The 110,206-nt window shown below is 70.6% G+C and carries 101 protein-coding genes, 1 other RNA gene, 1 pseudogene and 1 riboswitch (2 of these 104 only partly in view); of the genes and pseudogenes, 39 read left to right on the top strand and 64 right to left on the bottom strand.

Annotated features, from left to right (window positions below; all coding sequences use genetic code 11):
• Positions 1-707, top strand: partial view of a succinyl-diaminopimelate desuccinylase gene (gene dapE / locus AC1RN5_RS18740; protein ID WP_493042805.1) — the 3' portion only. Its footprint begins 439 nt before the window's first position; 707 of the gene's 1,146 nt are visible here — the last part of the coding sequence; the start codon falls outside the window, past its left edge; the stop codon is at positions 705-707.
• Between the two features lie 126 nt (positions 708-833).
• Here the strand turns inward: dapE and truA are convergent, their stop codons facing one another.
• Positions 834-1,571, bottom strand: coding sequence for a tRNA pseudouridine(38-40) synthase TruA (gene truA, locus AC1RN5_RS18735; protein WP_493042804.1), 738 nt, complete (start codon positions 1,569-1,571; stop codon positions 834-836).
• A complete protein-coding gene (gene fmt, locus AC1RN5_RS18730) occupies positions 1,571-2,497 on the bottom strand; it encodes a methionyl-tRNA formyltransferase (protein WP_493042802.1) in 927 nt (308 codons plus the stop codon). Before fmt ends, truA begins: the two co-directional genes overlap by 1 nt.
• Positions 2,498-2,583: 86 nt before the next feature.
• On the opposite strand from fmt, the gene AC1RN5_RS18725 reads away from it, so the two are divergent.
• The gene (locus AC1RN5_RS18725) at positions 2,584-2,919 is read left to right on the top strand and encodes a hypothetical protein (protein WP_493042800.1); all 336 of its coding nucleotides are present in this window, start codon (positions 2,584-2,586) and stop codon (positions 2,917-2,919) included.
• 38 nt (positions 2,920-2,957) lie between these two features.
• Here the strand turns inward: AC1RN5_RS18725 and AC1RN5_RS18720 are convergent, their stop codons facing one another.
• The 4 genes from AC1RN5_RS18720 to mtnN all read right to left on the bottom strand — a co-directional run bounded on the left by AC1RN5_RS18720 (position 2,958) and on the right by mtnN (position 6,667).
• The gene (locus AC1RN5_RS18720; protein WP_493042798.1) at positions 2,958-3,839 is read right to left on the bottom strand and encodes a hypothetical protein; all 882 of its coding nucleotides are present in this window, start codon (positions 3,837-3,839) and stop codon (positions 2,958-2,960) included.
• A gap of 302 nt (positions 3,840-4,141) precedes the next feature.
• Positions 4,142-4,651, bottom strand: a complete 510-nt coding sequence (gene def, locus AC1RN5_RS18715; protein WP_493042797.1) for a peptide deformylase — start codon at positions 4,649-4,651, stop codon at positions 4,142-4,144.
• Between the two features lie 15 nt (positions 4,652-4,666).
• Positions 4,667-5,923, bottom strand: coding sequence for a DNA recombination protein RmuC (locus AC1RN5_RS18710; protein ID WP_493042795.1), 1,257 nt, complete (start codon positions 5,921-5,923; stop codon positions 4,667-4,669).
• A 9-nt stretch (positions 5,924-5,932) separates the two neighbouring features.
• On the bottom strand, positions 5,933-6,667 hold the full coding sequence (gene mtnN / locus AC1RN5_RS18705; RefSeq protein ID WP_493042793.1) for a 5'-methylthioadenosine/S-adenosylhomocysteine nucleosidase: 735 nt from the start codon (positions 6,665-6,667) through the stop codon (positions 5,933-5,935).
• Positions 6,668-6,724: 57 nt separating this feature from the next.
• Between mtnN and AC1RN5_RS18700 the strand changes: the two genes are divergently transcribed.
• Positions 6,725-7,243, top strand: a complete 519-nt coding sequence (locus tag AC1RN5_RS18700; protein WP_493042790.1) for a GNAT family N-acetyltransferase — start codon at positions 6,725-6,727, stop codon at positions 7,241-7,243.
• Here the strand turns inward: AC1RN5_RS18700 and recR are convergent.
• The gene (gene recR / locus AC1RN5_RS18695; protein ID WP_493042788.1) at positions 7,240-7,842 is read right to left on the bottom strand and encodes a recombination mediator RecR; all 603 of its coding nucleotides are present in this window, start codon (positions 7,840-7,842) and stop codon (positions 7,240-7,242) included. The genes AC1RN5_RS18700 and recR overlap by 4 nt on opposite strands.
• A gap of 77 nt (positions 7,843-7,919) precedes the next feature.
• Here recR and AC1RN5_RS18690 point away from each other — a divergent pair, with 77 nt between their 5' ends.
• Complete coding sequence (locus AC1RN5_RS18690; protein ID WP_493042787.1) at positions 7,920-8,438, top strand: GNAT family N-acetyltransferase; 519 nt, start codon at positions 7,920-7,922, stop codon at positions 8,436-8,438.
• Here AC1RN5_RS18690 and AC1RN5_RS18685 read toward each other — a convergent pair.
• The 3 genes from AC1RN5_RS18685 to ffs all read right to left on the bottom strand — a co-directional run bounded on the left by AC1RN5_RS18685 (position 8,435) and on the right by ffs (position 10,723).
• Positions 8,435-8,761: a YbaB/EbfC family nucleoid-associated protein gene (locus AC1RN5_RS18685; RefSeq protein ID WP_304701198.1), complete on the bottom strand. Its 327-nt coding sequence runs from the start codon at positions 8,759-8,761 to the stop codon at positions 8,435-8,437. The two genes, AC1RN5_RS18690 and AC1RN5_RS18685, sit on opposite strands and share 4 nt — an antisense overlap.
• Before the next feature lie 27 nt (positions 8,762-8,788).
• Complete coding sequence (locus AC1RN5_RS18680; RefSeq protein WP_493042785.1) at positions 8,789-10,585, bottom strand: DNA polymerase III subunit gamma/tau; 1,797 nt, start codon at positions 10,583-10,585, stop codon at positions 8,789-8,791.
• Between the two features lie 39 nt (positions 10,586-10,624).
• Positions 10,625-10,723: signal recognition particle sRNA small type (gene ffs / locus AC1RN5_RS18675), an RNA gene on the bottom strand.
• 60 nt (positions 10,724-10,783) lie between these two features.
• Here ffs and nudC point away from each other — a divergent pair.
• Positions 10,784-11,707, top strand: a complete 924-nt coding sequence (gene nudC, locus AC1RN5_RS18670; RefSeq protein ID WP_493042783.1) for an NAD(+) diphosphatase — start codon at positions 10,784-10,786, stop codon at positions 11,705-11,707.
• 64 nt (positions 11,708-11,771) lie between these two features.
• A complete protein-coding gene (locus AC1RN5_RS18665; protein ID WP_493042781.1) occupies positions 11,772-12,395 on the top strand; it encodes a glutathione S-transferase family protein in 624 nt (207 codons plus the stop codon).
• A 148-nt stretch (positions 12,396-12,543) separates the two neighbouring features.
• On the opposite strand, the gene AC1RN5_RS18660 is transcribed toward AC1RN5_RS18665, so the two are convergent.
• The 3 genes from AC1RN5_RS18660 to AC1RN5_RS18650 are packed head-to-tail and all read right to left on the bottom strand — an operon-like array spanning position 12,544 to position 14,437.
• The gene (locus AC1RN5_RS18660) at positions 12,544-12,849 is read right to left on the bottom strand and encodes a hypothetical protein (protein WP_421934159.1); all 306 of its coding nucleotides are present in this window, start codon (positions 12,847-12,849) and stop codon (positions 12,544-12,546) included.
• Positions 12,849-13,694 (bottom strand): prephenate dehydratase, encoded by an 846-nt coding sequence (locus AC1RN5_RS18655; RefSeq protein ID WP_493042779.1) that lies wholly within the window; start codon positions 13,692-13,694, stop codon positions 12,849-12,851. The genes AC1RN5_RS18660 and AC1RN5_RS18655 overlap by 1 nt, the downstream gene beginning before the upstream one ends.
• Positions 13,691-14,437 carry a 3-deoxy-manno-octulosonate cytidylyltransferase gene (locus AC1RN5_RS18650; protein ID WP_493042777.1) on the bottom strand — a complete coding sequence of 249 codons (747 nt, stop codon included), beginning with the start codon at positions 14,435-14,437 and terminating at the stop codon, positions 13,691-13,693. Before AC1RN5_RS18650 ends, AC1RN5_RS18655 begins: the two co-directional genes overlap by 4 nt.
• Before the next feature lie 136 nt (positions 14,438-14,573).
• Between AC1RN5_RS18650 and AC1RN5_RS18645 the strand changes: the two genes are divergently transcribed.
• Positions 14,574-15,281: a c-type cytochrome gene (locus tag AC1RN5_RS18645; protein WP_493042776.1), complete on the top strand. Its 708-nt coding sequence runs from the start codon at positions 14,574-14,576 to the stop codon at positions 15,279-15,281.
• Positions 15,282-15,482: 201 nt separating this feature from the next.
• Here AC1RN5_RS18645 and AC1RN5_RS18640 read toward each other — a convergent pair whose 3' ends face one another.
• Together AC1RN5_RS18640 and AC1RN5_RS18635 are read right to left on the bottom strand one after the other, a co-directional pair.
• Positions 15,483-16,322, bottom strand: a complete 840-nt coding sequence (locus AC1RN5_RS18640; RefSeq protein WP_493042774.1) for a C40 family peptidase — start codon at positions 16,320-16,322, stop codon at positions 15,483-15,485.
• Positions 16,319-17,704 carry a leucyl aminopeptidase family protein gene (locus AC1RN5_RS18635; protein WP_493042771.1) on the bottom strand — a complete coding sequence of 462 codons (1,386 nt, stop codon included), beginning with the start codon at positions 17,702-17,704 and terminating at the stop codon, positions 16,319-16,321. Before AC1RN5_RS18635 ends, AC1RN5_RS18640 begins: the two co-directional genes overlap by 4 nt.
• A gap of 101 nt (positions 17,705-17,805) precedes the next feature.
• On the opposite strand from AC1RN5_RS18635, the gene AC1RN5_RS18630 reads away from it, so the two are divergent.
• Positions 17,806-18,618 (top strand): tetratricopeptide repeat protein, encoded by an 813-nt coding sequence (locus AC1RN5_RS18630; protein ID WP_493042769.1) that lies wholly within the window; start codon positions 17,806-17,808, stop codon positions 18,616-18,618.
• Between the two features lie 3 nt (positions 18,619-18,621).
• Here the strand turns inward: AC1RN5_RS18630 and AC1RN5_RS18625 are convergent, their stop codons facing one another.
• The 11 genes from AC1RN5_RS18625 to AC1RN5_RS18575 all read right to left on the bottom strand — a co-directional run bounded on the left by AC1RN5_RS18625 (position 18,622) and on the right by AC1RN5_RS18575 (position 29,754).
• Positions 18,622-19,728 (bottom strand): acyltransferase family protein, encoded by a 1,107-nt coding sequence (locus AC1RN5_RS18625; RefSeq protein ID WP_493042768.1) that lies wholly within the window; start codon positions 19,726-19,728, stop codon positions 18,622-18,624.
• A 50-nt stretch (positions 19,729-19,778) separates the two neighbouring features.
• The gene (locus AC1RN5_RS18620; protein ID WP_493042766.1) at positions 19,779-20,522 is read right to left on the bottom strand and encodes a lysophospholipid acyltransferase family protein; all 744 of its coding nucleotides are present in this window, start codon (positions 20,520-20,522) and stop codon (positions 19,779-19,781) included.
• 127 nt (positions 20,523-20,649) lie between these two features.
• Complete coding sequence (locus tag AC1RN5_RS18615) at positions 20,650-21,633, bottom strand: type II secretion system F family protein (RefSeq protein ID WP_493042764.1); 984 nt, start codon at positions 21,631-21,633, stop codon at positions 20,650-20,652.
• A 5-nt stretch (positions 21,634-21,638) separates the two neighbouring features.
• Positions 21,639-22,631, bottom strand: a complete 993-nt coding sequence (locus tag AC1RN5_RS18610; protein ID WP_493042762.1) for a type II secretion system F family protein — start codon at positions 22,629-22,631, stop codon at positions 21,639-21,641.
• A gap of 2 nt (positions 22,632-22,633) precedes the next feature.
• On the bottom strand, positions 22,634-24,175 hold the full coding sequence (locus tag AC1RN5_RS18605) for a TadA family conjugal transfer-associated ATPase (protein ID WP_493042760.1): 1,542 nt from the start codon (positions 24,173-24,175) through the stop codon (positions 22,634-22,636).
• Positions 24,176-25,639 carry a CpaE/TadZ family protein gene (locus AC1RN5_RS18600; protein WP_493042758.1) on the bottom strand — a complete coding sequence of 488 codons (1,464 nt, stop codon included), beginning with the start codon at positions 25,637-25,639 and terminating at the stop codon, positions 24,176-24,178.
• A 16-nt stretch (positions 25,640-25,655) separates the two neighbouring features.
• The gene (locus tag AC1RN5_RS18595; RefSeq protein ID WP_493042756.1) at positions 25,656-26,339 is read right to left on the bottom strand and encodes a CpaD family pilus assembly protein; all 684 of its coding nucleotides are present in this window, start codon (positions 26,337-26,339) and stop codon (positions 25,656-25,658) included.
• A 2-nt stretch (positions 26,340-26,341) separates the two neighbouring features.
• Positions 26,342-27,931, bottom strand: a complete 1,590-nt coding sequence (locus AC1RN5_RS18590; protein WP_493042755.1) for a type II and III secretion system protein family protein — start codon at positions 27,929-27,931, stop codon at positions 26,342-26,344.
• Positions 27,928-28,788: a Flp pilus assembly protein CpaB gene (gene cpaB, locus AC1RN5_RS18585; RefSeq protein ID WP_421934144.1), complete on the bottom strand. Its 861-nt coding sequence runs from the start codon at positions 28,786-28,788 to the stop codon at positions 27,928-27,930. Before cpaB ends, AC1RN5_RS18590 begins: the two co-directional genes overlap by 4 nt.
• Before the next feature lie 148 nt (positions 28,789-28,936).
• On the bottom strand, positions 28,937-29,458 hold the full coding sequence (locus AC1RN5_RS18580; protein WP_421934143.1) for an A24 family peptidase: 522 nt from the start codon (positions 29,456-29,458) through the stop codon (positions 28,937-28,939).
• A gap of 128 nt (positions 29,459-29,586) precedes the next feature.
• Positions 29,587-29,754, bottom strand: a complete 168-nt coding sequence (locus tag AC1RN5_RS18575) for a Flp family type IVb pilin (protein WP_293495417.1) — start codon at positions 29,752-29,754, stop codon at positions 29,587-29,589.
• A gap of 305 nt (positions 29,755-30,059) precedes the next feature.
• On the opposite strand from AC1RN5_RS18575, the gene AC1RN5_RS18570 reads away from it, so the two are divergent.
• The 3 genes from AC1RN5_RS18570 to AC1RN5_RS18560 are packed head-to-tail and all read left to right on the top strand — an operon-like array spanning position 30,060 to position 31,723.
• A complete protein-coding gene (locus AC1RN5_RS18570) occupies positions 30,060-30,563 on the top strand; it encodes a pilus assembly protein N-terminal domain-containing protein (RefSeq protein ID WP_493042749.1) in 504 nt (167 codons plus the stop codon).
• 57 nt (positions 30,564-30,620) lie between these two features.
• Positions 30,621-31,211: a TadE/TadG family type IV pilus assembly protein gene (locus AC1RN5_RS18565; RefSeq protein ID WP_493042747.1), complete on the top strand. Its 591-nt coding sequence runs from the start codon at positions 30,621-30,623 to the stop codon at positions 31,209-31,211.
• Complete coding sequence (locus AC1RN5_RS18560; RefSeq protein ID WP_493042746.1) at positions 31,202-31,723, top strand: TadE/TadG family type IV pilus assembly protein; 522 nt, start codon at positions 31,202-31,204, stop codon at positions 31,721-31,723. Before AC1RN5_RS18565 ends, AC1RN5_RS18560 begins: the two co-directional genes overlap by 10 nt.
• On the opposite strand, the gene AC1RN5_RS18555 is transcribed toward AC1RN5_RS18560, so the two are convergent.
• The 3 genes from AC1RN5_RS18555 to AC1RN5_RS18545 form a co-directional block, all read right to left on the bottom strand.
• A complete protein-coding gene (locus AC1RN5_RS18555) occupies positions 31,720-32,472 on the bottom strand; it encodes an aminotransferase class IV (RefSeq protein WP_493042745.1) in 753 nt (250 codons plus the stop codon). The genes AC1RN5_RS18560 and AC1RN5_RS18555 overlap by 4 nt on opposite strands.
• Positions 32,469-33,809 carry an anthranilate synthase component I family protein gene (locus tag AC1RN5_RS18550; RefSeq protein WP_493042743.1) on the bottom strand — a complete coding sequence of 447 codons (1,341 nt, stop codon included), beginning with the start codon at positions 33,807-33,809 and terminating at the stop codon, positions 32,469-32,471. The genes AC1RN5_RS18555 and AC1RN5_RS18550 overlap by 4 nt, the downstream gene beginning before the upstream one ends.
• A 221-nt stretch (positions 33,810-34,030) precedes the next feature.
• Complete coding sequence (locus AC1RN5_RS18545; RefSeq protein WP_493042741.1) at positions 34,031-35,464, bottom strand: MFS transporter; 1,434 nt, start codon at positions 35,462-35,464, stop codon at positions 34,031-34,033.
• A gap of 325 nt (positions 35,465-35,789) precedes the next feature.
• Between AC1RN5_RS18545 and AC1RN5_RS18540 the strand changes: the two genes are divergently transcribed.
• Entirely contained in the window at positions 35,790-36,428 is a 639-nt protein-coding gene (locus AC1RN5_RS18540; RefSeq protein ID WP_493042740.1) for a hypothetical protein, read from the top strand.
• 92 nt (positions 36,429-36,520) lie between these two features.
• Here the strand turns inward: AC1RN5_RS18540 and AC1RN5_RS18535 are convergent, their stop codons facing one another.
• Positions 36,521-38,737, bottom strand: a complete 2,217-nt coding sequence (locus AC1RN5_RS18535; protein ID WP_493042739.1) for an autotransporter family protein — start codon at positions 38,735-38,737, stop codon at positions 36,521-36,523.
• Between the two features lie 254 nt (positions 38,738-38,991).
• Between AC1RN5_RS18535 and AC1RN5_RS18530 the strand changes: the two genes are divergently transcribed.
• Positions 38,992-39,423, top strand: a complete 432-nt coding sequence (locus AC1RN5_RS18530; protein ID WP_493042737.1) for an endonuclease domain-containing protein — start codon at positions 38,992-38,994, stop codon at positions 39,421-39,423.
• 23 nt (positions 39,424-39,446) lie between these two features.
• Here the strand turns inward: AC1RN5_RS18530 and AC1RN5_RS18525 are convergent, their stop codons facing one another.
• Positions 39,447-40,616 (bottom strand): pyridoxal-phosphate-dependent aminotransferase family protein, encoded by a 1,170-nt coding sequence (locus AC1RN5_RS18525; RefSeq protein ID WP_493042735.1) that lies wholly within the window; start codon positions 40,614-40,616, stop codon positions 39,447-39,449.
• A 295-nt stretch (positions 40,617-40,911) separates the two neighbouring features.
• Positions 40,912-41,688: a tyrosine-protein phosphatase gene (locus tag AC1RN5_RS18520; RefSeq protein WP_493042733.1), complete on the bottom strand. Its 777-nt coding sequence runs from the start codon at positions 41,686-41,688 to the stop codon at positions 40,912-40,914.
• Positions 41,689-41,797: 109 nt separating this feature from the next.
• Between AC1RN5_RS18520 and AC1RN5_RS18515 the strand changes: the two genes are divergently transcribed.
• On the top strand, positions 41,798-42,022 hold the full coding sequence (locus AC1RN5_RS18515) for a hypothetical protein (protein ID WP_493042731.1): 225 nt from the start codon (positions 41,798-41,800) through the stop codon (positions 42,020-42,022).
• On the opposite strand, the gene AC1RN5_RS18510 is transcribed toward AC1RN5_RS18515, so the two are convergent.
• Both AC1RN5_RS18510 and AC1RN5_RS18505 read right to left on the bottom strand, forming a co-directional pair.
• Positions 42,019-42,192, bottom strand: a complete 174-nt coding sequence (locus AC1RN5_RS18510) for an oxidoreductase-like domain-containing protein (protein WP_493042730.1) — start codon at positions 42,190-42,192, stop codon at positions 42,019-42,021. The genes AC1RN5_RS18515 and AC1RN5_RS18510 overlap by 4 nt on opposite strands.
• 118 nt (positions 42,193-42,310) lie before the next feature.
• On the bottom strand, positions 42,311-43,765 hold the full coding sequence (locus AC1RN5_RS18505) for an AMP nucleosidase (RefSeq protein WP_493042728.1): 1,455 nt from the start codon (positions 43,763-43,765) through the stop codon (positions 42,311-42,313).
• Between the two features lie 114 nt (positions 43,766-43,879).
• Between AC1RN5_RS18505 and AC1RN5_RS18500 the strand changes: the two genes are divergently transcribed.
• The 3 genes from AC1RN5_RS18500 (at position 43,880) to htpX (ending at position 47,711) form a co-directional block, all read left to right on the top strand.
• The gene (locus AC1RN5_RS18500) at positions 43,880-45,127 is read left to right on the top strand and encodes a dicarboxylate/amino acid:cation symporter (protein ID WP_493042727.1); all 1,248 of its coding nucleotides are present in this window, start codon (positions 43,880-43,882) and stop codon (positions 45,125-45,127) included.
• Positions 45,128-45,199: 72 nt separating this feature from the next.
• On the top strand, positions 45,200-46,714 hold the full coding sequence (locus tag AC1RN5_RS18495) for a putative bifunctional diguanylate cyclase/phosphodiesterase (protein WP_493042725.1): 1,515 nt from the start codon (positions 45,200-45,202) through the stop codon (positions 46,712-46,714).
• Between the two features lie 61 nt (positions 46,715-46,775).
• Complete coding sequence (gene htpX, locus AC1RN5_RS18490) at positions 46,776-47,711, top strand: zinc metalloprotease HtpX (RefSeq protein ID WP_493042723.1); 936 nt, start codon at positions 46,776-46,778, stop codon at positions 47,709-47,711.
• Here the strand turns inward: htpX and AC1RN5_RS18485 are convergent.
• Positions 47,708-47,947, bottom strand: coding sequence for a DUF2188 domain-containing protein (locus AC1RN5_RS18485; RefSeq protein WP_493042721.1), 240 nt, complete (start codon positions 47,945-47,947; stop codon positions 47,708-47,710). The two genes, htpX and AC1RN5_RS18485, sit on opposite strands and share 4 nt — an antisense overlap.
• A 79-nt stretch (positions 47,948-48,026) precedes the next feature.
• Between AC1RN5_RS18485 and AC1RN5_RS18480 the strand changes: the two genes are divergently transcribed.
• The gene (locus tag AC1RN5_RS18480) at positions 48,027-48,635 is read left to right on the top strand and encodes a class I SAM-dependent methyltransferase (protein WP_493042720.1); all 609 of its coding nucleotides are present in this window, start codon (positions 48,027-48,029) and stop codon (positions 48,633-48,635) included.
• Between the two features lie 3 nt (positions 48,636-48,638).
• Here AC1RN5_RS18480 and AC1RN5_RS18475 read toward each other — a convergent pair whose 3' ends face one another.
• Complete coding sequence (locus tag AC1RN5_RS18475) at positions 48,639-49,679, bottom strand: ribonucleotide-diphosphate reductase subunit beta (RefSeq protein ID WP_493042717.1); 1,041 nt, start codon at positions 49,677-49,679, stop codon at positions 48,639-48,641.
• A 135-nt stretch (positions 49,680-49,814) separates the two neighbouring features.
• On the opposite strand from AC1RN5_RS18475, the gene AC1RN5_RS18470 reads away from it, so the two are divergent.
• Positions 49,815-50,474, top strand: a complete 660-nt coding sequence (locus tag AC1RN5_RS18470; protein WP_493042715.1) for a glutathione S-transferase family protein — start codon at positions 49,815-49,817, stop codon at positions 50,472-50,474.
• Between the two features lie 2 nt (positions 50,475-50,476).
• Here the strand turns inward: AC1RN5_RS18470 and AC1RN5_RS18465 are convergent, their stop codons facing one another.
• The 3 genes from AC1RN5_RS18465 to AC1RN5_RS18455 all read right to left on the bottom strand — a co-directional run bounded on the left by AC1RN5_RS18465 (position 50,477) and on the right by AC1RN5_RS18455 (position 54,362).
• Complete coding sequence (locus AC1RN5_RS18465; protein ID WP_493042713.1) at positions 50,477-51,325, bottom strand: lipid A-modifier LpxR family protein; 849 nt, start codon at positions 51,323-51,325, stop codon at positions 50,477-50,479.
• A 137-nt stretch (positions 51,326-51,462) separates the two neighbouring features.
• A complete protein-coding gene (locus AC1RN5_RS18460) occupies positions 51,463-52,422 on the bottom strand; it encodes a lipid A-modifier LpxR family protein (RefSeq protein ID WP_493042711.1) in 960 nt (319 codons plus the stop codon).
• Between the two features lie 74 nt (positions 52,423-52,496).
• Complete coding sequence (locus AC1RN5_RS18455) at positions 52,497-54,362, bottom strand: ribonucleoside-diphosphate reductase subunit alpha (protein WP_493042709.1); 1,866 nt, start codon at positions 54,360-54,362, stop codon at positions 52,497-52,499.
• 309 nt (positions 54,363-54,671) lie between these two features.
• Positions 54,672-54,855, top strand: a riboswitch (yybP-ykoY riboswitch).
• A gap of 17 nt (positions 54,856-54,872) precedes the next feature.
• On the opposite strand from AC1RN5_RS18455, the gene AC1RN5_RS18450 reads away from it, so the two are divergent.
• Positions 54,873-55,436 carry a TMEM165/GDT1 family protein gene (locus AC1RN5_RS18450; RefSeq protein WP_493042707.1) on the top strand — a complete coding sequence of 188 codons (564 nt, stop codon included), beginning with the start codon at positions 54,873-54,875 and terminating at the stop codon, positions 55,434-55,436.
• Here the strand turns inward: AC1RN5_RS18450 and AC1RN5_RS18445 are convergent.
• The 4 genes from AC1RN5_RS18445 to AC1RN5_RS18430 all read right to left on the bottom strand — a co-directional run bounded on the left by AC1RN5_RS18445 (position 55,433) and on the right by AC1RN5_RS18430 (position 64,118).
• A complete protein-coding gene (locus tag AC1RN5_RS18445; RefSeq protein ID WP_493042705.1) occupies positions 55,433-57,217 on the bottom strand; it encodes an SLC13 family permease in 1,785 nt (594 codons plus the stop codon). The two genes, AC1RN5_RS18450 and AC1RN5_RS18445, sit on opposite strands and share 4 nt — an antisense overlap.
• A 40-nt stretch (positions 57,218-57,257) precedes the next feature.
• Positions 57,258-60,347 carry a bifunctional proline dehydrogenase/L-glutamate gamma-semialdehyde dehydrogenase PutA gene (gene putA, locus AC1RN5_RS18440; RefSeq protein WP_493042704.1) on the bottom strand — a complete coding sequence of 1,030 codons (3,090 nt, stop codon included), beginning with the start codon at positions 60,345-60,347 and terminating at the stop codon, positions 57,258-57,260.
• Positions 60,348-60,537: 190 nt separating this feature from the next.
• The gene (locus AC1RN5_RS18435; RefSeq protein ID WP_493042702.1) at positions 60,538-61,722 is read right to left on the bottom strand and encodes an OmpA family protein; all 1,185 of its coding nucleotides are present in this window, start codon (positions 61,720-61,722) and stop codon (positions 60,538-60,540) included.
• A 608-nt stretch (positions 61,723-62,330) separates the two neighbouring features.
• Positions 62,331-64,118, bottom strand: a complete 1,788-nt coding sequence (locus tag AC1RN5_RS18430; RefSeq protein ID WP_493042701.1) for a cation:proton antiporter domain-containing protein — start codon at positions 64,116-64,118, stop codon at positions 62,331-62,333.
• An 89-nt stretch (positions 64,119-64,207) separates the two neighbouring features.
• Between AC1RN5_RS18430 and AC1RN5_RS18425 the strand changes: the two genes are divergently transcribed.
• The 6 genes from AC1RN5_RS18425 to AC1RN5_RS18400 all read left to right on the top strand — a co-directional run bounded on the left by AC1RN5_RS18425 (position 64,208) and on the right by AC1RN5_RS18400 (position 71,542).
• The gene (locus AC1RN5_RS18425) at positions 64,208-64,597 is read left to right on the top strand and encodes a DUF2946 family protein (protein ID WP_493042699.1); all 390 of its coding nucleotides are present in this window, start codon (positions 64,208-64,210) and stop codon (positions 64,595-64,597) included.
• Positions 64,598-64,663: 66 nt separating this feature from the next.
• Positions 64,664-66,730: a TonB-dependent receptor family protein gene (locus AC1RN5_RS18420; RefSeq protein ID WP_493042697.1), complete on the top strand. Its 2,067-nt coding sequence runs from the start codon at positions 64,664-64,666 to the stop codon at positions 66,728-66,730.
• Entirely contained in the window at positions 66,718-67,194 is a 477-nt protein-coding gene (locus AC1RN5_RS18415) for a YcnI family copper-binding membrane protein (protein ID WP_493042695.1), read from the top strand. Before AC1RN5_RS18420 ends, AC1RN5_RS18415 begins: the two co-directional genes overlap by 13 nt.
• A 19-nt stretch (positions 67,195-67,213) precedes the next feature.
• Entirely contained in the window at positions 67,214-67,702 is a 489-nt protein-coding gene (locus AC1RN5_RS18410; RefSeq protein ID WP_493042693.1) for a copper chaperone PCu(A)C, read from the top strand.
• 79 nt (positions 67,703-67,781) lie between these two features.
• The gene (locus tag AC1RN5_RS18405) at positions 67,782-69,413 is read left to right on the top strand and encodes an AMP-binding protein (RefSeq protein WP_493042691.1); all 1,632 of its coding nucleotides are present in this window, start codon (positions 67,782-67,784) and stop codon (positions 69,411-69,413) included.
• An 83-nt stretch (positions 69,414-69,496) separates the two neighbouring features.
• Complete coding sequence (locus AC1RN5_RS18400) at positions 69,497-71,542, top strand: M13 family metallopeptidase (protein ID WP_493042690.1); 2,046 nt, start codon at positions 69,497-69,499, stop codon at positions 71,540-71,542.
• 326 nt (positions 71,543-71,868) lie between these two features.
• Here AC1RN5_RS18400 and hisG read toward each other — a convergent pair whose 3' ends face one another.
• Genes hisG through hisS form a run of 3 tightly spaced genes read right to left on the bottom strand, consistent with a single transcriptional unit; the run spans position 71,869 to position 75,421 of the window.
• Entirely contained in the window at positions 71,869-72,819 is a 951-nt protein-coding gene (gene hisG / locus AC1RN5_RS18395) for an ATP phosphoribosyltransferase (RefSeq protein WP_493042689.1), read from the bottom strand.
• Positions 72,816-73,952, bottom strand: coding sequence for an ATP phosphoribosyltransferase regulatory subunit (locus AC1RN5_RS18390; RefSeq protein WP_493042687.1), 1,137 nt, complete (start codon positions 73,950-73,952; stop codon positions 72,816-72,818). The genes hisG and AC1RN5_RS18390 overlap by 4 nt, the downstream gene beginning before the upstream one ends.
• A complete protein-coding gene (gene hisS, locus AC1RN5_RS18385; RefSeq protein ID WP_493042686.1) occupies positions 73,949-75,421 on the bottom strand; it encodes a histidine--tRNA ligase in 1,473 nt (490 codons plus the stop codon). The genes AC1RN5_RS18390 and hisS overlap by 4 nt, the downstream gene beginning before the upstream one ends.
• Positions 75,422-75,793: 372 nt before the next feature.
• Here hisS and AC1RN5_RS18380 point away from each other — a divergent pair, with 372 nt between their 5' ends.
• Positions 75,794-76,552 carry a siderophore-interacting protein gene (locus AC1RN5_RS18380; protein WP_493042683.1) on the top strand — a complete coding sequence of 253 codons (759 nt, stop codon included), beginning with the start codon at positions 75,794-75,796 and terminating at the stop codon, positions 76,550-76,552.
• 6 nt (positions 76,553-76,558) lie between these two features.
• On the opposite strand, the gene AC1RN5_RS18375 is transcribed toward AC1RN5_RS18380, so the two are convergent.
• Both AC1RN5_RS18375 and pgi read right to left on the bottom strand, forming a co-directional pair.
• Complete coding sequence (locus tag AC1RN5_RS18375) at positions 76,559-77,428, bottom strand: SDR family NAD(P)-dependent oxidoreductase (RefSeq protein ID WP_493042681.1); 870 nt, start codon at positions 77,426-77,428, stop codon at positions 76,559-76,561.
• Positions 77,429-77,446: 18 nt separating this feature from the next.
• Complete coding sequence (gene pgi / locus AC1RN5_RS18370; RefSeq protein WP_493042679.1) at positions 77,447-79,060, bottom strand: glucose-6-phosphate isomerase; 1,614 nt, start codon at positions 79,058-79,060, stop codon at positions 77,447-77,449.
• A gap of 99 nt (positions 79,061-79,159) precedes the next feature.
• On the opposite strand from pgi, the gene AC1RN5_RS18365 reads away from it, so the two are divergent.
• Entirely contained in the window at positions 79,160-79,600 is a 441-nt protein-coding gene (locus AC1RN5_RS18365; RefSeq protein ID WP_493042678.1) for a hypothetical protein, read from the top strand.
• Here AC1RN5_RS18365 and AC1RN5_RS18360 read toward each other — a convergent pair.
• Positions 79,597-81,732, bottom strand: a complete 2,136-nt coding sequence (locus tag AC1RN5_RS18360) for a protein-disulfide reductase DsbD family protein (protein WP_493042675.1) — start codon at positions 81,730-81,732, stop codon at positions 79,597-79,599. The two genes, AC1RN5_RS18365 and AC1RN5_RS18360, sit on opposite strands and share 4 nt — an antisense overlap.
• Positions 81,733-81,872: 140 nt before the next feature.
• Here AC1RN5_RS18360 and AC1RN5_RS18355 point away from each other — a divergent pair, with 140 nt between their 5' ends.
• Positions 81,873-82,265 (top strand): acyl dehydratase, encoded by a 393-nt coding sequence (locus tag AC1RN5_RS18355; RefSeq protein WP_421934098.1) that lies wholly within the window; start codon positions 81,873-81,875, stop codon positions 82,263-82,265.
• 124 nt (positions 82,266-82,389) lie between these two features.
• On the opposite strand, the gene AC1RN5_RS18350 is transcribed toward AC1RN5_RS18355, so the two are convergent.
• Positions 82,390-83,190: a SapC family protein gene (locus tag AC1RN5_RS18350; RefSeq protein WP_493042672.1), complete on the bottom strand. Its 801-nt coding sequence runs from the start codon at positions 83,188-83,190 to the stop codon at positions 82,390-82,392.
• A gap of 195 nt (positions 83,191-83,385) precedes the next feature.
• On the opposite strand from AC1RN5_RS18350, the gene AC1RN5_RS18345 reads away from it, so the two are divergent.
• Entirely contained in the window at positions 83,386-84,270 is an 885-nt protein-coding gene (locus tag AC1RN5_RS18345; RefSeq protein ID WP_493042670.1) for a MaoC/PaaZ C-terminal domain-containing protein, read from the top strand.
• A 52-nt stretch (positions 84,271-84,322) separates the two neighbouring features.
• On the top strand, positions 84,323-85,117 hold the full coding sequence (locus AC1RN5_RS18340; RefSeq protein ID WP_493042668.1) for an acid phosphatase: 795 nt from the start codon (positions 84,323-84,325) through the stop codon (positions 85,115-85,117).
• Positions 85,118-85,235: 118 nt separating this feature from the next.
• Here AC1RN5_RS18340 and aguB read toward each other — a convergent pair whose 3' ends face one another.
• The 5 genes from aguB to AC1RN5_RS18315 all read right to left on the bottom strand — a co-directional run bounded on the left by aguB (position 85,236) and on the right by AC1RN5_RS18315 (position 92,347).
• Positions 85,236-86,114, bottom strand: a complete 879-nt coding sequence (aguB, locus tag AC1RN5_RS18335) for an N-carbamoylputrescine amidase (RefSeq protein ID WP_493042666.1) — start codon at positions 86,112-86,114, stop codon at positions 85,236-85,238.
• Positions 86,114-87,124: an agmatine deiminase family protein gene (locus AC1RN5_RS18330; RefSeq protein WP_493042664.1), complete on the bottom strand. Its 1,011-nt coding sequence runs from the start codon at positions 87,122-87,124 to the stop codon at positions 86,114-86,116. Before AC1RN5_RS18330 ends, aguB begins: the two co-directional genes overlap by 1 nt.
• A gap of 331 nt (positions 87,125-87,455) precedes the next feature.
• On the bottom strand, positions 87,456-87,929 hold the full coding sequence (locus AC1RN5_RS18325) for a nuclear transport factor 2 family protein (RefSeq protein ID WP_493042662.1): 474 nt from the start codon (positions 87,927-87,929) through the stop codon (positions 87,456-87,458).
• A gap of 65 nt (positions 87,930-87,994) precedes the next feature.
• The gene (locus AC1RN5_RS18320) at positions 87,995-88,807 is read right to left on the bottom strand and encodes a helix-turn-helix domain-containing protein (RefSeq protein WP_493042661.1); all 813 of its coding nucleotides are present in this window, start codon (positions 88,805-88,807) and stop codon (positions 87,995-87,997) included.
• Between the two features lie 162 nt (positions 88,808-88,969).
• Positions 88,970-92,347, bottom strand: coding sequence for a TonB-dependent receptor (locus AC1RN5_RS18315; RefSeq protein ID WP_493042659.1), 3,378 nt, complete (start codon positions 92,345-92,347; stop codon positions 88,970-88,972).
• 238 nt (positions 92,348-92,585) lie between these two features.
• On the opposite strand from AC1RN5_RS18315, the gene AC1RN5_RS18310 reads away from it, so the two are divergent.
• Positions 92,586-94,133, top strand: coding sequence for an ArnT family glycosyltransferase (locus AC1RN5_RS18310; RefSeq protein ID WP_493042658.1), 1,548 nt, complete (start codon positions 92,586-92,588; stop codon positions 94,131-94,133).
• A gap of 3 nt (positions 94,134-94,136) precedes the next feature.
• Here the strand turns inward: AC1RN5_RS18310 and msrA are convergent, their stop codons facing one another.
• From msrA to AC1RN5_RS18295, 3 genes are read right to left on the bottom strand one after another with little or no spacing between them, the layout of a single operon-like run.
• Complete coding sequence (gene msrA / locus AC1RN5_RS18305) at positions 94,137-94,715, bottom strand: peptide-methionine (S)-S-oxide reductase MsrA (RefSeq protein ID WP_493042656.1); 579 nt, start codon at positions 94,713-94,715, stop codon at positions 94,137-94,139.
• Positions 94,716-94,768: 53 nt separating this feature from the next.
• Complete coding sequence (locus AC1RN5_RS18300) at positions 94,769-95,416, bottom strand: 3-oxoacid CoA-transferase subunit B (RefSeq protein ID WP_493042654.1); 648 nt, start codon at positions 95,414-95,416, stop codon at positions 94,769-94,771.
• On the bottom strand, positions 95,416-96,150 hold the full coding sequence (locus AC1RN5_RS18295) for a CoA transferase subunit A (protein ID WP_493042653.1): 735 nt from the start codon (positions 96,148-96,150) through the stop codon (positions 95,416-95,418). Before AC1RN5_RS18295 ends, AC1RN5_RS18300 begins: the two co-directional genes overlap by 1 nt.
• Positions 96,151-96,270: 120 nt before the next feature.
• On the opposite strand from AC1RN5_RS18295, the gene AC1RN5_RS18290 reads away from it, so the two are divergent.
• From AC1RN5_RS18290 to AC1RN5_RS18280, 3 genes are all read left to right on the top strand, one after another.
• Positions 96,271-98,160 (top strand): monovalent cation:proton antiporter-2 (CPA2) family protein, encoded by a 1,890-nt coding sequence (locus AC1RN5_RS18290; protein ID WP_493042651.1) that lies wholly within the window; start codon positions 96,271-96,273, stop codon positions 98,158-98,160.
• Positions 98,161-98,170: 10 nt separating this feature from the next.
• On the top strand, positions 98,171-99,106 hold the full coding sequence (locus tag AC1RN5_RS18285; RefSeq protein ID WP_493042650.1) for an isopenicillin N synthase family dioxygenase: 936 nt from the start codon (positions 98,171-98,173) through the stop codon (positions 99,104-99,106).
• Positions 99,107-99,346: 240 nt separating this feature from the next.
• Positions 99,347-101,836, top strand: coding sequence for an ATP-binding protein (locus tag AC1RN5_RS18280; RefSeq protein WP_493042648.1), 2,490 nt, complete (start codon positions 99,347-99,349; stop codon positions 101,834-101,836).
• An 11-nt stretch (positions 101,837-101,847) separates the two neighbouring features.
• Here the strand turns inward: AC1RN5_RS18280 and AC1RN5_RS18275 are convergent, their stop codons facing one another.
• Entirely contained in the window at positions 101,848-102,621 is a 774-nt protein-coding gene (locus AC1RN5_RS18275; RefSeq protein ID WP_493042645.1) for a MerR family transcriptional regulator, read from the bottom strand.
• 120 nt (positions 102,622-102,741) lie between these two features.
• Between AC1RN5_RS18275 and AC1RN5_RS18270 the strand changes: the two genes are divergently transcribed.
• Positions 102,742-103,137, top strand: coding sequence for a VOC family protein (locus tag AC1RN5_RS18270; protein ID WP_493042643.1), 396 nt, complete (start codon positions 102,742-102,744; stop codon positions 103,135-103,137).
• Positions 103,138-103,147: 10 nt separating this feature from the next.
• Here AC1RN5_RS18270 and AC1RN5_RS18265 read toward each other — a convergent pair whose 3' ends face one another.
• The 4 genes from AC1RN5_RS18265 to rsmD form a co-directional block, all read right to left on the bottom strand.
• Positions 103,148-104,749, bottom strand: coding sequence for an ATP-binding protein (locus tag AC1RN5_RS18265; protein WP_493042641.1), 1,602 nt, complete (start codon positions 104,747-104,749; stop codon positions 103,148-103,150).
• A gap of 182 nt (positions 104,750-104,931) precedes the next feature.
• Positions 104,932-105,516, bottom strand: a complete 585-nt coding sequence (locus AC1RN5_RS18260) for a GDYXXLXY domain-containing protein (protein ID WP_493042640.1) — start codon at positions 105,514-105,516, stop codon at positions 104,932-104,934.
• Positions 105,513-106,577 (bottom strand): DUF2157 domain-containing protein, encoded by a 1,065-nt coding sequence (locus AC1RN5_RS18255; protein WP_493042638.1) that lies wholly within the window; start codon positions 106,575-106,577, stop codon positions 105,513-105,515. Before AC1RN5_RS18255 ends, AC1RN5_RS18260 begins: the two co-directional genes overlap by 4 nt.
• A 76-nt stretch (positions 106,578-106,653) precedes the next feature.
• Entirely contained in the window at positions 106,654-107,238 is a 585-nt protein-coding gene (gene rsmD, locus AC1RN5_RS18250) for a 16S rRNA (guanine(966)-N(2))-methyltransferase RsmD (RefSeq protein ID WP_493042636.1), read from the bottom strand.
• A 67-nt stretch (positions 107,239-107,305) separates the two neighbouring features.
• On the opposite strand from rsmD, the gene AC1RN5_RS18245 reads away from it, so the two are divergent.
• On the top strand, positions 107,306-108,100 hold the full coding sequence (locus AC1RN5_RS18245) for an enoyl-CoA hydratase/isomerase family protein (protein ID WP_493042635.1): 795 nt from the start codon (positions 107,306-107,308) through the stop codon (positions 108,098-108,100).
• Between the two features lie 760 nt (positions 108,101-108,860).
• On the opposite strand, the pseudogene AC1RN5_RS18240 reads toward AC1RN5_RS18245, so the two are convergent.
• A pseudogene (locus AC1RN5_RS18240) lies at positions 108,861-109,463 on the bottom strand (pseudouridine synthase); the annotation flags it as partial.
• A gap of 81 nt (positions 109,464-109,544) precedes the next feature.
• Here AC1RN5_RS18240 and tadA point away from each other — a divergent pair.
• Both tadA and AC1RN5_RS18230 read left to right on the top strand, forming a co-directional pair.
• Positions 109,545-109,997 (top strand): tRNA adenosine(34) deaminase TadA, encoded by a 453-nt coding sequence (gene tadA / locus AC1RN5_RS18235; protein ID WP_493042632.1) that lies wholly within the window; start codon positions 109,545-109,547, stop codon positions 109,995-109,997.
• Positions 109,994-110,206, top strand: partial view of a DUF6265 family protein gene (locus AC1RN5_RS18230; protein WP_493042631.1) — the 5' portion only. Its footprint extends 213 nt past the window's final position; 213 of the gene's 426 nt are visible here — the first part of the coding sequence; it begins with the start codon at positions 109,994-109,996; its stop codon lies off the right edge, out of view. The genes tadA and AC1RN5_RS18230 overlap by 4 nt, the downstream gene beginning before the upstream one ends.

The following is a 110,206-nucleotide window of genomic DNA, read 5'->3' as shown; positions in this document are numbered from 1 at the left end:
TCAGGGCGCAGGGCGAGATCATCGACCACTGCGTGGTGGGCGAGCCCACCAGCGCCGAGACCTTCGGGGACATGATCAAGATCGGCCGCCGCGGCTCGATCAATGTCGACATCGTGGTGGAGGGCGTCCAGGGCCACGTGGCCTATCCGCACCGCGCCGCCAACCCCATTCCCGTCCTCATCGCCCTGCTGAACCGCCTGACGGAGCACGAGCTGGACACCGGTTTCCTGGGCTTCCAGCCGTCGAACCTGGAGGTCACCACGGTGGATGTCGGCAACGCCGCCACCAATGTGATCCCGGCGGTGGCGAGGGGCCGCCTCAACATCCGCTTCAACCCCAACCACACCGGCCAGGCCCTGGCCGACTGGATCGAGGGCGAGGCCCGCGAGGCCCTGGCCGGCTTCCAGGGCAATATCGTGGTGACGCCCTCCATCAGCGGCGAGGCCTTCCTCACCGAGCCCGGCCCCTTCACCGACGTGGTGGCCGCCGCCGTGGCCGACATCACCGGCAAGGGCCCGGAACTCTCCACCACCGGCGGCACCTCGGACGCCCGCTTCATCCGCGCCCTGTGCCCGGTCGTGGAACTGGGCCTGGTGGGCAAGACCATGCACTCGGTGGACGAGCGCGCGCCGGTCGCCGAGATCCGCCAGCTGCAGGCGGTCTATGAACGCCTGATCGCCCGCTACTTCGAGGCCTTCAAGGGCTAGTTTCCGCCCTCCCCTTCATGGGGAGCGGCAGGCCACGATAGCGGCCGGCGTGGGGGCGTGTGGCCCGCATTCCCCACCCGTCCGGCGTTCGGCCGTCCACCCTCCCCATGAAGGGGAGGGAGAAGCTCAGTACCGCACCGACACCAGATACAGCCCGTCGGCTGGCGCCACCGGCCCGCAGGCCGTGCGGTCCTTCGCCTCCAGGGCGGCCTTCACGTCGGCCGCCGTCCAGCGGCCGATCCCCACCTCGGCCAGCGTCCCGGTCATGGAGCGGACCTGGCGGTGCAGGAAGGAGCGGGAGGCGAACTCCAGCACCACCTCGGCGCCCTCCCGACGGACCGTGGCCAGGTCCATGGTCTTCATCGGCGACTTGGCCTGGCAGGCCAGGTCCCGGAAGGTGGTGAAGTCGTGATGGCCCACCAGGATCTGGGCGGCCTCATGCATGGCCTGGGCGTCCAGGGGCTTCTTGACGTGCCAGACCCGGCCCCGGTCGAGGGCCGGCGGGCTTTCGCGGTTGAGGATGCGGTAGAGATAGCGCCGCTCGACGGCCGAGAACCGCGCGTGCCAGTCGCCCACCGCAATCTCGCAGTCCAGCACCGAGATCGGCTCGGGCATGAGATGGGCGTTGATGGCGTTGCGCACGGTCGCCGCCGGCCAGGCCTTCTCCAGGTCGATATGGATCACCTGTCCCAGGGCGTGGACGCCGGTGTCGGTGCGGCCGGCGGCGTTGACCCGCGCGTCCTCGCCGCAGAAGGCCTGGGCGGCCCGCTCGATCGCGCCCTGCACCGTCGGCAGGCTGGCCTGGGCCTGGAAGCCCTTATAGGGCCGGCCGTCATATTCGATGGTCATCCGGTAGCGCGGCATCAGAGGGCGCTCGTTCCCGCCGCCACCGGGAAGCCCCGCAGGAAGACCTCGGCGTCCTGGGGCCCCTTGCCCTCCCGCTGCACCCGCAGCAGGCGCACCGCCCCTTCGCCGCAGGCCACCAGCAGCCGGTCGTCCAGCACCTGGCCGGGCGGCCCCTCGCCGTCCTCCACCTGGGACAGCAGGGCCTTCACCCGCACCGGCCCCTTGTCGGTGGCCAGTTCGAACCAGGCGCCCGGGAAGGGCGACAGGCCGCGGATCTTGCGATCGATCTCGGCGGCGGGCTTGGTCCAGCGCAGCCGGGCCTCCTTGGGCCGGATCTTCTTGGCGTAGGTCAGGCCCTCTTCGGCCTGCGGCGTCGCCACGGCCGTCCCCGCCTCGACCGCCGCCAGGGTGCGCGTCAGCAGGTCGGCGCCCACCGCCGCCAGCCGGTCGTGCAGGGTCCCGGCGGTCTCCAGGGCGTCGATGCGCACGGTCTCGGAGGCCAGGACCGGGCCTTCGTCCAGGCCCTCGGTCATCTGCATGACCTCCACCCCCGTGACCTTGTCGCCGGCCATGATCGCCCGCTGGATGGGGGCCGCGCCGCGCCAGCGGGGCAGCAGGGAGGCGTGCAGGTTGAAGGCGCCCAGCCGCGGCGCCTCCAGCACCTCGCGGGGCAGGATCTGGCCAAAGGCCACCACCACCGCGGCGTCCAGCTTCAGGTCGGCGAAGGCGGCGATCTCGGCGGGATCGCGCATGGACACGGGCGTCCGCACCGGGATGCCGTGCTCAAGGGCGTAGGCGTGGGCCGGCGAGGGCTTCAGGTCCTGGCCGCGCCCGCGCGGGGCCGGCGGCTGGGAGTAGACCGCCGCGATCTCGTGGCCGGCCTCCACCAGGGCCGCCAGACAGGCGACGGCGAAGTCGGGGGTTCCAAGGAAGGCCAGGCGCATGGCGGGGGTTTAGCGGCGCGCGGGGCGATAGGGAACCGGCCTCAAGCGTGACCGTTACCCGCACGCCTCATTCGGAGAAAAGTTCCATGCGCCACGCCATCGTTATCTCGCTCGCCGTCGCGGGCCTCGCGCTCACCGCCTGCTCCAAGTCCGAACAGGCCCAGACCGGCGAGCACGCCAAGGCCGCCGCCGCCAAGATCGGCGAGGCCACCAAGGAGGTCGCCACCAGTCCGGAGATGAAGGACCTGGGCGCCGACGTGAAGGAAGGCGCGGTCGAGGCCGGCGCCGTGGCCAAGGACGCGCTCACCACCGCCGGCGCGGAACTCAAGGCCGGGGCGGCCAAGGCCGGCGACAAGGCTCAGGACGCCGCCGCCACCGCCGACGCCAAGATCGACAAGGCCGCCGCCGACGCCAAGAAATAGGGGCCCGGGCGTGGCGGGCCGTCCGCCACGCGCCCGGCCTAGCCGGCCAGCCGGTCGGGCCGCCGCTCGGCCACCGTCTCGGCGGCCAGGATCAGGCCCAGATAGGTGATCCCGTAGAAGATCCGCACGGTCCGCCCCAGGGCCGGGGTCAGCACCCAGGTCCCGTCGGCGCCGCCCTTGGTCATCCAGCCGGCGGCCTCGATGTCCCGCAGGACGCTCAGGACATGGCTGCGCGACACCTCGTAGCGCCGGGCCAGGGCGGCCACCGAGACCTCCACCTCCCCCTGCGGCGGATAGGCGCCCCCACGGTCGGCGCGCGTCATCAGGTCAAACAGGATCAGCAGCCCGGCCGAGCGGATGGAGAGCGCGTTGAAGGGGGCGATGTCCGAGTTGGGGGCGGCGGCGGCCTGCATCGACTGCTCGCCCATCACCGCCATGAAGGCGCCGAAGGTCGCCGGGTCGTCGAGATCGTCCAGCAGGGTCTGGACGCCGGGCTCCAGCCCCGCCACCGCTTCCAGTTCGATCCGCAGCCGATCCCGGAACGCCATGGCCATGGCCGCGGTGGGCTTGTAGGGCCGCGGCAGTCCGTTGGGCGCCTCGCCCCGGGTCACGTAGCCGATGAGCTGCAGCCTGAGCAGGACGGCGGTGGCGGTGCCGGCGCTGAGGATGCCGCTCTTGCCCGACAGCTCCCGCAGGCGGCGGTGGGTCAGCCCCCCGCTGGCGTCCAGGTAGAGCGCCACCACCCCCAGGAGGAAGCGGCTGACGTCCTTGACGTTGCGGTGCAGGGTCGGGGCGGCCTCGTAATAGTCCACGGCGCCGCGCACGGAGCGGCGCATGGCCTCCTCCAGCTCGGGCCGGGCCAGCATCGCCCCCAGGGCGTCGTACGGGAAGCTGCGGCCTTGGAACTCGTCGTCGGTCATGATCGCCGCAGGGTGCTCACTCAGAATGGGTAACGCGGCGGGCGCCGTACCAGAAAACGCCATCCCCCCGTGTTAGGCTCCCTGCTATCGGGATGCGAGGCCCGGTGCGCTTACCGGTCCGCGTTGGCGACCGACGAATCCGCGGCCCTGAAAAGGATATTCGGGATTGTCGGGACCGGGCCCCGGGGGGGGTCTGGTCGGGGCGACAGGTTCACGTCCAGAACCTGATCGTCCCCTCCCGCGCGGGCGGGCCTCTCACGACGCTTTCGGCTTCGGATCAATTCATCCGAATTGGGCAGGCTCTAGGCGGCCCGGACCTGTTTCTTCACCTTGGCCACCGCCCGGTCGCGCTTCAGGCGCGAGAGGTAGTCGATGAACAGCACGCCCTTCAGGTGGTCCATCTCGTGCTGGATGCAGACGGCGTAGAGGCCCTCGGCGTCCTCCACCACTTCCTGGCCCTGGTAGTTGAGGTACTTCAGCTTCACCCGGGCCGGCCGCTCCACCTCGTCATAGATGTCGGGCACCGACAGGCAGCCCTCCTCGTAGGGAGCGGTGTCCTCGGAGGCCCACAGGATCTCCGGGTTCACGAAATACTGCGGCTGCGGCGGCTCCTCGGGGCGCGCCAGGTCCATGACGATCACCTGCTTGGGCACGCCGATCTGGATCGCCGCCAGGCCGATGCCGGGCGCGGCGTACATCGTCTCCAGCATGTCGTCCATCAGGGCGCGCAGAGCGTCGTCCACCACCTCGACGGGGGTGGAGACCTGTTTCAGCACGGGGTCGGGGACGACGAGGATTTCGCGGAGAGCCATGGGATTTCAGGTAGGTCAGCGGCCCTTGAGCGTCAAGACGGCGGGCGGCGCGTCCTCAGGCTCCAGGGCCAGCTTGGTCAGGGGCCGCACGCCGGTCTCCACCGGGCCAAGCTCGGGCATCTCGCGGCCTTCATGGTCCACCTTCAGGTCCTCGAAGCGCCGGGCCTGGGTCATCACCTGGGTCTCCAGGGAGCCGACGAAGGAGTTGTAGCGCCCGACGGCGGCCTCCAGGGCCTTGCCCACCGAGGCCGCGTGGCCGCCCATCACCGACAGGCGCTTGTAGAGCTCGCGCCCCAGCTTGGAGATCTCCTGGGCGTTGGCCGCCTGCTCCTCCACCCGCCAGCCGTAGACCACCGCCTTGCACAGGGCGAACAGGGTGGTGGGGGTCACCACCAGCACCCGCTTGTCCATGGCCTCGGTCATCAGCTCCGGCGCCCGTTCCAGGGCCGCGGCCAGGAAGCTGTCGCCGGGGATGAACATGGCCACGAAGTCCGGCGAGCCCTGGTTGAACTGGTCCCAGTAGGTCTTGGCCGACAGGCCGATCATGTGGGCCCGCACGCTCTGGGCGTGGCGGACATAGCAGGCCTCGCGGATCGCCTCGTCGGTGGCGTCCTGGGCGTCGAGGAAGGCGTTCAGCGAGCACTTGGCGTCGATGACGAACACCGCCCCGCCGGGCAGGCGCACGGTGACGTCGGGCCGCCGGCGGCCCTCCTCGGTGTCGGTGGAGGTCTGTTCGTCGAAGTCGTAGCGGTTGTGCAGGCCCGCAGCCTCCAGGACGTTGCGCAGGGTCTGCTCGCCCCAGCGCCCCTGGACCCCGGCCCCCCGGCGCAGGGCGGCCGACAGCTTGCGCGCCTCTTCCTGCGTCGCCGTCGAGGCCAGCAGCAACTGGCTGATCTGGGCCTTCAGGCCGCCGGTCTCCTCGGCGCGGGTCTTCTCGACGGCCACCACCTGTTCCTGGAACTTGGCCAGGCTCTCGGCCACCGGCTTGAGCTGGGCCTCCAGGCGCGCCTGGGCCAGTTGCTCACGGTTCTGGAAGGTCTCGTCGGCCCGCTTGAGCACCTGTTCGGCGATGGCGTTGGCGGCCTCGGCCTGGATGATGGCGGCGTTGCGGCCCCCCTGCTCCTCGATCAGCTTCAGCCGCGAGGCCGAATCCTGCAGGTCCCAGGCGCGCGCCTCGGCCCGATTGGCCCGGCCGCGCTCCATCAGGGCCCAGGTGAAGCCGATGGCGGCGGCCACGAGGGCGACGACGAGCAGGATCAGGAGCGAGTTCATGCTCCGTTCTTAGCCGGAGTCGGCGAGAATCGCCAGGAGGGCCGGGACGCAGAGGGCCGAGTTGTCGGCGGCCATCTGCGCCATCTCCAGATAGCTCAGATGGCTCTCCGCCCCGGCCAGGTCCGACAAGGTGCGGATCACATAGAGCGGCCGGCCCCAGGCCAGCGCCACCTGGTCCACCGCCCCGGACTCCATGTCGATGGCGTCGGCGGCGAAGGCGGCGTGCAGCTCGTCCCGCGTCACCGCGCAATTTAGGAAATAGTCGGCGGTGATCACCCCGCCCAGCGCGATGGGATGGCCAAGCCTCCCCGCCACCGCGTCCCGCAGCCTGGCGAGATCGGCCGCCACCTTGGACGCGACCGGGGTCAGGGCCGTCAGCCGCGGCGCCCCGATGGGCATCTCCCCCGACCGCGTGGGGGTGAAGGCGCCCTCGAAGACATGGCCGTAGTCGTGGATGTCCAGGCGTTCGGCCAGCAGCACCGAGCCGACCCCCAGGGCCGGATTCAGCCCGCCCGCGACGCCGGCGAAGATCAGGGTGTCGGCATGGAACACCGCCAGCAGCAGGGTGGCGGCCGCCGCCGCATTGACCTTGCCCATTCCGGCCAGGGCGAGCGCGAAGGCCTGCCCCTGGCGCTCGCCGGTCCAGACCTGGGTCGGGCCATAGGTCACCGGCTGCGAGGTGACGCCGAGCCGCCCCTGCAGGGCCGCCAACTCCTCGGGGGTCGCGCAAAGGATTCCGTACATGGGCGCCTCGTTCATCGGCCTGCCGCCGTGCTACCAGATTCCCGGGAGGGGGACGCCATGATCACCACCGAGCGCACGATCCTGCGGCCCTGGCGCGACGAGGACATCGACGCCTTCGCCAACCTGCTGGGCGACCCCGAGGTCCAGGCCGACGCCGGCGGGCCCGTGGACCGCGACGCCGCCGCGGCCAAGATGGCCCGCTACCGCGACGCCTATGACCGCCTGGGCTACAGCCGCTGGGTGGTGACCGATCATGCGGGGGACTTCCTCGGCTATGTCGGCATCATGCCCATCGACGCCTGGCATCCCCGCGCGCCGAATGTGGAGGTGGGCTGGCGCCTGGTCCGCCGCGCCTGGGGCGCCGGCATCGCCACCGAGGCCGCCCGCGCCAGCCTCGCCGACGGTTTTTCCCGCTGCGGGTTCGAGGAGGTGCTCAGCTACACCGAGGCGACCAACCACCGCTCCCAGGCGGTGATGCGCAAGCTGGGCCTCGACCGCGACGAGAGCCGCGACTTCACCAGCACCTATGACGGCCACAGCTGGTCGGGTTTAGTCTGGGTGGCGCGGCGGCCCTAGGCCGGCCGCCTCGCGCGCATCGCCTGGGCGATCGTCCCGTCGTCGAGCCAGTCCAGTTCGCCCCCCACCGGGACGCCGCGGGCCAGCATGGTCACCGAGACGTGGGCGTTGGAGAGGCGCTCGGCCAGGTAGTGGGCCGTGGTCTGGCCGTCCACCGTGGCCGGCAGGGCCAGGATCACCTCGGTCACCCCCTCCTCCATGGCCCGGGTCACCAGGGAATTGACCCTCAGAGCCTCGGGGCCCACCCCGTCCAGGGCTGAGAGCAGGCCCCCCAGCACGTGGTAGCGGCCGCGGAAGGCGCTGGCCCGCTCCATGGCCCAGAGCGCGCCGACCTCCTCCACCACGCAGACCAGGGTCGGGTCCCGCGAGCGGTCGGAACAGATGGCGCAGGGGTCCTGGGTGTCCAGCGAGCCGCAGACGCCGCAGGTCTTCACCCGCTCGGCGGCCACCGCCAGGGCCTCGGCCAGGGGCTGCAGCAGCTGCTCGCGCCGCTTGAGCAGGGCCAGCGCCGCGCGCCGGGCCGAGCGCGGGCCCAGGCCCGGCAGCTTCGACAGCAGCGCGATCAGGCGCTCGATTTCAGGTCCGGCGGAGGCGGCCAACTTGGCTCCTGGCGAGGCGGGGGCGATTCAAGGGATTGTCGGTACGTCCTATGTAGATGTCGAGGGGAGCCCGCGCCATGACCACGCCCGACCTTCCCGTCGTCGAGGGCGCCCTGCTGGCCCTGGTCTCCGGCTCGGCGGTGGCCGAGCTGCAGGACCTGCTGGAGCGGTGCGAGGACTTCGAGGTCCTGGTCACCGGCCACCCGCCAGATCCCCACGCCGCGGCCGACCTGCTGACCGAGGTCCCGCCGGACCACCCCTTGCGCGACAAGTTCGTCATCGGGGTCTGGACCGACCAGGGCCTGACCGCCGCGATCGACCTGCTGCGGGACTTCCCCCAGCCCCACGTCTGGTATCTGGGCCTGCTGCTGGTGGCGCCCGAGGCCCGCGGCCAGGGCCTGGGAAAGGCCATCGCCGCGGCGCTGAAGACCTGGATCCGCGGCCACGGCGGCCGCGCCATCCGCCTGGTGGTGCAGGATCAGAACCCCGCCGCCCTGCGCTTCTGGACGCAGATGGGCTTCATCCAGATCGGGACCGCCACCCAGGAGCTCCTGGACCGGACGAACCAGGTCGCCCGGCTGGAGCTGAAGCTCTAGAACTTCGGCATGCCCGGCAGGCCCATGCCGGCCAGGGGTCCGGCGGCGTCGCGCATGAGCTGGGCCTGTTCGGCGTCCAGCTTGCGCTTGGCGTCGGCGTGGGCGGCCACCACCAGGTCGGAGATCACCTCGCCCTCGCCGGGCGCCAGCAGGCTCTCGTCCAGCTCCACCGAGGCCAGTTCGCCCGAGCCCTTCAGCACGACCTTCACCATGCCGCCGCCGGACGTGCCCTCGATGGACAACTGCGCCAGGCGCTCCTGCGCCTCGGCCAGCTTCTGCTGCATGGCCTGGGCCTGTTTCATCAGGCCGCCCAAATCCTTCATCGAACCCTCACTCGGTCGCTCATCTGACTAGTCCTCGTCCTCTTCCGGCGGCGCGTCGGCCGGCGAGGCCTCCGGGGTCGGCAGGTTGCGGATGCTGACGATCTCGGCGCCCGGGAAGCTCTCCATCACCGACAGGATGAAGGGGTCCTGCTCGATCTGGGCGCGGATCTCGCGCTCCTCGCGCTTCTGGCGCTCCCACTGGCTCTCGGCCCCGCCGCCGCCCTGGGCGGCGATCAGCCAGGGTTGGCCGGTCCATTCCCTCAGGCGCCCGATCAGGCGCTGGGCCAGGTTGGCCGGGGCGCCGGGGGCCGGCTCGAACTCGATGGCCCCGGGGCGGAAGCTGACCGGGCGCACATAGCGCTCCACGTCCAGCCGCAGGGAGATGTCGCGCTTCTTCTCGATCAGGGCGATGACGTCGGCGAAGGACTGCAGCACCGGCGGCGCCTCGGCCGCCTGGGGCTCGGGCGCCAGGACGCGGGCCTGGGCCGTGACGCTTCCGCCGCCGCCCTGGCTGGATCCGCCGCCACCACCGCCGCCGGAAGGTCCGGGCGCGCCACCGACGGGATCGCCGGTCTGCAGCCGCCGCAGGGCCTCCTCGGGGCCGGGCAGATCCGCGGCGTAGGCCAGGCGGATCAGGGCCATGTCCACCGCCGCGGCCGGGTCGGGGCTGCGCCGCACCTCGTCATGGGCCCTAAGCAGCATCTGCCACATGCGCGACAGGGTGCCGGCCGAGACCGAGGCGCCGATGGCCGCCAGCCGCCCGGCCTGCTCGCGGGGCATGATCAGGGCGTGGACCCCGATGGCCTTGGCCACCGAGGCGGCGTGGGCGTGCTCCAGCAAGTCGATCATCACCTGGCCCGGATCGGCGCCGTAGCCGTAGAGGGTGCGGAAGGTCTCGATGGCGGGGCCGGGCTCGCCCCGCATGGTCTGTTCGAAGAGCGTGATGGTCTGGGCCCGGTCGGCCAGGCCCAGCATGTCGCGGATCAGGGTGGCCGGCACCGTCTGGCCGGGCTCGCCCTGGACGATGGCCTGGTCCAGCATGGACTGGGCGTCGCGCACCGAACCCTCGGCGGCGCGGGCGATCAGCAGCATCCCCTCGGCGTCGACCCGGACCCCCTCGGCCTCGGTGATCATCTCCAGGTTCTTGACGATGACGTCGGGCTCCACCCGGCGCAGGTCGAACCTCTGGCAGCGCGAGAGGATGGTCACCGGCACCTTGCGGATCTCGGTGGTGGCGAAGATGAACTTCACGTGCGGCGGCGGCTCTTCCAGGGTCTTCAACAGGGCGTTGAAGGACGAGGTGGAGAGCATGTGCACTTCGTCGATGATGTAGACCTTGTAGCGCGCCTCGACGGGGGCGTAGCGCACCCCGTCCAGCAGCTCGCGCATATCCTCGACCTTGGTGCGGCTGGCGGCGTCGAGCTCGAGCACGTCCATGTGCCGGCCTTCGATGATCGCCTTGCAGTGGCGGCCCTCGACGTGGAGATCCAGGGTCGGTTCGTGGACGGTGTCGGTCTCGTAGTTGAGCGCGCGGGCCAGCAGGCGGGCGGTGGTGGTCTTGCCCACCCCGCGCACCCCGGTCAGCATGAAGGCGTGGGCGATCCGGCCGGTGGAGAAGGCGTTCTTCAGCGTCCGCACCATGGCCTCCTGGCCATAGAGGTCGTCGAAGGTGCGGGGCCGGTACTTCCGGGCGATGACGGTGTAGGCGGCAGAGGCCTCGTGCGGAGGCGCTACCGCTGCGGGCGGCGGCGCGCCGAACATGTCCGCCGTGTCGGGGTCCCGCTCGGGAAGCTCGGGATCGGGCGAGAGATCTTCGTCGGCCATGCGCCCCGCGCCTCGAGAGCGCACTGATTCTGAAAGCTAGGGTGGAGACCGAACGACGACCCGGAGCGAAACTCGTTGCGGCTGCTTCCTTCCGGACCTGACCGGGTTGGCGAGGCGTCCGCCCGTCGCCGATCTCCACCCCCTATATCGCGACCTTGAGGCTCGCGCGCAAGCTTGGGCGACGCTAAGAGAGCTTTCATGGCTCTTTCTTCCTTCCAGAACACCTTCGCCGGAAACCCCCTGAACCGCGCCAGCGAGCGCCGGAAGGACGACGACTGGCTAAACGAGCGGCTGAAGTCCGACGAGTCCCTCGGTCTCGCCATCTGGAACGGCAAGCCCCTGGTGGAGACCAGCAAGGACGGCGGCGTTCAGATCGCCTACCTGCCGGCCAAGATGGTGGCCGAGATGGCCGGCGGCGCCGAGCGCCTGCTGTTCATGGGCCTGTGGAAGGAGACCGCGGTCTTCGCCCTCGACATCGAGGGCGGCGCCGATCCCTGCGACGGCCCCCTGGCGGGCCTGGGCCGCTTCGAGGACCTGCGTGCGCTCGCCACCCGCCTGCCCCACACCGACGCCGCCATCCTGGCCACCGCCAAGCAGATGTTCGAATGGCGCCGCCGCCACAAGCACTGCGCCAACTGCGGCGAGCCCTCCATGGTGGCCGAGGGCGGCTGGAAGCGCGCCTGCCCGGCCTGCAACGCCGAGCACTTCCCCCGCACCGACCCGGTGGTGATCATGCTGGCCGTGCACGGCGAGCGCTGCATGCTGGGCCGACAGGAAGTCTGGCCCAAGGGCATGTTCTCTTCCCTGGCCGGCTTCCTGGAGCCCGGCGAGACCATCGAGGAGGCCTGCGCCCGCGAACTGCACGAGGAGGCGGGCCTGAAGACCGCCTCGGTCGTCTACCACTCCACCCAGCCCTGGCCCTATCCGTCCTCCCTGATGATCGGCCTGATCGCCCAGGTGGAGGACGACGACGCCACCCCCGACCAGACCGAGCTCTCGGAAGTCCGCTGGTTCACCAAGGAGGAGGCCCGCCTGCTCCTGGCCGGCAAGCTGGAGAACACCTTCGCCCCCGGCCCCATGGCCATAGCCCACCAGCTCATCAAGGCCTGGGCGGAGAGCTGACGACTGCTGCCACGCTGCTGTCAGCAGAACAGGTCTAGGGTCTCTCCATCACGGAGGAACACCCATGTCGGACAAGATCGTCTTCTACACCAACCCCATGTCCCGGGGCCGCATCATCCGCTGGATGCTGGAGGAGGTGGGTCAGCCCTATGAGACCGTGCTGATGGAGTTTCCGGCCCTGAAGGCGCCGGACTTCCTGGCGATCAATCCCATGGGCAAGGTGCCCACGATCAAGCACGGCGACACCGTGGTCACCGAGGCCGCCGCCATCTGCGCCTATCTGGCCGACGCCTTCCCGCAGGCGAACCTTGCGCCGCCGCACGGCGACCGTCACCGCGGCGACTATTACCGCTGGCTGTTCTTCGCCGCCGGGCCGTTGGAGAGCGCCGTCACCGTCAAGAACCTCGGCTTCGAGGTGCCGTCCGAGCGCCGCATGATGGCCGGCTGGGGCTGTCTGACTGACGTCCTGGACACCCTGGAGAAGGCCGTCACCGGTCGCGACTACGTGGCCGGCGACCACTTCACCGTCGCCGACCTCTATCTGGGCGCCCACCTGGGCTGGGGCCTGCAGATGGGCTCCATCGAGGCGCGGCCCGCCTTCGCGGCCTATGCCGAGCGCATGGCCGCGCGCCCCGCCGCCGTCCGCGCCCGCGAGATCGACGACGGACTGATCGCCGCGGCGGCCTAGGAACCTCTTCTCCTCTCCCCATTCATGGGGAGAGGGTAGGGTGAGGGGCGCGCAGCAGGGCTGCGCGTTGCTGACGTGGTGAGTTTCCGGACCTCGGAAAGAGCCCTCACCCTACCGTCTCCCACAAGTGGGAGAGGAGAAGAGCGCCCTACCGCCGCAGCGTCAGGATGACCTCGACGTCCTCGGCCCGGCGGTTGCGGACCTCCATCCGGGCCTGGCCGAGCGCATTTGACAGGTCCTTGACGAACTCGGCCAGCGGCCCGCCGTGCAGGCCGCGCACCCGGATCATGTAGGGGGGCGGAAGCTCGCTCATGCCGTTGGCCCAGATCATCGAGTCCACGAAGGATTCAATGCTGTTCCCATGCCCCGGCAGGGCGCGGATCTCGCTCTTCAGGTCCTCGCAGAAGGCCTTGATGCTGGGATAGGCCGCCCCGTCCATCTCGATGGTGCGCATCAGACGTGGGCCCGGAAGGGATCGGCGGGATAGACCCCCAGGATCTCGAAGCGCTCGGAGAAGAACTGCAGCTCCTCGAAGGCCAGCGCCAGGCTGCGGTCCTCGGGCCGGCCGTCCACCTCGGCGTAGAAGAAGGTCGCCGTGAAGGCGCCGTTCTCCATGTAGCTCTCCAGCTTGGTCATGTTCACCCCATTGGTGGCGAACCCCCCCATGGCCTTGTAGAGGGCCGCGGGCATGTTGCGCACCCGGAAGACGAAGCTGGTGATGCAGGGGCTGGTGAAGGGCGGCGCCGGCGGATGGGGATCGGCGGTCATCACCAGGAAGCGGGTGGTGTTGTTGTGGGTGTCCTCGACGTCGCGGGCCAGGATCTCCAGGCCGTAGAGCTGGGCGGCGAGCGCCGGGGCGATGGCGGCCTTGGCGGGGTCGGGCTTCTCGGCCAGCAGCTTGGCCGACAGCGCGGTGTCCCCCACCGGCTCGGCCCGCAGCTTCAGGCGGCGCACCACCTGGCGGCATTGGGCGAGCGCGATGGGCATGGAGGACACCGTCTTCAGGTCCTCCAGCTTCACCCCGGGATTGGCCATCAGCTGGAAGTGGATCGGCTTGAACCGCTCGCCGATGATCTTCAGGCCCGAGTTGGGCAGCAGGTGGTGCACATCGGCCACCCGCCCGGCGATGGAGTTCTCCACCGGGATCATGCCCAGCTGGCAGTCGCCGGTCTTGATGGCCTCGAAGGCCTCCTCGAAGGTCGGGTGGGCCACCGGCTCCATATCCGGGAAGGCCGCCAGGCACGCCTCGTGGCTGTTGGCCCCCAGCTCGCCCTGGAAGGCGATCCGTCCCTTGGTCATGACTTGTCCCTAAGCTGGCGAGCAAAGGCCCGCGCCCGCTCCAGATCGGCGGGGTTGTCCACCGAGATGGGCGCGGAGTCGACCACCGTCGCCCAGATGGTGAGCCCCAGCTCCATGGCCCGCAGCTGCTCCAGCTTCTCGCGCCGCTCAAGCGGCGAGGGCGGGGCCTTGGTGAAGGCCTCCAGGGCCGCCCGGCGATAGGCGTAGATCCCGTGGTGATGCCAGACCGGCCCGTCCCCATAGAGGGTCGAGCGGGTGAAGTAGAGCGCCCGGCCGGTCTTGCCGTCCGCCGCCATGGCCAGCACCGCCTTAACCATGTCGGGATTGGTGCGGACCTCCGGCGAGGACTCCTTCTCCACGATGGTGGCGATGTCGCAGGAGGGCTGGTCCTCCAGCAGCGCCGCGCAGGCGGCGATGTCGGCCGGCGCCACGAAGGGCATGTCGCCCTGCAGGTTGATCACCACGTCGTGGGCGCCCTGCGGATCCAGTTCCGCCAGGGCCGCCACCAGGCGGTCGGAGCCCGAGGGCAGGTCGGGATCGGTGAGCACCGCCCGCCCGCCGGCCGCCGTCACCGCCTCGACGATCGCCGAATCACCCGCGGCCACGGCTACCGGACCGAGGTTGGCGGCCTGGGCCTGGCGCAGAACCCGCACGATCATGGGCACGCCCTCGATATCGGCGAGGGGCTTGTTGGGCAGGCGGGTGGCCGCAAGACGCGCGGGAATAAGGACGATCGGGTTCATAGTATCCTGGAGCAACCAACTGGCCGGTTGCGCCAGCGCCGGTAGCGTGTAAGAGACGCGGGCGCAATAAGGGGCGGGGATTCCCGCGCTTCCGCCGGTCTTCGGACCGGCCGATTAGAGGGCCGATTTCAAGACGATGAGCGACCTTACGTTCAACAAAGTCGCCGGCGCCGTGCTGGCGACGGGTCTGGCCATTGTCGGCCTTCGCGAACTTTCCAACGGCATCTTCTCGACCGAAAAGGCCGAGAAGCCTGGCTACGCCATCGAAGTGGCGGCCGAAGCCGGCCCCGGCGGCCCGGCCGTCGAGGCCCCGATCGACTGGGGGACGGTCCTGCCGACCGCCGACGTCGCCGCGGGCGAGGCGGTCTTCGCCAAGTGCAAGTCCTGCCACACCATCGATCAGGGCGGCGCCAACGGCACCGGCCCGAACCAGTGGGGCATCGTCGGCCGCAAGCCCGGCAGCCATGCCGGCTTCGCCTATTCGGCCGCCATGGTCGAGTACGGCGCCAAGAACCCGGTCTGGGACTTCGAGCGCCTGTCGGAGTTCATCAAGAACCCCGCCAAGGACGTGCCCGGCACCAAGATGGGCTTCGTCGGCCTGAAGAAGCCGGAAGACCGCATCAACCTGCTGGCCTACCTGCACACCAAGGGCGCCACCATCCCGTTCCCGGCCCCGAACCCGGCGGCCGCCGCGGCGCCCGCCGCCCCGGCCGAAGGCGCCGCGGCCACGGCTGCGACCCCCACCGCCACCGGCTCGACGGCCACGCCGCCCGCCACCGCCGGCGGCCCCGCCGGCCAAGCCCCCACCACGGGCGCGGCCGCGGCTCCGACCGCCACCAAGTAGGACGCCGCCTCGCCCCCTCGGGGGCAGGACCGGACGACAGGGCCCTCCGCCTCGCGGGGGGTCTTTTCGTATGGGCGCGTCAAGACCCGCTCATCCCGGCGAAGGCCGGGACCCAGGTCATAGGTCACGGCCTGAGCCAGCAATCCTGAATTCAGCAGATGGATTTGGGTCCCGGCCTTGGCCGGGGTGAGCGGTTGAACATCAGCCCCAGAGCCGCCGATAGGCCGTCGGCTGGCCCGTGCTGGTGGCCGCGATCCGCGCCACCGCCTCGGCCAGCGGCTCGACGGCCACGGCCATGTGGTGGGCGTTGGCGTGCAGGATGGTGGCCGGGTCCAGCAGGATCGCCACGTGACCGCGCCAGAACACCAGGTCGCCTCTCAAGAGGGCTTCGGCTCGCACGGCCTGTCCCATGAGCGCCTGCTGGTCGGTGTCCCGCGGGCAGGCCCGGCCGCAGGCCAGCAGGGCCTGCTGCACCAGGCCCGAGCAGTCCAGTCCCAGGCTCTCGCGCCCGCCCCACAGATAGGGCGCGCCGAGATAGCGCTGCGCCACCGCCACGAAGTCGGTCTCGAAGACCCCGATGGGCGACAGGTGCTCCTCGACGAACCAGCCGGACCCGGCGGCCTTGGCGAACCGGCCCTCCCGGGCCTCCACCGCCACCAGGGCGCCCAGGCAATAGGGGCCAAGCGCCCGGCTCTTGATGCTGGGATCCTTGAAGGCGTAGGTGCGGATCGCCGCCACCCGGTGGGTCGGGGCTGGCGCCAGGGGGGCGAGGTCGGCGCGGGCCACATAGCCCACATAGCCGTCGCGGGGCGCCTGGCCCCAGCAGAAGCCGGCCCTCTCCTCCAGCACCTCGAAGGTCTCGCCGAACAGCACCTGATCCACCTGCTCGGCGTCCCCGTCCGGCGCGGCGCGCAGGGCGGCGGCGGGCGCGGCCGCCGTCATCGGGGTCGGATCGGCATAGGTGCCGGCCGCCGCCAGCCCTTCCAGGGACCGGGCGGCCAGGTCGGGACGGGCCAGGGTGTTACGTGGGTCGCGGCTCACGCAAACCGCGTCCGGATCATCTGGTAGAGCGCCCGGATGGCCTGCGCCTCCGCGCCCGCCGTCCAGCCCGGCCGGTTGCGCGGGTTCCAGGCGAAGATGTCGAAGTGCGCCCAGGCGCCGGCCGGCGCGAACCGCTGCAGGAAGAGGGCGGCGGTCACCGAGCCCGCCTGGGCCCAGCCGTCGGGATCGTTCTTGATGTCGGCCACGTCGCTGTCCAGGGCGTCGACATAGCCCTTCCACAGCGGCATCCGCCACATGGGGTCGGACACCTGGTTCATCGCCGCCTCGATCTGGCCGGCCAGTTCCTCGTCGTCGGTATAGAAGGGCGGCAGTTGCGGGCCCAGCGCGGCGCGCGCCGCCCCGGTCAGGGTGGCGAGATCCAGGGTCAGGGCCGGCTCCAGCTCGCAGGCGCGGGTGAGGGCGTCGGCCAGGATCAGGCGGCCCTCGGCGTCGGTGTTGCCCACCTCGATGGTCAGGCCCTTGCGGCTGTCCAGGATGTCCCCAGGCCGCATGGCGTCGCCGCTGATGGCGTTCTCCGCCACCGGGACCAGGATCGACAGCCGCACCGGCAGCCGGGCGGCCATGATCATCCGCCCCAGCGCCAGGACGTGAGCGGCGCCCCCCATGTCCTTCTTCATCTGACGCATGCCGGCCGAGGGCTTGATGTCCAGGCCGCCGGTGTCGAAGACGACGCCCTTGCCCACCAGGCAGACCAGGGGCTTGCCCGCCTCCCCCCAGCTCATCTCGATCATGCGCGGCGCGCGGGCCTCGACGGCGGCGCGGCCCACGGCGTGGACGGCGGGATAGTTGGCCTCCAGCAGCCCCTCCCCGGTCACCACGGTGATGGCGGCGCCGTACTGCTCGGCGATCTCCCGGGCGATGGTCTCCAGCTGCAGGGGGCCCAGGTCGTTGGCCGGCGTATTGACCATGTCGCGGGCCAGGGCGCAGGCGTGGGCGATGGAGTTGACCTCGGCGACGTCGGCGCCCTGCGCCACCAGGCGCGGCCGGTCATGGGTCTTCTTCTGCTTGTAACGGTCGAATTTGTAGCTGCCTAAGGCGAAGGCGAGCGCGATCTGGTCGGGGCTGATCCCGGCCGGGGTCGTGGCCATGGCGTAGTCCGCGGTGGGCAGCTTGGCCGGCAGGCCGCGGAACACCATCGGATCGGCGGGGCTGGACCCCAGGCCGAACAGCGCCGCCGCGATCGTCCCCTCCGCGCCGGGCAGGACCAGGACCTGGCCAGCCTTGGCCTTGAACTCGGAGAGCTCGGCATAGGCCCTGGCGAAGGCGCCCTGCCCCGCCAGGAACCCCTCCAGCTCGCCGTCGTACAGGGCGTGCACCGGGACGGTGGCGCGCTCGGAGGTCGCAAGGATCACTTCGGTCATGGATCGGCCCTGACGCGGGCGCCAGGGCCCGCTTTATGCTTAACGCTTCCTTTAAGCGGCTGGGGGATGGTGTCGAGGATCATCCCGGAGCCTGTCTGTCCATGTGTCGCATGTCGGCGCTCGCCGCAACCGCCCTGGCCCTCAGCCTCGCTGCCGCCCTGCCGGCCGCCGCCGCCGCCAAGCCCGCGGAGGTCAAGGCCGCGCCGGCCCCCGCAGCGCCCCAGCGCGCCACGGCCGAGGAACGCGGCCTGGCCGCCCGCCTCGATCCCCTGGCGCGCGCCGCCTTCTGGGGCCGGGAGACCGACATCGATCCCCGCGACGCCGAGGCCGGGGTGAACCTCGCCCAGGCCCTGCGCGCCATGGGCAAGTACGACGACGCCGCCCAGGCCGCCCAGCGGGTCCTGGTGATCGATCCCAAGAACGTCGAGGCCCTGCTGGAGGTCGCCCGCGCCAAGGTCGGCTCGGGCCAGGGCTTCTACGGCATCGAGCCCGCCCGCCAGGCCCAGGTCCTGGCCCCGCGCGACTGGCGTCCCCCCTCCCTGCTCGGCGTGGCCTATGAGCAGGCCGGCCGCCCGGAGGAGGCCCTGGAGGCCCACCGCCAGGCCGCGGCCCTGGCCCCGGACAACCCCGCCGTCCTGTGCAATCTGGCCCTGTTCTACGCCAGCCACGGGGACGCGCCCCAGGCCGAGACCCTGCTGCGCACCGCCGCCGCCAAGCCCGGCGCCCCCATGGCGGTGCGTCAGAACCTGGCCCTGGTGCTGGGCCTGCAGGGTCGCTTCGACGAGGCCGAGAAGCTGGTGCGCCAGGACCTGCCGCCCGAGGCGGTGGCCAACAACATGGCCTTCCTGCGCGCCGTGGCGCCCAACCCGGCCGGACCGCCCCGTTCCTGGGACTCCGTCCGCACCGCCCAGTAGGCTCTAGGTCGGCTCCGCCGCGGCCCGCGCGCCGCCGAGCCGGAAGCCGGAGACTTCCCAGGCCCGCATGGCGTTACGCGCCGGGCGCTCCACCAGGTGGTGCAGGACCATGGCCGCCGGGATCACGCCCGCGAACATCGCCGTCCAGACCGGCCAGGGCAGCGGCCCCTCGTCCAGGCCCAGGCCCGCGCGGGCGACGCGGGTGAAGACCAGCTCCCACGGGATGCAGATCATGTAGACCGAGAAGCTCACCTCGCCGAGATAGACCCCCAGCGACGAGCCCATGATCTTCGAGCCCGTGCTGGCCATGCTGGCGAGCGCCAGGATCAGGCCGCCGAACAGCAGCACCATCAGGAAGTCCGGCAGCTCGAAGCCCGCCCCGCCGGCGATGGCGATCAGCAGGCCCGCGGCCAGGCCCTTGGCGCCGGCCTGGGAGGTCACCACCCGGTTGCGCCACAGCAGGTAGACGGCGCAGCCGAAGGCGAAGCAGGGCACGATCCGCAGCGCCCCCCAGGCCGTGGTGGCCTCGGTGAGGGGATAGCCGGAGATCAGCGGGAAGATCAGGTTCAGCGCCGCCACCAGCAGGCCGGCCAGCAGGGTCGCCAGCCACGGCTTGGCCCGCAGGGGCCAGAAGGCCAGGGCGAAGGCCGGGAAGGTGACATAGGCGAACCACTCGGCGGAGATCGACCAGGAGGGATGGTTCCAGCCCCCGTCGGGCGCCAGGCCCCAGGCCTGCAGCAGCAGCACCTGGGCCGGCAGCGAACTCCAGACCACCACATTGTCCCCGGCCGAGAAGCCGGCCGCCGAGGCCGCGGCGATCAGGGCCGCCAGGCCCCCGAGGGTCGCCAGGTGGACGGGATAGATCCGCGCCAGCCGCGCCCACAGGAAGCTGCCATAGGAGAACCGCTTTTCCCCGAAGCTCTGCAGATAGACGTGGCAGAGGATGAAGCCCGAGAGGACGAAGAACAGCTCCACCCCCAGATAGCCCTTCTCCACCGCGTTGGGTCGCGCGCCCGCCGCCAGCTGCGGCCAGTAGTGGTAGAGCACCACCCAGGCCGCGGCGAAGATGCGCAGGGTCGTGAGCGGCTTGAGGTTCTCGGGACGCGGCATGGCCCCATCCTGCGGCCAAACGCCTCAAGGACGGGTAAACGTCCCCTCCCCTAGCCCGGCAGGCCCTCGCGGCCGCGGAAGTCCTGGGCCTCGGCCTGTCGCGCCCGGCCCGCCCCCGCCAGCAGGTCGGCCCGCCGGGTCACCGCGCTCAGCCGCCGCGACAGCTCGTCGGCCAGGGTCTGCAGGGCGGCGTCGTCGGCCTCGGCCGGCACGTGGAAGGGCCCCTCCCACACCGTCGCCCCGCGCCCGAACGGCCAGGCGAAGGTCAGCCGGTCCCAGGTGTCGAGGGTGATGGCGTGGGCCGCCGACACCCCCATCAGGTAGATCGGCGCCCCGGTCCGCCGGGCGATCTGCAGGGACCCGAGCGCGATCACCTCGCCGGGTCCCCGGGGACCGTCGGGGGTCACCACCAGCACCCCGCCGCCCTTCACCCAGGCCACCGCCTCGCGGAAGGCCGCCACGATGGCCCGGGCCTTGGCCGCGTCGCCCTTGCGGGCCGAGGAGGTGCGGATGGCGGGGAAGCGGGCGCGGGCGAGCGCGCGGGCGATGAACTCGCCGTCGCCGGAGGGGGAGACCATGCAGCGCAGGCCCTCGCGCCGCCACCAGATCTGGGCCAGGCCCAGGCAGAGCGGAATGCGGCCGTGCCAGAAGAGGGCTATGGCCGGCTGGCCGGCGACCAGGGCCGGGGCGATCCGCTCCAGCCCCTCGTGCCGCCAGCGGGTGGTGCGCCGCACCAGCGCCAGGTTCAGCCAGAGCGCCCAGCCGAGGACGGCCTGGACGCTCGGTTTACGCAACAGCTTCTTCACGCGGTCGGCCGCCCCAAAGCCCCCCGCCGTGGCGGGTCACGGGCGGGCGGGAACCTCTGAAACGCGGGATTTAGGCGGGGGTTTCCGGGTTTTCAACAGGACCGGGCGCGCAGGCCTAGTGCTGGGCGACCATGTCCTGGACCTTGATCACCGCCGGACCCAGGATGACGATGAACAGCACCGGCAGGAAGAACAGGATCATCGGCACGGTCAGCTTGGCCGGCAGCTGGGCGGCCTTCTTCTCGGCGAAGGCCAGGCGCATGTCGCGGTTCTCCTTGGCCATCACCCGCAGGGCCGCGCCCAGCGGCGTGCCGTAGCGCTCGGCCTGGATCATGGCCGTGGTCACCGAGCGGATGCCGGGATGGTTGGTCCGCATGGCCAGGCCCTCATAGGCCATCCGCCGCTCGGGCAGGTAGGAGATCTCCGCGGTCAGCAGGGTCAGCTCCTCGGCCAGCTCGATGGAGGTGCCGCCGATCTCCTGGCTGACCTTCTGGATCGCCGCCTCGATGGACATCCCCGATTCCACGCAGATCAGCAGCAGGTCGAGGCTGTCGGGGAAGGCGCCGACGATGCTCTCCCGGCGCTTCTGGGCCACGTTGCTGATGTAGATGTTGGGGGCGTAGTAGCCCAGCGTCAGGCCCACCACGCAGCAGACCACCCGGTTCATCGGGCTCAGGCCGAAGTCGTTGACCAGGAACAGGTAGAGGGCCGCCGACAGGGCGAAGGCGAAGGGCAGGACGAAGCGGAAGAAGTAGAAGGTGGAGACCGGCTTGGGACCGCGGAACCCGGCCTGGGCCAGCTTCTCCACCACCTTGGGGTCCTCCAGCAGCCGCGAGAGCTGCAGGCGGTCCACGACCTTCTTGTACATCCCCTCGTCGGCGTGGCGCAGGGTGCCGCCGCCGTTGCTCTTCACCGCCAGGGCCTCGCGGGACTTGCGCCTCAGCTCCTCGCGCCGGGAGGAGACCGACTTCAGCCGGGTCTCCAGGGTCGACTTGTTGATCATCGGCATGGCGATCGAGACGATGGTCGCAAAGCAGACCAGGGCCACGAAGGCCGAGAGCAGGTTGTCGGGATTGGTGAGGGCGGCGAGCAGGTTCATGGCCGCTAGATCTTGAAGTTGATCATCTTGCGCATCGTGAAGATGCCCAGCGCCATCCAGAACGCACCCACCGCCAGCATCATGTGGCCGCGGGGATCGTCGAACATCGGCTTCATATAGGCCGGGCTGGTGACGCTGATCAGGGCCACCACGCCGGGCGGCAGCGAGCCGATGATGATGGCCGAGGCCACCGCCTCGCCGGACATGGCCTTGATCTTCTCGCGCATCAGCTTGCGCGCCCGGATCACGCTGGAGAGGTTGCCCAGCGCCTCGGCCAGGTTGCCCCCGGTCTTGGCCTGGATGGCCAGCACGATGGCGAAGAACCGCACCTCCGGGGTCGGCATGCGGGCGTACATCTTGTCCAGGGCCTGGTCGACCGAGACCCCCATGCCGATGGCCTCCACCAGCCGCTTGAACTCGCCGGCCAGGGGCTCCTGGGTCTCCTGGCCGATCACGCGCAGGCTGTCATGCACCGGCAGGCCCGAGCGGATGCCGCGGGTGATGATGTCCATGGCGTCGGGAAAGGCCTCGGTGAACTTCTTGGTGCGCCGGGCCCCCAGGAAGCTCAGCACCCAGCGCGGCGCGCCGAAGCCGGCGGCGAAGCCCAGGCCCAGGCCGATCAGCGGCTTCTGGCCCAGCAGCATGGCCAGCGCCATCACCACCAGCCCGACGATGCCGCAGATGATCCAGAAGCCGCGGACATTGTCCGCCAGCCCGGCCTGCTGCAGCTTGGCGGCCACCGTCAGGGTGGCCTTCTTCTGTTGTTTCTCCTGCTCGCGCAGGGTCTTGAGGATCTGGCGGCGACGCTGGTCCTGGGCGGTCACGGCCGGCCGCCGGCCGCCGCGCTGGGCCGGGGCGTCGCGGCCGCCGACGATGGCCTGGGCCCGCTTCAGGGTCCGCGCCTGGCCGGTCCCCGGACCCGACAGCGCCAGGCCCAGGCCCGCGATCACCAGGAAGCCCAGCAGGGCGGCCATGGCGGTGATGAGGGTCGCGCCCATCCCTATTCCGACGCGTCGAGGGCTTCGGCCAGCTCGCGCTCCAGCCCGTAATAGCGGGCGCGGTCCCAGAACCGCGGCCGGGCGATGCCGGTGGAGCGGTGGCGGCCCACCACATTGCCGTCGGCGTCCTCGCCGGTGATCTCGTAGACGAACAGGTCCTGGGTGATGATCACGTCGCCCTCCAGCCCCACCACCTCGGTGATGTGGGTGATGCGGCGCGAGCCGTCCCGCAGGCGGGCGGCCTGGACGATGACGTCCACCGAGCCGACGATCATCTCGCGGATGGTGCGCGAGGGCAGACCGTAGCCCCCCATGGTGATCATCGATTCCACCCGGCTGATGGCCTCGCGGGGCGAGTTGGCGTGCAGGGTGCCCATGGAGCCGTCGTGGCCGGTGTTCATGGCCTGCAGCAGGTCGAAGGCCTCCGGGCCACGGACTTCGCCGACGATGATCCGCTCCGGCCGCATCCGCAGGCAGTTCTTCACCAGGTCGCGCATGGTGATCTGGCCCTGGCCCTCGAGGTTGGGGGGCCGGGTCTCCAGCCGCACCACGTGGGGCTGCTGCAGCTGCAGTTCGGCCGCGTCCTCGCAGGTCACCACCCGCTCGGTGGGGTCGATGAAGGCCGTGAGCGTGTTGAGCAGGGTGGTCTTGCCCGAGCCGGTGCCGCCCGAGATGATCAGGTTGCAGCGGCAGGCGCCGATCACGCCCAGAACCCGCGCCCCCTCGGGGCTGATGGACTGATAGTCCACCAGGTTCTTCATGGTCAGCTTGTCTTTCTTGAACTTCCGGATCGTCAGGGTCGGCCCGTCCAGCGACAGCGGCGGGGCGATGACGTTGACCCGGGAGCCGTCCGGCAGGCGGGCGTCGCAGATGGGGCTGCTTTCATCGACGCGGCGGCCGACCTGGCTGACGATCCGCTGGCAGATGTTCATCAGCTGGGCGTTGTCGCGGAACCGGACATTGGTGAGCTGCACCTTGCCGGCCACTTCGATGAACACCCGGCCGGCGCCGTTGACCATGATGTCGGCGATGTCGTCGCGGGCCAGCAGCGGCTCCAGCGGCCCGTAGCCCAGGACGTCGTTGATGATGTCCTGGACGAGCATGTCCTGCTCGGCCACCGACATCGACACGTTCTTGATCGCCACCAGCTCGGCGACGATGTCGCGGATCTCCTCCCCGGCCTGCTTGACGTCCAGCTGGGCGAGCTGGGCCAGGTCGATGGTGTTGATCAGGGCGTTGAAGATCGTGGTCTTGGTGGCGTGGTAGTAGTCGGTCTGCTCGCGCACCACCTGGGTGGCCGGGGCGGGGCCCTGCGCGGCGCGCAGCTGTTCGAAGGCCAGCGTCGCCTTGGGGCCGGCCGTGGGCTGGCCCCCCGCCCGCTGCATCTCCGGGGCGCCCTTGACCGGGGCGACGGAGGGGGCCGGCGCCGTGGCCGGATCGATCCTCTGGGGACGGGTGGCGATCGCCACGCCCTCGGCCGCGGCCGGAGGCGGGGCCTTGCGGGCCGCGGAGGCATCGCCGTCGGTGGGACGCTTGCCGAACATCTACTTGCGCTTGAACAGACTGCCGAACAGGGAGGTCTTCTGCACCGGCGGCGGGTCGCGGCGGGCGATCTGCTGGGCCAGGAAGTCCAGGCCCTCGGCGGACCGCGACCTGGGGGCCACCTCGCTCAGCATCTGGCCGTTGTTGGCCGCCTGGCCGAACAGCTTGGGATCGAAGGGCAGGCTCAGCGACGGGGTCAGGCCGAGCGCCTCGCCGAAGTCCTTCACCGGGATCTCCGGGCGGCCGGGCACGCCCACCTGGTTCAGCACCAGGCGCGGCGGGGCGTCGTTGGGTCGGGCCCGGCGCACCAGGTCGATCATGTTCTTGGCGTTGCGCAGGGAGGCCAGGTCCGGGGTCGCCACGATCACCAGGTCGTCGGAGGACAGCAGGATCTTGCGGGTCCAGGCGGTCCACAGGTGGGGCAGGTCCAGCACCACGAAGGGGGCGGCCGAGCGGATCTTCTGGGTGACCTCCTCATAGGCCTCAGGGCCGATGTCGTAGTCGGTGTCCAGGGTGGCCGGGGCGGCGAACAGCGACAGCCGCTCGGTGCAGCGGGCCATCATCCGGTCCATCAGCACCGGGTCCAGGCGGTCGGGCTGGCTCAGCGCGTCCGCCACCCCCTGCAAGGGGTCCTGGTTGAAGTCGAGGCCGGCGGTGCCGAAGGCCAGGTCCAGGTCCACCAGCACCGCGCCGGTGTGCAGGCGCTCGGTGATGGAATAGGCCACGTTGTGGGCCACGGTGGAGGCGCCGGCCCCGCCCTTGGCGCCGCAGAAGGCGATCTGGCGGCCGACGAAGGGGGCGGACGGGTCGGCGTAGAGGCTGGTGACCGTGCGCACCACCTGCAGCGGGTTCAGCGGCGGGACCAGGTACTCGCTGACCCCGCGGCGCATCAGCTCGCGATAGAGGGCGATGTCGTTGGCCGCCCCGATCACCACCACCTTGGTGCCGGGGTCGCAGACCTCGGCCAGCTGGTCGAGCTGGGCGATCAGCTGGGGCGCGGGATCCAGACTCTCCACCATCACCAGGGAGGGGGTGGGCTGGTTCTGATAGGTCTCGAAGGCGCCGGTCAGACCGCCCATCCGCACCACCACGGCGGCGCGCTCCATGCGGCGGTCGGCGGCGGCCCGCTCCACCAAGTCGGCGGTCTCGGGCTGGGCGCAGAAGACGTGGATGGTGATGCGCGGCAGGGTGTGTTCGCCCAGCGCCGCCTCCGCCCCGGCGATCATCTCGTGGACGGGATTGGGGACCTGGGGGCGCGGCGGATCGGGCTGGTGCAGATCGTCGGCCAGGGCGTCGCCGCGCGGGTCGCGCGCGTCGGGCTCGCGGGCCGGGGGGAAGTCGGCGAAGGGATCGGCGGCCGAGCCGGCGGGCGCCATCGGCGTCTCGCGCCAGGCGTCGCTGGACGGCGAGGTGAACTCGTCGTCGGCCTCGAACTCCAGATCGAAGGGATCGGCCTGCGGCTTCATGCGCGGAAGGTCCCGGTCATGGGGCCACCGAGGAGATGGCGCCCTTGGCCTGCTTGTCCTCGGCCGAGGAGGTGTTCTCGCCCTTGCGGTACTTCTCCAGCACGTTGAGGCGGCGCTGGGCGTCGGAGGGGCCCATCTCGGCCGGGCGCACCAGGTCGGCCGGATTGGCGATCTGGGCGGCCATGTTGGCGGTCACCGCGCAGCCGAAATTGGGCTGCACCTCGTTGTTGGCCGAGTGGGCGATGTTGGTCCATTCCCGGCCGCAGCGCGGCAGGGTCACCTGATAGCGGGTGTAGCCGACCCGCACCGGGGCCCCGGCCTCGGCGGCGGCGTCGTAGCCGGCCGTACGGATCATCGCCTCGGCGACCCCGTGGGCCTGCAGGAAGCTGCGCACGGCCTCCCCCGAGCGGTAGGCGAAGCCGGAGTCGGCGCCGCCGGCCGGGACCTGGACGGTGATGGCGCCGCCGGTGGCGGCCTCGCGCCAGCTGTCCACGAGGTCCAGCAGGGCGGTGGCCTGGTTGGGGGACAGGCCCTGGGGGTGGATCGCCAGCGCGATCTCCTCCTCCACGCCGGTGGCGGTGGCGGCGAAGTGCTCGGTGGGGGTGCGGGCGTCGGCGATGCGGTCGGGGACGTTGGGACTGGCGCAAGCGCCCAGGCTGAACGCCAGGGCCGCCAGGGACAGGGAGGATTTCAGCAGCATGTTCATTCGATCACGTAGCCGTACGGCCCCTGGTAGGCGCGGCCCGCCTGGGCCTCGGGCTTGGCCTTGTAGGCCTTGGTCAGCTGGCCCAGCAGCAGGGTCGAGGCGTCATTGGCCACCTTCATCCCGTCCACCGGGGTCTGCATCCGGTCGGGGCTGGTGGGGGTGACGATATAGGGGGTGACGATCACCACCAGCTCGGTCTCGCCGCTCAGATAGTCGCGGCTCCGGAACAGCGAGCCCAGCACCGGCAGGGTGGTCATGCCGGGCAGGCCGTCGAGGTTCTGCTTGGTCTTCTCCTGCAGCAGGCCGGCGATCATCATCGAGCCGCCCGAGGACATCTCCACGCTGGTCTCGGCGCGGCGAACATTGAGGGCCGGGATGGTCAGGGCGGTGCCGGTCGACGCGCTGGTGACGCTGAAGGAGCCCTGGCTGGTGAGCTCGGACACCTCGGTGGAGATCTTCAGGGCGATGCGGCCGGAGGACATCACCACCGGGGTGAAGCCCAGGCCCACGCCGAAGGGCTTGAACTCGATGGTGATCTTGCCGGTGTCGTCCTGGGCCACGGGCACCGGGTACTCGCCGCCCGCCAGGAACTTGGCCGACTCGCCCGACACCGCCGTCAGGTTCGGCTCGGCCAGCATGCGCACCAGGCCCACCCGCTCGAAGGCCTTCAGGGTGCTCTCGGCCTGGTTCAGGCCGGGGTCGCCGGCCGTCGTCTTGTTCACCGACAGCGGGTCGTTGCGGTCGACGAAGTCGAAGTTCTGGCGCGGATACTCGGTGTGATAGGTGCCGGTGTTGGAGTCATAGACCTGGGTCGGCACAACGACGCTGCGGTTCACCACCGGCTGCTGGGTGGTGTTGAGCTTGTAGCCGGTGGAGATGCCCCCCAGCAGGGCGCCGTTGACCGCGAAGCTGGCCGCCGTGCCCAGCAGGTACTGCGGCTCGCCCAGCTGGTTCATCACCGCGCTGAGGTTGAAGCCCAGCTGCTTGATGACGTTGCGCTGCATCTCGACGATGCGCACCTTCAGCATCACCTGGTCCTTGCCGGCGATGGTCATCATGTTGAGGACCTGCTCGGGCTTGTCCACCGAGGCGCGGGCGATCTGCATGGCCTTGTCGGCGTCGCCCAGATTGGCCACCTGGCCCGACAGGATGACGCTGGAATTGATGCCGTCCACCTGCACCCGCGCGCCGGGCAGGATGCGGTTGATGGTCTGGGCGATGGCCGAGGTGTCCTGGTCGACGCGGATGTCGAGGGACAGGATCCGGCGGCCGGTGCCGTCGAAGAACACCGCGTCGGTCTGGCCCGCCTTCATCCCCAGGATGAAGATGCGGCGCGGCGAGCGCAGCACCGCGTCGGCCACGCCGGGCTTGGTCACCAGCACGTCGCGGGCGTCCACCGGCAGTTCGATGATCGCCGACTTGCCCATGGGCAGGGACAGGGCCTGGGTCGCGCCGCCCAGGGCGTTGAGGTCCACGCGGACCACCGCCGAGCCGGTGACCAGTCCGGACTGGCCCTGGGCCAGGGCGCCGGTGGCCGCGGCGAGGCCGGCGGCGAGGCCGAGAAGGAGGCTGGCGAGACGGGTCATTTGACGAGCACCTCGCTGGCGGCGCCGCCGCGGAAGACGCGCAGGCCGGGGTTGGTCCCGCGGCGGGCGACGCCGCGCGAGGCCGAGCCGCCGAGATCGGCGTAGGAGCGAAGGGCCAGTTGCATCTCGCCCTGGGCCTTGCCGCGGGCCAGCACCTCCATGTCGGAGGCCGGAACCTCCAGCACGGCCACGGCGCCGACGATGGTGCGGGCGTCCTTCTCGGGATCGGTCTTCTGGTCGATGGCCAGGACGCGCAGGTTGCGCATCAGGGTCTCGGTGATGAAGGCGCGGCCGTCGGGCGCCTGGCGGCTCTGCAGCACGTCGACCCGGTCGCCCGGCAGGATGAAGCCGCCGGCGGCGGTCTCGGCGTTGATGGGCACGCTCATGGCCCGCATGCCCGGCGCCAGCACCACGGCCATGTAGCCGCTCTGGCCGCCGCGCACGACCTTGCGGGCCACCACCGGTTCGCCCTTCAGCATGGCCTCCTTGACGATGGAGCCGTCGAAGGCGGCCATCGGGCCCTGGGACATCATGGCGTTGGTGGTCTGGGCGGCCTTCTGGGCGACCTGGGCCGCGCCCTGGACGGGCGCGGCGGGCGCCGCGCCGTCGGTGACGAATTGGGGGTTGAGGGCCTCGACGGGCCAGGGCTGCCAGCTCATGTCGGTGGCCGAGAGGCGGGCGCCCACCGGCAGGTCGCGGCTGGCCACCAGGACATTGGCCATGGGCTTGGCGGGCGCGGCGGCCACGGCGACCGGCGCCGGCGGCTTCTTCGGGGCCACCATGCCGCGCACGAGGAACGCCAGCACAATGGCGACGATCGCGGCGACGGCGAAGATGGCGATGCGGACGGCGCCCATGAACGACTACTCGAGGCTCCCGCGTGAGCAGGTGGCTGGCCGGCGGCCCCGCGATCCGCGAGTGGCGCGCACGATTCGAAACTCCCGACCTTCTGCCGGCGCCTCGCTTTTGGGGCCCGCATGGTTAACGCGGGCTAAAGGAATGGCTTCAGAAAAGCCCGGGGAAGGCCAGCGCCAGGGTCGAGGCCGGGAAGGCGGCGAGCGCGCCGGCCGCGATCGCCACGCCATAAGGGACATTCTCCCCCGGGGTGGCCAGGCGGCCGACCCAGGCCGGGCCGCTCTGGACATAAGGCCGCACCCACATCGAGCGCAGGGCCAGCAGGGCCAGCGCCAGGGCGCCGCCGGCCACGCCGGTCACCAGCAGGTAGGTGGCGGCCGCCGGCCAGCCGAGCCAGAGGCCGGCCGCGGCGAACAGCTTGGCGTCGCCGCCGCCGATCCAGCCCAGGGAGAACATCACCATGCCCATGACCAGGGCGATGAGGCCGACCCCGGCGTGCAGGCCGATGGCGCCGGCGTCCACCCCCAGCGCCAGGGCGGCGGGGAAGAAGGCCAGGATCAGGGCGCCGGAGATCCAGTTGGGAATGGTGTAGCTCACCGCGTCGCGCAGGGCGCCGACGATCACCAGGGCGGGGAAGATGCAGAGCAGGGCGGCCTGCAGGATCGGGAGCATGGGCGGAACCATCGGAAGCGGCGTGCGGGGCGATCCTGGCGCCATCGGATGAACGGAGGGTTTCAGACAGCGAAAGGGCCGCGGCGCTTTCGCACCGCGGCCCCCGCAATGTTTCGGAGCGAGGCCGCTTATTGCGGCATCGCGGTCCCGATCTTGGTGAAGGTGCCGGCGATCTTGCCCGACAGGGTGTTCATCGCGGTGATGAGCACGACGGCGATCAGAGCCGCGATCAGGCCATACTCGATGGCCGTGGCGCCGGATTCATCCTTCAGGAAGCGGGTGACGAACTTGGACATGGTGGTCTCCTTGAGTTTGCGAACCAGTTGGTGAGTGAGGGATCAAGTCACCGACTTGCTCGCCCCGAATTGCAGGATCAATTTCGCCCACCGCGCTTAATGCTGAGTAAACACGGAAGTATTCGCCGAGAACTTTCTATGGTTTACTTTCGTTTACTGTGAACATCGGTTAACCATGCGCCCGGAATCGGCCCGGAATCGGGGTTTTTGCATAATGATTCTCGCGCGCGCGTGAGTCGGTCTTTTGTTCAGCGTTTCTTGACCATTCGGGGCCAGGTTCGGATCAAGTTTTTTTCGGGTCCCCCATGCGCCGTCCCCTGCTCGCCGCCCTCCTCGCCGTCCTGAGCGCCTTCATCGGCGTCTCGACCGCCGCCGCGGCGGGCGCGATCTGGGCCCCGATCGACCAGGGCGTCCGCATCAACCTGCCGGCCGGGGCCCGGGACGTGATGATCGGCAACCCGGCCATCGCCGACATCAATGTGGTCGACAGCCGCACCGCGGTGGTCCAGGGCCGCGCCTATGGCGTCACCAACCTCATCGTGGTGGACGCCCGCGGCCGCACGATCCTCGACCGCCAGGTGACGGTCTCGGCGCCGGACGTGAACCGCATCTCCGTCTATCGCGGCCCCAGCGGCGGCAACGATGTGCCCCACGTCGACAACTACGCCTGCGCCGGCCGCTGCGAGCGCACCCCGATGCCGGGCGAGACCGAGATCGAGTACAACCGCTACAGCATCGGCTTCAACGCCTACGCCATGCGCGCGGCCGAGGCCCGCCGGGCCATGGGCGGCGCGGCGCCCAGCCCCTAAACCTTCGATTCAGCAGACTTGGCTATGCTGGCGCCTCGATCGCCCTTCGAGGACGCCATGCGCCGCCGCCTTCTCCGCCTCTCCGACCGGCTGACGCGGTTCTCGCGCGCCACCCGCGGCGCCACGGCGGTCGAGTTCGCCATCGTCGCCCTGCCCTTCTGCGCCCTGATGTTCGGCATCATCGAGCTGGGCCTGGTGTTCATGGTCTCGGTGACCCTGCAGAACGCCACCGACAACGCCGCCCGCCAGATCCGCACCGGCCAGTTCCAGACCAGCGGCTCCAACGCCAAGGGCGACTTCAAGACCCTGGTCTGCAACCGCATGTCCTGGCTGCAGAGCTCCTGCGGCAGCAAGCTCACCGTGGCCGTCGAGACCTTCGCCAACTTCACCGCCGCCAGCGGCTCCAGCCCCACGGCCGGCACGGCCTTCACCCAGGCCGCGGCCGACGCCACCTGCTTCTCCACCGGCGCCCCCGGCGACATCGTCCTGGTGCGCTCCTACTACCAGTGGGACGTCTTCACCCCGCTGCTGAACGCCGCCCTGGTGAACATGGGGACCGGCTCGGGCAAGCGGCTGATCTCCACCGTCGCCACCTTCCGCAACGAGCCCTATTCCTCGCAGACTCCGGTGGGCGCCAAATGTTCCTGAGAAACCTGATCGGCGACCGCCGCGGCGCCGCCGCCGTCGAGTTCGCCTTCGTCGCCCCGGTGATGATCCTGATCTATTACGGCATGGCCGAGCTGACCCAGGGCATGATGGCCGACCGCCGGGCCAGCCACGTGGCCTCGGCCATCGGCGACCTGGTGGCCCAGGACACCGACATCACCTCCACCGAGATGACCGACATCTTCAATGTCGGAAAGGCGATCGTCGCCCCCTTCCCGTCCTCGGCCCTCTCCATGCGGGTCACCAGCATCCGCAAGGACGCCGGCGGCGTCGCCCAGGTCATGTGGTCGAAGGGCTATGGGAGCATGGGCGCGGCCACCTCGGCGCCCACCCTGCCCGCCGGCCTGGTGGCGGCCAATGAGAGCGTGATCCTGGCCGAGGCCAGCTACGTCTACACCTCCCCGGTGCAGAAGGCCCTGCCGGCCCCCATGACCTTCAGCCAGAAATATTACCTCAAGCCCCGCAAGACCAGCCAGGTGACCTTCACGCCCTAGCCCACGGCGCGGGCGATCTCCGCTGTCAGGTCCGAGCCCGGCAGGGGCTGTCCGTCCAGGCTGGCGGCGGCCCGCACGCCGATCAGGCTGTTGGTGAGGAACACCGCCTGCGCCGCCCGCAGGACCTCGACGCGCGCCGCCACCTCGATCACCGGAACCGCCGCCATCACCTGGCGGCGCACGATCCCGTCCAGCACCCCGCAGGCCAGGGCCGGGGTGAAGACCTCGCCGCCGCTCACCCAGAACAGGTTGGCCGCCGCCGCGCAGGCCGCCTCTCCAGCCCCGTTCAGCATCACCGCCTCGTCAGCGCCCGCCGCCAGGGCCTCGCGCCGGGCCAGCACATTGTCGAGATAGGACAGGGTCTTCAGCCGCGAGGCCGGCGAGCCGGCGTTGCGCGCCACCGTGCTCACCCTCAGCCGCAAGGGCGTCGTCGGAACCGTTGAGGCCGCCGCGGTGGCCAGCAGCCGGGGCGACGGGCCGGCGGGCCGCTCCAGCCCGCGCCCGCCCGACCCCGCCGTATAGGTCAGCCGCACCGCCGCCCGCCCCCGCGACAGCCCGGCCTCGGCGAGCGCCCGGGCCATCAGCGCCTCGGCCTCGTCCGGGTCCGGCGCCGGCAGGCCCAGCACCAGGCAGCCCGCCGCCATCCGGTCCAGGTGGGCCGCCGCCGCCACCAGCCGCCCGTCCGTCGCCAGCAGGGTCTCGAACAGCCCGTCCCCCAGCAGCAGGCCGCGATCGTCCAGGGGGATCATGCGCCGGCCTCCATCGCGCGGACCAGGGCCGCGATCTTGGCTTCGGTCTCCCGCCGCTCGGCGCGCGGATCGCTGTCGGCGACGATGCCGGCCCCGGCGCGGGCCTCGACCCGCCAGCCGTCGCCGTCCTGCACGCAGGCCGCCGTGCGGATCAGCACGCTGGAATCGAAGGCCCCGTCGGCCCCGGCCCAGAACAGCGAGCCGCAATAGGGGCCGCGCGGCGTCTCCAGGCCGGCGATCACCTTCATGGCCTGGACCTTGGGCGCCCCGGTGATGGAGCCCGGCGGGAAGGCCGCCCTCAGCAGGTCGATCGCCGTCCGCCCCGCCGCCAGCCGCCCGCTCACCGTCGAGACCAGGTGGTGCACATTGGCGAAGGTCTCCGGCGCGCACAGGCTGGGAACCTTCACGCTGCCCGGCGCGCAGACCCGGGCCAGGTCGTTGCGCATCAGGTCCACGATCATCAGGTTCTCGGCCCGGTCCTTCAGGCTGGCCGCCAGCTCGGCCACCAGGTCCGCGTCCTGCGCCGGCGTGGCGCCGCGCGGCCGGGTGCCCTTGATCGGCCGGGTCTCGGCGGCGCCGCCCGCCGCCACGGCGATGAAGCGCTCGGGCGAGTTGGACACCACCGCCCGCCCGGCCAGCCGCAGATAGGCCGCGAAGGGCGCCGCGCTCTGCCCGGCCAGCCGCGCCAGCAGATCGAAGGGCGTCGCCCCCGCCGCCAGCCGCCCGGTCCAGGCCCGCGCCACATTGGCCTGGAAGATCTCGCCCGCCTGGATGCGGCCCACCACCTCGGCGACGGCGGCCTCATAGGCCTCGCCGTCCGAGGCCGTCAGCCCCGCTGTCAGCGCCCCCCGCGTCGCGGGCCTGGGCAGGTCCTGCAGCCAGCCCATCGCCTCGAAGGCGGCCTGCTCGCTGTCGGCCTCGTCGAAGCCGCGGCCGATGGCCACCACCTGACGGTCCTGGTGGTCGAAGGCCAGCACGCTGGCATAGAGCCCCACCGCCAGGTCGGGCCAGTCGGGGTCGCGCCCCAGGCCGAGCGTCTCCACCCGGTCCCCCAGCTCGTAGGAGGCCAGCCCCGCCAGCCCCCCCTGGAAGGGCGGCCCGCCCCGGGCCGTCTCACCGGGCGGGCCGAGCAGCTCGGAAAGCGCCGCGAAGGGGTCGCGGGGATCGCCGACCGACAGGGTCAGGACCGCCTCGGGCCGCCGCGCCAGATAGGACCACCGCGCCCGCGGCCCCTCGCCGCCGGACAGGAAGCCGATCGCCCACGGCTCGCCGGCGAAGGCCGACAGCACCTGGAGCGGCTCGCGCCAGGAGGTCCGAAGCTGGGCTGCGACGCGCATGGGCCGGGCCTTAGCGCCCGGCGGGGTCGAAGGGAAGGTGTGGGTGAGCTTGGCGCCCTCGCTTGGAATGGAATTCGAGTCCCTGCGGCGGAGAGACCCCCTCACCCTACCCTCTCCCCCAGGGGGGAGAGGCGAAAATCAACGGCGGATCTCCAGCTGCCGCCCCTCTCCCCCTGTGCGGGGGAGAGGGCAGGGTGAGGGGGCCGTCCAACAGCGCAAGCCTAGGCCACCCCCCGGTCCCCACCCTTGACGAACAGCAGCCCCACGAACCCCACCAGGAGCAGCAGGGCGATGGCCGCGAAGCCCCCCTGCTGGGTCTTGAACACCTGGGTCCCGAGATTGACCAGGAACGACCCCAGCCACACCGTCGCCGTCCCCGACAGCGCATAGACCCCGAAGAAGGTCCCGGTCTGCTCGGGCGGGGTCAGCCGGGTCAGCAGGGTGCGGCTCGACGCGTACTGGGCGGTGACGAAGATGGCGTTGGAGAAGCCGATCAGGATGTAGACCACCTGCGGCCAGGTCCCGAACATCCCCTCCCACAGCCGCACGGAGGGATCGAAGGTCCACAGATAGAGGATGCGGTCCGGCGCCATCCCCAGCAGGGCGACGATGCCGATCAGCGACATGCCGATCTCGATCTGCACCGCCCGCTTGGGCCCGAACCCGGCGTCCAGCCAGCGGCCGACAAAGCCCCCAAGCACCGCCAGCACGCTGAGGATGATCCCCAGCATCAGCAGCTCCAGCGCCCCCCACTTCATCACCCCGGCCGAATAGATGCCGAAGTAGATCAGGAGAGCGGTCATGCCGTCGTAGTAGAACATGCGCGAGGCCAGGTAGATCGCCGCCTCCCGGTAGCCGCCCATCGCCTTGATCATCCGCCAGAGCTCGCTGGCCCCGCTGGAGAAGGCCTTCAGGGCCGGGATGGAGCTGCGCGGCGCGTCCGGCGTGAACAGGAACAGCGGGATGGCCCCGATCGCGAACATCACCGCGGCGATCGGCGCCACGATCCGCTCGTGCTCGTGCATCACCACGTCGAGGCCGAACAGCGGCTTGGCTGGCACGAATCCCCAGTCCACGTGGCCCGGCAGGGCGAAGGCCCAGGCGCAGAAGATCAGCGCGCTCACCGAGCCGAGATTGCCCAGAGCGAGCGCCAGGCCCGAGGCCTTGTGCGCCCCCTCCAGCCCCGCGGCCCGCACCAGCAGCGAATTGTGCAGCACCTCCGAATAGGAGAACAGCACCCCGATCAGCAGCGACAGCGCCATGACGGCGGTGACCGACAGGCCCGACCCGTCCGGCTTGCCCCACCACAGGGCGAAGATGGCCGGGACCATGGTCATCACCACCAGGGCCAGCCAGCCCTTGCGCCGCCCCAGCTTGTCGATGGAGGCGCCCAGGAACGGCGCCGTGGCCATGACGATCCAGCCCGCGTACTGGCTCCAGGAGGAGATGATCTGCTGGCCCCGCACCGGGTCGCCCACCATGGTCGAGGACACATAGGGCATGAAGACATAGATGGTGATCAGCACCACATAGGGGTTCCGCGCCCCCTCGAAGACCGCCCAGGCGGCCCCGCCCTTGCTCAGCGGCGCGTCCCCGCCGACCCCGGCGACCGCCGGCGGATCGAGAATGGCCGAGGCCCCGTGCGTCTCACTCACCAGCGTCCTCCCAGTCCGCTCTATCGGCGGCTGGCTCCGAGGTTAGCCCCTTGGTCGGCGTTGTAGAGTCGAAACTGCGGCCCCCGCGCCCCGCGGCGGCGAGGACCCCCTCACCCCAACCTCTCCCCCAAGGGGGAGAGGCGGACTCCAGGGCAGGTTTCCAGCGACCACCTCCTCTCCCCCTCTTGCGGTTGAGAGGCAGGGTGAGGGGGCCGATGAGCCGCGATGCGCCGAGGACGGCGGCCCCAACGTCACCCTCGTCGCCGCGTGACTCGCGCCCCCAGGCTGCTACCGTCGCCCATCCCTGAACCGAAAGACCGCCCTCATGACCCTTCCCCGCCGGGCCGCCCTCGCCGCCGCGCTCGCCCTGGCCGCCGGCCCCGCCCTGGCCCAGCCGTCGCCGGCCATCGTGCGCCAGATGCCCGCCGCCCAGATCGCGCCGCAGATCGTCCGCGGCGTGGTCAAGGTCGCCAAGGTCGACGCCCTGGTGCTGAAGACCAAGGAGGGCAAGGAGGTCACCGTGAACCTGGCGCCCAACTGGACCGTCTCGGTGATGAAGCCCATCACCGTCGCCGCCATCCAGCCCGGCAGCTTCATCGGCACCGCCGAGATGCCCCAGAAGGACGGCCGCGGGAAATCCCTCGAGGTCCACATCTTCCCGCCCGGGGTGAAGATGGGCGAGGGCCACTACGCCTGGGACCTGAAGAAGGGCTCGATGATGACCAACGGCACGGTGGGCAAGGTGGTGGCCAGCAAGAACGGCCAGGAGCTGGACGTCACCTATTCCTACGGCACCCGCCACATCGTGGTGCCCAAGAACGTCCCCATCGTCCAGATCACCCCGGGCGACCGGACCATGATCAAGGCCGGAACCGCCGTCTTCCTGGTCGCCCAGTCGAGCGCCAAGGGCCTCGTCACCAACGCCATCTCCACCGGCGAAAAGGGCAAGGCGCCACCGATGTAGGAGCGCGTAGAGGCTGACGCCGGCTCAGGCTTCCGTCACGCCCAAACTCCAGGGACTGGAGGGCCCCGCGCCGCGGAGCCCTCCGTCGGGCCCTAGAGCCGCAGCAGGAAGCTCACCATCAGCTGGTGCGCCGAATAGTTCTGGTCGCGCCACAGATAGTCGTAGCCGCCGCCCACCGACCAGGCGCCGGGGCTCTTATAGGTGAAGCCCGCCCCGACATTGAAGGTGTCGGGATCGGCCTTCAGGCCGCTGATGGTGAAGGCCGGGCCGCCGCTCTCGAAGGCCGAGGTGTTGGTCATCATCTCCTCGCTCAGCGAATGCAGCCACTTGCCGTGGACCTCGGGTCGGAAGACCCGCGAGTTGGAGAGCGGAATGTCGCGCGAGACCTTCACCCCCAGGCCCGTCTGCAGGAAGTCGTACTGCTGGGCGGCGACCTTCAGGTTGAGCGCGGGATCGCCGGTCTCGGTATAGGCCTCGGTCCGCAGGTCGGTGTACTGCAGCGTCGCATAGGGGGTGACCACCGTCCGCCCGTCGCCGAGGGCCAGGTGATAGCCCGTCGTCCCGAAGGCGGTGAACTGGCTGCCGCTGTAGTCGGCGACCGCCGTGCTGTCGACGCCGGTGAAGGCCACGTGGCGGAAGCCCGAATAGTTGTCGAAGCCATAGGCGATGGAGCCATTCACGAACCAGGGCCCCGGGGCGTAACCGACATAGGCGGTCGCTTGGTAGGAGCTGATGTTCCCGTGGCTGCGGGCCGGATTGACCCCGGCGTCGCCGTTGTTGCCGTCGATGGACGACAGCGCATAGCGCAGGCCCAGGCCCGCCCGTGCGTTCTCGCCGATCGGCGCGTCATAGGCGGCCATGGCCCCGGCGATGCGGGACTCGTTGCCCTCATAGCCGGCCACGTCGCCCTGGCGGTCGGAGCTGAAGGGGGACCGCTCGTAGCCGAAACCGGTCATCCAGAGGTGCGGGCGGCGGTCGTCGTCGACCTGGCAGGCCGAGGCGTCGGCGGCGCGGCGGATTTGCCGGTCGCGCATCTGGCTGTCCTGGGCGCAGGACTGCTGACCCTCGAGGTGGGAGGCCCACAGGTCCTGGAACCGCTGGGTGGCGCGGAAGGCCACCTGGGGCGAGGCCAGGTTGGCGGTCCCCGGACCGAGCTGGGCCAGGGCCGCGGCGATGGCCGGGGCGTTGGGCAGCAGGGTGATGGCCGTCAGGATCCCCACATTGGTCGGGGTCACCGGCAGGGCGTCGATCACCGGGGCGATGACGATGGGCAGGGCCGGGTTGACCGCCGGCGGCACGGGAACCACCGGCACGCCGGGGACCACGGGGGGCGTCACCACCGGGGCGACCACGTCCACCAGGGGGATCTGGGTGGTGGTGATCCGCACCAGGCCCGCCGTGGTGGGCTGGGCGGAGAAGGCGTAGCGCAGGGTGTTGCTGGTGGCCGTCACCGTGCTGCCGGTGGTGCCGCTGGTGGCGTCGACGATGTTGAAGCTGGTGCCGTTGGCGATCGGTCCGGTGACCGTCACCAGCACCTTCAGGCCGTCGCCGATGGTGGCCGCGCCCACCGGCACGATCTTGCCGTAGAGCGAGGGGCTGAAGATGGTGGTGTTGATGGTGCCCGCCACCGGAATGGCGAAGGCGCCGGCCACGTTCAGGGTGTTGGTGTCGAGGGTGTAGGTCCCGGCCTTCACCTGGCCGGTGATCAGGGCGTTGCCGCCGGTGACGCGGACCAGCTTCAGACCGCTGGCCGCCCCGACCGCCCCGTCGAAGATGCTGCCGTTGTTGAGGGTCAGGGTGCCGGTATTGGCGCCGGCGGTGTTGGTCAGGGCCGCCTTGACGGTCTGGCCGGACCCCACGTTCAGGAAGCCGTCGCCGGCGAAGTCCAGGGTGGAGCCGGTGTTGCTGGTGAAGCCGCGGTTGAAATTGACCGTGCCGGCGCCCGTCACCGTGAAGGTGGTGGCGTAGACCGGACCGTTGAAGGTCACCGTATTGCCGTTCGCGCCCGCGGCGATGTTGAGGAAGGTCGTGCCCGTCGAACCGACGAAGCCGGTGACGGTCGAGCTGTTGTTGAAGCGGATATTGGCCGTGTTGGCCGCCGAGCTGGTGATGGCGCCGCCGGCGTCATTGCTGGTGTTGATGTCCTGGTTTCCCACCGTCAGGGTCCCCGGCCCCTGGGTGTCGACCCCGCTCACCACGCCCACCGGACTGACCACGCCGGGCAGCACCACCACCTCGCGCGCCACGGCCATCGTCGAAAGGGCCGCGAGCGCCAGGCTCAGCGGCGGAATCAGGAACATGTTTTTCATGGCGGGCCCCTCCAGGGGCCGTAGGCAGTCTGCGATGAGGTCTTGCCGCTGGGTGGCGCGGGCCGCCTGAAAAGCACCGCCGGAGCCTCGCCGCTCGCCGAAAGGCGGAAACGTGGCGCTCCCTAAGCGCCCCGTGACGGGGTCAGTTCCATGGCGTCCTTCCGGCACACGTCGCGACCTGGAACATAACACGAACATGCGCTAAGCTTCCTCCTCTCCCCCTCTTGCGGGGGAGAGGCAGGGTGAGGGGGCCGATGAGCCGCAATGCGCCGACAGCCAGGGCCCGGGAGCTCCGCGCCACTCAGACGCGCGCCGAGGCCAGACTCTGGCGGTCGCTGCGCAACCGTCGCCTCGGCGGCTGGAAGTGGCGCCGCCAGGTCCCGGTAGGCCGCTACATCACCGACTTCTGCTGCCTAGACGCCCAACTGATCGTCGAACTCGACGGCGGCCAGCACTCCGAAGCCGTCGCCTATGACGCCCGCCGCACGGCCTACCTCGAAAGCCAGGGCTTCCGGGTGCTCCGCTTCTGGAACTTCGAGATTTTCGAACGCAGCGCCGACATCTGCGACGCCATCCTGAGTCACTGCGGCGGAGAGACCCCCTCACCCTGCCCTCTCCCCCAAGGGGGAGAGGAGGAGTCGACCGGAACACCCTCTCCCCCTCTAGCAGGGAAGAGGGCAGGGTGAGGGGGCCGCCCAGCCGCTGAGATCTATCCCAGCGTCGCCTCCGCCGCGGCCACAGCCGCCGCGCCGTCGGCCTTGAACCCTTGCGCGTTCAACGCCTCACACAGGGCCGTCAGGCAGACCCGCACGTGCCAGGGGGTGGCCGAGGCGCCCATCAGGCCGATGCGCCAGATCTTGCCCTTCAGGGGGCCGAGACCCGCCCCCAGCTCCAGGTCCCACTTGGCCAGGACATGGGCGCGCACGGCGGCCTCGTCGACGCCCTCGGGCACGATCACGGCGTTGAGCTGCGGCAGGCGGTGGGCGGGGTCCACCAGGAATTTCAGGCCGGCGGCCTCGATGCCGGCGGCCAGCGCCTCATGGGATCGCGCGTGGCGCACCAGGACAGCCTGCTGGCCCTCCTCGAACAGGGCCACCAGGCTTTCATGCAGGCCATAGAGCGCATTGATCGGCGCCGTGTGGTGATAGGTCCGGCCGCCCTCGCCGCCCCAGTAGGCCATCAGCAGATTGAAATCCAAGAGCCAGTTGCGGACCTTGGTCTTGCGCCCGGTGATCGCCGTCTGGGCCCGCGGCGACAGGCAGATGGGCGACAGGCCGGGCGGCGCCGAGAGGCACTTCTGGGTGCCGGAATAGATCACGTCGGCGTCCCAGGCCGCCGCATCCACCACGATGCCCCCCAGGGAGGTGACGCAGTCCACCACCGACAGGGCGCCGTACTTGCGGGCCAGCGCGCAGAGGGCGGCGGCGTCGCTGCGGGCGCCGGTGGAGGTCTCGGCGTGGACGAAGGCCAGCACCTTCACCGGGCCCCCGGCCATGGCGGCCTCCACCTTGGCCGGATCGACGGGCTGACCCCACTCGAACTCCACCTTGATCACCTCGGCGCCGGCCCGGTCGGCCATGTCGGCCATGCGGCCGCCGAAGGCCCCGTTGATGGCGATCACCGCCCGGTCGCCGGGCTCCAGCAGGTTCATGATCGCCGCCTCCATCCCGGCGGTGCCGGGCGCCGGCAGGGGCACGCAGGCGTAGCCGTCCGCGTTGAACAGGCGCGACAGCCCCGCCTTGATCTCCTCCATCAGGTCCTGGAAGGCCGGGTCCAGGTGACCGATGGTGGGCCGCGCGCAGGCCGCCAGCACGCGGGGGCTGACGTCGGAGGGGCCAGGCCCCATCAGGATGCGGCGCGGCGGCTGGAAGCTCTGCATGAGATGTCCCCGAACAAGATGGCGCGGGACGATTACGGCGCGAGGGGCGTGAGCGCAATGCCGCCCCACCCGCTCATCCCGGCGAAGGCCGGGACCCAGATTCATCACGCGCCTGTCGATCAGGATCACTGTTCGTGTGGTTCGTGAGGTTCGAAGACAGTCTGATGGGCCTCACCGGCGGCGCGGCTTCAAGAGTTGGAACCACGAACCCACGAACCACACGAACCTTGGATCAAAGCCCAAGGCTTGGGTTGGATCTGGGCCCCGGCCTTCGCCGGGGTGAGCGGGACTTGGGTCACCGCAGGATCCGCGCCTCGATCCTCGCCCGCAGCTTGGCGTCCACCTCCAGCACCTGCTCCAGATACTGGTCGAGGCCGCCGTGGCTGGCCTCGATCGCCGCCAGGCCATGGTCGAGATAGTCCGGGTGCACGCTGGCCGCCTGGCGCAGGCCGTCGTCGTCCACCAGCTTGCCGGTCAGGTCGAGGATGTAGGTGCGCAGGAAGTCCATGCGCGCGGCCATCCGCGCCTCGTTGTTGGTGGCCAGGTAGTCGGCGAGCGTGTCGTCGCGGTGGACGCCTGCGATGTGGTGGGTCAGGGCGCAGATCAGGCCGGTGCGGTCCTTGCCCGCCGCGCAGTGCACCACCAGGGCGCCGTCGGTCTCGGCGATGGCCCGGAAATAGCGGCGGAACAGGTCGACGTGGCGCGGGGCGTGGGGCGCCTCACGGTAGAACCCAAGACTGTCCTGTCGGAACCACTCGGCGTCCACCCGCTCGGCGGCGGCGATGCCCTCGGCCCAGTCGGTCTCCACGCCCTCGATGTCGTTCTCGATCACCTGGCCCGAAAAGCCCGGCCAGCGGCGCGACGGCTCCCGGTCGCGCTCCCGGCGGCGGCGCAGGTCGACGATGGTGGTGATCCCCAGCTCGGCCATCTTCGCCAGGTCGGCGTCGGTGGCCTGGCCGTGATTGGCCGAGCGGTAGAGGACGCCGGGCTTCAGGCCCCGCCCGCAGGCGGTGTCGTAGCCGCCGAAGTCGCGGAAGTTCTCGATGCCCTCGAAGGCGATGTGTCGCGTCATGCCGATCCTCTAACGCCGCGCGCCTGCGGAAGGCAATCTTGAGCGGCGCCGATCAATCTTCACCCGTTGACCGGGCGGCGCTGGACTGCGGGCGCAGAAGGAGTCCGTCATGCCCAGACGCCCCTGGTTCGCGCCCAAGGTCCTCGGATACGGCGCCGGCTGGCCGATCGCCTGGCAGGGCTGGGCCGTGCTGGCGGGGTTCTTCGCGGGCCTGACGCTTTGCCTGGCCTACCTGCACGGTCCCGCCCGGCCCCTGGCCATCGCCGCCCTGGTCTGCCTCCTGGTGGTGATCTGCGCCAGGACCACCGACGGCGGCTGGCGCTGGCGGCCCTAGTCCTCGGCGGGGATCTCGTCCGGATCGAGCCCCATGGCCCGCACCCGCGCCGTCCAGCGTTCCATCGCCGTGTCGTGATAGTCGAAGATGCAGGGAGAACAGCCGCGCCGGCAGCACTCCATCGGGTCGGGCGTCTTGGGCCGCTTGGGCACGGGGATTTCGTCGGTCATCATCGGTCAGATGTTGGCGCATGTCGGTCGGTTGGCGGGCCGGAAATCCTTATCAGGCAAGGCCTCGCGGCCAAATGCCGACAAACCCGTTTTCCTCCATCCACGACCACCGACATGTTCAGCGGAACGGCGGCTCGTCGAAGCTCCGCAGCTTGCGCGAATGCAGCCTCGGACCCTCGTCGCGGAGCAGGGCCATGGTGGCGATGCCGATCTGCAGGTGCTGGCCGATGGCCCGCTCATAGAAGGCGTTGGCCTGGCCGGGCAGCTTGATCTCCCCGTGCAGCGGCTTGTCGGAGACGCACAGCAGGGTCCCGTAGGGCACCCGGAACCTATACCCTTGCGCGGCTATGGTGGCGCTCTCCATGTCGATGGCCACGGCCCGGGACTGGTTGAACCGCAGGGCGCTGACCGAGAACCGGAGCTCCCAGTTGCGGTCGTCGGTGGTGACCACGGTCCCGGTCCGCAGCCGCTTCTTCAGCACCTCCCCGGTCTCCCCGGTGACCTGCTCGGCGGCCTTGCCCAGCGCCACCTGGACCTCTGCGATGGGGGGGATGGGGATGGCCGGCGGCAGGACGTCGTCCAGCACGTGGTCGTCCCGCAGATAGGCGTGGGCCAGGACATAGTCGCCGATGGTCTGGGAGCCCCTCAAGCCCCCGCAGTGGCCGATCATCAGCCAGGCCTGGGGCCGCAGCACCGCCAGGTGGTCGGTGATGGTCTTGGCGTTGGAGGGACCGACCCCGATGTTCACCAGGGTGATCCCGGCCCGCCCCTCGGCCATCAGGTGGTAGGCCGGCATCTGATGGCGCCGCCAGGGCCCGTCGGCGATCTGCTGCTCGGGGTTCTCGCTCTGCGCGGTCACCATCACCCGGCCCGAGGCCGACAGCGCCGTGAACGGCCCGCCCGGAACCTTCAGCTGCTCGCAGCCCCAGCGGACGAACTCGTCCACATAGCGGTGGTAGTTGGTGAACAGGATGTACTGCTGCACGTGCTCGGCCGGCGCCCCGGTGTAGTGGGTCAGGCGGGCGAGCGAGAAGTCGGTCCTCAGGCCGTCGAACAGGGCCAGGGGCCGGGCGTCCTCCAGGGCCGGGCTCCAGAAGCCGTCGGCGATCTCGTCGCCGATCTGGGAGAGCTCGGTGGTGGGGAAATGCCGGGCGATGTCGGCTGAGCCGATGTCGGCCATGGCGATGTCCACGGCCCCGTCCAGCACATAGGGGAAGGGCATCTCCTGGGTGGAGCGGCCGACGCTGATCTCCACCTTGAAGTCGGTCAGCAGCAGGGTGATCTGCTCGATCAGGTAGTCGCCGAACAGGTCGGGCCGGGTCACCGTCACCGCGTACTTGCCGGGCGCCGACAGCCGGGCGTAGGCGCGGCTGAGCCGGGGGAAGCTCTGGCCCGGCGGCCAGGTCAGGCGCAGTTCGGGATAGACGAAGGCCCCGTCGGCGCGGACCGCGGGGTCGGGCGGCGGACCGCCGGCCAGGAAGATCTTCAGGGCGTCGCGCAGGGCGTCCACGCTCTGCTGGTATTCGGCGTTCAGCTTCGCGACGATTGCGGCCGCCTCGGTGTCAGGGTTCATGATCCAACCTAGCGCAGCCCGGCCAAGGTTTCGAGACACCGCACGCGCCGGTATGGACGCGGGCCCCCATCCCGGCGACAAAGGTCGGCTATCGGTCCTTCGCAAGGGTTTGCCATGAATCGCCTGTTCACCGCCTTCATCGTCGGCGCGATGGTCCTGGGCGTCGCCGTCGGCTGGGCCGTGAACCAGTACGCCAGCCCCGATCAGGCCAAGGCGGTGGCCGACAACCTGTCCATCATCACCGACGTCTTCCTGCGGCTGATCAAGATGATCATCGCCCCCCTGGTCTTCTCGACCCTGGTGGCGGGCATCGCCCACATGGAGGACGCCGCCACCATCGGCCGGGTCGGCGTCAAGGCGCTGGGCTGGTTCATCACCGCCTCGATCGTCTCCCTGACCATCGGCCTGGTCATGTCCCACCTGCTGCATCCGGGCTCGGGCCTGGCCCTGCCCAATCCAGACCTGGCGGCCGGCGCGGCGGTGGACATGTCGAAGTTCACCCTGCGGGAGTTCGTCACCCACCTGGTGCCCAAGTCCATCGTCGAGGCCATGGCCAACAACGAGATCCTGCAGATCGTCATCTTCTCGGTCTTCGTCGGCACCGCCGTGGCGGCCATCGACGACCGCGCCCCGGCCGTCCTGGCCCTGGTGGAGCAGATCGCGGCCATCATGCTGAAGGTCACCGGCTATGTGATGAAGACCGCGCCCCTGGCCATCTTCGCCGCGCTCGCCGCCACCATCGCCGTCCAGGGCCTGGACATCCTGGCCACCTACGCCGAGTTCGTCGGCGGCTTCTACCTGTCTCTGGGCATCCTCTGGGCCCTGCTGATCGGGGTGCTGGTGCTGATCGTCGGCCCCCGCGGCCTGAAGCTGGTGGCCGGCATCCGCCAGCCCGCCCTGCTGGCCTTCTCCACCGCCTCGTCGGAGGCCGCCTATCCGCGCACCCTGGAGGAGCTGCAGAAGTGGGGGGTGTCGCGCAAGGTGGCCAGCTTCGTCCTGCCGCTGGGCTACTCGTTCAATCTGGACGGGTCGATGATGTACTGCACCTTCGCCACCCTGTTCATCGCCCAGGCCTATGGGGTCGACCTCTCCATCGGCCAGCAGATCACTATGCTGGCCCTGCTGATGGTGACCTCCAAGGGCATGGCCGGCGTGCCGCGGGCCTCCCTGGTGGTGATCGCCGCCACCCTGGCCTATTTCAAGCTGCCGGAGGCCGGCCTGATCCTGATCCTGGCTGTCGACCACCTGCTGGACATGGGCCGCTCGGCCACCAACGTGGTGGGCAATTCCGTGGCCGCCGCCGTGGTCGCCAAGTGGGAACGCCAGATCGAGAACCCCGAGGCTGAACCCCGAGCCGCCTAAGCTTGGCCGTTAACGGTCGATTCCGGCCTCGTCGGCCAATATCTCCCCGAAATGAGGATAGCGGGGGACGAGATGTCGGAGGCCAGGGCGCACACACGCCAGTTCGGAGGCGCCCGCCTGGCGCGCCTTGAGGCCGAGACCCTGCTGGCCGCCAAGACCGAGGACCTGCGCCGCGCCACCGAGGAATTCGAGCGCCTGAGCGCCGCCCTGGCGCGACGGGTGGACGAGCTGGAGGCCGAGCGGGCCCTCACCCTGCACCTGGCCCGCACCGACGGCCTGACCGGCCTGCTCAACCGCGGCGCCTTCACCTCGGCCCTGATCGAACGGCTGGAGGACGCCCAGGCGTCGGGGGGCCGGGTTGCCCTCTTCGTCATCGACCTGGACCACTTCAAGCACCTCAACGACACCCTGGGGCACCACGCCGGGGACCTGCTGCTCAACGAGATGGGCACGCGCCTGCGCGGCCAGGCCCGCCATGGCGACCTGGTGGCCCGCCTGGGGGGCGACGAGTTCGCCCTGATCACCGCCGACCCCGATGTGGCGGCGCGCGCCGAGCAACTCACCACCGCCCTGGCCCAGGCCTACTGGATCTACGGCCGCACCGTCGCCCCCAGCGCCTCGGTGGGCGTCGCGGTCTTCCCCGACAACGCGGTGGACGCCACCGACCTGCAACGCTTCGCTGACATGGCCCTCTACCGCGCCAAGGCCGGGGGCGGACGCCGGTTCTCGATCTTCGACCGCGACCTGCGGGAGGCCAGCGACCGGCGCAACAGCCTGGAGGGCGACCTGCGCCGCGCCATTCCCGAGGGCCAGATCGTCCCCTGGTTCCAGCCGGTGGTGGACGCCCAGGACAGCCGCATCGTCGGCGTCGAGGTGCTGGCCCGCTGGAACCATCCCGAACAGGGCCTGCTGCTGCCCGGCGTGTTCGTGCCGCTCGCCGAGGAGCTGGGCCTGATCGGCCAGATGGACGCCGCGGTGTTCGCCGCCGCCTGCCAGCGCGCGGCCCCCTGGGTGGCGCAGGGCCTGATCGACACCGTCTCCTGCAACGTCTCCCCCCGCGAACTGCTGGACCCGGCCTTCTCCCGCGACCTGATCCGCCGCCTGCGGGCCACCGACCTGCCGGCCACGGCGCTCACCGTCGAGATCACCGAGACCTTCCTGGTGGACGACCTGGACCTGGCGCGGCGCCATATCGAGCGGCTGGCGGCCTGTGGGGTGCGCGTGGCCCTGGACGACTTCGGCACCGGCTATTCCAACCTGCGCGCCCTGATGCAGCTGCCGATCCACACGGTGAAGCTGGATCAGTCCCTGATCGGCGACGTGGGCCGCGATCCCCGGGTCTCCAAGCTGGTGCGCTCCATGCTGCAGGCCGCCACCTCCCTGGACTGCCGGATCGTCGCCGAGGGCGTCGAGGACGAGGGCCAGGCCCTGTTCCTGCGCGCCGCCGGCTGCGACCGCCTGCAGGGCTACCTGTTCGCCCGACCCATGCCGGCCGAACAGGTCGAGGCCCGCCTGCTGGAGAGCGCCGCGGCGCGGGTTCCGTTGGGGCCCGCGGTCACCCCCATTCCCCTGCGCAACGCGAGATAGCTTGGCGGGGCGGGGCGCGATCCCCATATCCGTGCCGACCTTTCAGGCCGCCATAGGACCCATGCGCAACCACCTTCGAACCTTCATGCTGCTCGCGGCCCTGACCGCGCTCTTCGTCGGCGTCGGCTATCTGATCGCCGGGCCCAGCGGGATGGCCATCGCCTTCCTGATGGCGGTGACGATGAACGCCATCAGCTACTGGAACGCCGACAAGATCGTGCTGCGGATGTACGGCGCGACGGAGGTGGACGAGAGCCACCCCGATCGCCTGATCGCCAACTTCGCCGCCGACGTCCACGAGCTGTCCGACCGCGCCGGCCTGCCGCGCCCGAAGGTCTATCTGATCAATTCCGAGCAACCCAACGCCTTCGCCACCGGACGCGACCCGGAGCACGCCGCCGTGGCCGCGAACCTGGGTTTGCTGCGCATGCTGGACCGCCGCGAGATCCGCGGGGTGATGGCCCATGAGCTGGCCCACGTGAAGAACCGCGACACGCTCACCATGACGGTGACGGCCACCATCGCCGGGGCCATCTCGGCCCTCGCCAACTTCGCCTTCTTCTTCGGTGGAAACGACCGCGACCGGCCCGGCGGCGTGATCGGGACCATCGCGCTCGCCATCCTCGCCCCCATGGCCGCGGCCCTGGTGCAGATGGCCATCAGCCGCCACCGTGAATACGGCGCAGACGCGGGCGGAGCGGAGATCAGCGGCGATCCGCAGGCGCTCGCCTCGGCCCTGCAGAAGATCGAGGCCTATGCCCGCGGCGGGATGATCAACCACCAGGCCGAGCGCAATCCGGCCACCAGCCACATGTTCATCATCAACCCGCTGTCGGGCCAGGGAGCGGACAACCTGTTCTCCACCCACCCGGCGACCCAGAACCGGGTGGCGGCCCTGATGAAGCTGGCCGAGGGCGGCGGGGCCGCCGTCAGCGGTCCGCGCCGGGCGGGCACGGCGGTTCCGGTGACCCCGGCCGCGCGCGGGCCCTGGAGCTAGCCCTTCACCTCGGTGATGGGCCGGTCATGGCCGTCCACCTGTTCCTCATGCCACTTGCCGTCCGAGGTCTCGAAGGAGATGGCCGCGTCGGTGCCGGGGACCTTCTGCTCGCGGGCCACGCGGACGGCGGCGGCGCGGGCGGCGTCGTGGCTGGGGAAGGTCTCCGAATAGACCCCGTCGGACCGATAGGCCCAGCCGCCGTCATGCTGGACGATCTCGTAGACAACCTTGCTCATGACCCGCTCCGATGGATTGATCCCGCCGCCTGAACGGCCAAGGTGGCAAGGTCGATCCATAGGGGGAGAAGCGCAAGCCATGGCTGACGAGACCCACGATCCCCAGACACTGGCCTTCTATGACCGGGAAGCCGCGGCCTATGCCGGGCGTCGGCTGCCCAAGGCCTCGAAGGGGCTGTCGGACTTCCTGGCCGCCCTGCCGGCCGGCGCCCAGGTCCTCGACCTCGGCTGCGGCGGCGGTCAGGACAGCGAGGTGATGCTGGCCCAGGGGTTCGAGGTGACGCCCCTGGACGGATCGGCGGGCCTCGCCCGGATCGCCCAGTCCCGGTTGGGGCGACCGGTGCGCGTGGGGTTGTTCGAGGATCTCGAGGACGTGGACGCCTTCGACGGCGTCTGGGCCAACGCTTCCCTGCTGCATGTGCCCACACAGGCCTTGCCGCTGGTGCTGGGCCGGGTGCGCCGCGCCCTGAAGCCGGGCGGTCTCTTCCAGGCCAGTTACAAGGCCGGAGACGGCGGAGGCCGCGACACCCTGGGACGCTATTTCAACTTCCCGTCGGAGGCCGAGCTGCGGGCCGCCTATGGTCAGGCGGGGTCCTGGACGGACCTTACGATCCGCCAGACCACCGGCCACAGCTATGAGCAGGAGGCGCGGACCTGGCTGCACGTCACCGTGGTCAGGCCCGCCTGAGACCTATTCGGCGGGCACGTTCTCGCTGCGGCGCGACAAGGACCGGTCGAACTCGGCCCAGACGCCGGCCTCCCCGTGCCATTGGCCCTTGGTGGCGGCCTTGGAATATTCGGTGGAGCGGGCCTCGAAGAAGTTGGCGTGCTCGACCCCCGACAGCATGGACTGCAGCCAGGGCAGAGGATTTTCCTTCACCCCGCCGAACACTTCGGGCAGGTGCAGCTGGCGCAGGCGCCAGTCGGCGATGAAGCGGATATAGGCCTTGATGTCGTCAGGCGTCATGCCCTGGACCTCGCCGGCCGAGAAGGCCAGGTCGATGAACTTGTCCTCCAGGCCCACCACCGTCTTGCAGCAGTCGATGATGTCGTCGGCCACGCTCTTGGTGACCACGCCGGTCTCGGCGTTGAAGGCGTGGTAGAGCTTGATGATGCCCTCGCAGTGCAGGCTCTCGTCGCGCACCGACCAGGAGACGATCTGGCCCATGCCCTTCATCTTGTTGTGGCGCGGGAAGTTCATCAGCATGGCGAAGCTGGCGAACAGCTGCAGGCCCTCGGTGAAGCCGCCGAACATGGCCAAGGTGCGGGCGATGTCGGCGTTGGTGTCGACCCCGAACTTCTGCATGTAGTCGTGCTTGTCGCGCATCTCCTGGTAATCCAGGAAGGCGGTGAACTCGCTGTCGGGCATGCCGATGGTTTCGAGCAGCAGGGCGTAGGCCGCGATGTGGATCGTCTCCATGTTGGAGAAGGCCGACATCATCATCTTCACTTCGGTCGGTTTGAAGACGCGGGAATAGCGCTCCATGTAGTTGTCGTTCACCTCGACGTCCGACTGGGTGAAGAAGCGGAAGATCTGGGTGAGCAGGTTGCGCTCGCGGTCGTTGAGCTTGGTCGCCCAGTCCTTGCAGTCCTCGCCGAGCGGGACCTCCTCGGGCATCCAGTGGACCTGCTGCTGCTTCTTCCAGAACTCGTAGGCCCACGGATAGCGGAAGGGCTTGTAGGCGTAGGACGGGGTGAGCAGGCCGGGCAGGGCGATTTTCGAGGCGGTCACGGGCGGACTTTCCAGCAAGGCGGAATCGACGAACGACGCGTTAGCGGGTTAACTTTAGCCATCGATCCACGACAACATCTAGCGGCGAGTTAACGCAGGCCCCCAAGATGTTGTGAATTGCATGGGGACGGACCAATGGCCGCAGCTCTGACCCTCTATGGCGCGCGGGGCTCCGGGGCGGTTCCCGTCGAGGCGGCCCTGACCCTGCTGGATATCCCCTACGCCCTGATCGACGCCTACACCTGGGACCATGACGACCCGGCCAGCGGCGACCAGGTGCTGAAGGCCAATCCCATGCGCCAGGTTCCCGCCCTGGTGCTGGCCTCCGGCGAGGTGATCAGCGAGAGCGCGGCGATCCTGATCTGGCTGGCCGAGACCCATCCGAAGGCGGGGCTGGCGCCGGCGCCGGGGGATCCGAGGCGCGCCCAGTTCCTGCGCTGGATGAGCTTCGTCTCCTCGGCCATCTATTCGCTCTACTGGGTCAAGGACGACCCATCGCGCCTCGTCCCCGATCCGGCCGGTCACGCCGCCCTGGAGACCCGCGTGCTGGACCGCATCGCCGACTGCTGGGGGATGATGGAGCGCCAGGTCACGCCCGGCCGCTATATCCTGGGCGACGACCTCACCGTGCTGGACCTCTATGTCGCCGCCGTCTCGCGGTTCCGGCCGCGCCGGAAGCGGTTCTACGAGGTGGCGCCGAGGATGGGCGAGGTGATGCGCCGGGTGGACGACGACCCGCGCCTGCACACCCTGTGGGCCGAGCGCATGGGCTTCCACGAGGGGTGGGAAGGCTAGATCTAGTGGCGGGGTTTGATGGAGAGCGAGAAGGCGACCATCGAGTCGTCCTTGGTCTCCTGGCCCCAGACCATGTGCTGGCCCTTCACCTCGCGGTGAATGTAGCCGAGCGAGGTCTGCATGGCGCCCTTGCGCCAGCCGACGCCGAGCTGGGCGTCGCCGATCAGGGCGCTGGAGGGGTCCGTGGACCAGCCCGCGCCGTTCCAGTCGCCGTTGTTGCGCTGCATGTTGAGGCCCACGGCCCGGCCGCTGGCGGCGGCGAACAGGTACCAGCGGCCTTCATTGCCGAAGGCCGCCCCGTCGCGGACGCCCAGGGCGCCCAGCCGCGACTTCAGGCCGTCGGAGGCCTTCTGGCCCAGGGTGAGCATGGCGCCGGCCTCGGCCGAACCGCCGGCGTTGGACATGCCCAGGCCCGCGTGGGGCGTCAGCGAGACGTCGTAGCGATCGGTGGCGAAGCTGACCGCGTCGGGCCAGTTGCGGGTGAGCGCGATCTCGTAGGCCTGGGCCTCGAACTCGGCGCGGTCGAAATTGACCGGCAGGCCGCCGGGCGCGCGGACGGTCCCGCCCACCGAGAGCCTGAGGGAATCGATGGCCACGCCGTGGTCGCCCAGCAGGACCTGGCTGTTGTCCCAGCGAACCGGACCGACGCCAAGGTTGTAGGTTTCCCGGTCCAGCAGATGGGCGATGGGATCGTCGTCCCGGGGCGAATAGGCCTTGGGATCGAAGGCCGCGTTCATCAGCTGAGCGGCGCCGGATTCGAAGGTGAGGGGCGTCGACTGCGCCGCGGCGCCCGTCGCCGCGCACATCCCGGTAATGCCCAAGGCGGTGGCCAGCCCAGCCATCGACCTCATGAGGCGATCTCCCCTTGCCGCGTCGTCTGGCGAGCGGCCCGACGACATCCTTCCACGCCCTGAGAAGGACGCAACGGGAAATTCGGTTCCCGTGCTTAACCGCCGCACCCCTCGCGGTTGGAGATTTTCCTGCAAGATCAGCGACGCGGCTTGATTGAAATGGTCAAGGCCACCATCGAATCGTCGCGGTGGTCCCAGCCCATCAGGGTCTGGGCGGCCTTCACCTTGCGCCGCATCCAGGCCAGCGAGGCCTGCACCGAGCCCTTGCGCCAGCCGACCCCGGCCTGGACGTCGCTGACCAGGGCGCTGGCGGCGTCGGTGGAGAGGCCGCGGTTGGACCAGTCGCCGTTGCTTCGCTGGACGTTGAGGCCCACGGCCCGGCCGCTGGCGGCGGCGAACAGATACCAGCGGCCGCGGTCGCCGAACCGCGCGCCGTCGCTGACCCCCAGGCGGTTCGCCAGGCCCTCGGCCTTCCGGCGCAGGCGGACCATGGCCCCGGCCTCGGCCTCGCCACCGGCGTTGGAGATGCCGACCCCGGCGTGGGGGGTCAGGTCCAGGTCGTACGGGCCGGCGTCCACCGCCACCAGGGCCGGCCAGCCACGGGTGTAGCTGACCTCATAGGCCTCGGTGTCGGCCGAGACCGCCTGGCCCGGGCGCGGCGGCAGGGCGCCCGGCGTGCGGGCGATCTGGCCGATGGAGACCCGCACCGCGTCCACGGCGTGGGCCGCGGGCCGGGCTATGGCCATCTCGCTCACCCTCCAGCGGGCCACCCCCTCGCCGGGGACGTAGGTCTCGGTGGCGAAGGCGGTGGGCGCATCCAGGGGTGTGCCGGTCACGGCCGGCTGGCGGAAATCGGGCTCGATCCCCGCCTCCGCCGCCGCGCCGCCGGCGAACTCGGGGGTGGGGGGCCGCACGAAGTCGGCCGCGGCCGTCGCGGCGGGGACGAAGACCGCCGCCTTCAGGCTGCTCCACTCCTGCTGGAAGACCCGGTCGCCCGGGGAGGTCTGGACCGCGGGCGCGGGGAAGACGGCGGCGCCGACCGCGGCCGTGGTGGCCGCGCATCCGAGCGTCAAAGCCGTCGCCGCGAGCAGTCGCATAGCCACTCCGAAGGACCCGCGCCGTTAGGTCGATTAACCTTGTAACGCAGGCCGGGCGACTTGGCGGCTGGGTTCTACTGGCAGGCGAGGCACTCGTCGTAGTCGGTCTTCTCGCTGGGGCCCTGGTCCATCATCACCAGGCCCTCGCCGCCGGCGTGGGCCGCGCGCTGCACCGACTTGGAGCGCAGGTAGTAGAGCGACTTGCAGCCCCGCTCCCAGGCCTGCCAGTGCAGCATGTGCAGGTCCCATTTGTCGACGTCGCCCGCCAGGAAGATGTTCACCGACTGGGACTGGCAGATGTCGGGCGTCCGGTCGGCGGCCAGTTCCACCACCCACCGCTGGTCCAGCTCGAAGGCGGTCTTGTAGACGTCCTTCTCGTCGTCGGTGAGGAAGTCCAGGTGCTGGACCGACCCCTCGTTCTCCAGGATCGTGTCCCAGACCGCCGCGGTGTTCTGGCCCTTCTCCTCGAGCAGGCGCTCCAGATAGGGGTTCTTGACCGCGAAGGTCCCCGACAGGGTCTTGTGGCTGTAGATGTTGGCCGGGATCGGCTCGATGCCGGCGCTGGTGCCGCCGCAGATGATCGAGATCGAGGCGGTCGGCGCGATGGCCAGCTTGTGGCTGAAGCGTTCCATGACGCCCATGTCGGCGGCGTCCGGGCAGGGGCCGCGCTCGGCGGCCAGGGTCCGGGAGGCCGCGTCGCATTGGCGGCGCAGGTGCTTGAAGAGGCGCATGTTCCAGGACTTGGCCAGCGCGCTCTCGAAGGGCACGTTCTGGGCCTGCAGGAACGAGTGGAAGCCCATCAGGCCCAGGCCCACCGACCGCTCGCGGATCGCGGCGTAGACGGCGTTCTTCATCTCCGGCGGGGCGCGGGTGATGAAGTCCTGCAGGACGTTGTCGAGGAAGCGCATGACGTCCTCGATGAAGGTCGGGTGGTCCCGCCACTCCATGAACTTCTCGGCGTTGACCGAGGAGAGGCAGCAGACGGCGGTGCGCTCGGCGCCCAGGTGGTCGGGGCCGGTGTGCAGCATGATCTCCGAGCACAGGTTCGACTGCCGGACCTTGAGGCCCAGGTCGCGCTGATGCTGCGGCATGGAGCGGTTCACGGTGTCGGAGAAGATCAGGTAGGGCTCGCCGGTCTGCAGGCGGATCTCGAGGATCTTCTGCCACAGGGTGCGGGCGTCGACCTCCTTGACCACGTCGCCGGTCTTGGGCGAGCGCAGGCCGAACATCTCCCCGTCGCGGACGGCCTCCATGAAGGCGTCGCTGATGGAGATGCCGTGGTGCAGGTTCAGGGACTTGCGGTTGAAGTCGCCCGAGGGTTTGCGGATCTCGAGGAACTCCTCGATCTCGGGGTGGTGGATGTCCAGATAGACCGCCGCCGAGCCGCGGCGCAGGGAGCCCTGGCTGATGGCCAGGGTCAGGCTGTCCATCACGCGGATGAAGGGGATGATGCCGCTGGTCTGGCCCGCGCCCTTCACCTTCTCGCCGATGGAGCGCACGCCGCCCCAATAGGTGCCGATGCCGCCGCCGTTGGAGGCCAGCGCCACGTTCTCGTTCCAGACGCTCTGGATGCCGTCGAGCGAATCGCCGACCGCGTTCAGGAAGCAGGAGATCGGCAGGCCGCGATCGGCGCCGCCGTTGGACAGCACGGGGGTGGCCGGCATGAACCAAAGGTTGGAGATGTAGTCGTAGACCCGCTGGGCGTGGTCGGCGTCATCGGCATAGGCCGTGGCGACCCGGGCGAACATGTCCTGATAGGACTCGCCCTGCAGCAGGTAGCGGTCCTCCAGGGTGGTCTTGCCGAAGTCGGTCAGCAGGGCGTCCCGCGACCGGTCGACCACGACCTTGCGGACCAGCTGCAGCTGCGGTCGATCGGCCCGTTCCGGGGCCGCCGTGTTGGCTTCCGAAACCGTCCGCAATGCCGCTTCGCTACTGCTCATGACCCAAAATCCATAACTATCAGGCGCTTCCGTCTAGAACCGCCCCAACGCGGCAAGCCCTACATCTAGTGGTCGCCCAACCCCAGATACGCATCATATGGGGGCATGAAGCCTAATGACTCGTCAACGGGGGGAATGGACGCGTCCCCAGGCTTTTTCGTTAACCAGGTCTTAACGTGGCGCTCCGGGGGTTGATCGACAAGGCTTTCCGGAGCGTCCGGCAGGCGCCGCTCACGACAGTGTGACAAAACATCTCGCCCACCGCGCGGGCAGTTTCACCTTGCGTCCCCGGGGGCCCCGCCCTATCCCCACGGCGTCACTGGGGAGTAGCCGCCTGCGGTTCCAGCAGGGGGCGCGTCAACAGACTTGTGCGGGGCCGAGAGGTCCCAAGCATGGCGCGTCCGGCATCAAGCTTGGCGAGACCTTTGGCTTTCGTGCGCTGATCTTTTGCGGGGTCGGCGGCGCGGAAAGCCATTGGTATGCGCCTGACCCCGCCCGGACGCTCGACTCATGGAAGCCTTCCTCGTCTCCGCCGGCCTCGTGGCCATCGCCGAAATCGGCGACAAGACCATGCTGCTGGCCATCCTGCTGGCCGCGCGGTTCCGCAAGCCGGTCCCGATCCTGCTGGGGATCTTCTTCGCCACCATCGCCAACCACGCCCTGGCCGCCTCCATCGGCTCGGTGGCCGGCGCCTTCTTCGACGGGCCCTGGATGAAGTGGGTCCTGGGCCTGGCCTTCATCGCCTTCGCCGGCTGGGCGCTGATTCCCGACACCTTCGAGGACAAGGACGCGCCCCGCGAGCGGGCCGGGTCCTCGGTCTTCTGGACCACCCTGGTGGCCTTCTTCTTCGTGGAGATGGGCGACAAGACCCAGGTGGCCACCGTCGCGCTGGGCGCGCGCTTCCACGAGGTGGCCCTGGTGGCGGCGGGCACCACGGTGGGCATGATGCTGGCCAACACTCCGGCGGTGTTCCTCGGCGACGCGGCCGCCACCAAGCTGCCGCTCACGGCCATCCGCTGGGCCGCGGCGGCCTCCTTCGCGGCCATCGGCCTGTGGATCCTGATCTGGGGCTAGCCCTTCACCAGGGGCCAGAACAGGGCGATCAGCGGCGTGCCGGCCGCCAGCACCAGCAGGGTCAGCGGCGCCCCCAGCCGGGGGTAGTCGCTGAACCTGTAGCCCCCCGGCCCCATCACCAGGGTGTTGCACTGGTGGCCGATGGGGGTGAGGAAGTCGCAGGCCGCGCCCACCGCGACGGCCATCAGGAAGGGGTCGGGATTGAGCCCCAGCTTGAGGGCCAGGGCCGCCCCCACCGGGGCCACGATCAGCACGGTGGCGGCGTTGTTCAGGAACGGCGTAGCGGCCATGGCCACGGCCATGATGGCCGCCAGAGCCAGCATGGGCGCCTGACCCCGGAAAATCGCCGAGAGCCAGCTGCCGATCAGGTCGGCCCCGCCGGTGGTCTGGATCGCCTCCGACACCGGGATCAGGGCCGCGATCAGCACCAGGACCGGACCGTCCAGGGCGGAATAGGCCTCCCGCATGCGGATCGAGCCGATGGCGATCATCACCACGGCGGCCCCGAAGAAGGCGATGGCAACAGGAACCACCTGGAAGGCCACCAGGACCATGGCGGCGCCCAGGATGACCGCCGGGGCCAGGGCGTGCCGGATGCCGCCCAGGCGCACCTCCCGCTCGGCCAGCGGCAGGAGACCCAGAGCGGTGAGGGCGGCCGGCAGGGTCCGCTCCCCGCCCTGCAGGACGATGACGTCGCCGCGCCGCAGGCGCACGCGGTTCAGGTGCTGGCTGAGGCGGAAGCCCGAGCGGCTGACCGCCAGCAGGTTGACGCCATGCTGGCCGTGCAGGTCGAAGCGCTGGGCGGTCTCGCCGATCAGCCCGGACTCCGCGCCCACCACAGCCTCGATGACCCGCACCTCCTCGGTGGGCTCCTCCATGGAGAGCGGCTTGTCGGCCCGGGTCAGGCGCAGCTTGGCCCGGGTGATCAGGTCGTCCAGACCCTGGGGATCGCCCTCCAGCAGCAGGGTGTCGCCGGGCAGGACCTTGGTGTTGGGGTGGGGCTGGGACTTGCGCTTGCCGCCCCGGAGCAGGGCCATGACCCGCACCTCCTGGTGCGCCATCGCGTGCAGGTCCAGGATGCGGTTCTTCTCGAAGGTCCAGTCCTCCGGGACCTGGACCTCGGTGAAATAGGCGTTGGCCGCCAGGGCCGCGTCGATGCCGGTGGCCGGGGTGCGGCCCTTGGGAAGCATCTTGTAGGCGAAGGACAGGAACAGCACGCCCATGGCCGCCAGGGCCAGGCCGACGGGGGCGTAGTCGTACATGCCGAAGGGCTTGCCCAGGATCTGCTCGCGCACCTGGGAGACGATGATGTTGGGCGCCGTGCCCACCAGGGTCACCAGGCCCCCCAGCAGGGCGCCGAAGGACATGGGCATCAACAGGCGGCCCGGAGAGGTCCCGGTCCGCCGCGCCACCTGCAGGGCCACCGGCATCATGATGGCCAGGGCGCCGACGTTCTTGGTGGCCGTCGACAGCAGGGTGACCGCCGCCGTCAGCACCGGGACCTGGCTGCGCTCGGTCTTGAGGCGCGGCAGCAAGGGGCGCAGCAGGGCCTCGATGATGCCGGAGCGGGCGAAGGCGGCGCTCACCACCAGGGCGCTCGCGATGATGACGGTGATGTCGTTGGAGAAGCCGTCGAAGGCGCTCTTGGCCGGCACCACCCCCAGCAGCACCCCGGCCAGCAGCGAGACCAGGGCGATCAGGTCGTAGCGGAACCGCCCCCAGATGAAGGCGCCGATGGTGACGGCGATCAGGCCGAAGGCCAGCGCCTGTTGGTGTGTCATGCCTTACCCCGCGCCCAATGGCTTGGGCGGGGAACGCGCGTCAGGGGTTGAGGTTCAGGAGGGCGGGGTCGCCGCCCTGGGCGGCGATGTTGACGCTCACCGCGCGCTCCACCGCGTAGCGCAGCAGGGCGTGCGGCCCGCCCGCCTTGGGTCCGGTGCCGGAAAGGCCCTCGCCCCCGAAGGGCTGGACCCCCACCACGGCGCCGATCATCGAGCGGTTCACATAGGCGTTGCCCGCCGGGACCGCGGCCCGGACCTGGTCGGCGAAGCCCTCGATGCGGCTGTGGATTCCCAGGGTCAGGCCATAGCCGGCCGCGGCCAGGGGACCGGCCGCCTCGTCCAGCCGGGCCGCGTCGTAGCGGACCACGTGCAGGATCGGGCCGAACACCTCCTTCTGCAGGAAGGCCGAGGACGGGATCTCCGCCAGGGTGGGGGCGAAGAAATGGCCGCCGGCCGGTTCGGCTGTCCGACGGATCACCTTGGCCTCGGTGTTCAGCCGCGCCAGGTGGGCGTTGAGGGCGGCCCGCGCGTCGGCGTCGATCACCGGGCCGATGTCGGTGCGCGGATCGGCCGGGTCGCCCAGCACCAGGGCGTCCATGGCCCCGGCCAGACCCTCGATCAGCAGGTCGGCGGTCTCCCGCGGCGCGAACAGGATGCGCAGGGCCGAGCAGCGCTGGCCCGCCGAGCCGAAGGCCGAGGCGATGACGTCGTCGATCACCTGCTCGCGCAGGGCGGTGGTGTCGACGAACATGGCGTTGAGGCCGCCGGTCTCGGCGATGAAGGGGACGATGGGCCCGGGTCGGGCCGCCAGGGTGCGGTTGATGGCCCAGGCGGTGTCGGTGCCGCCGGTGAAGGCCACGCCGGCGCAGGCCGGGTGGGCGGTGAGGGCGCCGCCCACGCTCGCGCCGTCGCCCGGCAGCAGGTGCAGCACCTCGACCGGCAAGCCGGCCTTGTGGAAAAGCCGCACGGCCTCGGCGGCGATCAGCGGAGTCTGCTCGGCCGGCTTGGCCAGGACCGCGTTGCCGGCGGCCAGGGCCGCGGCGATCTGGCCGCTGAAGATGGCCAGCGGGAAGTTCCAGGGGCTGATGCAGACGAAGACCCCGCGGCCGTGCAGGGAGAGCTGGTTCACCTCCCCCACCGGCCCCTTGAGGGTCTCGGGCCCCGCGAACTGGCGCTCGGCCAGGTGGGCGTAGTAGCGGCAGAAGTCGGCGGCCTCGCGGACCTCGGCGGCGCCGTCGCCATAGGTCTTGCCGGCCTCGGCGACGCAGACGGCGATCAGCCGGTCGCGGTGGGCCTCCAGGGCCTCTGCCATGGCGCGCAGCACCTTGGCCCGGCCGTGGCCGCCGCGGGCGTCCCAGGCGGGCTGGGCGGCCTTGGCGGCGGCGAAGGCGGCCTCGATGTCGGCCTCGCCCGCGCTCCAGGCCTGGCCGATCACCCGCTCGAGGTCGCTGGGGGATGTGCGCGCGGCGCTGGCTCCCGTCCCGGTCTCGCGGCCGGCGATGATCGGCCGGCCGGTGAGGAAGTCGAGCCCCGCCACGGCGGCGCTGAGCCGATCGCGGTCGGCGGCGATGGACAGGTCCACCCCGGTGGAGTTCCTGCGGGCCGAGCCATAGAGGTCGACCGGCAGCGGAATGCGCGGGTGCGGCGCACCGCCGGCGGCCTCCACCGTGGCGATGGGGTCGCCCACCACCGCCGAGACCGGGGTCTTCTCGTCCAGCAGGGCGTGGACGAAGGAGGTGTTGGCGCCGTTCTCCAGCAGGCGGCGCACCAGATAGGGCAGCAGGTCCTCGTGGCCGCCGACCGGGGCGTAGACCCGCAGCTTCAGCGGGCCGTAGCGCTCCACGGCGCCGGCATAGAGGGCCTCCCCCATGCCATGCAGGCGCTGGTACTCGGGCTCGACCCCGGCCCGACGCGCCATCTGGCGCACGGCGGCCAGGGTATGGGCGTTGTGGGTGGCGAACTGCGGATAGAGGGCCGGCGCCGCGGCCAGCAGGGCCCGGGCGCAGGCCAGGTACGAGACGTCGGTCGCGGCCTTGGTGGTGTAGACGGGATAGCCCGGCAGGCCGCCCACCTGGGCGCGCTTGATCTCGGAATCCCAATAGGCGCCCTTCACCAGCCGCACCATCAGCCGGCGTCCGGTGGCGCGCGCGATGTCGGCCACCGCCTCGATCGTCCGGGGACTGCGCTTCTGATAGGCCTGCACCGCCAGGCCCAGGCCCTTCCAGGTCCCCAGCTCCGGCTCGGCGGCGAGGCGCTCGAGGAGCTTGAGGGAGAGGACCAGCCGATCGGCCTCCTCGGCGTCGAGGGTCAGGTTGATGTTGGCGTCGGCGGCGATCCGGGCCAGGCGCAGGATGCGCGGATAGAGGTCGGACCAGACCCTGTCCTCCTGGCGGGCCTCGTAGCGCGGCGACAGGGCCGAGAGCTTCACCGAGACGCCGTGGCCAGCCTCCGGCCCCTGGCCCTTGGCCTTGGATCCCACCGTGGTCAGGGCGTCGGCATAGGCCTTCTCGTAGCGATCGGCGTCGGCGGCGGTGCGCGCGCCCTCCCCCAGCATGTCGAAGGAGCAGACGAATCCGTCCGCCCCCGCACGCTTGATGGCCTGCTCGATGGTCCGCCCCAGGACGAACTGCTCGCCCATGATCCGCACCGCCGCGCCCACGGCCTGGCGGATCACCGGCTCGCCCAGGCGGCCGGCCAGCCGGCGGATGAAGCCCGGCAGGTCGGCGCGCGCCTCCTCGTCGGGGTCGATCAGCTTGCCGGTGAGCATCAGGCTCCAGGTCGAGGCGTTCACCAGCAGGCTGTCGGAACGGCCCAGGTGGCTGGCCCAGTCGGCCGAGGCGATCTTCTCGGCGATCAGCCGGTCGCGGGTCCCTTCGTCGGGGGTGCGCAGCAGGGCCTCGGCCAGGCACATCAGGGCCAGGCCCTCGCGGGTCGACAGGGAGAACTCCTGCAGGAAGCTCTCCACCACCCCCTGCTTGGCCGCGCCCTTGCGCGCGAAGCGGACCAGGGCCTCGGCCTCCTGGCGCACCTCCTCGCGGTCCTCCGGCGACAGGGGCCGACTGGCGAGAAGGGCCGACACGGCCTCACGCTCGTCTGAAAATTTATCCCGGTCGAGATGGTCCCAAGACATGTCCGGCCCTCAAGTTCGGGCGGAAAATGCGAAATTGTTGCGGAAAACACAAGGCGGACGCGAAGACTTGACCGCGACAAGGCCGTGGACGGGGACGCGCCGGCCGGGGCGGCCGATGGCCCATAGCAAAAGGGCCCGGTCTTGCGACCGGGCCCCTCGCTTAGTTCGGCGAACCGCCGAGATCGATATCTTAGAAGTTGATGTCGATCGTCGAACGGCGGTTCAGCGGTTCCTTCACGCCGTCGCCGGTCGGAACGGCGAGTTGCGTTTCGCCCTTCCAGTCGACTTGCAGCGAGCCGGCGCCGACGCCTTGACCGACGAGCGCGTCAGCCACGGCCTTGGCCCGACGTTCCGACAGGCGGACGTTGTAGGCCGGCGAACCGGAGGAGTCGGTGTGACCGACGACCACCACGCGGGTGGCGTGGCCGGCGTTGGCGTAGTTCGCGGCTTCCGAAACCACCGTCTGGGCTTCCGGCGTCAGGACGTACTGGTCGAACGGGAAGTAGACGATGAATTGCTTGGCCTCATACGCCGGCGGGGGCGGAGGAGGCGGGGGCGGGGGAGGCGGCGGGGGCGGGGGCGGCGGGGGCGGCGGGGGCGGCGGCGGCGAAGCGAAGGAGTAACGCAGGCCGAGGGTCACCGATTGGTCGCGGTATTCGCCGCTGAAGACGCCGGGTTGCAGCGCGTTCGAACCGGTCGACGCGAAGTCGAGGTCCGAGCCGCCGAGCCAACGATAGGTCAGGTCGACGTTCAGCTTGTCAGTCGCCTGCCAGGCCAGACCGGCGATGAGTTGATAGGCGAGCGCCGTATCGTCGTCGTCGATGGTCAGGTTCTGGATGGCGGGGTTCGCCGCAGTGATCGCGCCGGTCACGCTGGAGAACTGGCCGACGGTCTTCAGCGAGACGTGGTTGATACCCACGCCAGCGCCGACGAAGGGATTGATGGTCGCGCCGGGGGCGAAGTCATAGAGCACGTTGCCCATGACGGTCCACGACTCGATCTCGCCGGTCGGGGCGCCGCAGGTCGGGGCGCCGGCGGTGCGCAGCACGCCCGGGGTGCAGAGACCCAGGATCGAGTTGCCCGTGCCGCCGCGGACCGACTTGATGTCGCCCGGACGGTAGCCGCCTTCGAGTTCAACGCGCCAGTTGTCGTTCAGCTGATAGCCGAGACGAGCAAAGCCGGCCCAATCCTTTTCCTGGTCGAACGTCCAGGAATAGGGCTTGGCGTTCGCGGCGTTGTTGGACGAGTCGGCTTCAATGCCTTCCGGCCAGTGGTAGCCAAGGTCGACGGCGCCGTACCAGCCTTCTTGAGCGGAAGCACCGGACGCGGCGAACACCGCAGCCAGGGCGGCTCCCGCCAGGAGTTTGAATTTCATATCAGAGCCCTCTCATTGCCCTCTGCTGCGGCCATATGACCCAGCACCTTTATAACAAGGCCGAAGCGCGGCGAAAGTGTCGCCGAAGCCACACCGACCGCCAATCTGCCCGACCCGCGAACTAGACGCCAGGACGCTACACAATAAACCCCTCAGCGATCAACTTCGGGACGGAAGACAGAGTCCTCCTTCGAGCCACTTTCAGCGTGCCTGGCGGACGCCGGAGTGTCGAATCTTGACGTTGAACTTGGCCGCGACGAATCAAACCGCCACCTCGGGCGCCCCGCGCCCATCGCCCAGTTCCACGGTTATCTTGTAAACCCGCCGGAAGGTCGCAGGCCCGTCCGGACGGCGAAACAGCGTCTGTCTCGATCATTCCGAACCGCTCGCGCGACATCCCCTGCCCCTCTTACCACTGGCGCGCCCCTGTCGCACCGACCCCGAGAACGTCGGCTCCCATATTTGGTTCCCGACAATTTTTACGAGGCCATCTCCAGGCGAAGATGGGGCGGCTGTGTCTCTTTAAGACCGCACTGTGACGCACTTTGTTCAAGATGAACAACATGTTCGCCCAACCGTGGAATATCGGCGCAGGGCGGCGGCCCGACTCACGCCTCTGCGTTGCGCCGATAACGGCGCACGCGGCCGCCCAGGGCCTCGGGCCGGTTGAGGGACTTGCGGAACTCATCGCGACGCTCGTGGATGGAGGCGATGATCAGGCCCATGGGCACGCCGATTTCCACCAGCACGGCCTCGGAGAGCTGGAGGGAGGCCTCGACGGTCTCCGGCACGGCGTCGGTGGCGCCCAGCTCATAGAGTCTCTGGGCCTGCCGGGCGTCCCGCGCGCGGGCCACGATGGTGAGATCGGGCCGCATCTGGCGGGCGGTGGCGACGATGGTCTCCACCCCGTCGGGGGCGTCCATGGTCACCACCAGGGAGGGCGCGGTCTCCAGGCCGCAGCGCCGCAGGAATTCCGGGCGCGAGGCGTCGCCGAAGAAGATTGATTCGCCGGCGCGGCGGGCGGCCTCCACGAGGCGCGGATCCCGCTCGGCGGCGACCCAGGGAATGTCGTGGCGGCTGAGCATGTCGCCCACCAGCCGTCCGACCCGGCCGTAGCCCACCACCAGGACCCGGGGCTTCTCCCCGTCGGCCGGCGCCGGCGGTTCGGCCGCCAAGCCCTCCCCGGACACCTTGCGCCCGCCCAGCTTCAGCCCCAGGGCCGCCAGCAGCGGGATGCACATCATCGACAGTGTGGAGGAGACCAGCACCGTCTGGCCGATCGCGCGGTCGACGATGCCGTCCCCCATGGCCGCCGACAGGATGACGAAGGCGAACTCGCCGCCGCCGGCCAGCAGCAGGCCGGCCTCGATCGCCGGCGGCGACTTCAGGCCGAACAGCCGCGCCAGGCCGTAGACCACCGAGGCGTTCAGCAGGATCAGGCCGAGCGCCATGCCCAGCACCAGCAGGGGCTGGGCCGCGAGGATCGAGAGATCGAGGCCGATGCCCACCGAGAGGAAGAACAGGCCCAGCAGCAGGCCCTTGAAGGGTTCGATGGTGACCTCGACCTCGTGGCGGTACTCGGTCTCGGCCAGCAGCAGGCCGGCGATGAAGGCGCCGAGCGCCATGGACAGGCCCGTGAGCGCGCTCACCAGCCCCGCCCCGATCACCACCAGCAGGCAGGCGGCCATGAACAGCTCTTCGCTCTTGGCGCGCGCCACCGACTTCAGCATGGGGCGCAGCAGCAGCCGGCCGAACACCACCAGCCCCAGAACCCCCAGAACCGCCGGCGCGAAGGCCAACAGCAGCTTGGGCGAGAAGGCCTGATCGCCGCCGCCCCGGCCCAGGATGGCCAGGGTGATCAGGATCGGGGCCACCGCCAGGTCCTGGAACAGCAGCACCGAGAAGGTGGCGCGCCCGGCGGTCGAGTGCTGGCGCTTCTGCTCGGTCAGGATCGGCATGACCACGGCGGTGGAGGACAGCGCCAGGGCCGCGCCGATGGCCATGGCCGCGATCGGGTCGACTCCGAAGAAGATGGCGACGCCGGCGATGGCGGCGATGCAGAGCCCCACCTGCAGGGCGCCCATGCCGAACACGAAGCGGCGCATCAGCCGCAGGCGCTCCCAGGAGAGCTCCAGCCCGATCATGAACAGCAGGAAGACCACGCCGAACTCGGCGAGTTGGGCGACCTCCTGCGGGTTGTCGATGGTGAAGTAGCCGACCCAGGGAAGGCTGTCGCTGAGCGCCCCCAGGCCGTAGGGGCCGAGCACCACCCCGGCGCCGAGGAAGCCGAGGATGGGGCTGATCCGCCAACGGCGGAACAGAGGCACGATCACGCCGGCGGTGGCGAGAAAGAGTATGACGTCTTTGTATTCGCCGGGCGAAACGTGGCCTTCCATGCGCTCTCCTTGTGGATGAGCGTGACTATGCCCGTCGGAAGGGGCCTTGCGGAACCCGCGTTCACGGCCTTATGACCGGCGCCATGCAGATGGGCGCGGATCGAGGCAGGTCGCGGGGGCGTACGCCCCTGGCCGTCCTGTTCGCGGTCGCCGCCCTGCTGATCCAGGCCCTCCTGCCCGCCGCCGCCCTGGCCGCGGAGTCGACGGGCGGCGTCCGCATCGAGCTCTGCACCCCGGAAGGCGCCAAGACCGTGGTCATCGACCACGACGGCAAGGCCCAGAAGGGCTTCGCCGGCCTGCCCTGCCACGACTGCCTGGGCGCCACCCTGGCGGTGACGGCGACGCCGGAACTGTCTGTCGTCCCGATCGCCTATGTGGCCGAACGCATCGTCCAGGCCCCGACCGTCGAAGTCGTCCTGCGCGGCGCCCGCGCCCCGCCCCGCCCCTTCGGCCAAGGCCCTCCCAGCCACACTCTCTGACCCTTCACCACGCGCCGGTCCCTGCGTCCGCGCGCGTCCTGACGTCCTTGAGTCTGGAATCTCCACATGCCTTCGTCTTCACGCGCCACGCTGCGCGCCGTCCTGCTCGCCGCCGGGGCCCTGGCCGCCCCGGCCCTCGCCCTGGCCGAGGAACAGCCCACCACCGTCGACAGCGTCGTCGTCACCGCCGCCCGCAACCCCGAGGACCCGCCCGTCGTCGCCCAGGCCCGGGCGCGCCTGTCCGAAACCCCCGGCGCGGTCGCGGTGGTCTCGGCCGAATCCTACGCCAGCCGCTACGCCCCCGGCCTCGCCGACCTGTTGCGGGACGTGCCCGGGGTCTACGCCCAGAAGAAATGGGGCGGCGACACCCGGCTCTCGATCCGCGGCTCGGGGATCGGCAATTCCACCCACAACCGCGGAACCCTGCTCGCCCAGGACGGCGTGCCCTTCAACGAGGCCGACGGCTTTGGCGACTTCCAGCTGATCGACCCGTCGATCGCCCGCTACACCGAGGTCTACAAGGGCGGCAACGCCCTGCGGTTCGGCGGCGCCCTGCTGGGCGGGGCCATCAACCTGGTGACCCCCACCGGCCGCGACGCCGGGGCCGATAACCTGCTCCGTGTGGAAGGCGGGTCCTATGGGACCCTGCGCGGCCACGCCGAGGCGGCGCGGGTTCGGGGCGACTGGGATGTCTTCGGGGCGGTCACCGCCCAGCAGGCCGAGGGCTGGCGCGCCCAGAGCGCCGGCCAGGAACAGCATGCCAGCCTGAACATCGGCCGCCGCTTCGGCGGCGAGCAGGAAATCCGCCTGCTGATCCACGGCGGCTATGTCCACCAGGAGATTCCCGGTTCGGTGACCCTGGCCCAGGCCCTGAACAGTCCGCAGGCGGCCAATCCCGCCAACCGCGCTCTCAACTACCAGCGCGACATGGGCTCGGTGCGCGGCGCCCTGCAGACCCGCTGGCGGCTGACGCCGTCGACGGTGTTCGAGGGCGGGGTCTATGCGACCTGGAAGGACCTGGACCACCCCATCTTCCAGGTGATCGACCAGGAGAGCCGCAACTGGGGCGCCTTCGGCCGCTTCGACTGGGAGGGAGAACTGGCCGGTCGCCGCGCCGACGCCTTCTACGGAGTCTCGTTCCGCTCGGGCGACCTGGACGCCAACCAGTGGGTCAACCGGGCCGGCTCCCACGGCGCCCAGACCGCCAAGAGCCGCCAGAACGCCCGGGCCCTGGATGTCTTCGCCGAGGGCCGGGTCTTCGTGACCGACCAGGTCGCCCTGGTGGCCGGCGGCGCCTATGGCCGCGCCGAGCGGGACTATCAGAGCTTCAGGCTGCCGGGCGTGGCCGCCAGCTTCGACCTGACCGCCGGCAAGGACGACGACTGGTTCGCTCCGCGCATCGGCCTGCTCTGGCAGGATGAGGCCGGCGCCCAGGTCTACGCCAACCTGACCCGCTCGGTGGAGCCGCCCAACTTCAGCGCCCTGTCGCCCATGGTCGGCGGCTTCACGCCTCTGAGACCGCAGGACGCCTGGACCGGCGAGATCGGAACCCGCGGACGCCGGGGGCCGCTCATCTGGGACCTGGCCCTCTACCGCGCCCAGCTCCAGCACGAGCTGCTCACCTATACGGTCAACGCCGCCCAGGGGATTCCGGCCGCCACCTTCAACGCCGACAGGACGATCCATCAGGGCCTGGAGGCCGGCCTCGACTGGACGATTGTCCAGGGCCTGCGGCTGCGGCAGACCTACGCCTGGTCGGACTTCCGGTTCGAGGGCGACATCCAGTACGGCGACCACCGCCTCCCCGTCGTGCCCGAGCACCTCTACCGGGCTGAGCTCCGCTACGCGCATCCCTCCGGCTGGTTCGTGGCGCCCTCCGTCGAGTGGTCGCTCAAGGACACCGTCGTCGACTATCAGAACACCCTGAGATCGCCGGCCTACGCCGTCGCAAACCTCGGCGCCGGCTGGAAGCTGGCAGGGGGCCTCAGCCTGTTCCTCGACGCCCGCAACCTGTTCGACAGGCGCTACGTCTCCAACTTCGGCGCCATCACCGACGCCCGCCTGGTTTCGCAGGCCGTCTTCTTCCCCGGCGAGGGCCGGTCCGTCTTCGGAGGCCTGACATGGCGCTACTGAAATCCGCCGTCCTGGCCGCCGGACTTGGCCTGACGGCGTCCCCGGCCCTGGCCCATGTCGGCGCCGACCCCGGCCAGGCTCCGGCCGGCGCCTACCAGACCGTGAGCTTCCGGGTCGGGCACGGCTGCGGCGCGGCGGCCACCACGGCCCTGCGCATCGAGACGCCCGAAGGTCTCGCCAGCGCCCGGCCCCAGCCCAAGCCGGGCTGGACGCTGAGCATCGAGAAGATCGGCGACCGGCCCACGGCCTTCACCTGGCGCGGCGAGCTGCCGGCCGACCAGTTCGACACCTTCGCCATCCTGGTGAAGCTGTCGGCCGCGGCGGGGGTCCTCTATTTCCCCACCGTCCAGACCTGCGGGACCCAGGAGTCCCAATGGACCCAGATCCCCGACCCGGGCGAACCGCCCGGTGACCTCTCCCATCCGGCCCCGGCGCTCCGTGTCGCGCCCGCCGAACAGCCCTGAACCTGATAGAGTGGATTCCATGCGAAACCTGATCCTCGGCCTGAGCGCCGCCGTCCTGATCTCCGCCCCGGCCCAGGCCGCCACCTACCGCCTCGGCGGGCTCGAGGTCGGCCAGCCCTGGAGCCGGCCCGCCGCCGCCGGAACCAACGGCGCGGGCTATATGACCCTCACCAACCGGGGCGCCGCCCCCGACACCCTGACCGCCATCGAAAGCCCCGCGGCCCGGCTCGTGGAGATGCACAGGACCTCCATGGACGGCGGCGTCATGAGGATGCAGCGCCTCGACAGCGTCCTGCTGCCGCCCGGCAAGGCCATCACCTTCGCCCCGGCCGGGTACCACATCATGCTGATCGGCCTGGCCAAGGCGCAGAAGGCCGGCGACGCCGTCCCCGCCACCCTGGTCTTTTCCAGCGGCGCGCGGCTGAAGATCGAGTTCGCCGTGGGCGCCGGCCCGGCGGGCGGCGCCCCGGCCATGGGCGCCATGCCGATGGATCATATGAACCACTAAAACGACCGTTCGGTCGGCGTTGACAGCAGCGCCGACCGAACGTTTATGCGCTCCATATTTTAAGTATGGAGGATTGCCCGTGGAGGTTTGGAATTACGCCAACCTGTGGGAGTCGGTGGCCTCGGCCATCCCCAACCGCCCCGCCCTTATTCATGGTGAGCGCGTCATCACCTGGCGCGACTTCGATCGGCGCGCCAATGCGCTCGCCCAGCACTTCATCGACTCCGGCCTGACCCATCAGTCGAAGGTGGCCGCCTATCTCTACAATGCGCCGGAATACATCGAGACCTATTTCGCGGCCTTCAAGGGCGGCTTCGTCCCCTTCAACACCAACTACCGGTACGGCGGCGACGAGCTGACCTACCTGTTCGACAACGCCGACGCCGAGGCCGTGGTGTTCCACGCCTCCTTCGCCGAGATGGCCGACAAGGTGCGCGGCCGCCTGCCCAAGGTGAAGACCTGGGTCGCGGTTCCGGAGCCAGGCTGCGAGATCCCCGACTGGGCGGTCAATTACGACGAGATCGTCGCCAAGGGCGCCGACCACGTCGAGGCCCCCTGGGGCCGGTCCGCCGACGACCTGCTGCTGATGTACACCGGCGGCACCACCGGCATGCCCAAGGGCGTGATGTGGCGCCAGGAAGACCTGTTCAAGGGTCTGGGCGGCGGCGCCAACCTGCTGCTGGGCCTGCCCCCCATGGAACGGGTGGCCGAGGCCGGCGAGCGCGCCAAGGCCGTCGAGGCCTCCGGGGAACAGCCCATCACCATCCCGGTCGCCCCGCTGATGCACGCCACCGGCCAGTTCATCGGCTTCGGCCAGCTGGTCTCCGGCGGCGCGGTGGCCACCCTGCCCTCGCGCCGCTTCAACCCCGCCGAGCTGTTCGACGAGGTCCAGCGCCTGGGCGTCTCGGGCCTAATCATCGTGGGGCCGGCCTTCGCCGCCCCCATGCTGGAGACCCTGGAGGCCAACCCCGGCAAGTGGCCGATGCCCAGCCTGAAGCGCATCATCTCCTCGGGCGCCATGTGGGGGGCGGAGAACAAGCAGGGCCTGCTCAAGCACCTGCCCCACATCATGCTGATGGACAGCCTCGGCTCCTCCGAGGCCCTGGGCCTGGCCTCGTCGGTCTCCGGCGGCGGCGCGGCGGCCGGCACGGCCAAGTTCACCACCGGCCCCAATGCGGCGGTGTTCACCGAGGACGGCGAGCGGGTCCTGCCCGGCTCCGGCGTCCGCGGCCTGGTGGCGGTCGGCGGCTTCACGCCGAGCGGCTACTACAAGGACCCGGAAAAGTCGGCCAAGACCTTCCGCACCTTCGAGGGCAAGCGCTGGAGCGTGCCCGGCGACTGGGCGACGGTGGAGGCCGACGGCTCCATCACCCTGCTGGGCCGCGGCTCCCAGGTGATCAACACCGGAGGTGAGAAGGTCTTCCCCGAGGAAGTGGAAGAGGCCCTCAAGCGCTTCCCCGGCGTGCGTGACGCCGCGGTGGTGGGGGTGCCCGACCCGCGCTTCGGCGAGCGGATCTGCGCGGTGGTGGAGGTGATCGGCAAGGCTGAGCCGACCTTGGCCGAACTGGCCGCCCACGTGCGAAGCCACCTGGCCGACTACAAGGCCCCCCGCGAGCTGGTCCTGGCGCCCGTCGGCCGGGCGCCGAACGGCAAGCTGGACTACAAGGCCCTCAAGGCGCTGGCCCTGGCCAAGCTTGGCGTCACCACCTGAACGTAACCAAAATGTAACGAGCCAGGGCGGGCGCGACCGGGGCATGGTCGCGCCCAAACCCTTTCCGAGGCTTTGAACACCCCATGAAGACCTTCTGGCTCGCCGCCTGCGCGGCGTCCGCCCTGGCGCTCGGCGCCGTTCCCGCCCTGGCCGCGGACACCACCGACCTGGCCAAGGCCCCGCGCATGGGCCCCTGGGGCTTCGACAGCGCCGGCCGCGACCTGAGCGTCAGCCCCCGCGACGACCTCTATATGTACGCCAACGGGACCTATCTGAAGCAGATGGAGATCCCGGCGGACCGCTCCCGCTACGGCTCCTTCGACAAGCTCAACGAGCTGTCGGTCAACCGCATGCGGGCGGTGCTGGAGAAGGCCTCGGCCAACCCGGCCGCCGCCGGCGACGAGGCCAGGATCGGCGCCCTCTATCGCAGCTTCATGGACGAGGCCGCCGTCAACGCCCTGGGCGCCAAGCCGATGGCCGCCGACCTGGCGGAGATCTCCAAGTCCAACACCCTGAGCGACGTCGCCCGCCTGATGGGCAAGTCGCAGATGATGTTCGGCGGCTCGGTGTTCGGGGCCTATCCCGGCGACGACGCCAAGGACCCCGAACACTATGTGGTCACCCTGATCCAGGGCGGCCTCGGCCTCCCCGACCGGGACTACTATCTCGACCCCAAGTTCGCGCCGCAGAAGGCCGCCTACGAGGCCTATGTCGCCAAGCTGCTGACCCTGTCGGGCTGGACCGATCCGGCGGCCAACGCCAAGGCGATCGTCGAGTTCGAGACCGAGATCGCCAAGGTCTCCTGGACCCGGGCCGAGCGTCGCGACGACGACAAGACCTACAACCCCTTCGCGGTGAAGGACCTGGCGGCCTATGCGCCGGGCTTCGACTGGACCGCCTTCATGGCCGGCGCCGGCCTGGCCGGCGTGCAGAAGGTCGTGGTGGCCGAGAACACCGCCTTCCCGAAGATCGCGGCGCTGTACGCCAAGACCCCGCTGAACACCCTGAAGGCCTGGCAGGCCTTCCACCTCGCCGACCAGGCCGCGCCCTATCTCTCCAAGGACTTCGACCAGGCCAATTACGAGTTCCGCAACAAGACCCTGTCGGGCCAGCCCGTGCAGGCCGACCGCTGGAAACGGGGCGTGACCCTGGTGGACAGCCAGATCGGCGAGGCCCTGGGCAAGCTCTATGTCGACGCCTACTTCCCGCCCGAGAGCAAGGCCAAGATGGACGCCCTGGTGGCCGACATCAAAGGCGCCATGAAGGGCCGGATCGAGAAGCTCACCTGGATGAGCCCGCCCACCAAGGCCAAGGCCCTGGAGAAGCTCGCCAAGTTCAGCGTGATGATCGCCTATCCGGAAACCTGGCGGGACTATTCGGCCCTGACCATCAAGGACGGCGACCTCTACGGCAATGTCGCGCGGGCCACCGCCTTTGAGTGGAACCGCACCGTCAACCGCCTGGGTGAGAAGGTCGACAAGAAGGAATGGGGCATGACGCCCCCGACCATCAACGCCTACTACTCCCCCACCAAGAACGGCATCGTCTTCCCGGCCGCCATCCTGCAGCCGCCCTTCTTCGATCCCGACGGCGACCCGGCCATCAACTACGGCGGCATCGGCGGGGTGATCGGGCACGAGATCACCCACGGCTTCGACGACCAGGGCCGCAAGTCCGACGGCGACGGCCGGCTCACCGACTGGTGGACCGCCGAGGACGCCGCCAAGTTCGACGCCCAGGCCAAGAAGTACGGCGCGCAATACGCCGCGGTGGAGGTCCTGCCGGGCGCCCACATCAATCCCGAACTGACCATGGGGGAGAACATCGCCGACCTGGGCGGAGTGCTGCTGGCGCTGGACGCCTACCACGCGTCCCTGAAGGGCAAGCCGGCTCCGGTGATCGACGGCCTGACCGGCGACCAGCGGGTGTTCCTGGGCTGGGCCCAGGTCTGGCGCTCCAAGTCCCGCGAGGACCGCACCCGCCAGCGGCTGGTCTCCGACCCCCACTCCCCCGAGCAGTACCGCGCCGACATCCCGGTGCGGAACGTGGACGCCTTCTACAAGGCCTTCGGCGTGAAGTCGGGCGACAAGATGTACGTGGCCCCGGAAAACCGCGTCCGCATCTGGTGACGATCAGGAGGGTTGGGGCCCGGGGAATCGGGCTTCAACTTTTTTGACTCATGTGTCAAAATTTGTGTCGGACAAAAATTTGGCCCGCTGCGGGGGATAATCGCAGCGGGCCTTATTTTGAGCCGTAGCTCTTATTGAGCGGGCGTTTCCTCCCCGAAACGCCGGAGACTGTCGAACTAGTGTCGCCATGTCTCTCGCAGGACTGAGAAAACGGCAATTTCTCGCCCGAGTCAATGCGTTGAAATCCGCCGGGCGGCTTAATTTCGATCAGATTTTCGCGATCCCGTGGATTCAACCGCCAGACGGCGTTGTTTTTGACTCAAGAGTCAATTCTTGACGCGTTGAGCGAGAGTCTCGAACGCGACACAACTTGTCTCAAACACGAAGTCGGGCCGCGAGGCGGTGACCGGGCCTCGTCCGCGCGCGGTGAGCAGGGTCGAGATCGCCGCGATGCGGTCGACGGGGACCAGCAGGCCGTGCGGCCGCCGCGAGGCGCCGGCGGCCACCAGCTCGTCGATCAAGGCGTCTTCCTTGTCGCCGGCCGGCCAGACAAGGGTGGCGCTCTCATGGGCCGTGGCCCGGGCCTCGATGACCCGCAGCAGGTGTTCGGCCACCGCCAGCTGATCGTCGGACCAGGTGGCGCGAAGGGAGGCGGCGAGCTGGGCCTGGCTCTTCAGGATCACCCCGTCGGCGAGGATCTTCAGGCCGTTGGCCAGCAGGGTGGCGCCGGTGGTGGTGATGTCGACGATCAGCTCGGCGGCCCCGGCCGCCGGAGCCCCCTCGGTGGCGCCGCCGGACTCGGTGATCCGGTAGTCGGCCACCCCGTGGCGGGCGAAGAAGGTCCGCGTCTGCACCAGGTACTTGGTGGCCACCCGCATGCGCCGGCCCGTACGGGCCAGGACATCGTGGGCCACCTCCTCCAGGTCGGCCATGGTGTCGACGTCGAGCCAGCTCTTGGGCACGGCCACCACCAGGTCGGCGCGGCCGAAGCCCAGGGCCCGCAGCAGCAGGGCGCGGCTGTCCAGGTCCCCGCCGCGTTCGCGCAACAGGTCCTCGCCGGTGATTCCCAGGTGGACCTCGCCGGCGTCCAGGGCCTCGGCGATGTCGCCGGCCGACAGCAGGCGCACCTGGGCGCCGGCCAGGCCCTTGATCTCGGCCATGTAGCCCCGCGCCCCGCCGCTCACCGACAGCTTCAGCCCGCAGTCGGTCAGCCAGGCCTCGACCTGCTCCTTCAGACGGCCCTTGGAGGGCACCGCGATGATCAGGGGACCGCTCATGCCTCGCCTCCCGCAAAGGCGCGCCAGGGGCGGACCATGCAGCCCACCGCCCGCGCGCCGGCCGGTCCGCCCAGGCGGGCGGGCAGGCCGTCATAGCGCCCGCCCACGGCCACCGGCCGGTCGGCGCCAAGCGCCGTGGAGCGGACCTCGAAGGTCAGGCCGTCATAATATTCGAAGGCGTGGCCGAGCGCGGTGGCCAGCATCAGTCCGCCGGCCGGCGCGCCGGCCTGGACCAGGAGGGCCAGCCGCGTCTCCCATTCGGCCAGGGCCGCGGCGAAGGGGCCGGCCTTGGGTCCGGCGATGTCGCGCAGGGCCGCGAGGGCCGCGGCCGGCGTGTCGGCCACGGCCAGGAAACGGCGCAGGCTGTCGGCCTGCTTCAAGGTGAGCGCCGGGGCGGTTACCGCCTCGGCCCGGCGGATCAGGCGTTGGGCGATCTCGGCGGGGCCGCGGCCCCCCACGGGCTCGATCCCGGCCAGGGCCCAGACCTCCTCCAGCAGGATCGCGGCCTGGTCCGGCGAGCGGCTGGCCAGCAGATCGGCCAGGGCGCTGCTCTCCACCGCCCGCGGCTCGGCGCCGGCGCGGGCCAGTTCGGCCTGCAGCAGACGGGGCCGCGAGGCCGCGCGCTTCAGGCGGGCGGCCAGGGACGGGGCCAGGTCCAGGCTGTCGACGAAGGCGGCGAACAGGGCGATGTCCCCCAGCCAGAGCAGCAGGTCGTCGCGGCCCCCGGCCAGGGCCGAGCGCCAGGCGAGCGCAGCGATCTCGGCGTCGGCCTCCAGGGTCGGCACGCCGGGCGCGTCGAAGCGCTCCAGTCCGATCTGCACGAACTCCTCGGGCCGGTCGGGATGGTCGGGCGAAGCGCGGAAGGCCTTGCCCTCATAGTAATAGCGGCCCGACGCCGCGCCGGCGTCCAGGTGCAGGCGGGTCACCGGCACGGTGAAGTCGGGCCTCAGGCAGGACTCCTGCCCTCCCTCGGCCTGGACCACGAACAGCCGCGCGCGCATGGCCTCGCCCGCCAGCTCCAGCAGCAGGCCCAGCGGCTGCAGGATCGGGGCGTCGACGCTCGATGCGCCGTCGCTCAGGGGCGCGCGGATGGCGGCCAGGGCCTCGGTGGGAACCCGCGGTTCGGCCCTCATTTCGGCGCGTCCAGAATGCGGCGCAGGGCCGGGATCAGCTCGGCGCGCGGGATGGTCTGCTGGCCGGGCCGCTGCTCGCGCCACTCGGCGTTGTCGGTGACCGCGGCGGAGAGTTCGCGGCCGAGGTCCAGGTCCTTGATCGTCACCGTGCCGGCGGCGATCTCGTCGCCCCCCAGCATGATGGCGGCCGGCGCCATCCGGCGGTCGGCGTACTTCATCTGCGGCCGCATGCCCGAGCTGCCGAGATAGACCTCCGCGGCGATGCCGGCGGCGCGCAGCTCCCCCACCACGCCGTAATAGGCGGGCATGTCCTCGCTGTTGAAGGCGATGACCACGACAGGGCCGCGCACGTCGCCGCCCAGGTCCCGCCCCGCCGCCCGCAGGGCCGAGGCCAGGCGCGAGACCCCGAAGGAGAAGCCGGTGGCCGGGACCTGTTCCCCGGTGAAGCGGGCCACCAGGTCGTCATAGCGCCCGCCGCCGCCCACCGAGCCGAACCGCACCGGGGCGCCGGTCTCGTCCTTGGTGGCCAGCAGCAGCTCGGCCTCGAAGACCGGGCCGGTATAGTATTCCAGTCCCCGCACGATGGACGGGTCGAACATCGCCCGGTCGGGGGCGACTCCCATGCCGATCAGCGCCTTGTCGATCCGCGACAGCTCCTCCAGGCCCGCGTCGCCCTCCGGCGAGCCGCCGATGACATTGGCGATACGGTCGAGGGTCTCGGAGCGGCCCTCGGCCCCGGCGGCGGTGAAGGCCAGCACGGCCTCGGCGGCCGCGGTTCCCAGGCCAGCCCCCTTGGTGAAGGCGCCGGACTCGTCCTTGCGGCCCTCCCCCAGCAGCAGGCGCACGCCTTCGGCGCCCAGGCGGTCGAGCTTGTCCACGGCGCGCAGCACTGCCAGCTTCTGGCCCTCGGTGGTGACGCCGGCGGTGGCCAGCAGGCCGTTCAAAAGCTTGCGGTTGTTGATCTTGATGACATAGGCGCCGGCCGGCAGGCCCGCGGCCGTCAGGCCGTCGGCGGCCATGGCGATGATCTCGGCGTCGGCCTCGGGGCGGGCCGAGCCCACCGTGTCGGCGTCGCACTGGGTGAACTCGCGGAAGCGGCCGGGACCGGGCTTCTCGTTGCGCCAGACCGTCCCGAAGGCGTAGCGGCGGAAGGGCTTGGGCAGGGTCTCCCAATTCTGGGCGACGAACCGGGCGAGCGGCGCGGTCAGGTCGTAGCGCAGGGCCATCCACTGCTCGTCGTCGTCCTGAAGGGCGAAGACCCCCTCATTGGGGCGGTCGGCGTCCGGCAGGAACTTCCCCAGCGCGTCGGCATATTCCAGGGCCCCGGTGTCGAAGGCCTCGAAACCGTAGCGTTCATAGACCTCGGAAACCTTGGCCAGGATCTGGCGCTCGGCGGTGAGGTCCCGCGCGCGGCGGTCGTTGAAGCCGCGCGGCGCGCGGGCTTCCGGACGTGTCGGGTCATTCGTCATGGCGCGCGCTTAAGCGATGGCGGCGCGCGCGGCAAGGCGCGGGCGCAGGCGTTGCGGCAAAGGGGCGGAGAATTCCATCGTCGGTATCCCTGAAAGCTGGGGTTCGACGGATGGCGCCTGGCGGTCTCGCTCAAGCCCCATCCGCGTCTGCGGGGGGCTCGGCGCCGGGGAATTTAGGCCAAACGCCCCCGGCCGAGCCCGCCGTGGCGGGTCGCATGGTGGTGGCCGTGGTGGAGCGCGGTGGCGGTCATTGCGGGCGGGCCTATAGCGCGGCCGATGGAGGATGGCGAGTCCCCTCGCCAGATGAGAGCCGCTTGCAAAGATATATCGTCTGTGTTTCGATATATCTCGATAGCAACGACGAGCCTCCCCATGACCGACACCTTCACCGCCACCCGCCCCCTTCGCCCCCCCATGCCGCTCTGGCCCCTCACCGTGGTCGAGGCGCGCGACCTGACCCCGCACATGCGCCGCATCACCTTTTCCGCCGAGGACCTGACCGGGTTCGAGCACCGCCCAGGCCAGGACCTGGTGCTGATGATGACCGGCGACGACGGCCAGCCGGGGCGCCGCCACTACACGATCCGCTCGGCCGACAGGGCGGCGAACCGGCTGGACATCGACTTCGTCCTGCACGGCCACGGCGGCCCCGCCGAGCGCTGGGCCCTGGCCGCCAAGCCTGGCGACCGGCTGGAGGCGCGGGGCCCGCGCGGCCACACCATGATCGCCCCGGCCGCCGACTGGCATGTCTTCGTCGGCGACGAAACCTGCCTGCCGGGGATCTTCGCTATGATCGAGAGCCTGCCGGCGGGGGCCAAGGCCTTCGCCTTCCTCGAGGTCGCCGAGAAGGCCGACCAGCAGGCTCTGGACGCCGCCTGCGACGTCGAGCTGGAATGGCTGGTGCGCGGCGGCCCCGCCGTCCCCGGCAGTCCGCGCCTGATCGACCGCCTGGCCCTCTTCGCGCCGCGCCCCGGCCGCGGCCACGCCTATGTCATCGGCGAGACCAGCACCGTGCGGGCCCAGCGCCAGGGCCTGCTGGCCCGCGGCTTCGCCAAGGACCAGATCAGCGCCGAGGGCTACTGGCGCCCCGGCCGCCAGGGCGGCCACGACCACATCCGCGACGAGGGCTGAGTCGGCTCAGTCGGCCTGGGCCATGCCGCTGAGGTCGGGGGTCTTGTAGTCCATGCCGGCCAGGGCCGGGCTGGCGGCGGCGGCGTCGAAGGCGGCCATCAGACCCGCGAACCGCGCCTCCACGAAGGGCCGCATGTCCGGGTGGGTGAAGATGTAGCGCTCGCCGGCCTGCACCGCCTCCAGCACCCGACGGCCGACCCGCTCGGGGTCGATGCCGCTGTCCACCAGGGAGGCGGCGGCCACCGGACTGTCCACCGGCCCGCCGAACTGGGCCTGGCGGGTGCGACCCGACTGGTTGATCTTGGTCTTCACGAAGCCGGGGCAGAGCACGGCGACATTGATGTTCTCCGGCGCCAGTTGGCCCGCCCAGCCCTCCGACATGGCCACCACCGCGAACTTGGTGGCGCTGTAGGGCTCCATGCCGGGCGGGGAGATCATCCCGGCCATGGAGGCGGTGTTGACGAAGGTCCCACCCTCGCCGTGCGAACGGATCAGCGGCAGGAAGGTCTCCATGCCGTAGACCACCCCCATCAGGTTCACCGCCAGGACCCAGTCCCAGTCGGAGTGGCGCACCTGATCGATGGGCCCGCCGGCGCCGACCCCGGCGTTGTTGCAGACCACGTGCACCTTGCCGAAGGTCTCGATGGTCTTGGCCGCGGCGGCCTCCACGGCGTTGCGGATGGCCACGTCGCAGAGCACGCCGCTGGCGCGGATCTGGCGCTCCTCCAGGTCCTTCACGGCGGCGGCCAGGGGCGCCTCCTCGATGTCGGCCAGCATGACGTTCATGCCCGCCTCGCCGAAGGCGTGGGCCATGGCCAGGCCAAGGCCGCTGGCGCCGCCGGTGATGAAAGCGGTCTTGCCGGTCAGGTCGCGCATGGGAGTTCCTTCAGAGATCTAGCGTTTGAGCCGCGCGACGAGATCGGCGGTGGAGGGATCATGGACGCCGGGCGCGCCACCTTCCAGTTCGGCGAGGATGCGGGTGGCCAGAGTCTTGCCCAGTTCCACCCCCCACTGGTCGAAGCTGTTGATCCCCCAGAGCACGCCCTCGACGAAGACCTTGTGCTCATGCAGGGCGATCAGGGCGCCCAGGGCCTCCGGCGTCAGGGCCTGCATCAGGATGAAGCTGGAGGGGCGGTCGCCTAGGAAGGTCCGCTGGGGGGCCAGGACGTCCATCTCGGCCGCCGGCAGGCCCTGGGCGGCGAGCTCCTCGCGCACATCGGCCTCGCTGCGGCCCACCATTAGAGCCTCGGCCTGGGCGATGACGTTGGCCAGCAGGATGGTGTGGTTGGCCGGTTCACCCTCCGAGCTCGTGGCCACCGCCACGAAGTCCACCGGGATCACGTCGGTCCCCTGGTGCAGCATCTGGAAGAAGGCGTGCTGGCCATTGGTGCCGGCGTCGCCGAACACCGAGGCCGCCGTGGCGTGGGCCACCGGCCTGCCCTGGGCGTCCGTCCGCTTGCCGTTGGATTCCATCTCCAGCTGCTGCAGGAAGCTGGGGAACAGGCGCAGCCGCGCCGCATAGGGGATCACCGCGCGGAGCGGCCGGTCCAGGCCGTCGCGGTTGAAGACGTGAGCGAGCGCCAGCAGCACCGGGGCGTTGAGCATCAGCGGCGTGCGCTTGAAATGCGCGTCCATGGCCGCGCCGCCCGCCAGCAGGCGCTCGAAGACGTCGTAGCCCAGGCCGATGGCGCAGGAGAGCCCCACCGCCGACCAGATCGAATAGCGGCCCCCGACCCAGTCCCAGAAGGCGAAGACCTGGTCGGCCGGGACGCCGAAGGCCCGGGCCGTGTGCGGCGCGGCCGACACCGCCACCAGATGGGCGTCGCCCGCGGAGCCCAGCGCTGCGCGCAGCCAGGCGCGGACCACCTGCGCATTGGCCAGGGTCTCGTCGGTCGTGAAGGACTTGGAGACCACCACCACCAGGGTCTGCGCGGGATCGAGGCCGGCCAGGGCCAGGGCCGTCTCCGACGGGTCCACATTGGCGGCGAAGCGGAGCTCGATGTCCGGATTCAACGGCCGCAGGGCCTCCCAGACCAGCCGGGGCCCGAGGTCCGAGCCGCCGATGCCGATATGGACGATGGCCTTGAAGGGCTTGCCGGTCGCGCCCGTCCTGGCGCCGGAGCGCACGGCCTCGGCGAAGGCGCGCATGGCGCCGCGGATGGTCTCGACCTCGCGGGACACCGGGACCCCGTCGGCCTTGAAGTCCGAACCGTCGGGCGCCCGCAGGGCCATGTGCAGGGCCGCCCGGCCCTCGGAGCCGTTGACCCGTTCTCCCGCCCACAGGCGGTTGCGGGCGGCCTCCACGTCGCAGGCCCTGGCCAGGGTCAGGGCGGTGTCGAGATCCCCCAGGGACCAGGGCTGCTTGGAAAGGTCGATCCGCAGGCCGGCGGCCTCCACCACCATCTTCTCCATCCGCTCGGGCTCGATGGCGAACAGGCCCGCGATCGGGTCGCGGGCGGCGACGGCGGCGTTCTTCAGGTTGGTCCAGGCGGCGTCACGGGTCGTCATCAAGCTGGCCTTCAAGTCGCGCGGTAGGATCGCGTTTACCATGTTGCGGCTAGGTGGAGCGCACAGTCCCCTGTCTTAGTTCGCGCAACGAGGATCGTCATGTCCTGCGACGCCGCCGCTTCCCTCGCCTTCCTCTGGCTCGCCGCCACCGGCCCGGTCTCGCCCGGCGCGGGCCTCAGCACGCCGCCCTCGGCCGTGGCGACCGAGCCGCTCTTCGCCGATATCGTCAAGCGCGCCGGCGCCCTGAAGGCCCAGGTGGACGGCGTGCGGGCCGGCAAGGCCCTGCCCCCCACCTTCAAGACCGAGATCGGCGAGTTGGCCGCCCTGGACATGCAGGGCCACCTGCTGCTGGCTCAGCGCGGCACCGACGGCGATCTGAAGTGCATCCTGCGCGGCATCTCCCAGGACCTGCCCCTGAAGCTCGACGCCGTCACCGCCGCCGCGACCCCCAAGGACCGCGACCTGGCCCTGCGCGACATGGCCTATCTGCTGAACGACAATGTCGAGGTCATCACCGCCCCGCCGAGCGCGCCGGTCTAGCTGGCCTTCGCCTTGTCCAGGGCCTTGGCCACCAGGGCCGGGGTGAGGAACTGGGGCAGGATCTTCGGCTCGGGGTCCGTCACCCCATAGACGAGATAGAGCGGCACCCCGGCCCGGCCGTGGCGGGCCAGTTCGGCGGCGATCACCGCGTCCTTCCGCGTCCAATCGGCCTTCAGATAGACCGCGCCGGTGCGGGCGAAGGCCTCGGCGGCCTCGGCCGTGCCGAAGGCCACCTTCTCATTGACCTGGCAGGTGACGCACCAGGCGGCGGTGAAGTTGACGAAGACCGGCTTGCCCGCCGCGCGCGCCGCCGCCACCGCCTCGGGGCTGTAGACTCCGGCCGGGATGGTCCCCGGCTCGGGCGCCGCCTCGGCGCTGGCGGCGGCCGCGGCGGGCGCGGCGTAGGCCGGAACCAGCACCAGGACGAAGGCGCCGATGGCCAGCAGAGCCCCGACGCCGGCCAGGACCAGGGGCTTGCCGCCCTGCGCCTGCCGGCGTTGCGCCAGGCCCAGGATCCAGGCGGCCAGGGCCAGGACCACGGCGGCCGCCAGGATGCGGGCCAGGCCCATCTCGCCGGCCTGGACGGTCAGCACCCAGACCAGCCAGGCCGCGGCCCCGTACATCGGGAAGGCCATCAGCTTCTTGAAGGTCTCCATCCAGGGACCGGGCTTGGGCAGCCGGGTCAGCAGGGCGGGCGCGAAGGCCGCCAGGGTGAAGGGGGCGGCGAAGCCGAGGCCCAGGCCCAGGAAGACCGCCAGGGCCACCGGCTCGCTCTGGGTCAGGGCCCAGCCCAGGGCCGGGCCCATGAAGGGCGCCGTGCAGGGGGCGGCCACCACGACGGCGAGCGCCCCGGTGAAGAAGGCGCCGGCCAGGCCGCGCCGGGAGGCCAGGCCCGTGCCGACCCCCTGCAGGGAGGTCCCGACCTCGAACAGGCCCGACAGGTTCAGGGCCACGGCCAACATCAGCAGGGCCAGGCCCGCCACCACCACCGGCGACTGCAACTGGAAGCCCCAGCCCACCGCCGAGCCGCCGGCCCGGATGGCGATCAGCACGCCGGCCAGGCTCAGGAAGGTGGCGAGCACGCCGGCCAGGAAGGCCAGGCCCTGGGCCCGGGCCGCGGCGTGCTCATGCCCATGCCCGGCCAGGGAGGTGGCCTTCATGGCCAGGATCGGGAAGACGCAGGGCATCAGGTTGAGCACCAGCCCCCCCAACAGGGCGTAGACGAAGGCGAGCGCCAGGCCGAGGCCCGCCCCGGGGGCGGCCGCGCTCGGCCTGGCCGGCGGCGCGCCGAGGCCCGAGCTGCCCGGCGGGGGCGGACCCTCGGCGGCGGTCAGCTCATAGGCCTGGCCGCCCAGGCTCAACACCCCGTCGAGGGCCTTGGGCGCGGTCCCCTTGGTGAAGTCGTAGCCGGGGGTCAGGACCAGAGTCAGGCCCTCGGCGCCGCGCTCGATGCCCTGGGGCTTGGCGTGGTCGATGACCGTGGACTTGAAGGGATAGAAATAGGCGTCGGCCAGGTCCGCGCGCGTCAGGGGCGCGCCGGTGACGGCGAGGCTGAGGCCGCCTGCGGTGCGGGCGAAGGTCGCCGTCAGGCCGGCCGGCTTGGGCGCCGCGTCCAGGGCCTTGGCGACGGCCGCCCCCCACCTGGGGTCGGGTTGCGGCGCGGCGGCCACCACCGGCAGGTCCAGGGTCAGGATCGCGTCCTCCGGGACGCAGATCTCCTCGCAGACCAGGAAGGACGCGGCGGCCTTGAGGGTGATGGTCTCGCCGGGCCGGGCGGACTTCGGCGCTGTGATGGCCACCGGCAGCAGCACCTCGCCCTGGTAGCCGTAGTTCATCAGCGGGCCGGTGGGCTGGCGGGTCGGGGGCGCCCAGACGATCTCGCCGGCGGTCCAGCCGGCCGGCAGGGTCCAGTTGATCTGTGTCGCCTCGCCGGAGTCCCCGGAGTTGCGCCAATAGGTGTGCCAGCCCTTCTGGATCTTCTGGCGCAGGGCGACATAGGTGGTTCCGCCCGGCGTGACGCCGGCGTCGCGGGCCACCAGCTCGGCCTCGATGTGCCCGGTCTGGACCGGCGCGGCCTGGGCCGGAAGGGCGAAAGCCGCCGCCATCGCCAGGGCGGCCAGAACTCTCGCCATCAAACGCGTCATGCCGTTGTCCCAAACTGCGCCCAAGGCCGCTATATGGCGTGCGGAGGCCGATCCGCAAAGCGCTCGACTTGTCATCGCCGCGCTCCATCATCGACGAATCAGTTCGGCCAGAGCCGCAGGAGAGTTACGTGCCCGCCCCCTTCGACGAGATCGAGATCGGTCAGGTGGTCTATCTCGGCGAGGTGCGTGTGGACGCCCGCGCCCTGGAGTCCTTCATCGCCGCCTTCGCCCCCGGCTGGCCGGCCGAGCGCGGCGCCCCCGACGCCATGGTCTTCGCCATCTGGACCCGGCTGGACGCCGCCGCGGTGATCAACTGGCCCCAGACCAAGCGCCTGGGGGTCGACGCCCTGCGCTGGGCGCGCAATCCGCCGGCCGGCGAGACCCTGCGCGGCCGCATGACGGTGATGGGCAAGGACCCGGTGGGCGACGGCAAGGGCATCATCATCGCCCAGCACGACCTGCTGGACGAGGCCGGGCGGCTGGTCTTCTCCTGCCTGACCCGCAGCGTCTTCGCCCGCTGACGGAGCGTGACAGCCTGAACTGGGAACCGGTTCAGGCGCCTGTCACGCGACAAACCAAGACGCCCTAAAAGAAAACGGCGGGCCCCTTCGAGCCCGCCGCGTCGCAAGTCTCGTTAGGATCGGATCAGGCGTTGGCCGCCAGGGCCGCCTGGTTGGCGCGGAACATCGCCAGGGCGACCAGCCGGTCCCAGCCCACCAGGGACACCAGGTGGGCGTAGATCTGGCCGAGCGCGCCATTGTCCCGCAGCTCCGCCAGCTTGGCCGGCGACAGGGCGTTGAGCTTGTCCTCCGAGACCCCGAAGTACTCGGCGATCTTCTGGGGCTCGCCGGGCGTGCCGTCTTCGTTCATCGGGGTGTGGTTGGCGGTCTTCAGTTCGAAGAGGTCGTTGTCCTTCAGGATCTGGATGAAGCCCTGGGTGCGCTGACGCTCGACCTCGTAGTCGTTGCAGAACTGGATGCAGCTCTTGGTGTAGTCGGTCGGCTCGCCCTTCTCGTCGAAGAAGGCCATGTCGCCGCCCTCGACGATGAACTCGGCGGCGCGGTCGATGCAGAGCACCATCTGCTGGGCCTTGTCGTCATTGGCGAAGACGAAGGGATAGCGGCGGATATAGGCCGGGATGTAGACGCCGGACTCGAACATGCCGTTGTCCTGGACGAACATGTTGTCCCCGGCGTTCAGGCCCATGACGGCCAGAGGCATCTTGTCGTCACCGACGAAGATGATCGGGCCCGAGACGGCGGCCAGGGGGAATTCGGTGACGGTGAGCGGGATCGCGTGGCCGGCCTTGGCGAAGCCGAAGGGGCCGTCGATGCGCTTGACGCCGAGGGTCTTGTGGAGGTCGGGGGTCAGCGGTTCCGGCTTGGAATAGAACAGAACGTTGCCGGTGATCTGGCCGCCCGTGCCGGGCTGAGTGTCGGTCGCCATGAAATGCCTTCGATGTCCTGGGCGCGAAAGAAAGGTGCGAGCGGGTTTTCAAATGACCCGTCTTCGCAGGGTCCGCGCTTCTACCCGATCGGACGGAGGGCGGCAAATGCGCTCGCTCACCGCTTGCTTAGCCCAGGCTGAACCGCTTCAATCCGCCGATTAGAAACGGACCGCTTAGCGGAGGAAATATTTTCAATGGCGATCTTTTATCCCGACATTCTTGACCAGAAGTCCCCGGCCCGCGAATTCACCTATCGCGACAAGGACGTGATGCTCTACGCGCTCGGCGTCGGCATGGGTCAGGACCCCATGAACGAGGACGAGCTGGCCTTCGTCTACGAGAAGAACCTGAAGGTCATCCCCACCGCCGCCACCGTGCTGGCCGCCATGTCGCGGGCCGCCGGCGGCCCCGCCCCAGCCATGCCGGCCGGCCACCGCCCCAGCCAGATCAACTTCCTGATGGTCGTCCACGGCGAGCAGAAGGTCGAGCTCCACAAGCCCCTGCCCACCACCGGCACCTTCACCGCCGAGGGCCGCACCGTCGGCGCCTATGACAAGGGCGAGGGCAAGGGGGCGGTGATCGTCAACGAGACCGTCTGGAAGGACGACAAGGGCGAGAAGGTCGCCACCCTGACCGGCTCCACCTTCGCCCGCGGCGACGGCGGCTTCGGCGGCCCGTCGGAGGGCGCCCCGGAACCCCACGTGGTCCCCACGCGCAAGGCCGACCTGTCGGTGGACTTCACCACCCGCGAGGACCAGGCCCTGCTCTACCGCCTGAACGGCGACCGCAACCCGCTGCACTCCGACCCCGACGTCGCCAAGCGCGCCGGCTTCCAGCGGCCGATCCTGCACGGGCTGTGCACCTACGGCATCACCTGCCGCGCCGTGCTGCAGGCCATCACCGGCTTCGACCCCGACCAGATCCTCAGCCACCAGGCCCGCTTCTCGGCTCCGGTGATCCCGGGCGACACCATCACGGTGGACCTCTGGAAGGACGGCAAGAACATCTCCTTCGAGGCCCGCGTGAAGGAGCGCGGCGCCACGGTGATCAAGAACGGCCTGACCGTCCTGCGCGCCTAAAGACCTCCGCGGAGCGGTTCCCCCCACGGGGGAACCGCTCTAAAGAAGGCCTATGATCCAAGGACTTCGCCCCCTCGCGGTCGCGGCCGCCACCCTGTCGCTGGCCGCCTGCGCCATGCTCCCGCAGCTCTCCGGCAAGGCGCCGGAGGACGCCTCGCTGAACTCGGCCGCCGGCCCCATCCCCACCAAGCTGACCGGCTACCTGACCACCGGCGACCTCGACGGCGCGGCCCTGCTGGGCCCGCCGCCGGCCGACGGCAGCCTGCGCGGCCAGGCCGACCGCGCCCAGTACAACGAGACCCGGTCCATGGCCGGCTCGGCCCGCTGGACCCAGGCCATCCAGGACAACGACATCTGGGCCGGCGGGGCCCTGCGGAGCTACGCCTGCGCGGCGGGCAAGGCCATCGGGCCCCAGCCGACCCCGGCCCTCTACCGCCTGCTGCACCGGGTGGAGCTGGACGTGCGCACCATCGGCAAGCCGGCCAAGGACCACTATGGCCGCCTGCGGCCGATGATCGGCGACAGCCAGCAGATCTGCGTGCCGCGCGAGGACTGGATGAAGACCAACGCCTCCTACCCCTCGGGCCACGCCATGGTGGGCTGGTCCTGGGGGCTGATCCTGGCGGAGCTGGAGCCGGCCAAGGCCGACGGCCTGATGGCGGCGGGCAAGGCGGTGGGGGACAGCCGGGTGATCTGCGGGGTCCACTTCCAGAGCGACATCGAGGCCGGGCGGACCCTGGCCTCGGCCATGGTGGCGCGGCTGCACGGGGACCCGGAATTCCAGAGGGACCTGGCCGCGGCGCGCCGGGAGCTGGCCAAGGCGCCGGCGATGAGCTGCCCCGGCTGACCATATGTCGGCCGTCACGGATGGAGGATTCGGGCTTATCCGCGCAGACGCCTCCACCCTTTAGCCCGCAAGGGTTTGGCGGCCGGCAGACCGACCAACACGTGCCGACAGGTGGCCGTCAGGCGGGCCGCGGGTCCACCAGCGCGCCGTAGAGATCGGTGCGGCGGTCGCGGAAGAAGCCCCAGGCGGCGCGGTGGGCGGCCAGGAAGTCCAGGTCGAAGCTGGCGCTCAGCACCCCCTCCTCCTGGCGGCCGAGGGCGGCCACCAGGTCGCCGCGATGGTCGGCGATGAAGGACGAGCCGTAGAAGGCCTGGCCGCCGTTCGGATAGTTGTCCCACGGCTCGAAGCCGATGCGGTTGGCGCCCACCACCGGGATGACGTTGGAGACCGCGTGGCCCTGCATGGCGCGCCGCCAGGGGGCGGCGGTGTCGAGGGTGTCGTCGTGCGGCTCGCTGCCGATGGCGGTGGGATAGAGCAGCACCTCGGCGCCCATCAGGGTCATGGCGCGGGCCGCCTCCGGGTACCACTGGTCCCAGCAGATCCCCGTGCCGACGCGGCCGAAGCGGGTGTCCCAGACCTTGAAGCCGGTGTCGCCGGGGCGGAAATAGTACTTCTCCTGATAGCCCGGCCCGTCGGGGATGTGGCTCTTGCGATAGACCCCCATCAGCGACCCGTCGGCGTCCACCATCACCAGGCTGTTGAAGTAGTGGGGGCCCTCCCGCTCGAAGATGGAGATGGGCAGGACCACGCCGAGTTCGGCGGCCAGCGGCGCGAGCGCTGTGACGCAGGGATGCTCGCGCCAGGGATGGGCCTGGGCGAACCACTGCTCCTCCTGGGTGACGCAGAAATAGGGACCCTGGAACAGCTCCGAGGGCAGGATCACCTGGGCGCCCTGGTCGGCGGCCTGACGGATCAGGTCGGCGGTCTTGGCGATATTGGCCTCCAGGTCCATCCCATAGGATGTCTGCAGGGCGGCGACGGTCAGGGTGCGGGCCATCAGGCGGGCTCCTGCTGGGTGATGCAGTGGAAGGAACCGCCGCCGGTGAGGATGGCGTCCGAAGGCAGGCCGATGATCTCACGGCCCGGGAAGACGCTGGCGAGCGCCTCCAGGGCCAGTTCGGCGGCGCGCTTGTCGCCGTCATAGGTGGGCATGACCACCGCCCCGTTGGCGATGATGAAGTTCATGTGGCTGGCGGGCGCGGCCCCGCCCTCGTGGCTCTCGATCCAGCCCGGCGAGGGGACGCGGACCACCTTGAGCTTGCGGCCCTCGGCGTCGGTCATGGCGGCCAGGTCGCGGGCGCAGGCGTCATAGGCGTAGACGTTCACATCGCCCCGGCCCCAGGCCACCGGGCAGACCACGACGCCCGGCGCCACGAAGCGGGCGAGGTTGTCGACATGGCCGTCGGTGTGGTCGTTGGCGAGGCCGTCGCCGAGCCACAGCACCTTGCGGGCGCCGAGCGATCGGGCGAGCTCGACCTCGGCGGCCTGCGCCGTCCAGCCGGGGTTGCGGTTGGGATTGAGCAGGCACTGGCCGGTGGTGAGGATGGTGCCCGCGCCATCATGGTCCAGGGAGCCGCCCTCCAGGATGATCTCCTGCTGGATCAGCGGCGCGCCGCTGGCCGTGGCGATCTGGGCGGCCACGGTGTCGTCGCCCTCCATCTCGTACTTGCCGCCCCAGCCGTTGAAGCGGAAGCCGCGCGCCTCGTCGCCCGCCGGGCCCTTGGCGAAGATCGGCCCGGTGTCGCGCAGCCAGATGTCGCCGAACACGCCGGCCACGATCTCGACGCCCGGCACGTCGCCCAACAGACGCCGCGCGGCGGCCTCGCCCTGCGGCGAGCCGGTCATCAGGCGCACGCGCTCCCGGCCCGGGCCGGCCAGGGCGCGGGCCAGCGCCCCCACCTGGGCCTGGGCCAGGGCCAGGTCTTCGGCCCAGAGCTCCTCATGGCTGGGGAAGCCCAGCCACATGGCCTTGTGGGGCGCCCATTCGGCGGGAACGAGAACAGTCATCGGCGGCCCTGAAGCTGGCGCGTGACGGTCGCCAAAACCGGTATCCACTTTTGGCTGTCACGCGCTGTGTTGGACGCGCGAAATGGGCGGTGCAGCGCACGGCGTCAAGCGGCGCTGAAGAGAGAGCGCGGCGTTCCCAGCTTCCCCCACGCATGTGGGGGACGTGCCGCAAGGCTTGGCGCAGCCAAGACGCGTGACGATGGGGGTGAGAGTCTGACAGGCCGCGCGTTTCAGATACGCACCCCCATCGACCCTCCAGCCAAGAGGCTGTCGGGCCACTTCCCCCACCTGCGTGGGGGAAGCTGGGGCGCGAAAGGCCCTCCGGTTCTCCCTACCCCGGTCCCGCGCCCACGGCGGCGGGCAGGTCGGTGGAGGCCTGGCCGAAGACGTAGCGCCAGCCCTGGGGCGTGCGGACATAGGTGTCGCTGAACCAGAGGCGGCGGTCGAAGGCGCGGCTGCCGCGGACGCCCTTCAGCCACAGGCGGGCGGTGACGATGGCGGTGTCGGGGCCGTAGAGGCGGACGGTCTGGGTGCCGGGGTCCTCCACCTGATGTTCGAAGGCGACCTCGCGCGTCCGCGCCAGGGCCAGCAGGTCCTCGCCGGTATGGACCCCGCCGTCGCCGGTGATGAGGATCATCTGCGGGTGGAGGATCCGGGCCATGGCGGCGGCGTCGTTGCGCTCCACGGCGGCCTGGTAGGCGGTGTCGAGGGCGGCGACGGCGGCGCGGTCCTGGTCGGGGGCGGCGCGGGCCGGGGCCGCGCCCAGGGCCAGCAGGGCGCACAGGGGGTAGAGGGCGGATTTCATGGGGCTTCCTATCGTCGAGCTTGATAGGGGCCGACCTAGCCCGGCCGCGCCGGGCGCGGCTTGCACTATCCTGCCAAACTTCCCCGGGCGATCGCCGAGGGCGCGGCGCCATAGCGGCGGGCGAAGCTGCGGCTGAAGTGGGACAGGTTGTTGAAGCCGCAGGCGTAGCAGGTCTCGGTGACGCTGGCGCCCTGGCCCAGCATCCGGCGGGCGGCCCTCAGGCGGGCCTTGAGCAGGTAGCGGTGGGGCGGGACCCCGGCCAGTTCGGTGAAGACCCGGCTGAAGTGGAACAGGCTCATCCCCACCGAGCGGGCCAGGTCGGAGACGCTGAAGGGCTCGGCGAACTGCGCGTCCAGGCGGTCGCGGACATGGTGCACCCGCTCGGCGTACCAGGCGAAGCTCCGCTCGGTGTAGAGCGGGCCGGGTTCGGCTCCCGGGGCCTCGCGGAAGATCTCGGTGGCGCAGTATTCGGCGAACATGGGCGCGCCCGCCTCCACGGCCCGGGCCAGGCCCCAGCGCAGGTAGCGCAGGCGGTTGCTGGCGCGCAGCACCGGGCGGCCGGCCGCCGCCCAGCTGCCGGCGCGGTCGAAGCCGTCGTCATTGGCCGCCTGGTAGACGATGGACAGGCAGGTGTCGGAAAACCCCGTCCCCTGGAAGGCCGAGCGGAAGGCCATGCCCGGATGGCTGAGCATCACGTCGCCGGGCTCGACCCGCCAGCGCCCCTCGCCGATCTCCAGGTCGAAGGTCCCCTCCTCCACGAAGCTGGCGCGGTAGGCGTCGGAGACGGCGCAGAAGGGCTGGTCCTCGTGTTCGACCGGGTGGTCGAACCGATAGACGGTGAGCTCCGGCGAGCTCCACAGGGGGGTGATCCGCGCCATGCGGAGCTTAGCCTAGGAAGCCGGGCGAGGATTGTCGAGGTGGGGCGCTCGGCGCCCCTCTCCCGCCTGCGGGCGAGGGGTGGGGCTGAGAGACTCAGCCGCAACGAAAAAGGGCGGCCCGGGAGGGCCGCCCTTTCCGCGAAGGCGATGTCGCCGCGAGGCTTAGAACTCGTAGCGCAGGCCGACCTGGATGGCCCAGAGCGACTTGCCGCCGGTGTCGAGGTTCCGGGACGTACTGGTCGTCTGGAAGCTCGAGTAACGGTAGCGGTTGCAGGCGAAGGGGTTGGGCGAGCTGGCCGTGACGGCCACGCCAGAGGCGTCGGCGCAGGAGACGCTGATCACCCGGTCGGTGTCGAGATACTCGTCGACGATGCCCCACTTGTCGTTGATCAGGTTGAGCAGGTTCTGGACGTCGAAGGTCAGCCGGAACTTGTGGCCCTGGATCGGCGACGGGATTTCCTGCGAGAGCTGCAGGTCCACCTGGGTGATGTCGTGGTTGGTGAAGGACCCCTTCTCCTGGATGGCGTCCTCGGTCATGCCGAACTGGGAGACCGCCTTCAGGAAGTTGTCGCGGGTGGCGACGCTGTCGAAGGTGACCAGACCGACGTCGAGGTCGGTCGGGCTCGACACTTCGCCGGTGATCTTCGGCACGTAGAGCAGGAAGTTGCCCCGGTTGACGCCGAACACCGGGCTGCGGCCGGAGGTGGCGTCCGACATCACGAAGGAGGTCGGGCGGCCCGAGCGGCGTTCGCCGAAGAGGGTCACGCGGGTCTCGTTGTCGCCGAAGAACTTGTGGGCGTAGGAGACGTCCAGCTTGAAGGAATGGTCGATGGAGTCGAAGGACGTGCCGTAGGCCGCGCCGTTCGGATCATCGCCGGAGATGCCGCCGTAGAGCGAGCTCTGGGTCGACGAGAAGCGCAGCGAGGAGCTGCGGTCCTTGATGTCGGAGTGGCTGTAGCTGCCGCGGACGTCCAGGCCGAAGTCGAAGGACTTGCTGGCCGAGACCGCCACGGTGAAGCCCTTGCCGGCGTCGTCGTTGAACACCACCAGGTCGCGGTTGGACGAGCCCGGGTTCTGCGAGGTGACGTTGAAGGCCGCGCGCTGGGCCGCCGTGGCCGTCGTGCTGGCGCCGATGGCGTCGTAGCGGATGCGACCGTCCGGGGTGCGGGCGATGGCGCCGTTGACGATCAGCGGCTGGGCCCGGGTGTCGCGGATCAGGATGCCGTCGCGGGTCTTGGAGCCCACCAGGTCGAGGCCCAGGCGGATGCCGTACCACGGGGTGTCCCAGTTGGCCGAGAGGAAGGCCTTCCAGTCCGAGGGCAGCTGGTAGTTCGGCGAGAGCGCCGAGACCTCGGCGAGCGGTGAGGCGACGCTACCGCCTTGGAAGGCGATGACCGCCGCCGGGATGTCATAGCCGAAGCGCGGATCGGTCCGCAGGCCGTTGAGGGCCGCAGCGCCGATCGCCGGGGTGAAGCCCGGGGTGCCCGAGATGTCCTGGAAACCGGTGGCGGTGCGCTGGATGGTGATCCCCGAGGTGGAGATGCCGTTGCCGTTGCCGAAGGAGTTGGCGATCAGCACGTCCGGCACGCCGCCCGAGAACAGGCCGCCGCCGCCGCTGATCTTGATGGATTGGGTCGGCTTCCAGTCGAAGCTGACGCGCGGCATCATGATCCCGCGGCCGTCATAGGTGGCCTGGTTGGTGAAGCCGTTCCGGGCCGCGAAGGACGGGTTCAGGATGGGGGTGGAGTCCATCTGGAACCAGTCGTAGCGGAAGCCCGCCGTGATGTTCAGGTCCGGGGTCACCGCCAGGGCGTCCTGCAGGTACAGGCTGTGCACCTTGTAATCGAGGATCGCCGCCGAGGACTCGGTGGTCTTGCCGCCGACGGAGTCGGTGTAGCGCAGCTGGCCGGCCGTGCCGTTCTGGAAGTCGGCGATGGAGTCGAAGTAGTAGATGCCGTCCGAACCGGGGACGAACAGGTTGTTGATGTTCTGCTTTTTGAGCTGGTAGCCGAACTTGATCAGGTTATCGCCGAGGGAATATTCGCCCTTGGCCTGGATCTGGAAGGTCTCGGTGGCCAGGGAGTTGGCCTGGCGGAATTCGTCCGGGCCGAAGCGGACCACCGAGGTGGAGCCGCAGCTCGTCAGGTTGTCGCCGCCCGAATTGATGCTGGTGGGCGAGGTGCAGACGCTGATGTCGGCGAATTCCTGACCCGACTTCGGCAGCTGGCGACGCTCGTAGTCGCGGTAGGTCAGGCGGATCTGGGTGTGGAAGTTGTCGGTCCAGTCGGAGTTCAGTTCGCCGACATAGGAGTAGTCTTCTTCACCGGTGAGGTACCAGTGGGAGTCCAGGCCGGCCGTGGTGCGGGTCAGGTCGGTGCGCGAGGTCAGCTCCGAGAGCGCGTAGCGCGCGGTCAGGCTGAGGCGCTGACGGTCGGTGATGTTCCAGTCCAGCTTGGCGGCGTACTTCTCGTCGATCACCGGCTTGGTGCGGGCGATCGAGCCCACGTCGAACTTCGTGGCGTACTGGGTGTTGAAGATGTTGGTGACGTTGTCGATCGTCGCCTGGGTGACGCCGTTGATGTCGTTCTGGAAGCCCTGGCCGGTGGGGCCGGTGGAGGTCAGGTCCGAGGACTCATAGCGCTCGTAGGAGATCGCGAAGAAGACCTTGTCCTTCCAGATCGGGCCCGAGAGGAAGGCGCCGTAGTTGGTCTGGCTGACGGTGTTCTTCACCGGGGCACCGCGGATCGAGTCGCCGACCATGCCGTCGTTCAGGTAGTTGGTGAACAGCGAGCCGTGGAAGTCGTTGCCGCCGGCCTTGAGCACCACGTCCAGGGCGCCGCCCTGGAAGTCGCCGTTCTCCACGTCGGTGGGGACCGCGTCGATGGTGAACTGCTCGACGGCGTCCAGCACGACCGGGCCGCGCTTGGTGGGGGTGCCGCCGGTGTTGAGGCCGTAGTTGTCGACCGCGGTGGCGCCGTCGATGGTGATGCGGTTCTGGCGCGGGTTGGAGCCGGCGATGGAGATGCCGCCGTCGCCGCGGGTGTTCTGGCTGACCAGGGCCGAACGGCGGGCCAGGTCGCGGACGTCGCGGGTGATGGAGACGACGCTTTCGACGGCGGTCTCGTCCAGCACGGTCTTGCGGCCGGTGTTGTTGGCGGTGACGTCCCGCGAGGCGGTGACGACGAATTCGTCCACCAGGTCCTGGGCGTTGAGGTTGACGTCCAGGCGCTGGTTGGAGCCGACCACCAGGTTCACGCCGGTGAGGCTCTTGGCCTCATAGCCGGGCGCGGTGAAGGTCAGGGTGTAGGGGCCGCCGGGACGCAGGCCGCGGGCGTCGAAGCTGCCGTCGGCGGCGGTGGCGGTCTGCGACCGGGTGCCCGAGGGGGTGTGGACGATGGCGACGCTGGCGCCGCGCACGGGCGCGCCGCTCTGGTCCACGATCGTGCCGCCCACCGCCGAGGTGGTTTCCTGCGCGTAGACCGCGCTGGACATGGCGCACACGAGTACGCTCAGGGCCGCGCCACCGGCGAGGCGTTTCATCGAAGTCATCTGGAAGATCCCCTATCCATCGTGCCGTGCGGGGATCGCTTGCCCAGCCCCCTCCGGCGTCTGGCCCACGCTATAGCGCTAAAATTATGTTGATGGGTGACGCTTTTGTTACGGCGGCATCAAGCCGCGCGAGTGCTGCGCGAAAGACACGCATGCGGCTTTACAGGGCGCCTGCGCCGCGCCACCGTCCGCCGCCAAAAGAGGGATGTTCCGCTTGGCCGATAACGCTTTGTCCGCTCACGGCGCCGGCGCCCAATGGAGAGGCGCCCTGCTGCTGGCGCTCGGCCTGACGGCGGCGCGCCTAGTGGCCCTCTTCGTCACCCCCCTGGAGCTCTATCCGGACGAGGCCCAGTACTGGCTTTGGTCGCGGACCCTGGACTGGGGCTATTATTCCAAGCCGCCGATGATCGCCTGGACCATCTGGACCACCACGGCGATCGGCGGAAACGGCGAGGCCTGGGTGCGGCTGGCCGCCCCGCTCTATCACCTGGGGGCGACGCTGGCGGTTTTCGGGATCGGCCGCCGGCTCTACGGGCCCGCCGTCGGCTTCGCCGCGGCCGCCCTCTACGCCCTGATGCCCGGGGTGCAGATCTCGGCCCTGGCCATGGCCACCGACGCCATCCTGCTCTTCTATCTGAGCCTGGCCCTGCTGGCCTATGTGGAGCTGCCGCATGCGGAGGGCCGCCGCCGGCTCGCGATCGCCGCCGGGTTCGGGGCGGCGGTGGGCCTGGCCTTCCTGTCCAAGTACGCGGCGGTCTACGCCCTGATCGGGCTTGGCCTGCACCTGGCCATCAGCCGGGAGGCGCGGGCGGTCTGGAGCTGGCGGACGGCCGGCGTGGCGCTCGCCGCCTTCCTGCTGATCCTGGCGCCCAACCTGGCCTGGAACGCCGCCCACGGATTCTCCACCGTGCAGCATACCGCCGCCAACGCCGCCTGGGGCGGGCGCAAGCTGTTCAACCCGGAGGAGCTGGGGGCCTTCGTCGGCTCCCAGTTCGGGGTGTTCGGGCCGATCCCCTTCGCGGTGCTGATCGGGGGCGGCCTGCTGCTGGCGGTCCGCAGGCGGCTGACGCCGGCCGACCTCACCCTGCTGTGCTTCTCCATCCCGCCGCTGCTGATCGTCACCTTCCAGGCCTTCATCAGCCGGGCCAACGCCAACTGGTCCGGGGCGGGCTATGTGGCCGGCGCGGTGCTGGCAGCCGCCTGGCTGCTGCGCTGGCGGGCCAAGGGGTGGCTGATCGCGGCGGTGGCCAGCCAGGCGGTGATCGCCGCCCTGTTCCTGGCCTGCGTGGTGAGCCCGCCCCTGGCCGAGAAGATCGGCGCGGCCAACGCCTTCAAGCGGGCCAAGGGCTGGGAGCAGACGGTGCGCGGCATCACCGAGCGGGCGGCGATGGAGCCGGGCCTGACCGCGGTGGTGGTGGACGACCGCTTCCTGTTCAACGCCAGCGCCTATTACGGGCGGGCCTTCTTCGGCGCCGTCAACGCCCCGCCCCTGAAGATGTGGGTGCGCGAGGCCCATCCGCAGAACCAGGCCGAGACCACCGATCCCCTGACGCCGGCCACCGGCGCCCACGTCCTGGCCGCCAGCCTGGACCTGGTCTATCGCGACGAGATGGCCCAGGACTTCAAGGCCGTCTCGGCCCGCGAGATCCGCAGCGTGATGCTGGACAGGAAGCGCAAGCGGCGCACCGAGCTGTTCCTCGGCGACGGCTTCGCCCCCCTGCCCCGCGACCCGGTGACGGGTCAGCCGCCGGCGCCGAAGGTGGCGGGCGCGAAGTAGCCGCTAGCCGCGCCCCCACACCGCCTTCAGCGCCGCGTCGCGGCCGCAGCCGATGCGGTAGCGGGCGTAGGCCATGGGGTTCTTCCTGGCATAGTCCTGGTGGTAGCCCTCGCCAACGTGGAAGGGGCCGGCGGGCAGGATCTTGGTGGCCACCGGCTTGCCCAGCTCCTTGGCCACCTGGGCCTTGATGGCCTCGGCGGCGGCGCGCTCGGCGGGGTCGGCCACGAACACCGCCGTGCGGTAGGAGGGGCCCTGGTCGCAGATCTGGCCGTCCGGGTCGGTGGGATCGATGTGGTGGAAGAAGTTGGCCACCAGCAGGGAGTAGCTGGTCTGGCTCGGGTCATAGGTGACCTTGATGGCCTCCAGGTGGCCCTCGTGGTCCTCGTAGGTGGGGTTGGCCGAGGCGCCGCCGGCATAGCCCACCACCACGTCCTTCACCCCCTTGGCGTGCTCGATGTCGTGCTCGGCCGACCAGAAGCAGCCGCCGGCGAAGACGGCGGTCCTGAGCGCGCCGGCCGCCGGGGCCGATCCGGCCAGCAGGAGGACCGCGGCGCTGACGGCGGCGAAGAGGGGCTTGTTCATGGCTCTACCTTGGTTGTCCTGGAAAGACATACGCAAGGGCGGGCCCGGAGGTTTCACCCGGCCAGGGCCACCTCGAACTTGGCCTGGGTCTTGGCGGTGATCTCGTCGAGGGTGACGCCGTCGGCGAGCGCCGTCAGCGTCAGGGGCGACTTGCCGCGGGCGATGTCGAAGACCCCCAGGTCGGTGATCAGCAGGTCCACCACACGCGCGCCGGTGAGCGGCAGGGTGCAGGCGGTGAGCAGCTTCGGCGCGCCGGACTTCTCCACATGGTCCATGACCACCACGACGCGCTTGACGCCGGCCACCAGGTCCATGGCCCCGCCCATGCCCTTCACCACCTTGCCCGGCACCATCCAGTTGGCCAGGTCGCCCGTTTCCGACACCTGCATGCCCCCCAGGATGGAGAGCGCGATGTGGCCGCCACGGATCATGGCGAAGCTGTCGGCCGAGGAGAAGTAGGAGCTCTCCGGCAGCTCGGTGATGGTCTGCTTGCCGGCGTTGATCAGGTCGGCGTCCTCCTCCCCCTCATAGGGGAAGGGGCCCATGCCCAGCATGCCGTTCTCGCTCTGCAGGGTGACGGTCATGCCGGCGGGGATGTAGTTGGCCACCAGGGTCGGGATGCCGATGCCGAGGTTCACATAGAAGCCGTCGCGCAGTTCCTGGGCGGCGCGGGCCGCCATCTGTTCGCGGGTCCAGGCCATCAGACTTCCTCTCCGGCGCCGGCGCCCTGCTCGGCGCGCGGCCGGGTGGTGACGCGCTCGATGCGCTTTTCGTACGTCGCGCCGGCGACGATCGAGTCGACGAAGATGCCCGGCGTGTGGATGTTGTCCTTGTCGAGCCCGCCCACCGGAACCAGCTGCTCGACCTCGGCGACGGTGACGCGGCCGGCGGTGGCCATCATCGGATTGAAGTTCCGCGCCGTCTTCCGGTAGATCAGGTTGCCCGCCGCGTCGCCCTTCCAGGCCTTGACGATGGCCAGGTCCGCGGTGAGGCCGCGCTCCATGACGTAGAGCTCGCCGTCGAACTCGCGGACCTCCTTGCCCTCCGCCACCAGGGTGCCGACCCCGGTCTTGGTGAAGAAGGCCGGGATGCCGGCGCCGCCGGCGCGGATGCGTTCGGCCAGCGTGCCCTGGGGGTTGAACTCCAGCTCCAGCTCGCCGGAGAGGTAGAGCTTCTCGAACAGCTTGTTCTCGCCCACATAGGAGGAGACCATCTTCTTGATCTGGCCGCTCTCCAGCAGGATCCCCAGGCCGAAGCCGTCGATCCCGCAGTTGTTGGAGATGACGGTCAGGCCCTTGGTCCCGCTCTCGCGGATCGCCGCGATCAGGTTTTCCGGGATGCCGCAGAGGCCGAAGCCCCCGGCCATGATGGTCATGCCGTCGAACAGGCGGCCCGCCAGGGCCTCGACAGCGGATTTCTGTGTCTTGTCAGCCATGAACGCCCATTACGCCGCACTGCAACATTTGGGAACCGGGCAATCAGATTTCGCGTGCACAAATCCGAGAACGCCGGTCCATAGTTCGGGCATGTCTCACCAATCCCCCGGGGCCGGCCGATGAACGGCCAGGGCCTGCTGATCCAGGCGCTGGTCTATCTGACCGCCGGCGTGGTCTCGGTGCCGATCGCCAAGCGGATCGGCCTGGGCTCGGTGCTGGGTTACCTGATCGCCGGCGTCATCGTCGGCCCCTTCCTGCTGAACCTGGTGGGCGAGCCCACCGACGTGATGAAGTTCGCCGAGTTCGGGGTGGTGATCCTGCTGTTCCTGATCGGGCTGGAGGTGCGCCCGGCGCTGCTGTGGAAGATGCGCACGGCGATCTTCGGCCTGGGGGGCGGCCAGCTGGCGCTCACCACCGGGGTGATCGCGCTGGCCGGCCTGGCGCTGGGCCTGGACTGGCGCACGGCGACGGCCGCCGGCGTGGTGCTGGCCCTGTCGTCCACCGCCATCGTGCTGGCCAATCTGGAGGAGAAGGGCCTGCGCCAGGGGACCGTCGGCGAGGCGGTGTTCGGGGTGCTGCTGTTCCAGGATCTGGCGGTGATCCCGCTGTTCGCCCTGCTGCCCCTGCTGGCCATGGGGGCGCCGGTCCATGGGGCCGCCGAGGCCGCCGGCCACGGCGCGAGCCTGCTGGACACCCTTGGCCTGCCCGGCTGGGCCAAGGCGCTGGCCATCCTGGGCGCGGTGGCCGCGGTGATCGGCGGCGGGCGCTACCTGGTGCGGCCGGTGTTCCGCTTCATCGCCGCGGCCCGCCTGCGGGAGATCTTCACGGCCTCGGCCCTGCTGCTGGTGGTGGCGGTCGCCGCCCTGATGCAGACCGTGGGCCTGTCCCCGGCGCTCGGTGCCTTCCTGGCCGGGGTGGTGCTGGCAGAGAGCGAGTTCCGGCGCGAGCTGGAGACCGACATCGAGCCGTTCCGCGGCCTGCTGCTGGGCCTGTTCTTCATCACGGTGGGGGCGGGGCTGGACTTCTCGGTGATCGCCCGCCAGCCCGTGGCCCTGCTGGGCCTGGTGCTGGGGATGATGATCCTCAAGGCGCTGGCCATGTTCGGGGTCGGCCGGGTGTTCCGCATGGCGCGGCGGGAGGCGGCCACCACGGCAGTGTCCCTGGCCCAGGGCGGAGAATTCGCCTTCGTGCTGCTGGGCTTCACGGTGGCGGCCGGGGTCATCGATCCGGACCTCTCCAAGCTGTTGTCGGCGGTGGTGGCGCTGTCCATGGCCTTCACGCCCCTGGCCTTCCTGGCCTACGAGAAGCTGGTGCTGAGCCGCGGCGACGGGCCCGGCGACGAGCCGGAGGCCATCCCCTTCGACGAGGGCGATCCGGAGGTGATCGTCGCGGGCTTCGGGCGCTTCGGCCAGATCGCCGCCCGCCTGCTGATCGCCAACGACTTCAATGTGGTGACCCTGGATTCCAGCATCGAGCAGATCGAGCTGCTGCGGGCCTTCGGCCGCAAGGTCCACTATGGCGACGCCAGCCGCATCGACCTCCTGCGCACCGCGGGCGCGGCCAAGGCCAAGCTGCTGATCGTGGCCATCGACGACAAGGACAAGGCCGTCGAGCTGGTGGAGGCGGCCAAGGCGGCCTTCCCCAACCTGGCCATCATGTCGCGCGCCTGGGACCGCCGCCACGCCTATGACCTGCTGGCCCACGGCGCCGACGACGTGGAGCGCGAGAGCTTCGAGGGGAGTCTCGCCATGGGCAAGCGCGCCCTGCTGCGGCTGGGCTTCACCGAGCGGCGCGCGGTGGCCGCCGCCGTCGCCTTCCGCAAGCTGGACCGCCAGCTGTTCGAGAAGCTGGCGCCGGCCTATGGCCAGGAGGAGAACTACGTCCTGGCCAGCCGCGACTCCACCGAGACGATGGAGCGGCTGCTGAACGCCGAGATGCGGCGGGCGGCGGAGGAGGACGGCGAGGACGACCTCGCCAGACGGGTGGAGAAGGATCGCCAGCCGGTGTAAGGGGCGGGTCATGACCAAGACCGCCATCCAACCCGTCTCCTTCCAGGGCTTCAGCCGCGACTTCGCCGGCTTCTCCCAGGCGCTCGGCGACAGCTTCGCCCGCTACGGCTTCGCGGTGATCGCCGACCACGGCCTGCCCCAGGCCGACATCACCCGCGCGCTGGACGCCACCAAGGCCTTCTTCGCCCTGCCCGACGAGGTGAAGACGCGCTACGTGGTGGGGACCGGCGGCCAGCGCGGCTACACCCCCTTCGGCATCGAGACGGCCAAGGACGCCGAACACTTCGACCTGAAGGAGTTCTGGCACATGGGGCGCGACCTGCCCCCGGGCCATCCCTACCTGGAGCTGATGCCGGAGAACGTCTGGCCGGTGGAGGTCCCCACCTTCGTCTCCGACGTGGCCTGGCTCTACGACGCCCTCGACGAGTTGGGGGTCCAGGTGCTGGAGGCCATCGCCACCTATCTGAAGCTGGACCGGCATTTCTTCGACGCCACCGTCAATGACGGCAATTCGATCCTGCGCCTGCTGCACTATCCCCCCGTGCCCAAGGACGGCCCCAATATCCGGGCCGGGGCGCACGAGGACATCAATGTCATCACCCTGCTGCTCGGCGCGGAGGAGGCTGGGCTGGAGGTGCTGGACCGCGACGGCCAGTGGCTGGCGATCAATCCGCCGGCGGGCTCGGTGGTGGTCAATATCGGCGACATGCTGCAGCGGCTGACCAACCACCGCCTGCCGTCCACGACGCACCGGGTGGTGAACCCCGCGCCCGAACGCCGGGGCTTCCCGCGCTATTCGACGCCCTTCTTCCTGCACTTCAATCCGGACTACCAGATCAAGACCCTGGCCTCCTGCGTGGACGGCGAGCACCCCGACCGCTACCCGACCCCGATCACCGCCGATGAGTTCCTCAAGGAGCGGCTGCGCGAGATCAAGCTGCTGTAGATTCCCCTGTCCCGCTTGCGGGAGAGGGCAGGGAGAGGGCTCTTTCGGCTCCTCCGCGGTCGCTTCGGGGGCCGAGACGCGCAGCCCTGCTGCGCGCCCCCTCACCCCTCCTCTCCCCCTGAGGGGGGCGAGGAGGAAGCCTCTCCGGCGGCCACACTCAGGGTAGAAATCGGTTTTTGACGGTCACGGAGATTTAACCCCGCGCGCCCATCGTTCCCCCCACTGATCGGGGGAGACGTCATGGCCAAGAAGGACGGGGCTTTGCTTAGCGAAGCTGAACGTCCGGCCGCCGAGGGCGGGCTGGATCTAGCGGAACTGAAACCGACCTTCGCGCGGATCGCGCGCCTGGCCCGCGCCTACGCCAGGTTGCCGAACAGCGATGTGGTGCTGCTGGACGAGGCCCGGGCCCAGACCTGGCACGCCAGCGCCCCCGACGGCTGGCGCAGCGCCGTCCCCAACGAAAGCTCCCTCACCACCCTGGCGCTGAAGTCCGACGGCGTGATGTGGGTCTGCGACGCGCGCGAGGACCCGCGCCTGGCGTCGCATCCCGGCGTCGTCGGCGAGCTCGGCATCCGCTTCTGCGCCGGAGCCCCGATCCGGATGCCGGATGGCCGCGGCGTCGGCGCGGTCTGGGTTTCCGACACCGCCCCACGCGCCTACGACCCGGAGCTGGTGGAGTACCTGACCGACCTGGCCGCCCTGGCCGCGGACGAATGGGCCCGCCACACCGCCCGCCAGGACCTGGCCCGCGCCGCCGGCGAGGTGGCCGCGGCCCGCTACATGATCTCCGCCTTCGTCCAGGCCGCCCCGGTGGCCCTGTGCATGACCGACAAGGAGATGCGCGTCATCCAGGCCAGCCCCCGCTGGCGGGCCGAGCGCCAGAGCGACGACGTGGTGGGTCAGAGCCTCTACGAGGCCTATCCCGACACCCAGCGCTGGGCGCCGGTCTACAACCGCTGCCTCAAGGGCCAGCAGGTGCAGCACGAGCGGGTGCCGGTGAACCTGCCCGACGGCCGCCACCTGTGGGCGCGGGTGGAGATCAATCCCTGGCGGGAGGCCGACGGCGAGATCGGCGGCCTGCTGATCATGTCGGTGGACATGACCCGCACCGCCGACGCCCTGGAGGAGGCCAAGCGCAACGAGGAGCGCCTGAAGCTGGCCCTGGAGATCGGCGAGCTGCGGATGTGGGAGATGGACTGGAAGCGCCGGGAGCTGACCGGCGCCGGCTACCAGTCCCCCACCCCTGGGGTCGAGGTCGGCGCCACCTATGAGGAGATGAACGCCGACATCTGGCGGTCCATCCACCCGGCCGACCGGCCCGAGGCCATGCGCGCCTGGGACGAGTACATGGAGGGCGGGGCCCCCTTCCGGCAGGTCTACCGCATCCCCCAGACCGAGGGGCCGCACCAGTGGCACTACTCGGCCTGCGAGGCGATCCGCGACGAGCGCGGGCGGGTGGTCAGGGTGCTGGGGGTGCTGCGCAACATCGACAAGGAGAAGCGCGGCGAACTGGAGCTGGTGAAGGCCAAGGAGGAGGCCGAGACGGCCAACCGGGCCAAGAGCGAGTTCCTGGCCAATATGAGCCACGAGATCCGCACCCCGCTGAACGGGGTGATGGGCATTGCCGGGGCCCTGGCCAAGACCCCGCTGACCTCCGGCCAGGCCGAGATGGTCAACCTGATCGAGACCTCGGCCCAGACCCTGGAGGCCCTGCTCACCGACATCCTGGACCTGGCCCGCATCGAGGCCGGCCGGCTGGAGATCCGCCCCGAGCCCTTCGACCTGACCACCTCGGTGAACGCCTGCGCCTCGCTGTTCCAGGCCAGCGCCGACGCCAAGGACCTGAAGCTGACCGTCGAGGTCGATCCCTACGCCCAGGGCGCCTATGACGGCGACGCCCCGCGCATCCGCCAGATCCTGAGCAACCTGCTGGGCAATGCGGTGAAGTTCACCAGCGCCGGCGAGGTGAAGCTGTCGGTGCGGGCGCGGCGCGACGAGACCTCCACCCACCTGTGCTTCGACGTCTCCGACACCGGCATCGGCTTCGACGAGGAGACCCGGCAGCGGCTGTTCGGCCGCTTCCAGCAGGCCGACGGCTCCATCACCCGGCGGTTTGGCGGAACCGGCCTGGGCCTGGCCATCTCCCGCTCCCTGGCCGAGGCCATGGGCGGCGGCCTGTCGGCGGTCTCCCGTCCCGGCGAGGGCTCGACCTTCACCCTGGAGCTGGAGCTGCCGCGCCGCCACGGGGCGGTGGACCTGTGGGGCGAGCACGAGGCCGACGCCGAGGCCGAGGCCGACCTGCAGACGATGCGGGTGCTGCTGGCCGAGGACCACCCCACCAATCGCCGGGTCGTGGAGCTGATCCTGGGCGCCGCCGGGGTCGACCTGACCTGCGTCGAGAACGGCGCCGAGGCGGTGGACGAGGCCGCGCGCTCCAGCTTCGACCTGATCCTGATGGACATGCAGATGCCGGTGATGGACGGCCTGACCGCCATCCGCGCCATCCGCCGCCGGGAGTGCCGCGAGAAGGCCCGTCCGACCCCGATCTACACCCTGACCGCCAACGCCATGCCCGAGCACGCCCAGGCCTCCGCCGACGCCGGCGCCGACGGCCACGTCACCAAGCCCATCACCGCCGACGGCCTGCTGCGCGTGGTGGAACAGGTCTGGACGGAGAAGGTCGGGGACGGGGCGGCGGCGGAAGAGGACCAGAGGGCGTTGCGGGCCTAGGCCCCCGCCCCTCAGGCCAGTTCCCGCGCCGCATAGGCCCGCATCGCCGCCACGAGGTACTCGGTGAGCCCCGGGGCGCGGCCCTCGTAGCGGGCGCGGAAGTCGGGATTGTCCTGGTAGATGAGGGCCAGGTTCTCATAGGCCGTGCGGTCGGGGACGCGGTTCCAGGAGCGGCCGATCCAGGCGTGGTGACCGGCCACCAGGGCGCCCACCGTCCCGCTGTCGGCGGGCAGGCCGCCGGCCAGAGCCTGGGCCATCTTCGCCTCGAAGGCGTCGGCCTCCGCCACCAGGCCGTCGAATTGGCCCTGGCTCAGCGCGTGCAGGCGCGCCTTGGAATCCTCGATTTCGGTTTGCACGCCCGGGCCGAACCGGTCGGTCAGCCAGGCCTCGTGCTGCGCCTGCTTTTCCGGCGGGAAGCCGCGGAAGGTGGTCTTGTCGTTCATGGTGGCCTTGCCTTCGATGGCGGCGAGGGTCTGGTCGAGGGTGCGGACGAGCTGGCGGTAGCGCCGGACCTGTTCCAGCAGGGCCACGCGGTGCGCCCGGAGGGCGGCCGCCTGGTCGAAGCCGGGGTCGTCCAGGATCTGGCCGATGGCCTCCAGTCGGAAGCCCAGCTCCCGGTGGAAGAGGATCTGCTGCAGGCGCAGCAGCTCGGCCTGGCCATAGTAGCGATAGCCGTTCTCGCCCACGTGACCGGGCTTCAGCAGCCCGATCTCGTCATAGTGGCGCAGGGCCCGGACGGAGACGCCCGAGAGCCTGGCCACTTCGCTGACGGTGTAGACGCTCATCAGATCCACGCCTTGTTGCGGAAGGCCCCTTATCTGGGGGCTCACGCAGGGTGAGGGTCAACACCCGCGAAACCAGGAAGTCTGGAACGCGTTGAAGTCCGACACCAACGGGAGGGTCCCATGGAGCTGCACCGCGGCCGACTGATCGATCACCTGCACTTGCGGGCCCGCGACCTGGAGGCCTCCAAGCGCTTCTACCGCGCCGTGCTGGCGGTGATCGGCGTGCCGGTCCAGGAGAGCCCCGACCACCTGGCCGCCGACGAGTTGTGGATCGATGTCGGCGAGACCCCCACCCGCGTGCACCTGGCCTTCCAGACGCCCGACCGAGCCATGGTGGACCGGTTCTACGAGGCGGCCCTGGCGGCGGGTGGGCGGGACAACGGCGCGCCGGGCGAGCGGGACTACCACCCCGGCTACTACGCCTGTTTCGTCCTCGACCCCGACGGCAACAATATCGAGGCGGTGAACCACGGGCCGGCGACGCGGTCGGCGCCCAGCGTGGTGCTCCAGGCCTGACCGGGAGGCTCTAGGCGGCCACGCAGCGCCGGTCGACGGCCAGGGCGCGGTTGATGGCGTCCACCAGGCGCTCGGCCTTGATCGGCTTTTCCACCACACCATCCATGCCTTCGGCCAGGTAGCCCTCGGCGTCCCAGGGGTCGGCGTTGGCGGTGAGGGCCAGGATCGGCACCGCCCCGGCCGGCCCGGCCAGGGCGCGGATGCGGCGGGTGGCGGCGACCCCGTCGAGATTGGGCATGCGGATGTCCATCAGCACCAGGTCGAAGCGGCCGCTGGCGGCGGCGGCCACCGCCTGGAGGCCGTCCTCGACGCTTTCGCTGCTGGCGCCGAACATCTCGCACAGGGTCTCCACCACCAGCCGGTTGGTGGCGTTGTCGTCGGCGATCAGGATGTGCAGGCCGCCAGCGGCCGCCTCGGCCTCGATCGGCGCGGGGGCGTCGCCGGGCGCCGGCAGGTCGAAGAGCGGGAACGAGAACTGCAACCGGGTCCCGCCGGCCGGATTGCGCGCCGCGCCGATGGTTCCGCCCATCTGCTCGACGAGCTGGCGGCAGATGGAGAGGCCAAGGCCCGCCCCGCCCTGCTTGAGGCCGACCTCGGTCTGGGAGAAGGGCTGGAAGATGGCGGCCAGCCGGTCCTCCGGGACGCCGACCCCGGTGTCGGAGACCTCGCCCTCGATCTGGAGATGGATGTCCTCGCGGCGGACCCGCAGCGCCACCTCGACCCCGCCGGTCTCGGTGAACTTCAGGGCGTTGCCGATCAGGTTGTTGAACACCTGCTTGATGCGGATCTCGTCCCCCAGGGCCCACTGGTCGGGGGGACCGTCATAGGCGACGGTCAGGGTCAGGCCCTTCAGCTCCGCGCGCGCCCCCCAGAGGGTCGCCAGGTCGTCGGTGAGGCGCGCCAGCGCGAAGCTGTCCTCGTTCAGGTCCAGGCGGCCGGCGTCGGCCCGCGACAGGTCCAGCGCGTCGGTCAGCAGGCGCAGCAGGGTCTCGCCGGAGTCCTGGATGCCGCGCACATAGGCGATGAGGTCGGGCTGGGCGAGCTTGCGCGCCAGGATGTCGGCGATGGCCAGGACGCCGTTCAGCGGGGTGCGGATCTCGTGGCTCATCACCGCCAGGAACTGGGACTTGGCCGACAGGGCCGCCTGGGCCTCGAGCCGGGCGCGGTCCATGGCGCCGGCCAGGGCCTCCATCTCCTCGGCGTGGGCCTGGTTGGCGGCGTTGGTGGCCTGCAGCAGGCAGAGCGCGCTGCCCACCCCGGCGTAGCGGCCGCCCTGGGTGACGATGAAGCCGCGCAGCAGCTCCGATGGCCGGTCCACCAGGGCCTCGCCGCAGAAGGCCGCCACGTCGACGTCGCCCTCCACCACCAGGGGTTCGGCGTTCATCAGCAGGGAGACCGGGCGGCGCGCATAGAGGGCGCGGCCGTACTGGGCGGCCATGGCCAGGAAGAAGGCGGTGCGCTCCACCAGGCCCACCGGCCGCCCCTGGGCGTCCACCACCGCGATGGCCAGGGCGTCGGGCTCGGCCTGGAACCGCTCATAGACCAGGGCGCCGGGGGTGTCGGGGGGGATGGGGACGCAATTCTGGGCGAGGTCGAGGAGGACGCCGGACATGCAAGGCCTCGGTACTGGGGGGTGCGCCAGTCCTAGGGGCCGCGAACTAACGGGAGGTGAATCCCGAGCGGGATGTACTTCATCTCGACTTGGATCGACGTCGCATGACTGTCATGAAGATGTCATATTCGGACTTGTTTAAGTAAACACAGGCATAGAAAGGGCGAAAAGTCCGCGCTGACTCAGAACCAGGTCAGGTCGGTGCGCCGCCCGTTCAGGATCACCCCGCGCAGGCGGCCGCGGCCGTCCTGCCCGGCCGAGATCACCGCGAAGGCCGTGGCGGGGTCGCCGGGGCGCCGGGCGCTGAGCGCCTTGTCGATGGCCTCGGCCTCGGCCTGGTCGGTGTGGAAGCGCTTGACGCCGAGGTCCAGCCTGACCACGGCCGGCCGGCCCACGATCTCGGTGGAGGGCGGCGAGCAACCCACCTGGCCCCGCAGGGCGACGGGCCCGTGCCGCAGGGCCGCGGCCCGGGTGACGCCGCCGCCGGTGACCCGATCGCCGGCCGGGCCGGGGCTCAGGGCGATCCAGCCCATCTTGCCCCAGGGGACGAGGTCCGGCGGGCAGGGCTCGCCCGGCGGCTGGGTCTGGACGAGCTGCAGGGCGACATAGTGGCCGGTCAGCAGGTCGCGCGGGTCCACGGCCTCCATGGCCAGCGTCACCTCGCGGCCGGCGGCGCGGGCGCGGTCCTCGCGGATCACCAGGGCGACCAGGGCGGCGGCCAGCAGCAGGCAGGCGCCGAGGATCCGAAGCGGCAGGGCGCGGCTCATGACTTGGCCCTCCGGCGCAGAAGCCAGCCGGCGGCCAGCACCACCAGGGCGCAGGCCCCGAACACGCCGGCGGCGGTGAGCAGGCCCAGGCCCAGGTCGAACAGGATCACGCAGCCGGCGGCGGCCAGGGAGAGGATCCCCGCCGCGGTGATCGCCCCCTGGCGGTCAAGCAGGCCCAGCGCGATCACCCCGCCCGACAGCACCAGCCAGACGCCGCGATGGGCCAGGCGGGCCAGGTCGTGATCGCCGATCCCGGCGCTGGCGAAATAGATCAGGGCGCTCCAGACCGCCCAGCCGTAGACGATGGCGGCCAGGCCGTCGCCACGGCCCGCGCGCCAGCGCATGGCCGCGGCCAGGGCCGCGAAGCCGGCCGCCGCCGCCAGGCATTCCAGCTGCCGGTCGCCCCGTTCGTCGATGAGCATGACCAGCAGGACGGCGAGGGGCAGGGCGATGGCCGCGGCGTGGGCCATGGGCCGGGAACGCCAGACCCAGGCCAGGACCATCCCCAGGGGCGCGGCGTAGGCCAGCCAGGGGGTCGGGTGCTCGCCGACGTCGAAGAGCTGGGGCGACAGGTCCCCCAGGGCCAGCAGCAGCAGGGCCGCGACCCCGGCTCCGGCGGAGCGCCCGGCCACCGCCAGCAGCGCCGCCGCTAGGCCCGCGCCCCGCAGGGCGGTCTGGGGATCGCCGGCGATGTCGAATATCTGGCCGGTCAGGCCGATGGCCGCGGCATAGATCAGGGCCGCCACCAGCAGCAGGGTGTCGCGCAGGACGGGGCGCTCGCCGCGCGCGGCCCAGGCCGCGCCCGCCCCGACCCCGAGGAAGAGCACCAGGATCATCACGAAGCGCGCCAGGCGGGGAATGACGCCCCAGTTGGCCGCGACGAAGGCGATGACCGCCACGCCCAGCAGCAGCCCGCCCACCGCCGCCAGGGCGGTGGAGGCGTCCAGCCGGCGGCTGTCGGCGACGCTGTCGAGGATCGGTTGGCGTGAGGCGGCCGGCGTCAGACCCTGGGAGATCCAGCGGTCCAGGTCGCGCTCGAGCCGAGCCTTGTAGCTCGCCATTCGGATCACCCCCGCCGTTCCCGGCCGCCAACCTCGCTCAAGACGCCCCACCCCGCAAGCGGTGACGCTTGATGGCTCAGTCCGCGGCGGACGGGTCCGGGAGCAGGCGCAGGAAGAAGACCCGCGCGGCGCCGTAGTCGCGGGCGTCCAGGACCTCGAAGCCGGGGGCGTCGAAGGCCGGTTCGCCGGCGCCGCGCTCGAAGACGATCAGGGCCCCGGGGGCCAGCCAGCCGCCGGCCTTGAGCTTGGCCAGCGCGATCTCCCCCAGGCCCTTGGCGTAGGGCGGGTCGAGGAAGGCGAGATCGAAGGCCGGGCCGTCCGCGCCCGGACGGAGGCCCAGGTCGGTGGCGTCGCGCCGGTGGACGCGGGTGCGGCCGAACAGGCCCAGGGCGTCGACGTTCTCCCGGATGGCGCCGCGGGCGGCCTCGTCGGTCTCCACGAACAGGCAGAAGGCCGCGCCCCGCGACAGGGCCTCGAACCCCAGCGCCCCGGAGCCGGCGAACAGGTCGATGACCCTCAGGTCCCGCGGGGCCCGGCCCCAGGCGGCGTGCTCCAGGATGTTGAACACCGCCTGGCGGGCGCGGTCGGAGGTGGGGCGGGTGGCCTGGCCTTCGGGGGTGACCAGGGTCTTGCCGCGGAAGTCGCCGGAAACGATGCGCATGGAAACCGGCCTCCCGGGCGGATTAGGGTGTCGGCCAAGGACGCCGCAAAGCAAAGGGAGGCCGTTGATGACTTTCGTCACCGTGGAACGCAAGGGCGGTTGCGCCGTGATCACCTACGCCAATCCAACCTTCGGCACGATGACCGCGGCGGGGGCGCGGGAGATGTACGCCGCGGTGAAGGCGGCCAGCGAGGACGCCGACGTCCGCTCCATCGTGCTCACCGGGGGCGTGCCGGGAATCTTCGTGCGCCACTACGACGTCGGCGAGCTGTCGGCCGCCAGCGACGCCACGGCGGGCGACGCCCCGCCGCGGCCTGCCCCCAGCGCCCCGCCGGCGCCCGGCTTCCTGGAGATGACCGACCTGCTGGCCGCGGCGCCCAAGCCGGTGGTCGCCGCCATCAACGGCCTGTGCATGGGGGGCGGGTTCGAGATGGCGCTCGCCTGCGACCTGCGCATCGCCGGAACCGACGTCACCGCCATCGGCCTGCCGGAGACCCGGATCGGCATCTTCCCCGGCGGCGGCGGCACCCAGCGCCTGCCGCGGGTGATCGGCGAGGCCAAGGCGGTGGAGATGATCCTGCGCGGCCTGGTGGTGGACGCCGCCGAGGCCCTGCGCATCGGCCTGGTGCACGAACTGGCCGCCGACCCCCTGGCCCGCGCCCTGGAGATGGCGGCGGAATGGGACGGGCGCGGCGCCGAGGGCCTGGCCCACGCCAAGCGGCTCACCCGCGCCGCTTTGGACCGCCCTCTGGCCCAGGGCCTGGCGGACGAGCGGTCGAGCTTCGCGGCCGTGATGGCGACGGCTTCGGCCCGCGCGGGCCTGAAGGCCGCCCGGGCGCCGACGAAGATCCAGGACGCTTAGGCTCGGCCTCGGCGCGGAACTTGGCGTCGCGGGCGGCGGCCTCGGGGCCCTTGAAGCGGTCGGGACGCCGGGCGTCGGCCTTGGGGCCCCGCGCCGGCCGGGCCTCGGCCGCGGCGGCGTTGGGCCGGGGACCGTGGGGACGCGGCGCGTCGGGGCGGGGGCCGCGATCGGAACGCGGCGCCTCGGTCCGGGGGCCGTCGCGGCCAGGGGCGGACGGTCGCTGGGCGGCGAGGCGTGCCAGGGATCGGGGAGCCTTGGTGCGCGGCGCCTCGGCGCGCGGGGCCGCAGGAGGCGGAGCCGCCGGACGCGGGGCCTCCATCCGGGGGCCGTCGCGGCGGGGCGCACGGAGCTCGACCGGCGCGCGGGGGGCGACGGGGCCCCCCTGCGAGCGGGGCGCGCGCGGTGGAATGGCGGTGGGGCGGACCTGGCCCTCCGGCGCGGCGGGCTTGGCCTTGGCCTTGCGCTTGGGGTGCGGGCTGGGGGCGATCTTGGGCTTGGCCCAGCCGGCCTTGTAGACCGCCTTGGCCTTGGGCATGCCGTCGTCGGGACCGGCGCCGGCGCCCGGCGCGGTGCGGCCCCGGCGCGGGACGTCGCCGCCGGCGCGGGTGGCGATGGGCTTGGAGAACTGGGCCCGGTCGGCGGTGGGCAGGTTTCCCGGCGGGATATGGTCGGCGAACTGCTCGCGGATCACGCGGGGCCCCACCTCCTCGAGCTCGCCCACACCCAGGGTCCCGAGCGCCAGGGGGCCATAGGACATGCGGATCAGGCGGTTGACCGTCAGGCCGAGCGCCTCCAGCACGCGGCGGACCTCGCGGTTCTTGCCCTCGGCCAGGGTGACGGTGATCCAGACGTTGGCGCCCTGGGGACCTTCCTTGGCCTTGTCGAGATGGGCCTCGATGGGGCCGTAGCTGACGCCCTCGACGGTGACGCCGTTCTTCAGGCTGTCGAGCTTTTCCTGGGTGACGCGGCCCCGGGCGCGGGCCCGGTAGCGGCGCACGATGGCGCTGGCCGGCAGCTCCAGGGCGCGCGCCAACTCCCCGTCATTGGTGAGCAGCAGCAGGCCCTCGGAGTTGAGGTCGAGACGGCCCACCGAGATCAGGCGCGGCAGGGTCTTGGGCAGGGCGTCGAACACCGTCGGGCGGCCCTGCGGATCCTTGTGGCTGGTCACCAGGCCGACGGGCTTGTGATAGCGGAACAGGCGGGCGGGCTCGGCGGCCTGGACCAGGGCGCCGTCGACGGTGAGCACGTCGTCGGGCTCGACCTTGGTGGCCGGGGTCGTCACCTGCACGCCGTTGACGAAGACGCGGCCGGCCTCGATCAGCCGCTCGACCTCGCGGCGCGAGGCGACGCCGGCCCGCGCCATGGCCTTGGCGATGCGTTCGCCGCCTTGACCTTGGGGGCCGTCCTGGGTGTCTTGGGGATCGTGGACCATGATTTTCGCACCATGCGCATCGCGCTCGAAGCGGCGCAAGCCGCAGCCGACGCCGGCGAGACCCCGGTGGGCGCCGTGGTGGTGGATCCGGCCACCGGCGAGGTGATCGCCACCGGCGCCAACCAGCCCATCGGCGCCCACGATCCCACCGCCCACGCCGAGATCGTGGCCCTGCGGGCGGCGGCGGAAAAGCGCGGCAACTACCGGCTCACGGGGCTCACCCTGGTGGTGACCCTGGAGCCCTGCGCTATGTGCGCCGGGGCCATCAGCCACGCCCGCATCGGCCGGGTGGTGTTCGGCGCCGAGGATCCCAAGGGCGGGGCGGTGGTCCACGGCCCCCGGTTCTTCGAGCAGGCGACCTGCCACTGGCGGCCCACCGTGACCGGCGGGGTGCTGGCCGAGGAGAGCTCGGCGATGCTGAAGGGCTTTTTCCGGGCGCGGCGGAAAAAAGGTGAGACGACATGATCCTGGCCCTGCTGGCCGCCGCCGTGGTCGCCGCGCCGGCCGACCTGACCTGGATGACCGGGTCCTGGCGCCACGAGGCCGAAGGCGTCGTCACGCGGGAGACCTGGCTGGCGCCCGAGGGCGGCGCGCTCACCGGCGCGGCCCAGACCAATGCGCCGGGCAAGCCGGCTCGCAGCGAGTTCATGACCATCACCGTCGGACCGTCGGGC

This window comes from Phenylobacterium sp. GW821-FHT12F10, from assembly GCF_058806695.1.
This window is presented reverse-complemented; position numbering and strand designations above follow the sequence as displayed.

Excerpts from the sequence above, each read along its gene's own strand:
- hisG (WP_493042689.1), bottom strand. The coding sequence starts at position 72,819 with ATGAGCGGTCCCCTGATCATCGCGGTGCCCTCCAAGGGCCGTCTGAAG.
- AC1RN5_RS18495 (WP_493042725.1), top strand. The coding sequence starts at position 45,200 with ATGTCGGAGGCCAGGGCGCACACACGCCAGTTCGGAGGCGCCCGCCTG.
- AC1RN5_RS18325 (WP_493042662.1), bottom strand. The coding sequence starts at position 87,929 with ATGAAATCCGCCCTCTACCCCCTGTGCGCCCTGCTGGCCCTGGGCGCG.
- AC1RN5_RS18460 (WP_493042711.1), bottom strand. The coding sequence starts at position 52,422 with ATGCGACTGCTCGCGGCGACGGCTTTGACGCTCGGATGCGCGGCCACC.
- AC1RN5_RS18580 (WP_421934143.1), bottom strand. The coding sequence starts at position 29,458 with ATGCTCCCGATCCTGCAGGCCGCCCTGCTCTGCATCTTCCCCGCCCTG.
- AC1RN5_RS18420 (WP_493042697.1), top strand. The coding sequence starts at position 64,664 with ATGCCTTCGTCTTCACGCGCCACGCTGCGCGCCGTCCTGCTCGCCGCC.
- AC1RN5_RS18430 (WP_493042701.1), bottom strand. The coding sequence starts at position 64,118 with ATGGAAGGCCACGTTTCGCCCGGCGAATACAAAGACGTCATACTCTTT.
- AC1RN5_RS18680 (WP_493042785.1), bottom strand. The coding sequence starts at position 10,585 with ATGGCCGACGAAGATCTCTCGCCCGATCCCGAGCTTCCCGAGCGGGAC.
- hisS (WP_493042686.1), bottom strand. The coding sequence starts at position 75,421 with ATGACGAATGACCCGACACGTCCGGAAGCCCGCGCGCCGCGCGGCTTC.
- AC1RN5_RS18480 (WP_493042720.1), top strand. The coding sequence starts at position 48,027 with ATGGCTGACGAGACCCACGATCCCCAGACACTGGCCTTCTATGACCGG.
- AC1RN5_RS18600 (WP_493042758.1), bottom strand. The coding sequence starts at position 25,639 with ATGAAGCCGCAGGCCGATCCCTTCGATCTGGAGTTCGAGGCCGACGAC.
- AC1RN5_RS18255 (WP_493042638.1), bottom strand. The coding sequence starts at position 106,577 with ATGGCGAGCTACAAGGCTCGGCTCGAGCGCGACCTGGACCGCTGGATC.
- AC1RN5_RS18555 (WP_493042745.1), bottom strand. The coding sequence starts at position 32,472 with ATGATCCCCCTGGACGATCGCGGCCTGCTGCTGGGGGACGGGCTGTTC.
- AC1RN5_RS18360 (WP_493042675.1), bottom strand. The coding sequence starts at position 81,732 with ATGGCGAGAGTTCTGGCCGCCCTGGCGATGGCGGCGGCTTTCGCCCTT.
- AC1RN5_RS18245 (WP_493042635.1), top strand. The coding sequence starts at position 107,306 with ATGACTTTCGTCACCGTGGAACGCAAGGGCGGTTGCGCCGTGATCACC.
- AC1RN5_RS18710 (WP_493042795.1), bottom strand. The coding sequence starts at position 5,923 with ATGAACTCGCTCCTGATCCTGCTCGTCGTCGCCCTCGTGGCCGCCGCC.
- AC1RN5_RS18400 (WP_493042690.1), top strand. The coding sequence starts at position 69,497 with ATGAAGACCTTCTGGCTCGCCGCCTGCGCGGCGTCCGCCCTGGCGCTC.
- AC1RN5_RS18340 (WP_493042668.1), top strand. The coding sequence starts at position 84,323 with ATGATCCAAGGACTTCGCCCCCTCGCGGTCGCGGCCGCCACCCTGTCG.
- AC1RN5_RS18700 (WP_493042790.1), top strand. The coding sequence starts at position 6,725 with ATGATCACCACCGAGCGCACGATCCTGCGGCCCTGGCGCGACGAGGAC.
- AC1RN5_RS18625 (WP_493042768.1), bottom strand. The coding sequence starts at position 19,728 with ATGCCGCGTCCCGAGAACCTCAAGCCGCTCACGACCCTGCGCATCTTC.
- htpX (WP_493042723.1), top strand. The coding sequence starts at position 46,776 with ATGCGCAACCACCTTCGAACCTTCATGCTGCTCGCGGCCCTGACCGCG.
- AC1RN5_RS18560 (WP_493042746.1), top strand. The coding sequence starts at position 31,202 with ATGTTCCTGAGAAACCTGATCGGCGACCGCCGCGGCGCCGCCGCCGTC.
- AC1RN5_RS18445 (WP_493042705.1), bottom strand. The coding sequence starts at position 57,217 with ATGACACACCAACAGGCGCTGGCCTTCGGCCTGATCGCCGTCACCATC.
- AC1RN5_RS18505 (WP_493042728.1), bottom strand. The coding sequence starts at position 43,765 with ATGAACCCTGACACCGAGGCGGCCGCAATCGTCGCGAAGCTGAACGCC.
- AC1RN5_RS18690 (WP_493042787.1), top strand. The coding sequence starts at position 7,920 with ATGACCACGCCCGACCTTCCCGTCGTCGAGGGCGCCCTGCTGGCCCTG.
- AC1RN5_RS18590 (WP_493042755.1), bottom strand. The coding sequence starts at position 27,931 with ATGACCCGTCTCGCCAGCCTCCTTCTCGGCCTCGCCGCCGGCCTCGCC.
- AC1RN5_RS18510 (WP_493042730.1), bottom strand. The coding sequence starts at position 42,192 with ATGACCGACGAAATCCCCGTGCCCAAGCGGCCCAAGACGCCCGACCCG.
- AC1RN5_RS18345 (WP_493042670.1), top strand. The coding sequence starts at position 83,386 with ATGGCGATCTTTTATCCCGACATTCTTGACCAGAAGTCCCCGGCCCGC.
- pgi (WP_493042679.1), bottom strand. The coding sequence starts at position 79,060 with ATGACGACCCGTGACGCCGCCTGGACCAACCTGAAGAACGCCGCCGTC.
- AC1RN5_RS18540 (WP_493042740.1), top strand. The coding sequence starts at position 35,790 with ATGACCCTTCCCCGCCGGGCCGCCCTCGCCGCCGCGCTCGCCCTGGCC.
- AC1RN5_RS18315 (WP_493042659.1), bottom strand. The coding sequence starts at position 92,347 with ATGAAACGCCTCGCCGGTGGCGCGGCCCTGAGCGTACTCGTGTGCGCC.
- AC1RN5_RS18645 (WP_493042776.1), top strand. The coding sequence starts at position 14,574 with ATGAGCGACCTTACGTTCAACAAAGTCGCCGGCGCCGTGCTGGCGACG.
- AC1RN5_RS18525 (WP_493042735.1), bottom strand. The coding sequence starts at position 40,616 with ATGCAGAGCTTCCAGCCGCCGCGCCGCATCCTGATGGGGCCTGGCCCC.
- aguB (WP_493042666.1), bottom strand. The coding sequence starts at position 86,114 with ATGGCCCGCACCCTGACCGTCGCCGCCCTGCAGACATCCTATGGGATG.
- AC1RN5_RS18685 (WP_304701198.1), bottom strand. The coding sequence starts at position 8,761 with ATGAAGGATTTGGGCGGCCTGATGAAACAGGCCCAGGCCATGCAGCAG.
- AC1RN5_RS18465 (WP_493042713.1), bottom strand. The coding sequence starts at position 51,325 with ATGAGGTCGATGGCTGGGCTGGCCACCGCCTTGGGCATTACCGGGATG.
- AC1RN5_RS18375 (WP_493042681.1), bottom strand. The coding sequence starts at position 77,428 with ATGCGCGACCTGACCGGCAAGACCGCTTTCATCACCGGCGGCGCCAGC.
- AC1RN5_RS18565 (WP_493042747.1), top strand. The coding sequence starts at position 30,621 with ATGCGCCGCCGCCTTCTCCGCCTCTCCGACCGGCTGACGCGGTTCTCG.
- AC1RN5_RS18380 (WP_493042683.1), top strand. The coding sequence starts at position 75,794 with ATGACCGACACCTTCACCGCCACCCGCCCCCTTCGCCCCCCCATGCCG.
- AC1RN5_RS18595 (WP_493042756.1), bottom strand. The coding sequence starts at position 26,339 with ATGCTGCTGAAATCCTCCCTGTCCCTGGCGGCCCTGGCGTTCAGCCTG.
- rsmD (WP_493042636.1), bottom strand. The coding sequence starts at position 107,238 with ATGCGCATCGTTTCCGGCGACTTCCGCGGCAAGACCCTGGTCACCCCC.
- AC1RN5_RS18275 (WP_493042645.1), bottom strand. The coding sequence starts at position 102,621 with ATGAGCGTCTACACCGTCAGCGAAGTGGCCAGGCTCTCGGGCGTCTCC.
- AC1RN5_RS18660 (WP_421934159.1), bottom strand. The coding sequence starts at position 12,849 with ATGCGCACCATCGAGATGGACGGGGCGGCCTATCCCAGCATCAAGGCC.
- AC1RN5_RS18390 (WP_493042687.1), bottom strand. The coding sequence starts at position 73,952 with ATGAGGGCCGAACCGCGGGTTCCCACCGAGGCCCTGGCCGCCATCCGC.
- AC1RN5_RS18425 (WP_493042699.1), top strand. The coding sequence starts at position 64,208 with ATGGGCGCGGATCGAGGCAGGTCGCGGGGGCGTACGCCCCTGGCCGTC.
- AC1RN5_RS18630 (WP_493042769.1), top strand. The coding sequence starts at position 17,806 with ATGTGTCGCATGTCGGCGCTCGCCGCAACCGCCCTGGCCCTCAGCCTC.
- AC1RN5_RS18455 (WP_493042709.1), bottom strand. The coding sequence starts at position 54,362 with ATGAGCAGTAGCGAAGCGGCATTGCGGACGGTTTCGGAAGCCAACACG.
- AC1RN5_RS18610 (WP_493042762.1), bottom strand. The coding sequence starts at position 22,631 with ATGGGCGCGACCCTCATCACCGCCATGGCCGCCCTGCTGGGCTTCCTG.
- AC1RN5_RS18415 (WP_493042695.1), top strand. The coding sequence starts at position 66,718 with ATGGCGCTACTGAAATCCGCCGTCCTGGCCGCCGGACTTGGCCTGACG.
- AC1RN5_RS18515 (WP_493042731.1), top strand. The coding sequence starts at position 41,798 with ATGCCCAGACGCCCCTGGTTCGCGCCCAAGGTCCTCGGATACGGCGCC.
- AC1RN5_RS18265 (WP_493042641.1), bottom strand. The coding sequence starts at position 104,749 with ATGTCCGGCGTCCTCCTCGACCTCGCCCAGAATTGCGTCCCCATCCCC.
- AC1RN5_RS18285 (WP_493042650.1), top strand. The coding sequence starts at position 98,171 with ATGACCAAGACCGCCATCCAACCCGTCTCCTTCCAGGGCTTCAGCCGC.
- AC1RN5_RS18320 (WP_493042661.1), bottom strand. The coding sequence starts at position 88,807 with ATGGCGCGGATCACCCCCCTGTGGAGCTCGCCGGAGCTCACCGTCTAT.
- AC1RN5_RS18570 (WP_493042749.1), top strand. The coding sequence starts at position 30,060 with ATGCGCCGTCCCCTGCTCGCCGCCCTCCTCGCCGTCCTGAGCGCCTTC.
- AC1RN5_RS18720 (WP_493042798.1), bottom strand. The coding sequence starts at position 3,839 with ATGACCGACGACGAGTTCCAAGGCCGCAGCTTCCCGTACGACGCCCTG.
- AC1RN5_RS18350 (WP_493042672.1), bottom strand. The coding sequence starts at position 83,190 with ATGGCGACCGACACTCAGCCCGGCACGGGCGGCCAGATCACCGGCAAC.
- AC1RN5_RS18605 (WP_493042760.1), bottom strand. The coding sequence starts at position 24,175 with ATGTTCGGCAAGCGTCCCACCGACGGCGATGCCTCCGCGGCCCGCAAG.
- AC1RN5_RS18575 (WP_293495417.1), bottom strand. The coding sequence starts at position 29,754 with ATGTCCAAGTTCGTCACCCGCTTCCTGAAGGATGAATCCGGCGCCACG.
- AC1RN5_RS18295 (WP_493042653.1), bottom strand. The coding sequence starts at position 96,150 with ATGGCTGACAAGACACAGAAATCCGCTGTCGAGGCCCTGGCGGGCCGC.
- AC1RN5_RS18410 (WP_493042693.1), top strand. The coding sequence starts at position 67,214 with ATGCGAAACCTGATCCTCGGCCTGAGCGCCGCCGTCCTGATCTCCGCC.
- AC1RN5_RS18260 (WP_493042640.1), bottom strand. The coding sequence starts at position 105,516 with ATGAGCCGCGCCCTGCCGCTTCGGATCCTCGGCGCCTGCCTGCTGCTG.
- AC1RN5_RS18535 (WP_493042739.1), bottom strand. The coding sequence starts at position 38,737 with ATGAAAAACATGTTCCTGATTCCGCCGCTGAGCCTGGCGCTCGCGGCC.
- AC1RN5_RS18655 (WP_493042779.1), bottom strand. The coding sequence starts at position 13,694 with ATGACCAAGGGACGGATCGCCTTCCAGGGCGAGCTGGGGGCCAACAGC.
- AC1RN5_RS18280 (WP_493042648.1), top strand. The coding sequence starts at position 99,347 with ATGGCCAAGAAGGACGGGGCTTTGCTTAGCGAAGCTGAACGTCCGGCC.
- AC1RN5_RS18330 (WP_493042664.1), bottom strand. The coding sequence starts at position 87,124 with ATGACTGTTCTCGTTCCCGCCGAATGGGCGCCCCACAAGGCCATGTGG.
- truA (WP_493042804.1), bottom strand. The coding sequence starts at position 1,571 with ATGCCGCGCTACCGGATGACCATCGAATATGACGGCCGGCCCTATAAG.
- AC1RN5_RS18300 (WP_493042654.1), bottom strand. The coding sequence starts at position 95,416 with ATGGCCTGGACCCGCGAACAGATGGCGGCCCGCGCCGCCCAGGAACTG.
- def (WP_493042797.1), bottom strand. The coding sequence starts at position 4,651 with ATGGCTCTCCGCGAAATCCTCGTCGTCCCCGACCCCGTGCTGAAACAG.
- AC1RN5_RS18365 (WP_493042678.1), top strand. The coding sequence starts at position 79,160 with ATGTCCTGCGACGCCGCCGCTTCCCTCGCCTTCCTCTGGCTCGCCGCC.
- AC1RN5_RS18435 (WP_493042702.1), bottom strand. The coding sequence starts at position 61,722 with ATGAAATTCAAACTCCTGGCGGGAGCCGCCCTGGCTGCGGTGTTCGCC.
- AC1RN5_RS18530 (WP_493042737.1), top strand. The coding sequence starts at position 38,992 with ATGAGCCGCAATGCGCCGACAGCCAGGGCCCGGGAGCTCCGCGCCACT.
- AC1RN5_RS18725 (WP_493042800.1), top strand. The coding sequence starts at position 2,584 with ATGCGCCACGCCATCGTTATCTCGCTCGCCGTCGCGGGCCTCGCGCTC.
- AC1RN5_RS18520 (WP_493042733.1), bottom strand. The coding sequence starts at position 41,688 with ATGACGCGACACATCGCCTTCGAGGGCATCGAGAACTTCCGCGACTTC.
- putA (WP_493042704.1), bottom strand. The coding sequence starts at position 60,347 with ATGTCTTGGGACCATCTCGACCGGGATAAATTTTCAGACGAGCGTGAG.
- AC1RN5_RS18500 (WP_493042727.1), top strand. The coding sequence starts at position 43,880 with ATGAATCGCCTGTTCACCGCCTTCATCGTCGGCGCGATGGTCCTGGGC.
- AC1RN5_RS18450 (WP_493042707.1), top strand. The coding sequence starts at position 54,873 with ATGGAAGCCTTCCTCGTCTCCGCCGGCCTCGTGGCCATCGCCGAAATC.
- mtnN (WP_493042793.1), bottom strand. The coding sequence starts at position 6,667 with ATGTACGGAATCCTTTGCGCGACCCCCGAGGAGTTGGCGGCCCTGCAG.
- fmt (WP_493042802.1), bottom strand. The coding sequence starts at position 2,497 with ATGCGCCTGGCCTTCCTTGGAACCCCCGACTTCGCCGTCGCCTGTCTG.
- AC1RN5_RS18270 (WP_493042643.1), top strand. The coding sequence starts at position 102,742 with ATGGAGCTGCACCGCGGCCGACTGATCGATCACCTGCACTTGCGGGCC.
- AC1RN5_RS18650 (WP_493042777.1), bottom strand. The coding sequence starts at position 14,437 with ATGAACCCGATCGTCCTTATTCCCGCGCGTCTTGCGGCCACCCGCCTG.
- AC1RN5_RS18470 (WP_493042715.1), top strand. The coding sequence starts at position 49,815 with ATGGCCGCAGCTCTGACCCTCTATGGCGCGCGGGGCTCCGGGGCGGTT.
- AC1RN5_RS18665 (WP_493042781.1), top strand. The coding sequence starts at position 11,772 with ATGTCGGACAAGATCGTCTTCTACACCAACCCCATGTCCCGGGGCCGC.
- AC1RN5_RS18635 (WP_493042771.1), bottom strand. The coding sequence starts at position 17,704 with ATGACCGAAGTGATCCTTGCGACCTCCGAGCGCGCCACCGTCCCGGTG.
- msrA (WP_493042656.1), bottom strand. The coding sequence starts at position 94,715 with ATGAACAAGCCCCTCTTCGCCGCCGTCAGCGCCGCGGTCCTCCTGCTG.
- AC1RN5_RS18485 (WP_493042721.1), bottom strand. The coding sequence starts at position 47,947 with ATGAGCAAGGTTGTCTACGAGATCGTCCAGCATGACGGCGGCTGGGCC.
- AC1RN5_RS18290 (WP_493042651.1), top strand. The coding sequence starts at position 96,271 with ATGAACGGCCAGGGCCTGCTGATCCAGGCGCTGGTCTATCTGACCGCC.
- nudC (WP_493042783.1), top strand. The coding sequence starts at position 10,784 with ATGGCTCTTTCTTCCTTCCAGAACACCTTCGCCGGAAACCCCCTGAAC.
- cpaB (WP_421934144.1), bottom strand. The coding sequence starts at position 28,788 with ATGGGCGCCGTCCGCATCGCCATCTTCGCCGTCGCCGCGATCGTCGCC.
- AC1RN5_RS18550 (WP_493042743.1), bottom strand. The coding sequence starts at position 33,809 with ATGCGCGTCGCAGCCCAGCTTCGGACCTCCTGGCGCGAGCCGCTCCAG.
- AC1RN5_RS18615 (WP_493042764.1), bottom strand. The coding sequence starts at position 21,633 with ATGAACCTGCTCGCCGCCCTCACCAATCCCGACAACCTGCTCTCGGCC.
- tadA (WP_493042632.1), top strand. The coding sequence starts at position 109,545 with ATGCGCATCGCGCTCGAAGCGGCGCAAGCCGCAGCCGACGCCGGCGAG.